Raw genomic sequence first — 113459 nt, 5'->3', positions numbered from 1 at the left:
GGCGCGCTGGACGCCCGGGCCACCCGGATCACCGACGGGATGAAGGTGGCCGCGGCCGACGCCATCGCCAACGTGGTGGCCGAGTCGCTGACGGCGGAGGCCATCGTGCCGTCCCCGCTCGACCCGCGGGTCGCCCCCGCGGTGGCGGAGGCGGTCGCCGAGGCGGCCCGCCGCGACGGGGTCGCCCGGCGCTGAACGTCGCGGAAGGGGACCATCCGCACGGCTTTTGTGGGGAAGGTCCCCTTCTGAACGAGCGCTCAGCTTGTTACGGTGCCGATCATGCGTGCTGCCTTCGCCTCGGCCTTCGACGCCGACAACCCGCTCGCCGCGCTCACCGTCGGCGACCGCCCCGAGCCGACCCACCCGGAGGACGACTGGGTCACCGTGCAGGTCCGGGCCAGCTCGCTCAACCACCACGACCTCTGGTCGCTGCGCGGGGTGGGCCTCAGCGCCGACCAGCTCCCCATGATCCTCGGCTGCGACGCGGTGGGCACCGACCCGGACGGCAACGAGGTGGTCGTCTACCCCGTGGTGCCCACCCGGGGCGACCCGCGCGGGGTCTCGATCCTCTCCGAGCACTTCGCCGGCACCTTCGCCGAGCGGGTGGCCGTACCCCGGGTGAACCTGCTGCCGCTGCCCGACGGACTCTCGGCGACCGACGCGGCCTGCCTGCCGACGGCCTGGCTCACCGCGTGGCGGATGCTCACCACCCGGGGCCGGGTCGGCGACGGCGAGTCCGTGCTGGTCCAGGGGGCCGGCGGGGGCGTCGCCACCGCGGCCGTCGCGCTCGGCGTGGCGCTCGGCAAGCGGGTGTACGCGACCAGCCGCGACGCCGCCAAGCGGGAGCGGATCACCGAGCTGGGCGCGACCGCGCTGGAGCCCGGCGCCCGCCTGCCCGAGCGGGTCGACGTGGTGATCGAGACGGTCGGCGCGGCCACCTTCGACCACTCGCTGAAGTCGGCCGCCCCGATGGCCCGGATCGTGGTCTCCGGCGCCACCGCCGGCCACGAGCCCAAGGTCAACCTGCGCCGGGTCTTCGCCATGCAGCTCGAGATCCTCGGCACCTCGATGGGCACTCCCGACGAGCTGACCCAGCTCCTGGCGTTCTGCGCCGAGCACGAGGTGCGCCCGCTGGTGGACAGCGTGGTGCCGTTCAGCCGGATCGAGGAGGCGTTCGCCCGCCTGCACTCCGGTGACGTCTTCGGCAAGGTCGTCGTCGACCACACCGCCTGACCGGCGACGCCACCCTGGGCGACCGGTCAGAGATGGTCGTCCAGGGTGGCCACGCCGCCGCGGGCGGCGTCGGCCGGGAGCCGCTTCTTCGCCGCCGCGTCGCCGTACAGCGTCCAGCGGAGGAACTCGACGGTGGTGTCGGCGACCACCCGCAGTGCCTTGCCGTCGCCGAGCAGGGCCCGCCCGTGGTCGCCGTCGGGCAGGCTGAGCATCGCCTTCGGCCACGGCACCGCGTCGTAGACCGCCTTGCCGGCGGCGTAACCCACCACCTCGTCGGCCTCGCCGTGCACGAACAGCTGCGGCGCCGCCGCCCCGGCGAACGCGGTGCCGACACCGAGCGCGGTGCCGGCGAAGACGATCCCGGCGTCCAGGCGCTCGTCCCGGCCCGCGGTGAACAGCCCGATCGTGGTCACCCCGCCCGCGCTGTGCCCGGTCGCGGCCACCCGCTCCGGGTCCAGCCGGCCGCGCAGCGGGTCGCCCGCCTTCCCGTCGAGGGCGAGCACCTGGGTCAGCACGTACGACACGTCGGCCGGCTGGTTGAGCACGTCGAGCGGGTTGCCGTCGCCACCGGCGCCGGTGTGCGGGAACTTCGGCGCGGCCACCACGAACCCGGCCGCCGCCCAGCGGGTCAGCAGCACCTGGTAGTCCTCCGGCCGGCCGCCCAGCCCGTGGCTGAACAGCACCACCGGGAACCGCCCGGCCGCCGCCGGCGCGGACCGCTCCGGCGTGCCACCGGCCTCGCCCCGCGCCGGGTACCAGAGGGTCACCGGCAGCGGGCGGTCGCCGTCGCGGTTCAGCTTCAACTGGCGTACGCCGACGGCGAAGCTCTTGCTGGGGGCGTGCCCGGCGGGCACCCGCGGGGCGGGCGTGGTGGCCTTCGGCGGGGCGTCGGGGGCGGGTCGCCCGGCCGGGGCGGACCCACCCGAGCAGCCGGCCAGACCCGTGCTGAGCAGGGCGGCAGCGGTGACGAGGGCGGCAGGACGACGGCGCATGAACACGATTGTGCCTCGCGCTCCCGGGTGACCGGCCGGCATCGCACCCAGGGTGACGCGATCGCCTCAACCGGTCGGCGGCCGCCCCGCCCGCAGCCGGGCCAGGTCGGCGGCGTCCTTCCCCCGGCGGGGCCGGTCGGGCATCCAGACCGGGTACATCTCCTTGAACTCGATCTGGGCGGCCACGCTGATCACCGGGGCGGTGTCCGGGCCGATCCGGCCCGGCGGGGCCTCCAGCATCCCCTCCGGCAGCGGCGTGCCGGTCCACGGCCCGGCACCGACCACCACCCGACCCGCCGGGTCCCGGTCCAGGTACGCGAAGCTCAGCTCGACGTCACCCCGGACGAGGTCGAGCTGCTTCTCGACCGGCATCCGGGGGTCGGGAGCCCAGCCCTGCCCGCCGAGCCGGGCCGCCAGCGGGCCGGCGTCGCGCCGCCAGCAGTACCAGTCGACGTCCACGTGCGGCCGGCTCACCGCGCCGAGGTGGAAGTCCATCGCCCACCCGCCGCGCAGCCACACCGCGATCCCGGCCGCGCCGGCCAGCGCGACCACCTCGCGGATCGCGTCGAGTTGCCGCCCGGCCAGCCCGTCCACCCGCGCGACGCTACCGCCCGCCCGCCGGCCGGCCGCACCGCCCCGCGCGGCGGGCTCGCCCGCTGGCCGGCCGCGCCGCGTCGCGCCGCGGGCTCGCCCGCTGGCCCGTGCCCACCGACCACGTCGGCGGGTCGCGGCGGTCCGGCGGGTTGATCGACTCCGGCTCGGCGAGGTGGCGGGGTCCGGGGCCGTCGGACACCGCCAGGTCGCCGAGCCGGAGTCGATCACGCGGTTCGCCGGGCTCAGTCGGGCATGGCGCGCGTCGTGAGGGTGGTGACGCCGGGGAGGCGGGCGTCGACGGGCAGCCGGTCCCGCGAGCGCCGGTCGTCGTAGAGGGTCCACCGGAGGAAGTCGGTGCTGGCGGCGAGGACCTGCGCGAACCCGGGGAGGCCCGGGGTCAGGTACTCGCCGTGGCCCTGCCCGGGGAGGCTCAGGAAGGCGGCCGGCCCGAGGCTGCGGGCGTACGCGGCCCGGCCGACCGACTCGGGCACGACCGGGTCCGCGCCGCCGTGCACGAAGAGCAGGGGCGCCACCGGGCCGGCGAAGCTGCCGGCCAGCCCGCCGCCGGCCATGACGATGCCGGCGCGCAGCCGCGCGGAGTGCCCCGAGGTGAACATGCCGGCCGTGGTGAAGCCGCCCGCCGAGTGCCCGGCGGCGGCGAACCGGTCCACCGCGAGGTGCCCGGCGAGCGGGTCCCCGCGCCGGGCGTCGAGGCGGACCAGGTGGCGGATCAGCCGCCAGCCGTCGGCGGGCTGGTTCCGCACGTCGGCCCGCGTGAAGTCGCGCGACCGCAGGTTGGTCCGCGGGTAGGCCGGCGCGGCCACCACGAACCCGGCCGCCGCCCAGCGGGTCGTCAACGCGGCGTGCAGCTCGGGGAGACTGCGCAGGCCGTGGCTGTGGACGACCACCGGGAACCGCCCGGCCGCCACCGGCGCGCCGGGCCGCGGAACCGGCCCGGCGCCGTCGGTCGAGCCGGTCGCTGCGCCGTCGGTCGGGCCAGGTTGTTGGTCGGGGCGGGTCAGCGCGCCGTCGGTCGGGCCGGTCACCGCGCCGTCGGTCGGGCCGGTCTCTGCGCCGTCGGTCGGGCCGGTCTCTGCGCCGTCGGTCGGGCCGGCTTGTTGGTCGGGGCCGGTCACCGCTTGGTCGGGGCCGGTCACTGTGTTGCCGGTCGGGTCGGGCGTCGATCGGGCGGTGGCGGGGACCGGGGTGGCGGGCTCCGCCGGGTACCAGACGGTGACCGGCAGCGGCCGGGGGCCGTCGGGATCGACGACGAACTGGCGAACCCCCACGGCGTACGGCCGCAGCGGCGCCGGGTGGAAGGACGGGACCCGGTCGTCGGGGGCGGCGGCCGCCGGGCCGCAACCGGCCACCAGCGCCACCAGCAGCGCGGCGGTCGGCCGCTGCACCCTCACCCCCTCACGGTAGGCGGCCGGCCGGCCGGTCCGGCCCCGCCGACCGGGCCGACGCGCCTCCACCGCCCGGACCGGGGTGACCGTCACCGGCCCGGCGGGATCATCCGCGTCGCTCGGCTTCGCTAGGGTCACGCCCATGGCTGAGAACTACACCGACCCGAGTGGCAACACCGCACAGTTCCGTGCCTTCGTGGACTCGCCCGAGAGCGCGTCGACGGCGGCCGGGACACCGTCCCGGCTGCCGCTGTTCGCCGGCATCGGCGTCGCCGCCGTCGTGGTGGTCGCCCTCATCGTCTGGCTGGCCCTGGGCTGATCCCCTTCGTGCGTTGACCATGAGGTTGACGGCGCGGGTCGCCTGAGTTCGTGCCGCCAACCTCATGATCAACGGGGCGAAATGCCGGTCAGAGGTCGAGCACGTCCCGGGTCTGCCGGGCGATCTCGCGCTCCTCGTCCGTGGCGACCACGCAGACCGTGACCTCGGCGCCGTCGGGGGAGATGACCCGGTCGCCGGTGCCGGCGTTGCGCGCCGGGTCCACGGCGATGCCGAGCCGGTCCAGGCCGGCCAGCACCGCGGCGCGGACCGGGGCGGCGTGCTCGCCGACCCCGGCCGTGAAGGTGACCGCGTCGACGCGCCCGAGCAGGGCGTAGTACGCGCCCACGTACCCGGTGATCCGGCGGCGGTAGACGTCGAACGCGAGCGCGGCGGCTCGGTCGCCGGCGTCCCGGCGGGCCAGCACCTCGCGCATGTCGTTGACCCCGGTGAGCCCGAGCAGGCCGCTGCGGTGGTTGAGCAGGTCGTCGATGTCGTCCACGCCCATGCCGGCCTCGCGGCGCAGGTGGAAGATGATCGTCGGGTCGAGGTCCCCGCTGCGGGTGCCCATGACCAGGCCCTCCAGCGGCGACATGCCCATCGAGGTGGCCACGCTCCGCCCGCCCTGGACGGCGCAGGCGCTCGCCCCGTTGCCCAGGTGCAGGGTGATGGTGTTCAACTCGCCGTACGGCCGGTCGAGCAGTTCCGCCGTGCGCCGCGAAACGTACGCGTGCGAGGTGCCGTGGAAGCCGTATCGGCGCACGCCGTACCGTTCGGCGACCTGCCGGTCGATGGCGTAGGTGGCGGCGGCCTCGGGCAGCGTGTGGTGGAACGCGGTGTCGAAGACGGCGACCTGCGGGGTGTCCGGCAGTGCCTCCCGGGCCACCCGGATGCCGGCCAGGTTCGCCGGGTTGTGCAGCGGTGCGAGCGGGATGAGGTCCTCGATGGCCGCGACCACCGCGTCGTCGATCCGCACCGGCGCGCTGAACTTACGCCCGCCGTGCACCACCCGGTGCCCCACCCCGGTCAGCCCCGCCAGGTCGAGCCCCTCGATGATCTGCCGCACCGCGCTCTCGTGGTCGGCCGGCCCGCCGCCCGGCTCGGCGACCCGCTCGACGGTGCCCTTGTCGCGGACCTCGTCGCCGTCGTAGAGCCGGTACTTGACCGACGAGGACCCGCAGTTGAGGACCAGGATCCGGTTCATTCCGACTCCCCGGCGGCGGCCTGGATGGCGGTGATCGCCACCGTGTTGACGATGTCCGGCACGGTGGCCCCCCGGGACAGGTCGTTGACCGGCCGGCGCAGGCCCTGCATGACCGGGCCGACCGCCACCGCGCCGGCCGAGCGCTGCACCGCCTTGTAGGTGTTGTTGCCGGTGTTCAGGTCCGGGAAGATGAACACCGTGGCCCGCCCCGCCACCGGGCTGTCCGGCAGCTTGGTGGCCGCGACCTGCGGGTCGATCGCCGCGTCGTACTGGATCGGGCCCTCCACGAGCAGCTCCGGCCGGCGCTCCCGGACCAGCTTGGTGGCCGCCGCGACCTTCTCCACGTCGGCCCCGAAGCCGGAGTCGCCCGTCGAGTAGGACAGCATGGCCACCCGCGGTTCGATGCCGAACCGGGCGGCCGTGTCGGCCGAGGAGACGGCGATGTCGGCGAGCTGGGCGGCGTCCGGGTCGGGGTTCACCGCGCAGTCGCCGTAGACCAGCACGCGGTCGGCGAGCAGCATGAAGAACACGCTGGAGGCGACCGAGACGCCCGGCACGGTCCGGATGATCTCGAAGGCCGGCCGGATGGTGGCCGCCGTGGTGTGGGTGGCCCCGGAGACCATGCCGTCGGCGCGGCCGGTCTGCACCATCATGGTGCCGAAGTAGTTGGGCTGGGCCACGATGTCGTGCGCCAGCTCGACGGTCACGCCGCGGTGCGCGCGCAGCTCCGCGTAGACGGCGGCGAACTCGTCCCGCCACTCGCTGGCGACCGGGTCGACCACCTGCGCGTCGCCGACGTCGATCCCCAGCTCGCGGGTGCGCCGCGCCACCTCGTCGGGGCGGCCGAGCAGGGTCAGGTCGGCGACGCCCCGGCGCAGCAGCACCTCCGCGGCGCGGAGGATGCGCTCCTCGGTGCCCTCGGGCAGCACCAGCCGGCGGCGCTGCCCCCGGGCCCGGTCGATGAGGTCGTTCTCGAACATCAGCGGGGTGACCCGCTCGGACCGGCTGACCCGCAGCCGGCGGGCCAGGTCGGCGGTGTCCACGCAGCGTTCGAAGGCGCCCAGCGCGGCCTCCACCTTGCGGGGGTTCGCCACGCTGGGCCGGCCCTCGATGCGGCTGGACGCCGCGACCGTGTCGTAGCTGTCGCTGGTCACCGACAGCACGGCCAGCCCGGTGTTCAGCGCCTCGAACAGCCGCATCGCCCGCGGGTCGGGTTGCTCGCCGAGGGTGAGCACGAGGCCGGCCAGGGAGACCTGCCCCGCCACGTGCGCGGCGCCCGCCGCCACGAGCAGGTCGTCCCGGTCGCCCGGGGTGATCATCAGCGCCCCGTCGGTGAAGTGGTCCAGCAGGGTGGGCACGTGCGCGGCGCCGACCACGTAGTCGAGCACGTCGCGATCCAGCGCGGCCTGGTCACCGGCGAGCAGGGTGGCGCCGAGCGCCGCCGAGACCTCCGCCACCGTCGGCGCCGACACGGTCGGCACCTCCGGAATGGCGTACGCGGGGACGGGCAGCTCGGGCAGCGTCATCGGCCCGGGGACGCGGTTGGCGACCACCGCCACCACGGTCGCCCCCAGGTCCTCCAGGTCGTGGTACGCCCCGCGCAGCGCGGCCGCGATCGCCTCGGGCGGCTGCCCGAACCCGTCCACCACGGGCACCACCACGCTGCTGAACTCGGTCGCCAGCCGGGCGTTGAACGCCAGCTCGCGGGCGCCCGCGCCGTCGCCGTCGGCGAAGTCGCTGCCCACCACGACCACCGCGGGGCAGTGCCGCTCGACCGCCCGGTAGCGGGCCACGATGCGGGCGATCAGCTCGTCCCGGCGGCCGTCCGCGACCAGGGCGGCGGCCTCGGCGTAGGTCGCGCCGTGCAGCTCGTCGATCGGCAGCCGCACCCGGTAGCGCTCGGTGAGCAGGGCGAGGATCGGGTCGGGGCGCTGACCGGAGACCAGCGGCCGGAAGGCGCCGATCCGTTCGACCTGCCGGGACAGCAGCTCGGCCAGCCCGAGCGCGACCGTCGACTTGCCCCCGCCCGACCCCACGCTGGTCAGGTACACGCTGCGCGCCACGACCTCACGCTACAAGATCGCGGGGTGCCTCGCCCGGGTCCTCCGGCCCGTCATCCGGGCCCCGGCAGCGGCGGCTCAGGCGGCCGGTGCCAGCTCCCGCTCGTACACCTGCCCGGTCAGCTCGGCGCCGAAGCTGTGGTGGGTCTCCTCCTCGACCAGGCGGAAGCCCCGGGAGAGGTAGATCCGGCGGGCGGCGACCAGGGGATGGTTGGTCCAGAGCCGGATGCGGGCGTATCCCGCCCGCCGGGCGAAGGCCAGGCACTCGTCGACCAGCCGCTCGCCGAGCCGCTGTCCCCTGGCCGCCGGGTCGACCAGCAGGATGCGCAGCTGGGCCGTCCGCTGGTCGGCCGCCACGCAGAAGACGCAGCCGGCCCGCTCGCCGTCGACCTCGGCGATCCAGGCGGCCTCGCGGGCCGGGTCGTGGCCGGCCGCGTAGTCGGCGACGATGCGCGCCACGAGCGCCTCGAAGCTGGTGTCCCAGCCGAACTCGGCGGCGTACGTCTCGCCGTGTGCCAGCACCACCCAGCCGAGGTCGCCGGGACGGCCCAGCGGACGAATGAGGATCTCCGCGCTCATCGACACCCCTCCACTACTGAAACAGTCGTTTCAGTGGCAGAGTAGCGCCGTGAGCCAGCACGAGCGACCCCGCAGCGCCCGCCGCGACGAACTCCTGGAACAGGCGTACCGGTACGCCCTGGCGCACGGCCTGGCCGAGCTGTCGCTGCGCCCGCTCGCCGCCGCCATCGGGTCCAGCCCCCGGGTCCTGCTGTTCCTGTTCGGCTCCAAGGACCAGCTCATCCGTGCCCTGCTCGGCCGGGCCCGGGCCGACGAGCTGGCCGCGCTCCGGGCGGCCCGGGAGGCGGGCGGCGGCGACGACCTCGCCGCCGCGGTGCGCGCCACCTGGGGCTGGCTCGTGGACCCCGCGCACCGGCCGATGCTGGTCCTCTGGGTCCAGGCGTACGCCCGCTCGCTGAGCGAGCCGGACGGGCCGTGGGCGGGATTCGCCCGGCAGACCGTGGAGGACTGGCTCGGGCTGCTGGGCGGGACCGACGGCGGGATCGACGGCGGGACCGCCGGCGGCACCGATGCGGCCCTCGGCCTGACGGTGCTGCGCGGCGCCCTGCTCGACCTGCTGGCCACCGGCGACGTCGAACGGGCGACGGCGGCCGTCGAGCGCTACCTGTCCCTGATCGGGTCGCCGGCCCGCTGAACGCGGCGCGGCGTCCTACTCGTCGTCCTCGTCGTCCAGCCGCGCCAGCCAGGTGGCGAACCGCTCGATCGGGGTCTCGAACTCCGGGTTCAGGTCGACGAAGTCACGGAGCCGCTCGCCGAGCCACTCCAGGCTGACCTGCTCGTCGCCCCGGCGTTGGACCAGTTCCTCGATGCCACGGTCGGTGAAGTACATGTGCGTCCTCTCGCGGGAGAAGGGGCCGCCACACCGACGAAGGGCAGCGGCCGTCGTGCGGTCGCTGCCCCTCGTGCCGGCGGTGCGGTCAGGTCACGGGCGGGGGAGAGCCGCCTCGATCAGCGCGTTCTGCTCGACCTCGTGCATCTTCGCCGAGCCGACCGACGGGGCGGCGGCGGCCGGGCGTGAGATGCGGCGCAGTCGGACCTCGGGCAGGTGCTCCAGCAGGTTGAGCGCGACGAACGACCAGGCGCCCTGGTTGGCCGGCTCCTCCTGGACCCAGGCGAAGTCCTCGGCGTTCGGGTACTGCGACAGGGCGGCCCGGACCTCCTCGACGGGCAGCGGGTAGAGCTGCTCCATCCGCAGGATCACCGTGTCGGTCACGCTCCGCTCCTGCCGGGCCTGGAACAGGTCGTAGTAGACCTTGCCCGAGCAGAGCAGCACCCGCTTCACCTGCTCCGGCGCCGGGGCGGCGGTGTCGGCCAGCACCGGCTGGAAGGTGCCCGTGGTGAAGTCCTCCACCTGCGACACGCAGAGCTTGTGGCGCAGCAGCGACTTCGGGGTGAACACCACCAACGGCTTGCGCTTCGGCGACAGGGCCTGGCGGCGCAGCAGGTGGAAGTAGTTCGCCGGGGTGGTCGGGATGGCCACCCGCATGTTGTCCTCGGCGCAGAGCTGGAGGAACCGCTCCGGGCGACCGGAGGTGTGGTCCGGGCCCTGGCCCTCGTGGCCGTGCGGCAGCAGCAGGGTGACCGCGGAGCGCTGGCCCCACTTCACCTCGCCCGACGAGATGAACTCGTCGATCACCGACTGGGCGCCGTTGACGAAGTCACCGAACTGGGCCTCCCAGGCGACCAGCGCGTTGATGTTCTCCACCGAGTAGCCGTACTCGAAGCCCATTGCCGCGTATTCGGAGAGCAGCGAGTCGTGCACGAAGAAGCGGGACCGCTCGCCGTCGGCGGTGAGCGACTTCAGCGGCAGGTAGTCGTCGCCGGTCTTCGCGTCGACCACCGACGCGTGCCGCTGGACGAAGGTGCCCCGGCGGGAGTCCTGCCCGGCGAGCCGGACGGTGACCCCGTCGTGCAGCAGCGCGCCGAACGCGATGATCTCGCCGAAGCCCCAGTCGATGCCGCCCTCGACGGACATCTTGCGCCGCCGCTCCAGCAGCTGCTGGATCCGCTTGTGCGGGGTGAAGCCCTCCGGCAGGTTGACGTGCGCCTCGCCGACCGCCTTGACCACGGCGGCGTCGGTGGCGGTGTCGACCTGCGGCTCCGGCTCCTCCTCGCGGCGCGGCCGGCTGAGCTGGCGCGGCGTGGTGGCGGCGTCCCGGGTGGCCTTGAAGACCCGCTCCAGCTGCGACTGGTAGTCGCGCAGCAGCTCCTCCGCGTCCTCCACGGTGATGTCGCCCCGCCCGATGAGCTCCTCGGTGTAGAGCTTCCGGACCGACCGCTTCGAGTCAATGATCTTGTACATCTGGGGGTTGGACATCGACGGGTCGTCGCCCTCGTTGTGCCCGCGCCGGCGGTAGCAGACCATGTCGATCACGACGTCCTTGTTGAACGCCTGCCGGTACTCGAAGGCGAGCCGGGCCACCCGGACGACGGCCTCGGGGTCGTCGCCGTTGACGTGGAAGATCGGCGCCTGGATCATCCGGGCCACGTCGGTGCTGTAGAGGCTGGACCGGCTGTATTCCGGGGCGGTGGTGAAGCCGACCTGGTTGTTGACCACCACGTGCACGGTGCCGCCGGTGCGGTAGCCGCGCAGCTGGGACAGGTTGAGGGTCTCGGCGACCACGCCCTGGCCGGCGAAGGCCGCGTCACCGTGCACCGCCAGCGGCAGCACGGTGTAGCCCTCCAGCTTGAGGTCGATCCGGTCCTGCTTGGCCCGGACGATGCCCTCCAGCACCGGGTCCACGGCCTCCAGGTGCGACGGGTTCGCCACCACCGACACCTTGACCGCGTGCGCGCCGTCCGGGGTGGTGAACTTGCCGTTCTGGCCGAGGTGGTACTTCACGTCGCCCGAGCCCTGGGTGGAGCGCGGGTCGAGGTGCCCCTCGAACTCGGAGAAGATCTTCTCGTACGGCTTGCCGACGATGTTGGCCAGCACGTTGAGCCGGCCGCGGTGGGCCATGCCGATCACGACCTCGTCCAGGCCGCCCTCGGCGGAGCACTCCAGCACCTCGCCGAGCAGCGGGATCAGCGATTCGCCGCCCTCCAGCGAGAAGCGCTTCTGGCCGACGTACTTGGTCTGGAGGAAGGTCTCGAACGCCTCGGCCGCGTTGAGCCGGTTGAGCACGTGCTTCTGCTCTTCCGCGCTGGGCTTCTCGTACTTGCGCTCGACCCGCTCCTGGATCCAGCGCCGCTCCTCCGGGTCCTGGATGTGCATGTACTCGATGCCGACGCGGCGGCAGTAGGAGTCGCGCAGCACGCCGAGGATCGAGCGCAGCTTCATCCGCTGCCGGCCGGCGAAGCCGTTGACCGGGAACACCCGGTCCAGGTCCCACAGGGTCAGCCCGTGCTGGAGGACGTCCAGGTCGGGGTGCTTGCGGATCTTGAACTCGAGCGGGTCGGTGTCGGCCATCAGGTGGCCGCGCACCCGGTACGCGTGGATCAGCTCGTGCACCCGCGCGGTCTTGTTGATCTGGCCCTCGGAGTCGACGGCCACGTCCTGCACCCAGCGCACCGGCTCGTAGGGGAGGCGCAGCGAGGTGAAGATCTGGTCGTAGAAGCCGCGCTCGCCGAGCAGCAGCTCGTGCATCACCTTGAGGAACTCGCCGGACTGCGCGCCCTGGATGATCCGGTGGTCGTACGTGCTGGTCAGCGTGATGATCTTGCTGACCGCCAGGTCGGCCAGGGTCGCCTCGCTCATGCCCTGGTAGGGCGCCGGATATTCCATGGCGCCGACGCCGATGATGGCGCTCTGGCCCTGCATGAGGCGCGGGATCGAGTGGACCGTGCCGATGCCGCCCGGGTTGGTCAGCGAGATCGTGGTGCCGGAGTAGTCCTCCATGGTCAGCTCGTTGCGGCGGGCACGCCGGACCACGTCCTCGTACGCCTGCCAGAACTGCCGGAAGTCCATCTGCTCGCAGCCCTTGATGGAGGGCACCACCAGGTTGCGGGAGCCGTCCGGCTTGGCCAGGTCGATGGCGATGCCCAGGTTGACGTGCTCGGGGCGGACCATCGCGGGCTTGCCGTCGACCTCGGCGAAGGAGTTGTTCATCTCCGGGTGCTCGACAAGCGCCCGGACCAGCGCGTAGCCGATCAGGTGGGTGAAGCTCACCTTGCCGCCGCGGCCGCGGGCCAGGTGGTTGTTGATCACGATGCGGTTGTCCACCAGCAGCTTCGCCGGCACCGCGCGGACGCTGGTCGCGGTCGGCACGGCGAGCGAGGCGTCCATGTTCTGCACGATCTTGGCGGCGATCCCGCGCAGCGGGGTGGTGCCGGCGGCGCTCGCGGTCGGCGCCTTGGCGGCCGGCTTGGCCGGGGCGGCCTTCTTCGCCGGAGCCGGCTCCGGGGCCTTCGCCGCCGGCTTGGCGGCCGGCTTCGCGGGGGCGGGCTTGGCGGCGGGCTGCTGGGTGACCGTGGCGACGGCCTCCTGCTGCTCGGCCGGCTCGGGGCGGACGGGCGGCTTGGCCGGGGCGGCCTGGGCCTCGGGGCGCGGGGTGGCGGCACCGGGCGCCGGCCGGTAGTCGGCGAAGAAGTCGTGCCAGGCCGAGTCGACGCTCGAGGGGTCGGCGAGATAGCGCTGGTACATCTCCTCGACGATCCACTCGTTCGGGCCGAAACCCGCCAGTGGGTTCTCCTGCGAAGTCTGCTGGGTCGACACGGCCGCTAATCGCCTCTTTCACGCGGTTGTGAATGTCACGCGGGCGCTCCCGGGCCCGTCTCCGGGCGCACGAGAGACGGGTCCCAGGCTACGCCGTGCGATCGACGCAGGCATTCTCGCCTCCGGCTGGTGGTCCGTTTCACAGAAGATGCCAGAAGTTCGGCAAACGCTGCGTGTCCCCTCCACTCCTGCTAGACAGCGACGGCCCCGGCCGGTGACGCAGGGTCACCGGCCGGGGCCGTGTCGGGTAGCCGACTCAGGAGATGTCGCGACGCCGGATGGTCAGCACGCCGATCACGCCGGTCAGCACGGCGTAACCGATCAGCACGGCGGCGCCGGCCCAGCGTGGCGGGTTGCCGGGAATCTGGGTGTCGCCGCTCACCATCAGGCCGGACGCCAGCGACGGCACCAGCAGCTGGAGCTTGTTGATCCAGTCGCCGAAGCGCTGGGCCAGCAGGCTGATGGCGATGGCGGCGCCGATGGTGCCGCCCAGGTAGAGCAGGATCCCGGTCACCGTGGCCCCGATCTGGCTCCGGATCAGGACGCCGAGGCCGACGCCGAGCACGGACCAGAGCAGGTAGGCCAGCCCGTTCAGCGCCATCGCCCGCCAGACCGCCCCGCTGCCGAGCTGCGTGCCGACGTCCGTGGCGTTGAGGACCAGCGGCGCGAAGATCAGGTTGAGCACGGTGGTGCCCACCCAGAACACCAGCGCCAGCACGCCGGCGGCGGCCAGCTTGGCCAGCATCACGGCGGTGCGGTGGGGCGCCGTGAGGAACGTGGTGGTCACCGTCTGGTGGAAGAACTCGCTGGTCACCACCACGATGCCGAGCAGCATCACGATGAGCAGGCCGAAGAACTGCCCGTTGGTGTAGAGGTTGGCCGCCAGGTTGTCCGCGGCCCCGGCCGCCTGCAACGTGTCGGCCTGGTCGGCCGGCACGTCGCCCACGTTCCCGCTGGTGAGGGCGTCGGTCTGCAACCAGTTGAAGAGCAGCGCGAGCGCCCACAGCGGCACCGTGATCAGCGCGAAGATCCACCAGGTGTTGGTGGAACGGATCTTGAGGAGCTCGGATCGGACCAGGTTCATCGGATCTCCGCCTTTCCGGCCGTCAGCTCCAGGAAGACCCCTTCGAGGTCGGGGCGTTCGGTGGTCAGCTCGTGCAGCTCCACCTTGGCGGCCAGGGCCACCCGGCCGACCGTCGGCGCGTCCGCCCCGCTCACCAGCAGCGCGCCGTGCCCGTCGGCGTCCACCGTGGCCGCCTGCTCGCGCAGCGCCGCGGTCAGCTCGTCGGCCTGCGGGGTGCGCACCCGCACCCGGGCGCCGTGCGTCATCGACGCCATCACCTGCTCGACCGGGCCCTGCCGGACCAGCTTGCCGGCCGCGATGATGACCACGTCGTCGGCGAGCAGCTGCATCTCGGAGAGCAGGTGGCTGGAGACCAGCACCGTGCGCCCCTCGGTGGCCAGCCCCTTGAGGAAGCCGCGCATCCAGCGGATCCCCTCCGGGTCCAGGCCGTTGGCCGGCTCGTCGAGGATCAGCACCCGCGGGTCACCGAGCATGGCGGCCGCGATACCGAGCCGCTGCTTCATGCCCAGCGAGTAGCCCTTGAACTTCCGCTTCGCGGCCGGGGTCAGCCCGACCAGGGCGAGCGCCTCGTCGGCCCGCTGGCGGGGCAGGCCCGCCGCCGCGCAGATCACCCGCAGGTGGTTGATCCCGGTGCGGCCCTTGTGCGCGCTGGACGCCTCCAGGACCGCGCCCACCGTGCGCAGCGGGTCGGGAAGGTCGGCGTACCGGCTGCCGCCGATGGTGGCCTCACCCGCGGTCGGCGTGACCAGGTTGAGCAGCATGCGCAGGGTGGTCGTCTTCCCGGCGCCGTTCGGGCCGAGGAAGCCGGTGACCCGCCCCGGCTGGACGGTGAAGGACAGGTTGTCCACCGCCCGGACGTTCTTGTATACCTTCGTCAGCCCGGACACCACGATCTGGCCGGTCCCGGCACTGGGGCTTGGCTGCCCGTCGGACATCGTTCTCCTCTCCTGCCCCGGCGGGCTCGACGCACGCCGGTGGGGGGCGCCGTTGCGGGGGCGCCGTGCACAGCCTTCCAACCCGGCGCAAGAGGGTCAATCAGGCGGGATGCGTACGCCCTCCTCCCCCGGGGGCAGGAGCGGATCATCCGCAGGGAGGAGAGGTCAGGCCGGCGGCAACGCGATCCAGGTGGCCCGCGCCTGCCCGAGCAGCGCGCCGTCCGGCCCGTAGAGGCTGGAGTGCACCTCGGCCTTGCGTCCCGCGCCGCCGACCATCGCCCCGGTCACCACGCACTCGTCGCCGGGGCGCGGCAGCGCCGTGACCTGCGCGGCGATCCGGCCCAGGACGTACGGGCGGCCGGGCGCGATCACCGCCCAGCCGCCGGGGCAGTCCAGCGCCGCCCACACGGTCGCCGGCACCACCTCGGCCGGGGCCCGGAACGGCGCGGCCGTCCGCCCGTCCGGCAGCCGGCCCGGGAAGATCCGCAGCCCCGCCGGGTTCGCCGGCCCGCAGACGTAGCAGCCGGGGAAGGGATGGTCCACGAGACCCGGGTACGCCGTGGCGGCCGCCTCCGCCGTCGGCCGGTCCACCGGCGGGACCACGGCGTCGACCGGCTCGACCCGGCGTACCTGGGCGATCACCTGACCGTCCGGGTCGCGGACCTCGCCGTCCGTCGCGGTCAGCGGGGTCTCCAGCGGCGGCGGCCGGCGCAGCGTGACCTCCACCGGGCCCCGGTCGTCCACCGCGGCGGCGAAGATCCCGGCGCTCCAGCCGCCGTTGCCCGAGCCGTCCGGTCCGTGGAAACGGGACTCGATGATCACGTGACACCTCCCGGGGCTCCGGCGGCCGGCCCTCGTCGCCGGTCCGCCCGGGCAGCCTCGCACGCCGGTGCCGACCCGGCGCAGGTGAGGGGCGTGCCGGAGCGCCGACCGGCGTTCACCGGATCGACACCCCTCAGCCCCGGTGCCGGCACCCGGGCACCTTACACAGATACCCATGGCCGTTCTGCACGCCGCTGGCGCACCCCTCACGACCAGCGGATACACCCTGCTGATCGCCGACGACCCGACCCTGGTCGCGGCCGCGCAACGCCTGCGCCACGAGGTGTTCGCCAGCGAACTCGGCGCCACCCTGCACCCGGGGGCCGCCGGGCTCGACACCGACGAGTTCGACGCGCACTGCGACCACCTGGTCGTGCTGCGCGAGGGCACCGACGAGGTGGTCGGCACCTACCGGCTGCTGCCGCCCGGACGCACCGACCGCCGGTACGCCGACGGCGAGTTCGACCTGACCCCGCTGGCCCCGCTCCGCGACGGCCTGGTCGAGGCGGGCCGGTCCTGCGTGCACCCGGACCACCGCTCCGGCGCCGTGATCAACCTGATGTGGGCCGGGATCACCCGCTACCTGCACCTGCGCGGCTCCCGGTGGCTGGGTGGCTGCGCCTCGGTGCCGGTGGCGGACGGCGGGATCGCCGCCGCCGAGGTGTGGTCCCAGGTCACCGCGCGGCACCTGGCCCCGCCGCCGCTGCGCGTGACGCCCCGCCGTCCCTGGTTCGCCGAGCCGGCCGCCGCCGGCCCCGGCCGGTCGCCCGACGGCTCCGGGTCCCGGCCCGGCCGGCCGGAGTTGTCGCCCGACGGCTCCGGGTCGCGGCGCGGCGACCGACGCGCCGAGCTGGAGTTGTCGCCCGCCGAGCGACGCGCGCTCGTCCCGCCGCTGCTCCGCGGCTACCTGCGCCTCGGCGCCTGGGTCTGCGGGGAGCCGGCCTACGACCCGGACTTCGCCTGCGCCGACTTCTATGTGCTGTTCTCCCTGGACCGGATGAACCCGCGCTACCTGCGGCACTTCCTGGGTGGGGCGGCGTGACCGGCGACGGAGGGCTCTGGCGTCCCGCGTCGGGCTGCGGGCCGGGCTGCCTGCCGGCGGCCGTGCCGGACGTGTCGCTGCCGCGCCGGGTGGGGCGCCTGCTCGGCATACTCGGGATGCTGGTGGCCGGGGCCGGCTTGGCCGCGCTGCTGCCGCTGCTGCCGGCCCGCGACCGGCGGGCCGCCCTGCGCGGCTGGGCCCGGGGCACGCTGCGCGCCCTCGGCGTGCGGCTGGCGGTGCGGGGCCGGCTGCCGCGCCCGCCGGCGCTGCTGGTCGCCAACCACGTCTCCTGGCTGGACATCCTCGCGGTGCTCGCGGTCTCGCCGGCCCGGATGCTGGCGAAGCGGGAGGTCCGCGACTGGCCGGTGCTGGGCCCGCTGGCCGCCGCGGCCGGCACGGTCTTCGTCGACCGGTCCCGGCCGCGCGACCTGCCGGCCACCGTCGGCCGGGTGGCCGGCGCGCTGCGTGCCGGCCACTCCGTGGCGGTGTTCCCGGAGGGCACGACCTGGTGCGGCGCGGCCGCCGGCTGCCGGCCCGGCCGGGGCTTCCGCCCGGCGGTGTTCCAGGCCGCGGTGGACGCGGGCGCGCCGGTGGTCCCGCTCCGGCTCGCCTACCGGTACGCGGGCGACGCGAGCACGCTGCCCGCCTTCCTCGGCGAGGAGACGCTCTGGGCGTCGGTCCGCCGGGTGCTGGGCGTGCGGGACCTTGCGTGGCCGTGACGGTGGCCGCCGCGCTGCACCCGGCCGCCGGGGCGGACCGGCGGCTGCTGGCCCGGGCGGCCGAGTCGGCGATCCACCTGACCCCGGTCCGCGCGCCCGCCCGACGCCCGGCGACCGGCGCGCGGGTGGTCCGGCAGGTGGCGCCGGTGGGGGCGGAGCTGGACCTGGCGGCCTGACACATACGCGACACAGTCGCGACAGTCTTGTTCAGTCGCGATGTATCGCGTTATGCTTCCCCCGTCACTCGACGCGCCGCCGACCGGCGCGTCACCGAGGGGAGGACGCCATGACCACCTGGATGGTCGACAGCCCGCAACGGCTCACCCTGGACGAGCCGGTCACCCGGCTGGACGTCCGCCTCGTCAGCGGCCGGCTCAACGTGGTCGCCACCGACGGACCGGCCCGGGTCGACGTCACCCGGATCAGCCGCCAACCGGTCCGCGTCGAGCTGCGCGACGGCCGGCTCACCGTCGGCCACGAGCGGATGCCCCGCTGGCCCGGGGTGCTCTGGTGGCTGGGCCAGCTCGGCCGCCGCTTCCGGGCCGAGGTCTCCATCGCCGTCCCCGCGCACGTGCTGGCCGACCTTCAGCTGGTGGACGGCTCGCTGGTCGCCTCCGGCCTGCGCCGGGACACCCGGGTCAACGTCACCTCCGGGCAGGTCACCCTCATGGGGCTGCGCGGGCACACCTCCGCGAAGGTCACCTCCGGGCCGGTCGAGGCGCTCGGCGTCGGCGGCGACCTCACCCTGGAGACGGTCTCCGGCGAGCTGATCCTCGCCGACAGCGCGCCCGAGCGGGTGCGCGCCCACGCCGTCTCCGGGTCGATCACCTGCGACCTGGACAACCCGCGGGGCAGCGACATCCGGCTCAGCGCCATCTCCGGCAGCATCACGGTCCGGGTCCGCGAGGACAGCGACCTCACCGTCCACCTGCACACCACCTCCGGCCGGATCACCAGCGGCTTCCCCCAGCTCTGCGGCGGCCAGCACGGGTTCGGCGCCGTGAAGGACAGCCACGGGGTGCTCGGTGGGGGCGCCGGTAAGCTCTGGGCGTCCGCGACATCCGGCAGCATCGCGCTGCTCGCCCGTCCCGTCGGGGACGCCGACGACGTGGAGGAGCTGCCGTGACCGCCGTGTTCAGTCACGGGCGGCTCCGGCTCTACCTGCTCAAGCTGCTCGACGACGGCCCGAAGCACGGCTACGAGCTGATCCGCCTGCTGGAGGACCGCTTCCTCGGCCTCTACGCGCCCAGCGCCGGCACCATCTATCCCCGGCTGCAACGGCTGGAGGTGGAGGGGCTGGTCAGCCACACCGCCGCCGGTGGCCGCAAGGTCTACGAGATCACCGAGGCGGGCCGGACCGAGCTGCGGCAGCGCGCCGACGAGTTGGCCACCCTGGAATCCGACATCACCGCCTCCGTCGAGGACCTCTCCGCGCTGGCCGGCGAGATCCGCACCGAGGTACGCGGCTCGGTGCGCGACCTCAAGCGGGAGCTGCGCGAGGCGGCCCGGCAGACCCGGCAGGCCCGCTGGGCACCCCCGCCGCCTACGACCCGCCCGCCGAGCAACGGCGGCCCGGGCCGGACCGCCGAGTCGCCCCTGCTGGCCGAGTTCGACCAGCGGCTGGCCGCGTTCACCGTCGAGGTCGGCGCGCTGGTGCGGGCCGGCCGGCTCACCGACACCCAGCTCCGCACGGCCATCCGCCTGCTCGACGGGGCCCTGGAGGGGCTCCGCCGGCTGCTCCGCTAGGGCGCGACGCCGCGGGTGTCTCGCACGGGGGAGACACCCGCGGCGGCTCACAGGTTGTTTCCAGGATCCACCCAGCCCGGGCGCAGCCGGGGCGCGGATGATGGATGCCATGGTGGCTACCCAGACCGAGGCGCGACTGCTCGTCGTCGAGGACGATCCCAACATCCTCGAACTGCTCTCCGCGAGCCTGCGCTTCGCCGGCTTCGACGTCGCCACCGCGACCAGCGGCAGCGCGGCGATCAACGCCGCCAAGGACCACCGGCCCGACCTGGTCGTGCTCGACGTGATGCTGCCCGACCTGGACGGCTTCGAGGTCATCCGGATGCTCCGCGAAGGCGGCACGCGCACCCCGGTGGTCTTCCTGACCGCCCGGGACGCCACCGACGACAAGATCCGCGGGCTCACCCTGGGCGGCGACGACTACGTCACCAAGCCGTTCAGCCTGGAGGAGTTGACCGCCCGGATCCGGGCCGTGCTGCGGCGCACCGCCACCGGCGAGCACGCTCCCTCCCGGCTCACCTTCGCCGACCTGGAGCTGGACGAGGAGACCCACGAGGTGCACCGCGCCGGGCAGCGGGTGCAGCTCTCGCCCACCGAGTTCAAGCTGCTGCGCTACCTCATGCTCAACGCCAACCGGGTGCTCTCCAAGGCGCAGATCCTCGACCACGTCTGGAACTACGACTTCCGCGGTGACGACAACATCGTCGAGTCCTACATCTCGTACCTGCGGCGCAAGGTCGACAACACCCAGCCCCGGCTGATCCACACCCTGCGCGGGGTCGGTTACGTGCTGCGCAAGCCGGCGGCGTGAACGCCGTCCACGACGCGAAGGGCCGGCTGCGCAGCATCCCGCTGCGGGTGAAGCTGGTCGCCTCGGTCCTCGCGCTGGTCGCCGCGGCGCTGGTGGTGATCAGCTCGCTCACCGCGTTCTTCCTGCACAGCTACCTGGTCGGGCGGGTGGACGACGAGCTGAACTCCTACCTGGCCCGTGTCGAACAGACTTCGCCGAGCGACACCAGCGCCGGCAACAGCCTGCCCAGCGACTACATGGCGGTCATCGCGACCTCCAGCGGGGGCAAGCTCTACTACGACAAGTCGCTGGCCGAGGACGACCTGCCGGGCTCCCTGAAACAGCTCGCCTGGTATCAGCAGCACGCGGACCAGGGAGCCTTCACCACCGACGCGGCCGACAAGCACCTGCGCTGGCGAGTGGTCATCAAGCAGGTCGGAGACGGTCAGTTCATCGCCGTCGGCCAGAACATGATCGACATCGACATGGCCGTGAAGCAGCTCGTCTGGATCGACCTGCTGGTGGGCGGGGCCGTGCTGATCATCCTGGCCTCGGTCGGGGCGGGCATCGTGCGTACCAGTCTCAAGCCCCTCGTGGAGATCGAGCGGACCGCGGCGGCCATCGCCGGCGGTGACCTGACCCAGCGGGTGCCGGACCCCGAGGAGGGCCGGCCCTGCCCGACCTCCGAGCTGGGTCGGCTCTCCCGGGCGCTGAACGCCATGCTCGCCCAGATCGAGGCGGCGTTCACGGCGCGGGCCGCCTCCGAGGCGGCGGCGCGCAGCGCCGAGGTGAGCGCCCGGGACGCCGCCGCCTCCGCGCAGGCGTCCGAGGCGCGGGCCCGCCGCTCCGAGGAGCGGATGCGGCAGTTCATCGCGGACGCCTCGCACGAGCTGCGCACCCCGCTGACCACCATCCGCGGCTTCGCCGAGCTGTACCGGCAGGGCGCGGCCCGGGAGCCGGACCAGACCGCCGGGCTGCTGCGCCGGATCGAGGACGAGGCGTCGCGGATGGGCCTGCTCGTCGAGGACCTGCTGCTGCTGGCCCGGATGGACCGGGAGCGGCCGATCGCGCTGGCGCCGGTCGAGCTGCCGGTGCTCGCCTCGGACGCGGTCCAGGCGGCGCGGGCCGTGGAGCCGGACCGGGGCATCGCCCTGGAGATCGAGCCCGGGGCCGGCCCGCTGGTGGTGCTAGGCGACGACGCCCGGCTGCGCCAGGTGATCGGCAACCTGATGACCAACGCGCTCACGCACACCCCGCCGGACGCCGCGGTGACCCTGCGGCTGCGGGCGGAGCCGGGGAACCTGGCCGTGGTGGAGGTGGCGGACACCGGCCCGGGCCTCACGCCCGAGCAGGCCGAGCGGGTGTTCGAGCGGTTCTACCGGGTGGACGCGGCGCGCACCCGGCGGGCGGGCGGGCCGACCAGCACCGGGCTCGGGCTGGCCATCGTCGCCGCGCTGGTGGCCGCGCACCACGGCACCGTCGAGGTGGCCGAGACGCCGGGCGGCGGGGCCACCTTCCGGGTGAAACTGCCGCTGCTGCCCGAGGCGCCCGAGCCCGGCGAGTGACTTTCAGAAAACATTCAGGGGGGTTCCAGCATGGTCGCAGTGCCGGGGGAGAAGGTGGAGTCATGACCGACCACGAAACCGATCCGCAGCGGTCGCCGGTTCCCGCCGACGCCGAGCCGTCGCACCCGACCGCCGAGCTGCCCCGCGCCGGGAGCGGGCAGTCGGACCCCACCGTCACCCCGGCCGCCGCGCCGGTTCCGGCCGACTCCCCGGCCGCCGGAACCACCGCCCCCGCCGGGCCCACCGAAGCGGCCACGCCCGCCAGCCCGTACGCGCCGCCGGCGGCCACGCCGTACCCGGTCTCCGGGCAGCCGCAGCAGCACCCCTGGTACGGGGCGCAGCAGCAGGGCGGCTGGGCGCACCAGGGCGGCACCGGCTACGCGCCACAGGCCGCCGGGCCGGTCCCGCCGTACCAGCAGCACCAGCCGTACCAGGCCGGGCAGCAGCCGTACCCGCAGCACCAGGCCGGGCAGCCGGCCCCGCCGTGGGGCCCGCAGCAGCCGGCGCGGCCCAGCCGGGCCGGGAAGTTCATCGGCGCCGGGGCGCTCGCGCTGGCGCTGATGCTCGGCTCCGGCGTGGCCGGCGGCGCGCTCGCCCTCGCCCTCGACGGCGACGGGACGGTGACCCGCACCTACTCGGCCGCTCCCGTGCTCAACAGCGCCGACCTGCCGAAGATCGCGGCCGCCGTCCAGGACAGCATCGTCACGATCATGACGGACAGCGGTGAGGGCTCCGGGGTGATCCTCAGCGCCGACGGGTACGTGCTGACCAACAACCACGTGGTCGCCTCCGCCAGCGGGGACACGGTGAAGGTCGTCTTCGCCGACGGCAAGACCGCCCAGGCGAAGATCGTCGGCACCGACCCGAAGACCGACCTGGGCGTGGTCAAGGCCAGCGGGGTGAGCGGCCTGAAGGCGGCCAAGTTCGGCGACAGCGACGCCATGCAGGTCGGCGACCAGGTGCTCGCCCTGGGCAGCCCGCTCGGCCTCCAGGGCTCCGTCACCGCCGGCATCCTGAGCGCCCGTGACCGCACCATCCAGGCCGGCGAGGGCGGCCAGCAGCAGGCCCCGCAGCAGGGCGCCAGCTCGATCTCCGGCCTGCTCCAGACCGACGCCCCGATCAACCCGGGCAACTCCGGCGGCGCGCTGGTCAACACTCGCGGCGAGGTGATCGGCATCAACACCGCCATCGCCACGGCCGGGCAGGGCAGCAACGGCAACATCGGGGTCGGCTTCGCCATCCCGAGCAACAAGGCCAAGGACGTCGCCGAGAAGCTCCAGCGCGGCGAGAAGGTCAGCCACCCGTCCCTCGGGGTCAGTGTGACCGGCGCCGAGGACGGCGGCGCGCTGGTCTCCGACGTGGTCGCGGGCAGCGCCGCCCAGAAGGCCGGGCTCCAGCGCGGCGACGTCATCACCAAGTTCGGCGACAAGGTGATCAACGACTCCAACGACCTGGTCGGCGCCGTGCAGGCCGGCAAGGTCGGTGACCGGGTCGAGGTCCAGTTCAAGCGGAACGGTTCGGCCCAGTCGGCAACCGTGACGCTCGCCGAGACGTCATAACACCAGACCTGCCTCCTCCACGGGCGGCGGGTGACGGAGCCAAGGGGGTTGGTTCCGTCACCCGCCGCCCCTTTTTCCGCCCCTCACCCGGTCGGGGTGAGCCGGGCTCACCCCGACCGGCGGCACCCTCGGGGCATGACGACCACCTTCGCCGTCCGCACCGACCAGGACATCCAGCGGGACGTGCTCGCCGAACTCGACTGGGACGCGCAGACCCGGCCGACCGAGATCGGGGTGACCGTCGCCGACGGCGTGGTCACGCTGACCGGCCAGGTGGACAGCTACGCCCGGCGCTGGGCCGCCGAGCGCTGCGCGCACCGGGTCCGCGGGGTCCGCGCGGTCGCCAGTGACCTGGACGTGGAGCTGCCGGTCACCGACGAGCGCACCGACGCCGACATCGCGATCGCGGCCAGCCGGGCCCTGGAGTGGGACAGCTTCGTCCCCGCGGAGCGCCTGGACCTGACGGTCGCCGACGGCTGGGTGATGCTCCGCGGCGAGGTGGAGTACGGCTTCCAGCGCCGCACCGCCGAACGGGAGCTGCGCCGGCTGCGGGGCGTACGCGGCGTGACCAACCTCGTCGAGGTGCGCCCGCCGACCCCGCCCAGCGACGAGCAGAACCGCCGCGACCTGCAACGCGTGCTGTTCCGGCGGACCGGCACCGAGCGCGTCGAGGTGCGGGTCAGCGGCGACACGGTGGTGCTCGACGGGGTGGTCCGCTCGTGGTGGCAGCGGGAGGAGGCGGAACGGGCGGCCTGGGCCACGCCGGGCGTGCGCGAGGTGCACGCCCGGATCGTGGTGGCCGGCTGAGCCGCCGTTTACCGCGCCGAGCGTCGGGAAACCGCCGCCGGTCACGTACGCCGGGGGACGCATCGGGGAGGACTCGTGGCCGTGAACCAGCCGCCGTCGCATGATGCCCGGGCCGGGCACCTGCGGATCGCCATGGTGGTACCGCCCTGGCTGTCCGTGCCGCCGGCCGGCTACGGCGGCCTGGAGCACCTGGTGGCCGGGCTGGTCGACGCCCTGGTGGACCGCGGGCACGCGGTGACCCTGTTCGGCGCCGGGCGAGAGAACGGCACGACCGGTGACTTCGTCTCCACCTGCGCGGACCTGCAGTTCCACCGGATCGGCGAGTCGCTGCCCGAGCTGGCCCACCTGGCCCAGGTCAACCGGCTGGTCGACCCGGCCGACTTCGACCTGGTGCACGACCACAGCACCATCGGCCCGCTGCTCGCCGGCCGCCGCCGGGTCCCCACGGTGGCCACGGTGCACGGCAACCCGGTGGGCGAGTACGGCACCGTGCTGAGCAACATCGACGAAGGGGTGGGCCTGGTGGCGATCTCGCACGCCCAGCGCCAGGCCAACCCGGACCTGCCCTGGGTGGGCACGGTGCACAACGCGATGGCGTTGCGGGAGGTGCCGCGCAAGCGCGGGCCCGGCCGGGGGCCGGTGCTCTGGCTGGCCCGGTTCAGCCCGGACAAGGGCCCCGACGTGGCGATCCGGGCCTGCCGAGAAGCCGGCCTGCCGCTCACCCTGGCCGGCAAGTGCAACGAGCCGGCCGAGCGGCGCTACTTCGAGCAGGTGGTCGAGCCGTTGCTGGGCGCGGACGTCACCGTGGTGTTCAACGCCGACCGGGAGGCCACCCAGCGGCTGCTGTACGACGCCCGCTGCCTCATCATGCCGATCCAGTGGGCGGAGCCGTTCGGCATGGTGATGGTGGAGGCGATGGCGACCGGCACGCCGGTGGTGGCGCTGCGCCGGGGCGCCGTGCCGGAGCTGGTCCGGGACGGGGTGACCGGGTTCGTCCGCGACCGCGAGGACGAACTGCCGGCCGCGCTGCGCGACGTCTCCGGTCTCGACCCGGCCGACTGCATCATGCACGTGGCGCAGCACTTCTCGGTCGAGCGGATGGCCGCCGGTTACGAGGCGGTCTACCGGAGCTTCCTCGCCGACCGGGCCGCGTTCACCGGGCGGCCCGAGGCCGCGCCGGTCGCTGCCGGCTGACCCCTCAGGTGCGTCCCGCCGCCAGGTCCGCGGCGGCGGCGTCGAGCTGGCGGGCGTACCCGGGGCTGATGCTGCCCTCGCGCCGACGGTCGGCGATCTTGTCGCGGAGCTGGTCCACGGCGCCGGCCAGCGCGCCCTCGCCGGTTGTGGCGGTGGCTTTGCGCAGCAGGTTGCGCAGGTCCACGCCCACGTCGTCGCGGATCTGGCCGGCCGCAAGCCCGGCCTCGATGAGCCCCTCCACCCGGTGTGCCGCCTCGACCACGTCGCCCCCGGCGGGCGGGGTCGGCGCGCGGGTCGCCGCCGGCCGGCGGGTCGGACCGGGCGGCGGCGTGGTGGCCGGCGCGTCCGGGCTCGGCGTCGCGGTGGACGGGGCCACCACGGGCCCGGCGGTGGGCGACGACCGCGACGGCGCCCGCTCGTCCGGCAGCAGGGCGGGCACCAGCAGCGCGGCGCCGGTGACCACCACCACCCCGGCCGCCACGAGGGGCAGCGCCCGGCGGCGGGACGTCGGGGCGGCGACGGGCGCGGGAGCCGCGGGCTCGGCCGGCGGTCGCGGCGGGGCGGGCGGCGCCGGCAGGGTCACGGTCGGGGACAGCATGGTGGCGGCCTGCGGGTCGGCGGGCAGCAGCTGGTCGCGGAGCACGGCCGCCACCTGGCGCGCGGTGGGCCGGCGCCGCGGGTCGCGGGCCAGGCAGCGCAGGCAGATCTCCGCGACCGGCGCGGGCAGCCCGGGTACGCCGTCCAGTGTGGGCGCGGCGTCCTCGGCCAGCGCCGCGCTGAGCTGCTCCCAGGTGTCCGCCGGGTACGGCGGCTGCCCGGTCAGCGTCTCGAAGAGCAGCACACCCAGCGAGTAGACGTCGGTGGCCGGCTGCGCCGGTGCCCCGTCCAGCCGTTCCGGCGCCACGTACGCCGGGGTGCCGAACGTGCCGCCGTCCTCGTCCTCGTCGGGCGCGCCGACCCGGGTGGCGATGCCGAAGTCGAGGACCTTCGCGCCGACCCGGGTCATCATGACGTTCGACGGGGTGATGTCCCGGTGCACGATGCCCAGCCGGTGCGCGGCGGCCACGGCCTCGGCCACCTGCGCGCCCGTCTCCACCGCCGCCGGCCAGGGCAGGGGCCCCTCGGTGAGCCGGTGTTCCAGTTCCTCGCCGCTGAGCAGCTCCATCACCACGAAGGACGTGATGGAGCCGTCCGGCGCGACCGTCTCGCCGTAGTCGTGCACGGCGGTGACGTGCGGGTGGACGAGCTGGGCGGCGGAGCGGGCCTCCTCGCGCACCATGTCCCGGAACCGGGCGTCGGCGGCCAGCGAGGGGGCGAGCACCTTCACGGCCACCACCCGGTCGAGCACCTCGTCGCGGGCCCGCCAGATCACCGACATGCCGCCGGCCCCGATCTGGTCGATGAGCCGGTACCTGCGGGCCAGCAGCCGGCCGGCGTGCAGCGTCGCCTTCACATCGCACCTGCCTGGGCTTGGGAGCGCTATCAGGTTGCGGGAATGTGTCCGGCGTGTCAACGGGTGTCCGTTCTCCGGTCGCGTCCCGCGCCGCGCCGGTCGCGCGCCGTGACGTCCCGGCCGGCCCCGGCCGGCGCGACGGGGCGGACTGTGCGGCCCGTGCCAGGATGAACGGCATGGCAGGCGGTCCGGTGGCGTTCGTGCTCGGCGGCGGGGGAGTGCTCGGCGCCGTCGAGGTGGGCATGCTCCGGGCCCTGTTCCGCGCCCGGATCCGGCCCGACATGGTGCTCGGGACCTCGATCGGCGCGGTCAACGGCGCCCTGGTCGCCGCCGACCCCAGCGAGGCGGTCACCGACCGGCTGGTCCGGCTCTGGGCCTCGCCGGAGGCGAGCGAGGTGTACGGCGACTCCGTCGCCCGGCAGCTGCGCCGCTTCGCCGCGCGTACCCACCTGCACTCGCCCCGGCCGCTGCGCCGGCTGCTGGAGAGCGAACTGGGCGAGGAGACCACCTTCGCCGACCTGAAGGTGCCATTCCGCTGCTGCGCCGCGAACATCGAGCGCGCCGCCGAGCACTGGTTCCACAGCGGACCGGTGGTGCCGGCGGTGCTCGCCTCCGCCTCGGTGCCCGGGCTGCTGCCGCCGACCCAGATCGACGGCCAGCACTACATCGACGGCGGCGTGGTCAACTCGATCCCGGTGGGTGAGGCCGTCGCGGCGGGCGCGAGGAGGATCTTCGTGCTCCAGGTGGGCCGGATCGAGCGCGAGCTGAGCCCGCCCCGCCGGCCCTGGGAGATCGCCCAGGTGGCGTTCGAGATCGCCCGCCGGCACCGGTTCGCCCGGGAGATGGCGGCGCTGCCCGAGGGGGTGGAGGTGCACGTGCTGCCGACCGGCGGCCTGGAGCCGCGCGACGACAGCCCCTGGGCGTACCGGGACATCGCGGCGGTGGGGCGGCGGATCAGCCGGGCGTACACGGCCTCCCGCCGCTACCTGGACACCGCGCTGGAACGCTGATGCCGCTGCCGCCGCGGTGGGTACGCCGGATGCTGCTCGCGCCCGGCGTGGTGCTGCTCGCCGTCGCCGTGGTGACCACCCTGCCGGCCTGGGCGCTGCTGGCCCTGGCCGCGTCGCCGCTGGTGCCGGGGCGCCTGCGCCCGCTGCGGCTGCTCTGGATCGGCACCGTCTACCTGATCTGGGACGCGGCCGCGCTGCTCGCCCTCTTCGTGCTCTGGCTGGCCTCGGGCTTCGGCGCGCGCAAGCGGTCGCCGGCCTTCCAGCGGGCCCACTACGTGCTCGCCGGCCACTTCCTGCGGGTGCTGTTCTGGCAGGCCCGCTGGACCCTGCGGCTGCGCATCGACGTGGTCGGCACCGACCCGGACACCGCCCTGCCCGGCCGGCCCGAGCTGGTGCTCTGCCGGCACGCCGGGCCGGGCGACTCGTTCATCCTGATCCACGCCCTGGTCAACTGGTTCCACCGGGAGCCCCGGATCGTGCTCAAGGAAGCCCTCCAGTGGGACCCGGCGATCGACGTCCTGCTCAACCGCCTGCCCAACCGGTTCATCGCGCCCGGACCGGACGGGCGGGAGTCGGCGATCCGGCAGATCGGCCACCTCGCCACCGGCCTGGACGACGATGACGCGTTCGTGATCTTCCCGGAGGGGGGCAACTTCACCCCGAAGCGCCGGCTGCGGGCCATCGCCCGGCTGCGCACCCTCGGCCTGGAACGGATGGCGCTGCGCGCCGAGCGGATGCGGCACGTGCTCGCGCCGCAGCCGGGCGGGCTGCTCGCCGCCCTCGACGCCGCACCGGACGCCGGGGTGATCTTCGTGGCGCACACCGGGCTGGACCAGATGCGCACCGTCGCCGACGTGTGGCGCGAGCTGCCGATGGACAAGCGGATCGCGATGCGGTTCTGGTCGGTGCCGCCCGAGGAGGTGCCGGTCGGCAAGCAGGAGCGCATCGACTGGCTGTTCGACTGGTGGGCCCGGATCGACCGGTGGATCGCCGCCAACCGGGACGGGGTGGCCGCCGACTGACACCGGTTCGGTGCGTGTGCAGCGGACGGCCAGGAACGCCACGTAGGGTGCGCTGGTGGAGCAGATCTGCGTGGTGACGACGGTGGTGGACGCCCGCTCCGTCGCGGACGTGCTGGCGGCCGCGGCCGTCGCCGGCCGGCTGGCGGCGTGCGCCCAGGTCGGCGGACAGGTCGACAGCACCTACTGGTGGCAGTCGGCGATCCAGACCACCGGCGAGTGGTCGGTTCAGTTCAAGACCGCGCCGGACCGGGTGGACGCGCTGGTCGACCAGCTCCGCGCCAACCACCCGTACGAGGTGCCGGAGATCCTGGTCACCCGGGTGGAGAGCGGCAACCCCGACTACGGGGCCTGGGTGCACGAACACACCCGCCCCTAGGTACGCCTACTCTGTCCGCCCGCCCCGCCGCTCAGGATGCTGGCGGGGTGGAGAACACCGGCTACCCCTGCCCCGGCTGCGGCGCTCCCGCCGACCTCGCCTCCGGCTGTCCCGGTTGCGGCCGCCCGCCGTACCCGCCCGCCGCCGAGGTGGTCCGGCTGGACCGCGAGATCGCCGGGCTGGCCCCGCGGGTCGAGGCGGCCCGGGCCGCGTACCAGGAGCTGTCCGGCCGGCTGTCCACGGCCCGGCAGCAGCGGGCCGACCTGGCTGCCCGGATCCGGCTGGAGATCCCGGCGCCGCGCCCGGCCCCGGCCGCGCCGGCGGTGCGCCCGCAGCCGGCCGCGGCCCGACCCGGTGGGGCGGAGACCTCCACCCGGGCCGTGCAGAGCCTGCTGTTCGTCCTCGGTGGACTGCTGCTCGGCACCGCGGCGGTGGTCTTCACGGCGGTCGCCTGGGCCGCGTTCGGTGTCGCCGGGCGGGCACTGATCCTGCTCGCCTTCACCGTCCTGGCCCTCGCCGCGCCGCTGGTGGCCCGGGCGCGCGGGCTGCGCGGCACCGCCGAGACCTTCGCGGCGGTGGGCCTGCTTTTGGTGCTCCTCGACGGGTACGCCGCCTGGTCGGTGGACCTGTTCGGGGTGGCCGGCTGGCCGGGGAGCCGGTACGCCGCGCTGGTCGGGGGAATCGGCGCGGCGGTGGCGGCCGGGTACGCGCGCCTGAGCCGGCTGACCGTGCCCTGGTTCGCGGCGCTGCTGACCGCCCAGCCGGTGCTGCCCCTGGCCGCGACGGCCGCCGAGCCGTCCGCCGCCGGCTGGGCGCTGGTCCTGACCGCGCTGGCGCTGGGCGACCTCGTGGTGGTGGTCGCCCTGCGCGGCCGGGTCGGCTCGACCGGCCCGGTGGCCGGCGCGGGCGCGGGGGCCGGGTCGGCCGGCCCGTCGGGTGCCGGCGCCGGGGTCGGGTTGGCCGGCGGGGGGCCGGTCCAGCCCCACCCGGGGGCGGGGATCGGGGGAGCGGCGGCCGGCGGGGGGCCGGCCGCCGCACCGCCCCTCCCGGTCCGGCCCGGTACGCCGCCCGTGCTGCTGGCCGGGTGGGTGCTCGGCTGGGCCGGGCACGGCGTGGCGCTGGCCCTGGCGGCCGGGTGCGCGCTGGTGCCGCTGGCCCTCGGGCGGGCGGCCGGGACGCCGCTGCTGGCCGGCGGTCCGCTGCTGGTGGTGGCGCTCGCCCTGGCCGCCGGGGCCCTGGCCGCGGGCGGCCGGACCTACCGGGCGATCGCCGCCGGGCTGCTCGTGCCGGTGCTGGCCGGCGCGCTGATCCGGCCGGTCGCCGTCCTGCGCCCCGGGTTGCTGCTGCTGGCGGCGGGCCTCGTGGTGGTCGCGCTGGCCGGCGCGGTCCGGGCCCTGCCGGCCGGGTCGCGGACCGGCCCGCGACTGGGCGCCGTCCTGGTGGCCGCCGGCCTGGGCCAGGTCGCCACCGTCCTCACCGGACTGGTCGCCGCGGCCACCGCGGCCGCCGCCTTCCCCGCCTGGCAGGGCGGGCGGGCCGCCGCCGTTCCGTCCTGGGGATGGCAGCTCCCGGTGGCCGTTCTGTGCACCGCCGGGGCGGTCGCCCTGCTGGCGCCCCGGGCACGCCGGCCGCTGGTCGGGGTGGTCGGCGGTGCGCTGGCCGTGCTGGCGGCGCCGGCCGTGGCGGCCACGCCGTGGCCACTGGTGCTGGTCGCGGACCTGGCGGCGGCCACCGTGCTGCTGCTGGCGGCCGTGGGCCGGCCGCGCCGCTCGTACCCGATCGTGGTGGTGGCCGCGCTCACCGGGGCCGTCCTGCTCGGGCACGCCCTGCTGGTCGGGTGCGCCGCGCCGGGCGGCGCGGCCGCCGTGCTCGCCGTCCTGGCGGCGCTCGGCGCGGTGGTGGCGGCGCAGGGCCGCCGGGGCCGGGGCGCGCAGCCGGTCGTCGCCGGGGTGGCGCTGGCCGTGGCGCTGCTCGCCGTGCCGGCGGGGGTGGCCGTCGCGCTCTTCGGCCTCGGCGCGCCGCCCTGGTGGCAGCTCCGGGGCGCGACCGCCGCCGTCGCGGTGCCGGTGGTCGCCGTGCTCGCCGTCCGTCGCCAGTGGCCCGACCTGCACGGGTACGCCTCGACCAGCCTCGCCGTGGCGCTGGCGGCGGTCGGCCTCGGGCCGCTGGTCGTGGCGGGCGGGGAGCCCGTGGCGCTCTACGCCACCGCCGGTGCGCTGCTGGCGCTGGCCTCCGGGGGCGGCGTCCGGCCCGCTTCCGCCCCGCGGGCGGTCGGTGCCGTGCTGGCCGGCCTGGCGCTGCTCACCGCCGCCCCGACCGCCCTGGCGGTGCTGCTGGACCTGCCCGTCCGGCCCTGGTCCGGGGTGCCCGCCGTCGAGCCCGCGCCGGGGGCGGGGCGCGCCGGGCTGGTGCTGCTGCTGCTCGGGGCCGCCGCGGCGGCGTACGCCCGGATGGCGCCCGCTCCGGGTGCCGGCGCGGCGCCGGAGACGCCGGGCCGGAGCGGCCAGCGCTGGCTGCCCGCGCTGGCCGGGCTGCCGTTCGCCGCGGTGGCGCTGCCGGTCCTGCTGGCGGCGGCCGGCGCGCCCTGGCCGGTGGTGCCCGCGCTGGTCTTCGGGGCCGGGGTGGCCGCGCTGGTGCTGGCCGCGCTGGGCGGCCCGCGCCCGGCCGCGCCGGTGGTCCTGCTGCCGCTGGGGTTCGCCCTCACCGCTCCCGGGCTGGGCGGCCTCGTCGCCACCCGCGCCGGGACCCTCGCCGGGCTGGGGGTGCTGGTCGTCGCGGCGGCCGTGGCGGGGGCGGCCGGCCGGCCGGCCGAGGCCCGGCTCGCCGGCTGGCTGAGCGCCGTGGCGGCGGCCACCGGCTTCGCGGTCACCGCGGCGCTGGCCGGCGGGCTGCCGCTGCGTACCGCCGGGTTCGCGGTGCTCGCCGTCGCGGCGGTGACCCTGCACGCGACGCCGGCGCTGCGCGCCCGGACCGCCGGCTCGCCGTCGCCGCAGGCGGCGGGCTCGGCGCGGGCGGTCGGGGCGGTGGCGCTGGAGGCGGCGGCGCAGGCGGTGGCCCTGCTGGCGCTGCTGCTCACCGGCGGTGCGCTGCGGCACGCGGCCGCGGTCTGCGTGCTGTGGGGCGTGGTCGTGGCCGTCCGGGTGCTGCGCCGGGGCGAGACCCCGGCCCGGCGGTGGGGCCTCGCGGCGGTCGCCGGGGGCAGCGAACTGCTCGGCGGCTGGCTGCTACTGGCCGCCGGCGGGGTGGCGGTGCTGGAGGCGTACACCCTGCCGGCGGCGGCGCTCGCCCTCGGCGCGGGCCTGCTGGCGCTGCGGACCCGGCCCGGGCTGAACAGCTGGCTGGCGCTCGGCCCGGGACTCGGCGCCGCGCTGCTGCCCAGCCTGGTGTCGGTGCTGGCCGCGCCGGACGCGCAGCCGGCCCGTCGGCTGGCCCTCGGCCTGGTGGCGCTCGGCGCGGTGCTCGGCGGGGCGGTCCGGCGCTGGCAGGCCCCGGTCCTGCTGGGCGCGGCGACCCTCGTCCCGCTGGCCCTGCACGAGCTGGCCCGGGGCTGGGACCTGCTGCCCCGCTGGATCTTCCTGGCTCTGGGCGGCCTGGCGCTGATCGCCCTCGCCGCGACCTACGAGCGGCGCCGGCGGGACCTGGCCCGGCTCCGGGCCGCCGTGGGCGGGATGAGGTAGGGCTAGCACCACCCCGGGCTGGGGGGTTGCCAGGATTACCCAGCGCAGTCGTGCCCCGCAGAATCGGTTACGCAGAGTCGTCCCGCCGGCGTGGCGGGCGAATCGAGGAGCGGGGGAGCGGATGACCTCATCGACGTTGACGGCACCGGCGGCGCGACGGGGCAGCGACTACGCGCGGCTGTCCCGCCGCGTGGCGGCCGCCGGCCTGTTCGAGCGGCGGCCCGGCCGGTACGCGGCCCGGATCGCGCTCACCCTGGGCGCCTACCTGGCCGGCTGGGCCGTGGTGGTGGCGGTCGGCGACTCCTGGTGGCAGGTGCCGCTGGCGGCGCTCATGGCGGTGGCCACCACCCAGGTGGCGTTCCTCGGGCACGACGCCGGCCACCGGCAGATGTTCCGCCGGCGCGGACCGAGCGAGGCGGCCGGCCTGGTCGCCGGGAACCTCGCGGTCGGGCTGAGCTACGGCTGGTGGGTGGACAAGCACAACCGGCACCACGCCAACCCGAACCACGCCGACGAGGACCCGGACGTCGGCGCGGGCGCGCTGGTCTGGACGTACGAGCAGGCGGCGGCGACCCGGGGCCTGAGCCGGTGGATGGCCCGGCGGCAGGCGTGGCTGTTCTTCCCGCTACTGCTGCTGGAGGGGCTCGCGCTGCACGTGGCCAGCGTGCGGGCGCTGGTCGGCCGGGAGCCGGACGGCCGGTGGCGCACCCCGGTCCGGCACCGCGCGGTGGAGGGGCTGCTGCTCCTCGCGCACGCCGCCGGCTACCTCGGCCTGCTGTTCGCGGTGATGTCGCCCGGCAGGGCGCTGCTCTTCGTGGCCGTCCACCAGGGGCTGTGGGGGCTCTACATGGGCTGCGCGTTCGCCCCGAACCACAAGGGCATGCCGATGCCCACCGCCGAGGACGAGCTCGACTACCTGCGCAAGCAGGTGCTCACCTCCCGCAACGTGCGCGGCGGGCGGTTCGTGGACGTGGCGCTGGGGGCGCTCAACTACCAGATCGAGCACCACCTCTTCCCGAACATGCCCCGGGCGAACCTGCGGCGGGCCCGGCCGATCGTCCGCGCCTACTGCGCCGAGCAGGGCATCCCGTACGCGGAGACCGGGCTGTTCGAGTCGTACCGGCAGGCGCTGGCGCACATGCACGAGGTGGGCCGCCCGCTGCGGCGGGGCTGAGCCGCCGCCGGCGAGCGACGGAGTTCGATTTCCGGCGTGCGTCGCGGGGCGCCGGTCGGCGCTGCCGGTAGGGTCGTCGCATGGCAGACCTGCTCACCGCGGCGGCGGTGCGAGCCGAGGCGGGGCGGCCGGCCCCGGCCCGGCGGACCGACGACACCGTCCGGAGCGCGGCATGAGATTCGAGATCAGCAAGGTGCTGGACGCCATCGAGGGTCGGGTCAGCACCGACCCCTCGCTGGCCCGGGCGGTCGTCGACCTCGCCGAGGTGATCCGCTGGCAGGACCTGGACGGTGGGCGGCCGGCCAGCCTGCTGCGGCTCGGCATGGTGATCGACGCGCTGTCCCGGCAGATGGAGGAGGACAGCGTCCCGGTCTACGCGATCGTGCACCGGGCCCTGCTCTCCGACGCGGACCTGACCTCCAACGAGCGGATGGTGGTCCGGCGCTGGGCCGACGACGGCCTCGTCGAGGTGCTCGACCACCCCGGCGACCGGATGCTGGAGGTGGCCGACCTGCTCGGCCTGCCGGTGCTCACCCGGCTCCGGTTCGACGGGCTGGGCGGCCGGTGGCCGTGGCTCGGCCAGGCCGGCCGGGTGCTCGCCCCGGTGCCGGGCGCCGGCGGCCCCGTCTTCATCGCGCACGTCGGCGGCGGGCAGACCCCGGCCACCGGCAGCCGCTCCCCGGTCGGCGCGAAGCTGCTTGCCCGGCAGTGGCGCTGCCCCGAGCCGGGCTGCGCGCTGTTCGGCGGCGGTGGAGGCGGCGGCGCCTTCGCCGACCTGGCCCGGGTGGACCGCGCCCCGGCCGGGCAGCCGCCACCCACGCTGCGCAACGGCGTGCCGACCTGCCCCCGGCACGGCACCCGCCTCGGCGACGCCGGGCCGCGGCCGCGTACCGCCGTGCTGGCGGTGCGGATCGGCGGGCTGGTCCGGCAGCGGTTCGCGCTCACCGAGAACCAGCCGGTCGCGATCGGGCGGGCGCCCGAGGCCACCGGCGGGATCGTGCTCGGCCAGTGGCTCAACGACGAGGCGCGGCGCTGGATCAGCCGCAACCACGTCCGTCTGGAGCTGAGGGTGGGCGAGGTGGTCGTCACCGACACCAGCACCAACGGCTCCGGCGTGCGACCGGGCGGCTCGATGGCCGAGCCGGACCGGATCGCGCTGGCCCCGCAGCAGTCCCGGGTGCTGGGCGAGGGCGACCTCGTCGAGCTCTACCCGGGCGTGCAGGTCGGCCGCGCCGACGAGATGGCCAGCGACGCGAAGTTCAGCCCGACCTCGGTGATGGCCGAGGCGCCGACCATGGCCATGCGGCTGCCGCGTCCCTGACGCGACGCGAAAGGGCGCCGGGACCGTCGTGGTCCCGGCGCCCCTCTCGTACGCGGATCAGCCGGCCAGCACGGCGGCGAGCTGCGCCACCGCGTGGTCGATCTCCTCCTCGGTGATGACCAGCGGCGGGGCGAGCCGGATGGTCGAGCCGTGGGTGTCCTTGGCCAGGACGCCCCGCTCCATGAGCCGCTCGCAGGCCTCCCGGCCGGTCATCAGCGCCGGGTCGATGTCCAGCCCGGCCCAGAGGCCCCGGCCCCGGACCGCGACCAGGCCCTTGCCGATCAGACCGCGCAGGCCGGCGTGCAGCCGCTCGCCCAGCTCGGCCGAGCGGCGCTGGAACTCGCCGGTGGCCAGCAGCCGGACCACCTCCGTGGCGACCGCGCAGGCCAGCGGGTTGCCGCCGAAGGTCGAGCCGTGCTGGCCCGGCTTGAGCACCCCGAGCACGTCGGCGTTCGCGGCGACCGCCGAGACCGGCACGATGCCGCCGCCGAGCGCCTTGCCCAGCAGGTACATGTCCGGGACGACGCCCTCCTGCTCGCAGGCGAACGTGGCGCCCGTGCGGCCCAGGCCCGACTGGATCTCGTCGGCGATGAAGAGCACGTTCCGCTCGGTGCAGACCTCGCGGACGCCGGGCAGGTAGCCCTCCGGCGGCACCACGACGCCCTGCTCGCCCTGGATCGGCTCGAGCAGCACGGCCACCGTGTTCTCGTCGATCGCGGCGGTCAGCGCGGCCAGGTCGCCGTAGGGGACCACCGTGAACCCCGGTGTGTACGGCCCGAAGTCGGCGCGGGCGTCCTCGTCGGTGGAGAAGCTGACGATCGTGGTGGTCCGGCCGTGGAAGTTCCCCTCGGCCACCACGATGTTGGCCTGGCCCGGGGTCACGCCCTTGACCTGGTAGCCCCACTTGCGGGCGACCTTGATGCCGGTCTCCACCGCCTCGGCGCCGGTGTTCATCGGCAGCACCAGGTCCTTGCCGCAGAGCGCGGCCAGCTCGCGGCAGAAGTCGGCGAACTGGTCGTGGATGAACGCGCGGCTGGTCAGGGTCAGCCGGTCGAGCTGCGCGTGCGCGGCCTCGATCAGCTTCGGGTGCCGGTGGCCGAAGTTCAGCGCCGAGTAGCCGGCCAGGCAGTCCAGGTAGCGCCGGCCGTCCACGTCCGTCAGCCAGGCGCCCTCGGCGGACGAGATCACCACGGGCAGCGGGTGGTAGTTGTGCGCCGTGTGACGCTCCGCGTCCCGTACCGCGGCGGGCGTCCGCAGCATGTCGTCGATGATCACTTGAGTGCCTTTCCCTGACGGAGTCGCAACGTGCAGCACTTCGGTCCGCCGCCGGCCTTGCGCAGCTCGGACAGGTCGATACCGATTGTCTCGTAGCCCCGGTCGCGCAGCTTCGCGGCCAGGTCGGTGGCCTGCGCCGGCAGCACCACGTGCCGGCCGTCGCTGACCGCGTTCAGCCCCAGCACCTCGGCGTCGGCCATGGTGGCGTGGATCGCGTCCGGGAAGAGCCGGCGCAGCACCGCGCGGCTGCCGGGGGAGAACGCCTCCGGCAGGTACGCCACGGTCCGCTCGTCGAGCACGGTGAGCGCGGTGTCCAGGTGGTAGAAGCGCGCGTCCACCAGCTGCATGGTGATCACCGGGTAGCCGAAGACCTCCTGGAGCTGCGCGTGCGAGGCGTGCGCGGTGCGGAACCCGGTGCCGGCGAGCAGGTGGTCGCCGACCAGCAGGACGTCGCCCTCACCCTCGTTGACGTGCTTCGGGTCGTACATCTCGAAGCCGGCGGCCTCGAACCAGGCCCGGTAGGCGGGCGCCTCGTCGGCGCGCTGCGGGTCGCGGAACTGCACCGCCATGGCCTTGCCGTCGATGACCGTGCCGCCGTTGGCCGCGAAGACCATGTCCGGCAGGCCGCCGACCGGGTCGATCAGCTCGACCTCGTGGCCCAGGTCGACGTACGTCTGGCGGAGCTGCTCCCACTGCCGGATCGCCAGGTCGGCGTCGACCGGGGCGGTGGGGTCCATCCACGGGTTGATCGCGTAGTCGACGGCGAAGTACGTCGGCCGGCACATCAGAAAGCGCTGGCGGGTCGCGTCCATCGTCATGTCGTGCTCCCAGGGTCGGGCGCGCCCGGCCACCGTCGGCCCACGGGCTGGCGCCGTGGTCCAACGGTATGCGGCCCGGGTAGACGACATCCACCGCCGGAAGTTGCGTACGCCGACGCTTCGTTGCGTCTGGTCCACCTTCGGCGGTGGATCGTTGCGTATGTGCCCCTGAGGGCGTCCCGCGGCCGACCGACCCCGGACGCACTTCGGGGGCGGCGAACCGCCGCCCCCGAAAGAGGTGTGCCCGGCTGGTGAACCACCAGAGCTGATCGGGCGTGCCGGCGCTGCGCCGGCGACCGGGAAACTGCCCGTCAGAAGAGACCGGCAAACTGTGAGTCGAGCCACCCCCGGAACCGCCCGACCCAGTCGCCGTCGGTGGTCGGCCAGTCGAACTGGCCGGTCATCGCCACGATGCCGAGCACCACGGCGGCGAGGCCGACGACGATGCCGATCAGCGCGTCGGTCTTGCCGGCCACGTGCCGGCGGCGGGTGGCGACCAGGCCGAGCACGGCGAGCACCGCGCCGACCGCGCCGAGGCCGATGCCGTAGCCGGCGAGGGTGCCGGAGAGCACGAACAGCGCGCCGACCACCGAGACGATCAGGCCGAGGGTGGCGAGCAGGCTGGCGCGGGGCCGCTTCGTGGTGACCGGCTCGACCCGCTCCACGGCGGCGTCCCGGTCGACCGGCCGGTCCGGCCGGCCGTCGCGGTTGAGGTCGACGGTGCGCTCAGTGGCCGGCTCCGGGTCGGGCCCCGTCCCCGCGGTCCGGTCACCCGCGGCCGGCCGGCGGCCGGTGGCCGCGCGGGCCGCCGCGGCCCGGTCCGCCGCCCGCCGCTCCGCGTCGGTGGTCCGCTCGCTCCCGGTCGCGGTGGCGCGCTCGTCCTCGGCCGTCGACGCGGCGTCGCGGACGCGCTCGCCGTCGGTCGCGGTGGCGGCGCTCCGGTACGTGGTCCGCTCCGCGTCCCGGTCGGTGACCACGGGCGGGTCGTCGCCGCTCCGGTCGCGGTCGTCGACCACCCCGTCGCCGTTCACGTCATCAGTACGCGCCGGGTCGTTCCGGCGGGACAAGATCTTCACTTCGACACCTCCTGAACTCCGGCGCGGAGACCGCGCGTGATGCTCATGAGGTACCCCGTGGCGGACACGTCGACACCCGTCGACGTGGCTGCCGCTCCTGGTCGGCGGTGTCCCGACCGGCGGGCTACCGTTGCCGTCGTGCCAGAGGGACACACCATCCACCGCCTGGCGGCCCGGCACGCCGAGCTCTTCGCCGGCGACAAGGTGCACGCCGCCAGCCCGCAGGGCCGCTTCGCCGAGGGCGCGGCCCAGCTCACCGGCACCGTCCTGGACGGCACCGAGGCGTACGGCAAGCACCTGCTGCACCACTACGCCGGCGAGCTGACCCTGCACGTCCACCTCGGGCTCTACGGCAAGGTCACCGACGGCCCGGGCGAGCCGCCGCCCCCGATCGGGCAGATCCGCCTGCGGTTGACCAGCGACGGCTCCAGGTCGCGGCGCGGCGGCAGACGCGCCGAGCTGGAGTCGTCGGACGACCGGCACTGGCTGGACCTGCGCGGGCCGACCGCGTGCGAGCTGCTCACCCCGCCCGAGGTGGCCGCCCTGCGGGACCGGCTCGGCCCCGACCCGCTGCGCGCCGACGCCGACCCCGAGCGGGCGTACGCCCGGATCCGGCGCAGCCCCACCCCGCTGGCCGCGCTGCTGCTGGACCAGTCGGTGGTGGCCGGCACCGGCCTGATCTTCGTGACCGAGGCGCTGTTCCGGGCCGGGCTGCCGCCGCTGCTGCCCGGGCGGAACCTCACCCCGGCCGGCTGGGCGGAACTCTGGGCCGACCTGGTCGCACTGATGACCGTCGCCGCCGAGCGGGGACGGATCGACACCGTGCGCGACGAGCACCTGCCGGACGCCATGGGGCGGGCGCCCCGGGTCGACCGGCACGGCGGCGAGGTCTACGTCTACCGCCGGCCGGGCGAGCCCTGCCACGTCTGCGGCACCGAGGTGAGCCGGGGCGCGCTCGCCGGCCGCAACCTCTACTGGTGCGCCACCTGCCAGGCCGGCTGACCGGCCCGGTCAGCCGACGGCGCGGAGGGTGCCGTGCCGGCGGTGCCGGAGCCCCTCGACGGCCCGCGCGGTCGCCTCGTCGGCCGGCAGCAGGACGACCAGTTCCTGGGCGTCGGTGCTCGGCAGTTCCAGCTTCTCCCGGTGCCAGCGCAGCTCGCCCGCGACGGGATGGACGAGCCGGAGCGGGACCTGGGGCGGCGGCAGGTGCTGGCGGAGCCGCCGGGTGAACTCCGGACCGGCGACGGGCGCGAGCTGGACCGTGAACCATTCGGAGGCTTCGGCGGACGGCCCGAGCCACAGGTCGAAGGCCTGCTCGTCGGCCACCTGGTCCCAGTCGGGGAACACGGTCCGGGCGCGGGGGTCGGTGAAGACGTAGCGGGTCAGGTTGGCCGCGTCGGCGTCGAGCAGCCCGGTCGCGCCCATGACCAGCTCGAACCCGCCGGTGTGGGCGAGCACGTCGCCGAGCCGGTTGGTGACGAACGCGACCCCGGGTTCGAGCAGCCGGACGGTTTCCCGCACGGTGGGCCGGACCTCGCGGTTGGGCGGGGCCGGCGGCCGGTGCCCGGGGCAGGCCCCGCCGGTGATCTTCGCGAGGTAGCGCAGGTGATGGCGTTCCCCGGCGTCGAGGCTCAGGCCGTCCGCGAGGGCGTGCAGCACCGAGTGCGAGGGGTTACGGTCCCGGCCCTGCTCGATGCGGGTCAGGTACTCCACGCTGATCCCCGAGCGGGTGGCCACCTCCGCCCGGGTCAGGCCGGGGGAGCGGCGCCGGCCCCGATCGGGCAGGCCGAAGGACTCCGGCTGGAGGCTGTCGCGCTTGGCGCGGACGAAGTCGCCCAGTGGCGTACCCATGGGTGGGAAGTCTAGGCCGGGTTCCGGCCGCCCCGGCCGGCGTAGCGTGGCCCTGTGGGGGCCAGCCTGCGCCCGGTCTGGTTGCCGCCGTCCGGGCGGCGGACCGTGGAGCGCATGAACGAGAAGCACAGGTTGGTCATCGTCATCGGAAGCGTCCGCGAAGGCCGGTTCGGGCCGGTCGTCGCGTCCTGGGTCGCCGAGCGGGCGCGCGAGCACGGCGGGTTCGACGTCGACGTCGTCGACCTGACCCAGGTCGAGATCCCGCTGGAGTTGCCTGCGGAGTCCCCGAAGTTCGCGGGCGACGCGTACCCGCGCCCGGCGGCCATGGCGCCGCTGACCGCCGCGTTGCGGGACGCCGACGCGTTCGTCCTGGTCACCCCCGAGTACAACCACAGCTACCCGGCCGCGCTGAAGGCCGCCATCGACTGGCACTTCACCCAGTGGACGGCCAAGCCGGTCGCCTTCGTGAGCTACGGCGGGGCGGCCGGCGGCCGGCACGCCGTCCTGCACCTGGAGAACGTGCTCACCGAACTGCACGCGGTGACCATCCGCGACGGGCTGGCCTTCCCGAACTACTTCACGGCGTGGCAGGACGGCCAGCCCCTCGATCCCGCGGCGGCCGGCTACGCCAAGACCCTGCTGGACCAGCTCGCCTGGTGGGCCGGGGCCCTGCGGGCGGCACGCGAGGCGGTCCCGTACCCGGCCTGACCGCCGCGGTCTGCGGCGTGACCGGGCCCGGAACGGTCACGCCACGCCCAGCAGCCAGCGGACCGTCTCAATCTGCTGCGGGAAGACCTGGTCCTCGCCGATGCTCCAGGCCAGCGTCTGCCCGACCGCCCAGCCGCGCACCCGGTCCCGGTCCAGGCCCAGCTCGGCGCTCAGCCGGTCGAGCCGGTGCCGCACCGCCGCCGGGGAGCGGCCCAGCTCCGGACCGCGGACCAGCGGCACCACGGCGAACTCCCGCTCGCCGACCAGGGGCTTCGGGTCGATGACCAGCCACGGCTCGCGGCCGGCCGACAGCACGTTGCCGGCGTGCAGGTCCTGGTTGACCAGCACCTGCGCGCCCTGGCTGGGCGTCAGGTCGGCGAGCATCCCGAGCGCGGCGTCGAGCAGCCGCCGCTCGTACGGCCGGTTCAGGCGTTCCCACTTGGCCGGCATCCGCTCGGCCCAGCCGGCCGCCTCCTCGGCGAGCGGGGTGAACGGCGGGCCGGCCGGCACGCCGAGCCGGGGGAGCAGCCCGATCGCCACGTCCAGCGCCGCATCCGGGGACAGCCCGTGCAGCGGGGTGCCCGGGTCGCACCGCTCGACCAGCAGCGCGCGGCGCTCGGCGTCGTGGGCCAGCAGCCGGATCGCTCCCCGGCCGGCCCAGTGCGCCAGCGCGGTCGCCTCGTGCACGCTGTCGTCGTCCGGGTACTGGAGCTTGAGCACCGCCCGGGTGCCGTCGGGCAGCTCCGCCGGCAGGGCCAGCGACGCGAACGCGTACGCGAAGGGTGGGCCGACCCGCAGCTCCCAGCGCGCCACGCACCCGGCCAGCCGCTCCGGCAGGGTGGCGAGCCACTCCCGGCCGGCCGGATGCCGCTCGGTCCAGCGCAGCCCCTCGGGGATCTCCAGATGCACCCGACCATCCTGGGTTCCGGTGGCGGTCGCGTACAACCGATTCCGGCGCGATGCCGTCTGGAACAGCGAACCCCACGGAGGTGGCCGGATGCCGGACGCATCGGACCAGGAATACATCGAGTACGTCACCGCCCGCCTGCCGGCGCTGCGCCGGCTGGCGTACGCGCTCTGCGGTGACGCCGACCAGGCCGACGACCTGGTGCAGGAGACCGCCACCCGGCTCTACCTGCGCTGGGCCCGGATAGGCGAGGTCGAGCAGCTCGACGCGTACGTCCGCACGGTGCTGGTGCGGCATTTCCTGGACACCCGGCGGCGCGGCTGGTGGCGGGTGCACCTGTTCGGCGGGCCACCCGACATGCGGTTCACCGAGGACCGGGGCGTCGAGGAGCGGACCGTGCTGCGCGACGCCCTCGCCAAGGTGCCGCCCCGCCAGCGGGCGGTGCTGGTGCTGCGTTTCCTGCATGACCTGCCGGTGGAGGAGGTGGCCCGGGCGTTGCGCTGCTCGCCCGGCACGGTGAAGAGCCAGACCTCGCACGGCCTGGCGGCGATGCGACGGCTGCTCGGGGACCGCGAGCTGGCCGGCCGGACCGGAGAGGAGCGGTGAGCATGAGGACCGATGAGGAACAGGTCGCCGACCGGCTGCGGTGGCTGGACGACGAGCCGGCCGGCCCGCCCCGGATCGACCTGCCGGGGGCGATCCGGGAGGCCCGTCGGCGGCGGCGCAACCGCCGGGTGGCGGCGGCCGGGGCGGCCGCCCTGGGCGTGCTGGCGATGGCCGCGCTGCCGGCGGCGCTGGGTGGGGACGGGCGGGCGGCGCCTGCGCCGGCCGGGAGCCCCAGCCCGTCGACGCCGTTGCCGGAACCGCGGCCGACCGGCGCGTGGCAGGGCGTGTGCAGGGCCGAGCTGCTGCCCGTTCCGGGCGACCCACGGGGCGCGGTCACCGGCGGTGACCCGGACGGCCGGTGGCTGGTGGGCCGCCGGGCCCCGCAGGGGCAGGGTCGCGTGGATTTCGGCCTGCTGATCTGGGAGGGGGACCGGGTCCGCGAGGTGGAGATGCCGGGCTCGGGGCAGGAGCTGACGGATGTCAACCGGGCAGGCGTGGCGGTGGGTTCGTCGTTAGGGGCCGGCAGCGGGTTGCGGGCGTGGGTGGTGCGCAACGGCGAGGTCATCGGCCTGCCCGGGGAGATGCCCGCGGGTGCGATGGCCGTCAACGACGCCGGCCGGATCGTCGGCTACCGCAGCCTCGGAGCCCCCTGGGAGCCGGGGACCAGGCGACTGCCGGTGGTCTGGGACTCGTACCAGAGCCGGCCGGTCGACCTGCCACTGCCTGGCCCGCGGTGGGAGGGCACGGCCGTCGACATCGACGAGGACGGCACCGTCCTGGCGGCGATGTCGGACGGGCACCCGGACAAGCCCACCCGCGCGGTGGTGTGGCGTCCGGGCGCCGCGCGGCCGGAGGTGTTGCCGTTGCCGCGGGTGCCCGGCGGGAAGGCCGACCGGTTCCTGCCCCTGTCGTTGGCCGGTGGCTGGGTGACCGGCACCGCCGAACGCGACACCAAGGTGGTTCCCCGCAACGGCATAACCAGGTACCCGGTGCGGATCGACCTGCGGACCGGGCGGGCGGAGGTGCTGGAGGGCGTCCTCTGGGCCGGGACCGGCAACGGTCGGGGCTGGCTGGCCGGTTGGGTCGCCGATGACGTCCCCGGCGTGATCACCGATACGAGGTCGGTGAAGCTGCCCGTGCCGGACGGCTGGCGCGGCGACCGGCAGGGGAGCGTGAACAGTTTCAGCGACGACGGCCGGGTGCTCGGCGGGAAGCTCGGGTCCGACGACCAGGTCCGGCCGGTGCGCTGGACCTGCCGGTGACCGGTCCGGGGGCGGTCCCGCACCGCCCCCGGACCGGAGCTTGTCAGCGCAGCCGGCGGATGTCGCCGTACGCCCGGTAGAAGCCGCCCCGGCCCGCCTCCCGGACCTCGGTGACCAGGTAACGCGCCCCGGGCTCCCGGATGCCCTTCGGGAACTGCACCGGCCAGTCGCGCCGGAAGCCGTCGGAGAGCACGTGGATGCGCAGCCGACCGCCCTGCTCCACGCACTGCACCACCACGCCGGCCCGGTCGTCGGTGGTCACCTCCACGCTGGTCCAGGCGGCCGGCTCCGGCAGGCGGGCCGGGGCCTTCACGTCGACCACCTCGGGCACGCTGCCCGCCTCGGCCGCCCGGATCGCCGGCTCGCTGGCGTCGACGCAGGCCAGGTAGCCGCCGGTCGTCACCACGTAGAGCCGCTCGTCGTGGTATTGCATCGAGTAGGCCGAGCCGCACCCGGTGCCGAGCTTCCACAGCCGGTTGCCGGCCTCGTCGAAACAGTAGATCGAGGAGGCGCTGTCGCCGGCGAAGACGTACCGGCCGCCCTCGGCCGTGGCGCAGGAGAAGACCGCCGAGTCGCACCGGTAGGTCCGCTCGGCCCGCCCGTCCTTGCGCAGCCGCACCACCTCGCGGGTGCCGGTGCCGGCGAACACGGCGTCACGCTCCTGCCAGCCGAACAGCACCGCCCCGGTGCGGGTGTGCCACAGCTCCCGCCCGGTCCGCCAGTCGTAGCCGGTGACCCCCTGCGAGTGGCCGTGGTAGAGGGCGTCGCTGTCGCAGCGCACCATCCAGGCGGAGCGGCCCCGGCCCGGCCGGCGCCAGAGGAACTCGTCCTCGTGGTCCACCGCGGCGATGCCGCCCTCGCGGTCGGAGACGCCCAGCACGCCGTCGTGGATGTCCAGCCAGTAGATGTCGATGTCGGGAGCGATCGCGTACGCCACCCGGGGCACCTTGCCGGAGAGGTCGTAGACGTTGCCGTCGTCGCAGCCCGCGTAGATCCAGGCGTCGTCGGCGACGATGCACTTCACCCCGTCGGGAAGCCGGACCTGGTGGAGCACCCGCGCGTCGTGGTCGAGCGTGGTGATCACCCCGTGCTCGTTGCCCACCATGCAGGTCTGCCCGTCGATGAAGATGCCGAACGCGGGCGCGCCCGAGGCGTAGCGCCAGAGGACCGGGGCGGTGCGGGCGGTCGAGCGGGTGCTCACGATCTGCCGCCGGGAGATCGCCCGCTTCGGGCGTACGCCGGGCACCGCCGGCGCGTACCCCTTGCGGACCTTCTCGCCGATCTTCTTCGCGGCGGCGGCCCGGGCGCGGGCGTTGTCCGGGAAGGCGCTGGTCTTCACCTGACCCTGGTCGCCGATCCGGCCGTAGCGCACGGTCATCGTGATGTCGTCGACCACGACCTCGTAGAACTTGTGCGCTCCTCCGTCCACTTCGGACAGTTCGAGGTAAGTCGTCTCCTGCGACATGAAGAGCCTCCGAGGGGAAAGTGCCGGACCCGGCAAAGCCCTCACAAGGTAAACCGGCCCACCGACAAAGAACCTCGGGTGCGCCTGGTGCCGCTGGAACGACAACAGGCGCACCCACAACGGCTCAGTCCTTCGGGGATCCCCCACCGCATCCGGCCGTCCTCGTGGCTTCCCTGGCTGCCGGCGGTCCGGTGTGATCGTCGCGTCTCACCCTGCCACTGGCGCAATTCCGGTTCGCGTGGCTATCTCGCGGACGATGCGGGGATCGACAGATGCCGGCGAGCACACGACGAGGTCCTCCGGGGCGTGCACGGCGGCACTCGTCCGGGGATGCCATACGAGCACGCCGCCCACCGGAAGGAATCCCACGATCTGGCCATAGGGATGCTCGGCCGTCGCACCTGGGTCATCGGGTGCGGAGGGCCGCACGATCATTCCTTCCGTCAGCCAGGGCGGCCGGTCGACGACGAGCGAGATGTCCACCGGCGCCGATCCGTACAGGCGGGTAGCGGCCTCTTCGGCCATCCGCCCGAGGTCCGCAGAACGTCGGGTGCTGCCGACCTCAACCGGACCGTCCGGCCCGGCGAGCAGGAGACACATGGAGTGGTCCGGGTGGAAATGCACGTGGCCGGTGATGCTGCGGGACACCCTTCCGCCTCCGCGCTCTACCGGCCGGCGTGGGAGAGGGCGTCGACGGCCTTGCGGGCCGCGATCAGCACCGGGTCCCAGACCGGGGCGTACGGCGGTGCGTAGCCCAGGTCGAGCCCGGTCATCTCGTCCACCGTCATGTTGTTCCACAGCGCCACGGCCAGCGCGTCGATCCGCTTGGCCGCCTCGGACCAGCCGACGATCTGGGCGCCCAGCAGCCGGCCGCTGGGCCGCTCGGCGATCAGCTTGACCGTCATGGGCCGGGCGCCCGGGTAGTAGCCGGCCCGGTTGGTCGACTCGGCGAGCACGGTGACGAACTCGAAGCCGGCCGCCCTGGCGTCCCGCTCGCGCAGCCCGGTCCGTCCGACCTCCAGGTCGCAGACCTTGGTCACCGCCGTGCCGATCACGCCGGGGAAGGTCGCGTAGCCGCCGCCGATGTTGATCCCGGCGACCCGGCCCTGCTTGTTGGCGTGGGTGCCGAGCGGGATGTGCATCGGCAGGCCGCTGACCCGGTGCAGGCTCTCCACGCAGTCGCCGGCCGCCCAGACGCCGTCCGCCCCGGGCACCCGCATCCGCCGGTCGACGCGGATCGCCCCGGACGGGCCGAGCGGCAGGCCGGCGGCCGTGGCGAGCGCGACGTTCGGGCGTACGCCCAGGCCGAGCACCACGACGTCGGCCGGGATGGGCCCCTCGTCGGTGACCACCGCGGCGATCCGCCCGTCCCGCTCGTCGAGGCCCGTGACGGTCAGGCCGGCGCGGATGCCGATGCCGGTGCCGCGCATCGCCTCGGCCACCAGCTCGCCCATGTCCGGGTCCACCGTGGACATCGGCTGGTCGGCCTGCTCGACGAGGTCGACCGAGAGCCCGTGGTGCAGCAGCGCCTCGGCCATCTCGACCCCGATGTAGCCGCCGCCGACCACCACGGCGCGGCGGGGGCGGGGCTCGCGTTCCAGCCAGTCCAGCAGGGCGGTGCCGTCGTCGAGGGTCTGCATGCCGAACACCCCGGCGACCCCGCCCCGCGCCCACTCGGGCTGGATCGGGGTCGCGCCGGTGGCGTAGACCAGGGTGTCGAAGCCGGTGCGGACCTCGGCGTCCCTCTCCAGATCCCGCGCGACCACCTCGCGGCGGTCGAGGTCGATGGCGGTGACCTCGTGCCGCAGCCGGACGTCGATGTCGAACTTGTCCCGGAAGGTGGCCGGGTCGCGGGCGACAAGCTGGTCCCGTTCCGGGACCAGCCCGCTGACCCAGTAGGGGATTCCGCAGGCCGAGTAGGAAGTGAAATGACCGCGCTCGAAGGCGAGGATCTCCAGGTCGTCCCGGTCGCGGAGGCGCCGGGCCTGGGACGCCGCCGACATCCCGGCGGCGTCCCCGCCGACGACGACCATCCGCTCCACCACGACGCCCATCCTGTCACGCGCGCCGGGCCGGCGGGGGCGCTCAGCCCCGGGTCTGCCGGGCCACGTCCGCGACCACGTCGACCAGCTTGCCGGTACGCGCGAACACCGCCCGTTGCCGCGCCGCGCCGCTGCCGTGCCGGCGCAGCGCGCCCAGCAGGTCGGTCACCCGGTCGAGGTCGCCGTGCCGCTCCAGTTCCGGGCGGACCCGCTCGACCAGCCCGTCCAGCAGTTCCCAGGCCGGGCGCAGCTCGCCGTCGGTCAGGTCGACGCCGTCGCCCTCCAGCCCGTCGTGGGCCGCCCGCCAGTGCGCGGCGACCAGCAGGTGGTGGTCGGTGTTGATGGCCGGCCGCCCCTCGGCGATCTCGGTCATGGCGGTGGCCACCAGGGCCCGGACCAGGGCGGCGACCAGCACGGCGTCGTCCACCGACGGGCAGACGTCACCGATCCGGATCTCCACGGTCGGGTACTTGGCGGACAGCCGCGCGTACCAGTAGAGCATTCCCTCGTCGAGCATCACGCCGCTGGCGATGAGCTGCCGGATCAGCCGGTCGTAGTGCTCGTGCGACTCCAGCCAGGGGGTGGGCGCCACCGACGGCCAGCGCTCCCACTCGACGGAGCGCCAGCTCGCGTAGCCGGTGTCCTCGCCCTTGGCGAAGGGGGAGTTGGCGGTGACCGCGTGCAGGATCGGCAGCCAGGGCCGGACGTGGTTGAGCACCTGCACGCCGGTCTCCGCGTCCGGGATGCCGACGTGTACGTGCATGCCGTTGTTGCCCGGGCCCGGCACCAGCAGCCGGAACCGCTCGATCATCCGGTCGAAGCGGGGCTTGTCCACCACCGGGGGCACCGGCCCGTCCACCGGCCCGGTGCCGATGGCCAGGAGCAGGACGCCGGCCCGCTCGGCGGCGGCCGCCAGCTCGGCGCGGAGCATGCCCAGCGAGTGCCGGATCGAGGAAAGCTCCAGCCCGGGCGGGCTGCCGATCTCGATCTGGCTGGTCTGGAACTCCCGCTCCACCTGGCCCCGCAGCTCGGCCGGCACCTGCTCCATGACCAGGTCGACGGCGGGCACCGCGGTCCCGGTGTGCGGGTCGACGAGCAGGAACTCCTCCTCCACGCCGACTGTCAGCAGGTCCGTGCCGCCCGGTGCGGCGCTCCGTTCCTGCTCCGCCACTGACCCGCTCATCGCGACCACCGTCCACTCCGCACCGGCCGCGGCACCGTGCCGCGGGGTCGATGTCCTGTTACCCACCGTGTCGACGGGAGGAAACGCGCCGGACGGCGTGTCGCCGGCTACGCGCGGTTCACGTCCCCCGTTCGTGGGTCGCGGAGCCCGGCGGGAACGCGGATTCCGCCCGCGGCGACGAGCCGCACGCCGCCGCCGGCGGTCGCGCCCGCCCTCGGCGCGTCGCGTCGCGCACCGTGACGACCGGCGCCGCGGGGGTGGTCGAACGGGCGGCGGCGGCGATCGCGTCCCGGGACGTGACAGCGGGTTCTAGAGTCGGCGTGTGGTCGGGATGCTGGTGACCGGGACGTGGGCGTACGCGCTCACGCTGCTCGCGGACCGCCCGGCCGGCCTGCTGGCCGGCGCGGCGGTGGCCGCCGCGCTGCTGCTCGCCACCTTGCTCGCGCTGCGGGTCCGGGCGCTGCCCACGCCTCCCGCCGGCCGGCTCGCCGTCGCCCTGCGGGCCCGGGCCCGGCACCGCCGGGTGCCCCGCCAGGTCGACCCGGACGCACCGGGGCGGCCGCGTCCCCGCGCGCCCGGGCTGCGCCCCTCGGCCGCGTAGCCAGCTCGCCGGGTCCTTCTCCGGCGCATCCTCGCCGCGCGGCCGGTTCCGTCGTCATCCGTCCCGCGGGACCGCCGTCCCGCCGGGGCATCCGGAATCGGACCGAGGGGTCACCCCATGCTCGCCTTCGCACCACTGCACGCCGCGGCGTCCGCCGCCGGCGCCGTCGTCACCTGGCTCGCCGGCACGCTCGCCCCGCTGGCCGGCGGGGCCGCCACGGCCGCCGCGATCGTCCTGTTCACCATCGGGGTCCGGCTGCTGATCTCGCCGCTCACCCTGGCGCAGGTCCGCGGGGAGCGGCGCCGCGCGGCGCTCGCCCCCGAGGTCCGCGAGATCCAGCGGCGGTACGCCGACGACCCCGGCCGCCTGCAGAGCGAGTTGTTCGCGCTCTACCGCCGGGCCGGGGCGAGCCCGGTCGCGGGCTGCCTGCCGGCACTGTTGCAGGCGCCGTTCTTCCTGGTCATGTACCGCCTCTTCGCCACCGGCGACGGTCACCCCCGACTGCTGGACGAGAAGCTGGCCGGCGTACCCCTGGGGTGGCATCTCGGCGACGGGCTCACCGGCCCGGTGGTGGCGGTCTTCGGGGTGCTGCTGGTGGTGCTCCTGGTGCTGGCCTGGTGGTCGTCCCGGCGGGCGCGCCGGGCGGCGGCGGCCACCGGCACCATCGCCGGCGCGCCCACCGAGGGCCCGGGTGCCGCGGTGCTGGGCCGGCTCGTGCCGCTGCTGCCGTTCACCACGGTGCTGGTGGCGCTGGTGGTGCCGCTCGCGGCGGTGCTCTACCTGGTCACCACGACGGCGTGGACGGCGCTGGAGCAGGCGGTGCTGCGCCGGCCCCAGCCGGAAGGCATCGACGCACGTTGACAAGTGTGGGGGCGGGCGCGTAGAAATCGCTCTCAAGAGAGCGCTCTCTCATGCCCGTCCCCGCAGAGAGGCACCCCGATGAACCCTGTCCCGGCGGCCACGGCCGCCCCCTCCGCCGTGCGCCGGTCCCGCCGGCGGCTCTCCCTGGCGGCCGCCGTGCTCGCCACCACCACCGCCCTCGCGACCGTCACGATGACCGCGCACGCCGCCGTGCCGCCGCCGCCCGCCGGCTGGAACCTCGTGTGGAGCGACGACTTCACCGGCGCGGCCGGCACCCTGCCCTCGTCCGCCAACTGGATCATCGACACCGGCACCAGCTACCCGGGCGGCCCGGCCAACTGGGGCACCGGTGAGATCCAGACCTACACCAACAGCACCGCCAACCTGGCCCACGACGGCGCCGGCAACCTGCGGATCACCCCGCTCAAGGACGCCTCCGGACGGTGGACCTCGGCCCGGATCGAGACCGTCCGCGCCAACTTCAAGCCGCCGGCCGGGGGAGTCCTGGCCCTGGAGGGCCGGATCCAGATGCCGAACGTGACCGGCGCGCAGGCCGCCGGCTACTGGCCGGCCTTCTGGGCGCTCGGCGCCCCGTACCGGGGCAACTACCAGAACTGGCCGGGTGTGGGCGAGTTCGACGTGATGGAGAACGTCAACGGCATCAACTCGGTCTGGGGGGTGCTGCACTGCGGCGTCGCCCCGGGCGGGCCGTGCAACGAGTTCAACGGCCTCGGCGCCTCCCGCGCCTGCCCGGGCAGCACCTGCCAGTCGGCGTTCCACACCTACCGTTTCGAGTGGGACGCCTCGATCAGCCCCCAGCAGCTGCGCTGGTACGTCGACGGCCAGCTCTTCCACACGGTGAGCCAGAACCAGGTCGGCGAGCCGTACTGGGGTCAGATGACCAACCACAGCGGCTACTTCATGCTGCTGAACGTGGCCATGGGCGGCGGCTTCCCGGACGGGGTGGCCGGCTCCGCCACGCCCACGGCGTCCACCGTCTCCGGCCGGCCCATGATGGTCGACTACGTGGCCGCCTACACGCGCGGTGGCGGCGGCACGCCGTCGCCGACCCCGACCACGCCGCCGCCCGGCGGGGTGGTGGACGCGTACTCGACCATCCAGGCCGAGGCGTTCAGCGGGCAGAGCGGGGTGCAGGTGGAGACGTGCGCCGAGGGCGGCCAGGACATCGGCTGGCTGGCCAACGGCGACTGGGCCCGCTACGACAACGTGGACTTCGGCGGCACGCCGCCGAAGGACTTCGTGGCCCGGGTCGCCTCCGGCGCGCCGGGCGGGGTGAGCGGGCTGGTCCAGGTGCGGGTGGACAGCCCGACCAGCGCGCCGATCGGCAGCTTCGCGGTCGCCAACACCGGCGGCTGGCAGAGCTGGCGCTCGGTGCCGGGCAACGTCGCCGCGGTCACCGGCCGGCACACCGTCTACCTGACCTTCAGCAGCGGCCAGCCGGCCGACTTCGTCAACGTCAACTGGTTCACCTTCCGGCGCTGAGCGGCCGGTCCGGGGGTCCCCGCGGGGGACCCCCGGTCTGCCTCTGGACAGAAACAGTTAACAGTCTTAATAATGAGCGCACGTCGACGGTCGTAAATGCCCACCCTCCACCACAACGGTCCCCTGGAGGACGCCGTGAGACTCCGCTCCACCCGCCTGGCGACATTCGCCGTCGCGCTCGCCGCCGCCCTGGTCGCCGGCACCGTGCTGGCCGCGCCGCCCGCCTCCGCCGCCACCGCGGCCTTCGTCCGCACCTCCAGCTGGAGCAGCGGGTACGAGGCCAAGTTCACCGTCACCAACAACAGCTCGGCCGGCATCTCCTCGTGGAACGTCCAGTTCGACCTGCCCGCCGGCAGCACCCTCGGCTCCTTCTGGGACGCCCGGCTGACCACCTCCGGCCAGCACGTCACCGCCGTGAACCAGTCCTGGAACGGCGCCCTCGCACCGGGCGCCAGCACCAGCTTCGGCTTCATCGTCAGCGGCACCGGTGACCCGATCAACTGCACGGTCAACGGCGGCTCGTGCAGCGGCGGGGGCGGCGGCAACCCGGGCGCCCCGGCCACCCCGGGCGGCCTCCGGGTCACCGGCACCACCAACACGTCGGTCTCGCTGGCCTGGAACGCCGTCTCCGGCACGGTCACCGGCTACCGGGTCTACGAGGGCGGCACCGTGAAGGCCACCGTCACCGGCACCTCGACCACCGTCTCCGGGCTGGGCGCCTGCACCGGGCACAGCTACACGGTGGCCGCGTACAACGCCAGCGGTGAGTCGGCGAAGTCGGCGGCGGTGTCGGCCACCACCACCGGCTGCACCGGCGGGGGCGGCGGCGCGATGGCCGCGGCGCCCTACCTCTACCCGGGCTGGGGCGACCCGCCCGCGCCGTCGACGGTGATGGGCGCGACCGGGATCAAGTGGTTCACCATCGCCTTCGTGCTCTCCGGCGGCGGCTGCACCCCGGCCTGGGACGGCAGCGGCCCGCTCACCGGCGGCGCGCACGCCAGCACCATCGCCGCGATCAAGGCGGCCGGCGGCGACATCATCCCGTCCTTCGGCGGCTGGAGCGGCAACAAGCTCGGCCCGAACTGCTCCTCGGCGAGCGCGCTGGCCGGCGCCTACCAGCAGGTCATCAACGCCTACGGCCTCAAGGCCATCGACATCGACATCGAGAACAGCGACGAGTTCGAGAACGAGGTGGTGCAGGACCGGATCCTGGACGCCCTGAAGATCGTCAAGCAGAACAACCCGGGCATCAAGACGATCGTCACCTTCGGCACCTCGACCACCGGGCCGTCGTACTACGGCACCCGGCTGATCAACCAGGCCGCCGCGAAGGGCGCCAACATCGACGTCTTCACCATCATGCCGTTCGACTTCGGCGGCGGCGCGAACATGTACCAGAGCACGGTCAACGCCGCCGAGGGCCTGAAGAACGCCCTGAAGACGGCCTTCGGCTGGTCCGACGCCACCGCCTACGCCCACATGGGCCTCTCCGGCATGAACGGCCTCTCCGACCAGCAGGAGCTGACCACGCCGGCCACCTGGACGCAGATCCGGGACTGGGCCAAGGCCCGCGGGCTCGCCCGATTCACCTTCTGGTCGGTCAACCGGGACCGGCCCTGCCCGGGCGGCGGGGTGGTCTCCAACTGCTCCGGCATCGCCCAGAACACCTGGGAGTTCACCAGCATCACCGCGGGATTCTGATCCCGCGCCGCGGTCAGCGCCCGGCGGTCACCGACTGCCGGGCGCGCCGCCGGCGTACCTTCTTGACCACCCAGGCCGCGACGGTCACCGCGAAGACCGCGAAGATCGCGTAGTTGAACCAGTGGCTGTAGTGGTCGACCTCCTGCCACCGCGAGCCGAGGGCGAAACCGGCCCCGACGATCAGCGCGTTCCACACCCCGCTGCCCAGCGTGGTGAGCACGATGAACTCGCCCAGCGGCATGCGGTTGGCGCCGGCCGGCACGGAGACCAGGCTGCGCACCACGGGCACCACCCGGCCGAACAGCACCGCCCACCGGCCGTGCCGCTCGAACCAGCGGTCGGCCTTCTCCAGGTCCTCCCGGTCCACCAGGGGGATGTGGTCCAGCCAGCGCTTCAGCCGTTCCTCGCCGAGCGCGGCGCCGAGCCAGTAGAGGACCAGCGCGCCGAGCAGGGAGCCGGCCGTCGCCGCCAGCACGATCAGCACCACGTTGAACCGGCCCTCGGCGGCGAGGTAACCCGCCATGGCCAGCACGACCTCGCTCGGGATCGGCGGGACGATGCTCTCCAGGGCGACCAGCAGGGCCACCCCGACCGCGCCGAACGAGTCGATCACGGTCGCCACCCAGCCGGTCAGCCCGGTGAACTGGTTCGGGTCGACGTCTTGGGCGAGTGCCATGGGCGTCCTTCCGCGCGGTGCCGGGGATCCGGAACTGGTACCCGGATCAGGCCCGGTCACACCTGCCGGTTGCCGGCCGCCGGCTCAGCCCTCCGGGTGCAGCGCGGCGTCCGCCGGCCCCCGCCGCCAGCCGGTGAAGCGGACCACCAGGCCGCCCCGGCTGGGCGAGCAGCAGTACGGCCCGGCCGCCGCCTCGGCCTCCGGGTCCAGCGGGGCCACCCGGACCAGGCGCCACGGCTCGGCGGCCACCCGCGCGCGGACGGTCAGCGCGTCCCCGGCCCGGCTGACCCGGACCGTCACGTCCCGCCCCGACCACTCCGGCACCGGGGCCACCGACCAGTCCGACCGCTCGTCGGTGACCACGGCGCCGACCTGCGGCTGCCCGTCGCTCACCTCCACACCGGCCTTGGTCCACCGCCGCTCGTCCACCCGGACCAGCACGCCGGCCTGGTCGAACTGGGCGGCGTAGTCGAGCCGGAAGCTCACCTCCACGGCACTGTCCACGGGGAACGGGGCGAGCAGCGCCGAGCCGTCGTCGTGCACGAAGCCGTAACTCGTCCGCCGCCAGAAGTCGCTCCCCCCGCGCGGCTCGACGAGCAGCGCGTCACCGGCGGACCCGGTTCGCTCCGGGGGGTTGAGCCAGGTGCCCGCGGACCAGTCGAGGGCGTGCGTGGCGGCGTTCATGCGGGCACCGTACCGGCCCGGCGGCGAGCCGTGGGTTTGCCGCAGTCGCGGACCGGAGAAGTAGACGGGGCATGGGTGACAGGTGGTACCAGGAGGCGGTCGTCTACTGCCTCGACGTGGACACGTTCGCTGACTCCGACGGCGACGGGGTGGGTGACTTCCGCGGCCTCATCGGCCGGCTGGACTACCTCGCCCGGCTCGGGGTGACCTGCCTCTGGCTGCACCCGATCCATCCCTCGCCGAACCGGGACGACGGCTACGACGCCACCGACTTCTACAACGTCAGTCCCCGGCTGGGCACCCTCGGCGACTTCGCCGAGTTGCTGCACCAGGCGCGGAACCGGGGCATCCGGGTGATCATCGACCTGGTGGTCAACCACACCTCGGACGAGCACCCCTGGTTCCAGTCCGCCCGCTCCTCGCCCGACTCGCCGTACCGCAACTGGTACGTGTGGAGCGCCGAGGCGCCGCCGGACCGGCACCAGGGCATGGTCTTCCCCGGCGAGCAGAACGAGACGTGGAGCTACGACCGCACCGCGAAGGCGTGGTACTACCACCGCTTCTACAAGTTCCAGCCGGACCTCAACGTCGCCAACCCCGAGGTCCGTGCCGAGATCAAGAAGGTCATGTCGTTCTGGCTCCAGCTCGGCGTCTCCGGTTTCCGGATGGACGCGGTGCCGTTCATCATCGAGCTGACCGAGCCCGGCAACCCCAACTCGCCCAAGGACATGGACTTCCTCACCGAGCTGCGCCAGCACGTGCAGTGGCGGCGGGGCGACGCCGTCCTGCTGGCCGAGGCGAACGTCGAACCCGACCAGCTGCCGGTCTACTTCGGCGACAGCGGCGGCTCCGCCAACCGGATCCACATGCTCTTCGACTTCATGATGAACGGGCGGCTCATGCTGGCCCTGGCCCGCCAGGACCCGGAGCCGGTGATCGAGGCGCTGCGCGACACCCCGGCCCTGCCCGAGGGCGGGCAGTGGGCCACCTTCCTGCGCAACCACGACGAGATCGACCTGTCCCGGCTCACCGCCGAACAACGCAACCAGGTGTACGCGCAGTTCGGCCCGGACGAGGACATGCGCCTCTACGGCCGGGGCATCCGCCGCCGGCTGGCCCCGATGCTCGGCAACGACCGCCGCCGGATCGAGCTGGCGTACGCGCTCCAGTTCTCGCTGCGCGGCACGCCGGTGCTGCGCTACGGCGAGGAGATCGGGATGGGTGAGGACCTGTCGCTGCCCGGCCGGGAGGCGATCCGCACCCCGATGCAGTGGTCGTACAAGGAGAACGGCGGCTTCTCCACGGCCGACCCGGAGAAGCTGGTCCGCCCGGTGCTCGACAAGGGCGAGTACGGCTACCAGAAGGTCAACGTGACCGCCCAGCGCAAGGACCCGAGGTCGCTGCTGGGCTGGTTCGAGCGGATGATCCGTACCCTCCGGGAGGCCCCGGAGATCGGCTCGGGGAGCACCAGCCACATCGACGTGCCGATGCCGCCCGGGGTGCTCGCGCACCGGGCCGACGGGCCGACCGGGACGATGGTCTTCCTGCACAACCTCGGCACCGAGGACGCCGAGGTCGACCTGAGCGTCCTCGCCCCCGAGGCCGACCTGCCGATCGACGTGTTCACCGACCGCAACTACGAGGAGGTCGGCAAGCTGGACCGGCTGAAGCTCGCCGGCTACGGCTACCGGTGGATCCGCATCCGCCGGGGCAGCGGCCTCTGACGGTGGGTCCGTTAAGCTCCTTCGATCGAGCCCAAGTTACCGGGAGGTAATCATGTCGGAGGAGCCCCGCGTCGCCATCGTGACCGGAGCCGCGCGCGGCATCGGCGCGGCCACCGCCCGACGGCTGGCCGCCGACGGCATGGCCGTCGCCGTGGTCGACATCGAGGAGTCGGCGACCAAGGAGACCGTGGACGCCGTCGCCGCGGCCGGCGGGCGGGCGCTCGGCGTCGGCGCCGACGTGTCCGACCGGGCCCAGGTGGAGGCCGCCGTGGAGCGGGTCGCCGCCGAGCTGGGCGCGCCGACCGTGCTGGTCAACAACGCGGGCGTGCTCCGCGACAACCTGCTGTTCAAGATGACCGAGGTCGACTGGGACACCGTCATGGGCGTGCACCTGCGCGGCGCGTTCCTGTTCAGCCAGGCCACCCAGAAGCACATGGTCGAGCGGAAGTGGGGCCGGATCGTCAACCTCTCCAGCACCTCGGCGCTGGGCAACCGGGGCCAGGCGAACTACTCGGCCGCCAAGGCCGGCCTGCAGGGCTTCACCAAGACCCTCGCCATCGAGCTGGGCCCGTTCGGGGTGACCGTCAACGCGGTCGCGCCCGGCTTCATCGTCACCGACATGACGGCCGCCACCGCGGCCCGGATGAAGGTCGACTTCGCCGCGCTCCAGCAGCACGCCGCCGCGGAGATCCCGGTGCGCCGCGCCGGCCGCCCCGAGGACGTCGCGCACACCATCTCGTTCCTGGCCAGCGAGGGCGCGTCGTTCGTCTCCGGCCAGGTCATCTACGTCGCCGGCGGTCCGAAGGACTGAGCCGGCCGCCCCGCGCCCGGCGCGGCCCCTCAGGCGGGGTCGTGCCGGGTGCGCCAGAGCCAGAGCAGGCCGAGCACCGGCAGCACCAGCGGGATGTAGCCGTAGCCGCTGCCGAAGCCGGACCAGACCGTCTCGTCCGGGAACAGCTCCTTGTCGGCCAGGCTGAGGATGCCGACACCGACCACCCCGACCAGCTCCACCGAGCAGCAGGCCAGCGCGACCCGGCGGCCGGCGTGCCCGGCCCGGGCCAGCCCGACCGCCGCCACGATGTAGATCAGCGCGGCGAGCGCGGAGAGCAGGTACGCCACCGGGGCCTCGTCGAACTTCGTGGCGATCTGGAGCCCGGCCCGCGACGTCGCGGCGATGGCGAAGAGGATGTAGACCGCGATCAGCAGCCGGCCCGGCCCCCGGTTCGTCGCCCGCTGCTCAGCCACCGACGACCTCCCAGGTCTGCTGCAACCGGACCACCACCACCGGGGTGACCAGGCAGACGGCGCAGACGATGGCCGAGCCCCACCGGGTCGGCTCCATCCGCGCCAGCACCCAGGCCAGCGGCGGCAGGCAGACCAGCGTCACGAGGTAGCCGAAGAACGCCCCCGGCTCGCCCGGCCGCTCGCCGCCGCCGAGCGCCACCAGCGCCACCACGGCGAGCGCCAGCAGGGCCACCTCCAGCACGGCCAGGCCGACGAACTGGAGCCGGTCCGGCGCGCGGTGGCGTACGGCCGCCACCAGGGCCCAGACCGCGATGAGGAGCGACAGCACGATCGAGGCCGTCGCGAGGATCCCGTCCACCGGCGAGCCGGCCGCCGCGGCGGTGGTCATCGACGCCGTCCCGGCGCAGTCGAGTTCACCGGCACAGCCTACTAATCGTCGTAGTAGCCACCGTCGACCGGCTCTCCCGCGGGGTCGCGGCGCGCCGGCCGGGCCGGGCGACTAGCGTGGATCACGGCCACCGGCGTACGCCGTGGCGGAGGACGACAGCAGGGGGTCCTGGTGCGGTTCGGCTTGTTCGGCACGGGTCACTGGGCGGCGGAGACGCACGCCGCGGCCATCGACGCGCACCCGCGGGCCGAGCTGGCCGGGGTCTGGGGGCGTGACCCGGCGAAGGCCGCCACGCTGGCCACCCGGCACGGCGTGCCGGTCTTCGAGGACGTGGACGCGCTGCTCGACGCCTGCGACGCGATCGCCGTGGCGCTGCCGCCGGACGTGCAGGCCGAGATCGCCGTCCGGGCCGCCAACGCCGGGCGGCACCTGCTGCTGGACAAGCCGCTGGCGCTGAGCCTCGCCGACGCCGACCGGGTGGTCGCCGCAGCGCAGGCGTCCGGCGTGGCCTCGGTGGTCTTCTTCACCCAGCGGTTCCACCCGAACGTCACCGGCTTCCTCGCCTCGACGGCGGCGGCCGGCGGCTGGCAGCACGCCCGGGGGACCATGTTCGCCTCGATCTTCCAGCCGGGGAACCCGTACGGGAACTCGCAGTGGCGGCGGGACCGGGGCGCGCTCTGGGACATCGGCCCGCACGCGCTGTCGCTGATCCTGCCGGTGCTCGGCCGGGTCAACCGGGTCACCGCCACGGACGGCCCGAGTGGCCTCGTGCACCTGCTGCTCACCCACGACGGCGGCGCCACCAGCTCGCTCTCGCTCACCCTCGACGCGCCGGCCGAGGCGGTCACCCGGGATTTCGTCTTCTTCGGCGAGAACGGCATCGAGACCGTCCCGCCCGGCGACGGCAGCGTGCTCCAGGCGTTCGGCACGGCCATCGACCAGCTGCTGGAGGAGGTCGACGCGGGCACCCGCGATCACCGCTGCGACGTCCGGTTCGGGCGTGAGGTGGTGGCGGTGCTGGACGCCGCCGAGACCGCCCGCAGCCAGCGGCGCACCGTCGACCTCTGAGGAATTCCGTCGCGGGCCGGCCGGGCCGCCGCTAGCCTGGCCGGCATGTTCACGCATGCCCTGATCGACGTGGCCGTCGCGCCGGCCGCGCGGGGGCTCCTCCTGGTCGCCCGCCCGCGGGTCCGGCGCCCGGCCCTGGCCGGCCGGGACGCCCACCGCGCCTGACCTGACCGTCCGCACCGCCGGCCCCTGACCGGGCCGGCCGTCGCCGGCTGCCCACGTGCGCCGCCGCCCGCCCCGATCCGGCGCGTGGCCGTCGCGTCCCCGCCGAACTTCCAGGGTCGTCCGAGTCCCGATCCGCTCGGACAGGCCCGCCTTCGCGCCGCCTGTCCGTTCCCGTCGCCGTCCGGCGACAGACAGGACGATCCAGTGGCGCCCCGCCGATTCCGTACCACCGCACGCGACCGGTCCCGTCGCGTACTGTCCCAGAACTTCCTCGCCGACCCGGCCGCCGTGGCGCGGGTGCTCCGGGCGGCCCGCCCCGGCCCGGACGACCTGCTGCTGGAGGTGGGCGCCGGGCGCGGGCAGCTGACCCGGCCGCTCGCCGACCGGTGCGGCCGGCTGGTCGCGTACGAGGTGGACCCGGCCGTGCTGCCGGAGCTGACCGCGGCCTGCGCGGGCCTGCCGCACGTCGAGGTCCGGGCGGCCGACTTCCTGGCCGCCGTCCCGCCCGGCGAGCCGTTCGCGGTGGTCGGCAACATCCCCTGGTCGCTGACCGCCGCCGTGGTCCGCTGGTGCCTCGCCGCGCCCGGCCTGCGGTCGGCCACCCTGCTCACCCAGCTCGACTACGCCCGCAAGCGCACCGGCGACCACCGCCGGTGGAGCCGCCTCACGGTGCTCACCTGGCCCGAGCACCACTGGCGGCTGGCCGGCCGGGTGCCCCGGGGCGCGTTCCGGCCGGTGCCCGCCGCCGACGGTGGGCTCCTCCGCCTGGACCGCCGCCCGGAGCCGCTGCTGCCCCGGGCCGCGCTGCCCGCGTACCGGCGGATGGTGGAGCTGGGCTTCGGCGGGGTCGGCGGCTCGCTGGCCGCCTCGCTGCGCACCGGCTACCCGCGCCGCCGGGTCGACGGCGCGCTGCGGGCCGCCCGGCTCGCGCCGGACACCCCGGTCGGTCTGGTCTGGCCAGAGCAGTGGCTGGTCCTGTTCCGGCTGCTGCACGCCGTGGACCCCGGAACGGCCCGGTGGTGAACCGGCTCAGACCAGGGTGTTGAGCGCCTCGCCCAGCTCGGCGGGGGTGTCGAACTCCTCCGCCGGCAACGCCCTGAGCATCTGCAACATCTCCGTGCTGGCGCCGTTCTCCTGACCCCAGCGGACCAGGTCCGCGCGGGAGACCGGGTAGTCGAGCCCGGCCAGGAACTCCTGCAACTGCACCCCGGTGACGGTCATGCCGGCGGGCTACCCGCTGCGCGGGTCGCCATGCCCGCCGGCCCGGCCGCGCCGGCGGTTTGCCCGGACGGGTCCCGGGTAGCCGCTCGCATGCTGGTACAGCGGCTCGGCGCGCCGAGCGACTTCGACCCGCTGCTGGAACGCGTCCGGGATGCGCGGATCGTGATGATCGGCGAGGCGACGCACGGCAGCTACGACTACTACCGGCTGCGCGAGCAACTGACCCGGCGGCTCATCGCCGAACAGGGCTTCGACTTCGTCGCCGTGGAGGGGGACTGGCCGGACTGCGACCGGGTGAACTGCTCGGTGGTGGGAGCACCGGGCGGGTCGGCCGATCCGCAGACCGCGCTGGAGGGTTTCGAACGCTGGCCGACGTGGATGTGGGCCAACGCGGAGGTGGCCCGGTTCTGCCGCTGGCTGCGGGCGTGGAACCTGGAACGCCCCGAGGGGGAGCGGGCCGGCTTCCACGGGCTGGACGTCTACAGCCTCTGGGAGTCGATGCAGGCCATCTTCGACTACCTGGGCGAGGAGGAGCCGGCCTCGCTGGAGGCGGCGCAGGAGGCGTACCGGTGCTTCGAGCCGTACGGCAAGCGGATCGAGGACTACGGGGCGGCCAGCCGGTTCGTCTCGGCCCGGTGCGAGGAGGAGGTCGTCCGGCTGCTGGCGCGTACCCGGGAACAGGCCGCCGCGGACGGCCCGGACCGCTTCGCGGCCTGGCAGAACGCGGAGGTGGTGGCCGGCGCGGAGCGCTACTACCGGGCCATGGTGGGCGGCGGCCCGGAGTCCTGGAACATCCGCGACATCCACATGGCCGACACGCTGGACCGGCTGCTCGACCGTTACGGCCCGCAGGCGCGCGGGATCGTCTGGGCCCACAACACGCACGTCGGCGACGCCCGCGCCACCGACATGGCGGCGGACGGCCTGGTGAACATCGGCCAGCTCGGCCGGGAACGGCACGGCCGGGACGCGGTGGCGCTGGTCGGCTTCGGCAGCTACCGGGGCACGGTGGTCGCCGCGCCGCGCTGGGGTTCGCCGGCCGAGGCCATGGTGGTGCCGCCGGCCCGGGAGGGCTCGGTGGAACGGCGGCTGCACGAGCTGATGCCGGAGCGGGCGGTGCTGGTCTTCGGCGGCGAGGACCAGCCGGAGTGGGTGACCGCCGAAACCGACCACCGGGCCATCGGGGTGGTCTACGACCCGAGCTTCGAATCCTGGGGCAACTACGTGCCGACCCGGCTGGGCGAGCGCTACGACGCGTTCATCTGGTGCGACGAGGCGACCGCGCTGCACCCGCTGCCGGCGCTGGCCACCCCGGGCGAGATGGAGACCTACCCGGCCGGCGTCTGACCGGCCGGGCAGGTCCCCGCGTCACACCTGGGCGGGCTCGCGCTCGGCGAGGTGGGCGCGCAGGCCCTCGCCCTCGACGTCCACGTTGGGCAGGACCTTGCCCAGCCAGCGCGGGAGCCACCAGGCGGCGTTGTCGAGCAGCGACATCACCGCCGGGACGATGGTCATCCGGACCACGAAGGCGTCGATGGCGACACCGATCGCGAGCGCGAAGCCCATCGACTTGATGACCGGGTCGTCCAGGAAGACGAAGCCGCCGAACACCGAGATCATGATCAGGGCGGCGGCGGTGACCACCCGGGCGCCGTGCCCCATCCCGTTGATGGTGGCCTGGCGGGCCGTGTCCCCGTGCACGAAGTCCTCGCGCATGCGGGACACCAGGAAGACCTCGTAGTCCATGGCCAGGCCGAACAGGATGCCGATGAGCAGGATCGGCAGGAAGCTGACCAGCGGGCCCGGGGTGTCCAGCCCGACCAGGTCGGCGAGGTGGCCCTGCTGGAAGACCGCGACCGTGATGCCGAAGGTGGCCGCCACGGTGAGCAGGAAGCCCAGCGCCGCCTTCACCGGCACCAGGATCGACCGGAACACCAGCATGAGCAGCAGCACCGACAGGCCCACCACCAGCAGCAGGTAGACCGGGAGCGCGTCGGAGAGCTTCTCCGACACGTCGATGCCGATGGCGGTCACGCCGGTCAGCAGCACGTCGGCGCTCTGGATGTTGCCGACCTGCGCCCGGATGTCGTGCACCAGCGTCTCGGTGGCCGCGTCGGTCGGCCCGGTCTTCGGGATCACCCCGAGCAGTGCCGTACGGCCGGTCTGGTCGAGCTGCGGCGGCGCCACCGCCAGCACCCCGTCGGTCTTCTGGATCAGCGCGGTCACCTGCGGTACGGCGGCCTGGGTGGCCTGCGGCGAGTCGGCGGTGACGACCACCGCGAGCCGCCCGGTGAAGCCCTCGCCGAAGCCCTCCCGGATCAGGTCGTTGCTGACCCGGGCCGGGCTGCCCTCGGCGGCCGCCGCGGCGTCCGGCAGGGCCAGCCGCATGTCCTGGGCGGGGATCGCAAGCAGGCCGAGGCCGAGCAGGCCGACCAGGATGACCGGGATGCGCAGCCGGGTCACCCAGTGCGCCCAGCGGAAGCCGAAGCCCGAGCGGTCCTCCGAGCCGGTACCCGGGTCCTCGACCGCCTTGCGGTCGCGCAGCTTCCGCGGCAGCACCTTTCGGCCGGCGAACCCGAGCAGCGCCGGGGCCAGGGTGATCGCCACCAGGACGGCCACGCTGACGGTGCCGGCGGCGGCCAGGCCCATCACGGTGAGGAACGGGATGCCCACCACGGCCAGGCCGGCGAGCGCGACCACCACGGTGGCGCCGGCGAAGACCACGGCCGAGCCGGCCGTGCCGACCGCCCGGCCCACCGCCTCCTCGGGGGAGAGGCCGTCGAGCAGGTTCTGCCGGTGCCGGGAGGTGATGAAGAGCGAGTAGTCGATGCCGACCGCGAGGCCGAGCATCAGGGCCAGGATCGGCGCCGTGCTGGTCAGCTCGACGGCGCCGCTGAGCGCGTACAGGCCGGCCATGCCGACGCCGACGCCGATCAGCGCGTTCAGCATGGTCATCCCGGCCGCCACGAGCGAGCCGAAGGTGACGATCAGGACGATCGCCGCGACCAGCACGCCGAGGGCCTCGGTGGAGCCGACCTCCGGCTCGCCGTTCAGCACCTCGCCGCCGGGGGCGATCTGCCAGCCCTGCGCCTCGGCCTGCGCGCCGACCCTCTCGTACGCGTCGCGCTGGGCGTCGGTCACGTCGTCGGCCCGGCCCTGGAACTGCACCTGGATCAGCGCGAACCGGCCGTCCGGGGTGAGCGCCTGCGCCTGGTACGGGTCGACGGCGCCGACCACACCGGGCAGCGTGGCCGCCTCCTGGGTGACCTGCTTGACGACCGCCTGGCCCTCCGGCGTGGTGAGCTGGCCCGCCTGGGGGGCCTTGACGGCGATGGTGCCGGTGGCGCCGCTGGCCGCCGGGAACCGGTCGGCGAGCAGGTCGATCGCCTTCTGCGACTCGGTGCCCGGCATGGTGAAGTTGCTCGCCGTCGGGCCCTTCAGGGTGGCCGCGGCGAGGCCGAGGCCGACGAGTACGACGAGCCACACGACGGCGACGAGCCGCCGTCGGCGCAACGATGCCCGGCCGAGCCGGTACAGCAGGGTCGCCATGGGTTTCCTTGTCCTCGGGGTCGGATCGGGGATCAGGTGACGGGTTCGAGGGCGCGCCGGACGACGGCCAGCAGGGCGGGCCGCAGTTCGTCGTCGGGGACGTCGATGAACTCGGCGCACGTCTCGGCGATGCCGGCGAGCACCACGAACGCGGCGATCTGTGCGGAGGGCCGGCCGGAGTGGCCCGCGAACGCCGCGATGAGCCGTTCGGAGATCTGCTGGATGTGCGCGAACGCGGGCTGCTGGAGCAGGTCGGGAAACTCGCCCCGGAGCAGGGCGATCTCCCGCCGGAAGCGCACCGCCAGGTCGACGAAGCCCTCGCCGGCGATCTCCTGGGCGGCCGCGCCGGTCGTGCCGGCGAGCCGGGCGTCGAGCGCCTCCAGCACCGCGATGGCGGGCGCCATCAGCTCGCAGAGCAGAGCTTCCTTGTTGGCGAAGTGGTAGAGCACGGTCGCCTTCGAACAGCCCACCGCACGGGCGATGTCCTGGAGCGAGGTGCCCTTGTAGCCGGTGACGGCGAAGCGTCGCGCCGCCGCCGCGAGGATGTCGCCGTGGGTCTCCGGTACCGCCCGTGCCATGCCCTCCAGCATGCCTGACCGATCGGTCAGCACCTGACCGATCGGTCAGACGGATTGGGTGGCCTTCGCCACAGCGGCGCTCAGTCGACCGCCGCCCCGTGCTCCCGGTCGTACGCCGCCCGCGCCGCGCTGATCCCCTCGCGGTGCCGTTCCGCCCAGCGGGTGAGCGCCACGAGCGACTCGTAGAGCTCCCGGGCCATCGGGGTGGCCGTGTACTCGACCCGGGGCGGCACGGTGGGGTGGACGCGCCGGTGCAGCAGGCCGTCGCGCTCCAGGTTGCGCAGGGTCAGCGTGAGCATCCGCCGGCTGATCCCCTCCACCTGGCGCTCCAGTTCGGTGAAGCGGATCGGGCCCTGGGAGGCGGCGATGAGGATGCCGATGCTCCACTTCCCGCCGACCCGGTCCAGCGCCTCCCGCACGGTGCAGGCCCGCGCCTGGTCGGCCTGGATGGACACACACCTGTTCCCCTGGGACATCACAGTGCCTCCTTCCGCTCGGCCTCATGGTCACAGACGATGGCCTCAGTAACAAACCGTGCACCAAGGAGGACCTCCACCATGACGGGGACCAACCGCTGGCCCGCGCTGCTCGTGCTCAGCGCCGGCAGCCTGATGATCATCCTGGACGGCAGCATCGTCGCCGTCGCGCTGCCGGCCGTGCAGGCCGACCTCGGCTTCCCGGCCGCCGGGCTGGCCTGGGTGGTGAACGCGTACCTGGTCGCCTTCGGCGGGCTGCTGCTCCTGGCCGGACGGTTGGGCGACCTGCTCGGCCGGCGCCAGGTCTTCCTGGCCGGGGTCGCACTGTTCACCCTCGCCTCGCTGCTCTGCGCGGCCGCCACCGGCCCGGGCACCCTGGTCGCCGCCCGGTTCGCGCAGGGCGTCGGGGGCGCGCTCGCCACCGCGGTCAGCCTCGGCATGATCGTCCGGATCTTCCCCGAGCCGGCCGAGCGGGCCCGCGCCATCGCCGTGTTCAGCTTCACCGGCGCGGCCGGGGCCTCGCTCGGGCTGCTGGTCGGCGGTGTCCTCACCGACCTGGCCGGCTGGCGGTCGATCTTCCTGATCAACCTGCCGATCGGCGCCGCGATCGTGGCCGGCGCCGTACGCCTGATCGCGCCGGACCGCGGCGCCGGGCTGCGGGCCGGGCTGGACCTGCTCGGCGCGGTGCTGGCCACCGCCGGGCTGATGGCCGCCGTGCTGGCCATCGTGGGCGCCGGCGAGCACGGCTGGGCCTCGCCGCGCACCCTCGGCGCGGGCGCGCTCGCCGCCGCGCTGCTCGCCGGCTTCGCCGCCCGGCAGCGGCGCGCCGCCACCCCGCTGCTGCCGCCCCGGGTGCTGCGTGCGCCCGGCCTGGTCGCCGCGAACGCCACCCAGTTCCTCATGGTGGCCGCCTACTTCGGCTTCCAGTTCCTGCTCGCCCTGCACCTGCAACTCGTCCTCGGCCTGGACCCGGCCGCCACCGGCTTCGCCTTCCTGCCCACCCCGCTGGTGATCGCGGCCGTCTCGCTGGGGCTGGCCGGGCGACTGGTGGCCCGCTTCGGCGCCCGGACCGTGCTGGTCGGCGGGCTGGCACTCGCCGTGGCCGGGTTCCTGCTGCTGGCCCGCCTCCCGGTGGACGCCCGCTACGCCGCCGACGTGCTGCCCGCGCTGCTGGTCTTCGGCGTCGCGGGCGGGCTCACCCTGCCGGCGGTCACCACCCTCGCCATGGCCGGGGCGGAACCCGCCGACGCCGGGCTCGCCTCCGGGCTGGCCAACACCACCCAGCAGGTCGGCGGGGCGCTCGGGCTGGCCGTGCTGGCCACCCTGGCGGCGAGCCGCGCCGACGCGCTGCGCGCCGCCGGCACCGACCCGGTCGCGGCCCTCGCCCTCGGCTACCGGTCCGCCTTCACGGTCGCCGCCGCCCTGGTGGCCGCCGCCCTCCTGGTCGCGCTCCTCACCGCCCGCCCCGCCCGCCGTCCCGCCTCGCTTCCCACTTCCGCGGTCCCGGACACATGCTCCGCCCGCTGACCCGTCTGGGCGTCGTCACACCCGGCCGCAGAGGCGTGATGCTATCTTGGCGGGTTTCCGTTCTCAGCCGACGGAAACTCGCCAGGATCTGTGCAAGCACGGAGCCCGCCCCCACGCCGTCGGGGCACGGTGGCATGTCGCCTTCGGTCGCTACGAACTTGATGTCGTAAATGGATCGGCTGGGGCCGGGGGCGGCGCGGAGGTCGGGGTCGGGGTCGGGGTCGGGGATTGTGGGCGGTCCGGGTCAGTGCCAGGGCCGGAGCCGGGCCAGGGCTGCGGCGGGCGGAGAGCGGTGCCGGTGAACCGCCCACGTCATCACGTTCGTAGTCAGGGAGAAGCCATGCCGAGTCCACGGCCGCCGCCGGGCAAGCCGCGTCGTCGCGCCCGGTCAGGCGCCCAGGTCGTCCAGCACCCCGGCCAGCAGGTCCACGGCGGCCGGATAGGCGTGCGCCGGTGGGTGGGCGTAGCCGACCACCAGGCCGGGCGGCCCACTCTCCGGATGGTGCCGGTGCATCGCCAGCCCGCCGACGGCGAGACCACGCGCGGCGGCCACGGCCAGCACCTCGGCCTCGGTCGGGCCACCCGGTCGCAGGTGGACGGTGGCGTGCAGGCCGGCCGCCACCCCGTCGAGGGCGGACCGGCGGGCCAGCCGCTCCAGCAGCAGGTCCCGCCGCTGCCGGTAGCGGCGCCGGACGGTGCGGATCTGCCGGTCGTAGCCGTGCCCGTCGATCAGCTCGGCGAGGGCGAGCTGCCCGATTGCCTCGCTCTGCAGGTCCAGGTGGCGCTTGGCCTCCACCACCGGCTCCACGAGCCGGGCCGGCAGCACCAGCCAGGCCAGGCGGAGTGCCGGCCCCAGCGTCTTCGCCGCCGTGCCCACGTACGCGACCTGCTCCGGGGCGGTGCCCTGGACCGCGCCGACGGGCTGCCGGTCGTAGCGGAACTCGCCGTCGTAGTCGTCCTCGACCACCAGCCCGCCGGTGGCCCGGGCCCATTCCGCCAGGGCATGCCGGCGGGCCGGGTGCAGGGTCACCCCGGTGGGGAACTGGTGCGCCGGGGTCACCACGGCCGCCCCCACCCGGGCCAGCGACCCGGCGCCGAGCAGGTCGGTGCGCGCGCCGAGCCCGTCGACCGGCAGCGGCAGCACGGCGCCGCCGTGCCGGCGGACCACCTCCCGGTGGAAGGCCAGCCCGGGGTCCTCCATGGCCACCGTCGGCGTGCCGGCGTCCCGGAGCACGCCGGTGAGCAGCACGAGGGCCTGGACGTACCCGGTGGTGACCACGATCCGCTCCGGGTCGGCCAGCACCCCCCGGGCCCGGCCCAGGTAGCCGGCGAGCGCGCGGCGCAGCTCGGGGCGGCCGCGCGGGTCGCCGTAGCCGTACGCCTCGGCGGGGGCGACGGCCAGCGCCCGCCGCGTGGCCCGCAGCCAGGCGGTGACCGGGAAGAGCCCGACGTCGGGGCTGCCCGGGCGCAGGTCGTACCGGAAGGTCGCGGACCCGGGCGGCGGCGTGGCCGGCGGCGGCGCGGCGCGGCGCAGCCCGCTGACCTCCGTGCCCGCGCCGATCCGGGCGACCAGCCACCCCTCGGCGACCAGTTGGTCGTAGGCGGCGCTCACGGTGCCCCGGGACAGGCCCAGCTCGGCGGCGAGGACGCGGGTGGCCGGCAGCCGGGTGGCCGGCGGGAGCCGCCCGTCGCGGATGGCGTCCCGCAGCGCCCGTTCCAGGCCGGCCCGCCGGCCGCCGGTGGCGTCCAGCTCCAGGTGCAGGTCGACGCCGAAATCGGCCCAGTCCATCGGCACGGAATTGGAGCTTACGGGCGGGCCGCCGGCGCGGCGAGACTGGCCGCATGACCGAGCTGAGCCGGCGGGCCGCCACGCTGCGCGCACTGCACCGCCCCGGGGACCCGCTGATCCTGCCGAACGCCTGGGACCCGGGGTCCGCCCGGGCGGTGGTCGCGGCCGGCTTCCCGGCCGTCGCCACCAGCAGCGCCGCGGTCGCCGAGTCGCTCGGCCACGCCGACGGCGAGGCCACGCCGGTGGCCGAGATGTTCGCGGCGGTCGGCCGGATCGCCGCCGCCGTGCCGGTTCCGGTCACCGCCGACCTGGAACGGGGGTACGGGCTGCGCCCGGCCGAGCTGGTCGAGCGGCTGCTGGCGGCCGGGGCGGTGGGCTGCAACATCGAGGACTCCGACCCCCGTACCCGCGAGCTGTACGACGTCGAGGAGCAGGCGGACCTGCTCGCCGGGATCCGGGCGGCGGCCCACAGGGCCGGCGTCGACCTGGTGCTCAACGCCCGGGTCGACGTGCACCTGCGGGCGTACGGGCCGGCCGAGGGGCGGCTCGCGGAGGCGGTGCGCCGGGCCCGCCGCTACCGGGCCGCCGGTGCGGACAGCGTCTACCCGATCCTGCTGGCCGACCCGGAGCAGATCCGCGATGTCGTCACCGAGGTGGACGCCCCGGTCAACGTCATGGCCCGTCCCGGCGCCCCCACCCCGGGCGAGCTGGCCGCCCTCGGCGTGGCCCGGGTCAGCTACGGCTCGGGCCTGTACGCGGCCGCCCGCGCCCGTATCGTCGGGATGCTCGCCGCGATCTCGGCGGGCCACGAGGAGTTCCCGATCGGAGAGGAGGCCCGGTGACCTACCCGCCGCCGCGCTACTCGGGCGACCTGGGCGAGCAGTCGGCCACCTACCGCCCGGCGGATCAACCCGCGGAACTGGTCTATCCGTCCGGCGGCTCGGCGCACTTCCTGGCCACCGGCGCGTCGACCAACGGGCAGTTCGGCCTCTACCGCTGGGAGATGGGGCCGCAGCCGAGCGGCCCGTCGCCGCACTTCCACCGGTCCATCTCGGAGTCCTTCTTCATCCTCTCGGGGACGGTACGCATCTACGACGGCCGGCGGTGGATCGACACGGCGCCCGGGGACTTCGTGCACGTCCCCGAGGGTGGCGTCCACGCGTTCCGCAACGAGTCCGGCGAGCCGGCTTCGATGTTGCTGCACTTCGCTCCCGGTGCGCCGCGGGAGGGCTACTTCGAGGGCTTGCTGGACCTGGCCGGCAGGACCGAGGAGGAGCGGACGGAGTTCTTCCTGCGGCACGACACGTTCTGGGTCTGATCGGCACCCCGCCGGAGGCCACGCCGGCCGGGCCGGGGCGACCGCATACCGCCGGGAATCCGTGTCGGGGTTGCCGACCCGCGCCCGGCCCGGGAAGGTGGGCGGATGGGCGCCGCTGACGAGACCCGGGCCGGGGTGTCGCTGACCAACCTGGACCAGCCGCTGTTCGACGGGGCCGGGGCGACCAAACGCGACCTGGTCGACTACCTGGACGCCGTCCACGAGCGGATCCTCCCCGGGCTGCGGGACCGGCCACTGTCGGTGGTCCGGGTGCGGCCCGGCCAGGACCCGTTCATGCAGAAGAACCTGCCGAAGTACACACCGGACTGGGTCCGCCGCACCTCCGTCTGGGCGGAGGCCTCGCACCGCGACATCTCGTACGCCCTCTGCGACGACCGGCGCACGCTGCTCTGGTTCGCCAACCAGCGGGCGGTCGAGTACCACCCGACGCTGGGCCACGCGGGCCACCCCGAGCACCCCACGCATCTGGTGCTCGACCTGGACCCGCCGCCGGGCGACGCGTTCGGCATGGCGGTCCGCACCGCGCTGCTGGTCCGGCAGGCCCTCACCGACGTGGGGCTGGCCGGTGCCGTGAAGACCAGCGGGGCGAAGGGCCTGCACGTGATCGTGCCGGTGGACCCGGCGACGACGGCCGAGGAGGCCGCCGCGGCGACCCGGGCCCTCGCCGCCCGCGCCGAGCGGCTCGACCCGGCGCTGGCCACCACCGCCTTCATCGTCGAGGACCGGGGCGGCCGGGTCTTCGTCGACTCCACCCGGTCCTACGGTGCGACCGTGGTGGCCGCGTACAGCCCGCGCATCCGGCCCGGCACGCCGGTGTCGTACCCGGTCGGCTGGGCCGACGTCGAGGCGGCCACCCCGGCCGACTTCACCGTGCGGACGGTGCCGGGGCTGCTCGGCGACCGGGACCCGTGGGCGGAGGCGCTGCCCGCGCCGCAGCGGCTGCCGGAGGAACTGGTCGCCGAGGGGCGGAGCATCCCGGTGGCCCGGGTGCAGGCCATGCACGAGGGCAAGCGCCGCGCGAAGGCCCGCCGCGAGGCCGGCTGAGAAGCGAAAAGCCCGGGCCAGCGGCCCGGGCTTTTTCGTGTCTGTGCCCCCGGCAGGATTCGAACCTGCGCCCCCGCCTCCGGAGGGCGGTGCTCTATCCCCTGAGCTACGGGGGCTCAGCGACCCGAGAAGAGTAGCAAACCCCTTCCCGGATCACCGAATCGGTATCCGGCGGGTCAGGCGGCGGCGACGGGGCGCCCGCAGCTCGGCAGCGGGTGCAGGACGATGCGGCGCGGCAGGCGGCGGGGCCACTCGTTGCGGGGCCAGGAACCGTCGACGATCAGGTGCACGGTGCGCTCCTCGGCGCCGCTGAGCCGCAGCACGAAGTCGCGGGGGAGCGGCGGGTCCACCGACGGCGTCGTGATCATGAAGCGCACCCGGCCGCGGGACGAGACCGCGGAGATCACGTCGGCCGCCGGCATGGTGCCGCGCAGGCGTACGCGGCCGATCCAGTAGACCTCCGCGGCGTGCTCCTGGGCGGCCCGCGTGATCGACGGGTACTCGCTGCGTACCCAGCGCTCGACGGCGCCCACGCAGAGCCCGCAGGCCCGCTCCCGGGGCTCCCGCGGACCCAACCCCCAGGCCCGCAGGTACGCCCCGACCGTGCCGGCGTCCATGGTCAGCTCGAACTGGCGCTCGATCAGCGTGGTGAGGCTCTGTCGCGTCCAGAGCTCCTCGTCCAGGCCGAACTCGTCGGGGTGGACGCCCCGGAGCACGTCGATCAGTTCGAGTTCCTGTTCGCGGCTGAGCGTTCCCGGCTCGCCCTGCCGCAGTCCGCGACGGACGGCTGCCACCGCCCCGTCACCGCCGATGGTGTGGCGTCGGCACCAGCTGGTCACCGACCGCCCTGCGTCTCTGAGTGCAACCCCCACGTCTTTCGCAACGAGCCCGAATCGCAACTGGTCACGATATGTGTGGAGAAAAGTCTCCAAGCAGTGCAATGGGTTGTATGACCCAAACCGTTATAAACCGGCATAACGGACGGAACTCGGCCCGAGGTACGCGAAGGGCCCGCGTCGCGCACGACGCGGGCCCTCCGGAACGAGCGGGGTGTTACAGCGTGCCGCCCAGGCGCTTGAGCGCGGCCGAGAGGTTCGTCAGGTCGTTCTGCTGGGTGTTCTTCATGACCTGGGCGACCTTCAGCACGTCGTCGTCGTGCCCCTGGTCGAGGATCCCGTCGATCATGTGCACCCCGCCGACGTGGTGCCGGATCATCATCTGCAGGAACAGCACGTCGAACTCGCGGCCGGTGGCGCCCCGCAGCTTCGCCATCTCCTCCGGAGTGGCCATGCCCGGCATGAGGCCGTTCTTCACCAGGCCGGGGCCGTCCGACATCCAGGCCATCGGCGGCTCGTCGCCGGTCGGGTCCAGCTTCCAGGAACGCAGCCAGGTCTGCATGGTGCCGATCTCACCCTGCTGCCCGGTGGCGATGTCGCCGCCGATCTGGCGTACCTCCGGGTCCTGGCCCTGCCGGAACGCCAGCAGCCCCATCGCGACCGCCTGGGCGTGGTGGGCGGTCATGTCCCGGGCGAAGCCGGCCTCCGCCGAGCTGTCGCCCGGACGGGTGAACGTCGGGGTGAGCAGGCCGCCCGCGTACCCGAGGAGGAGACCCACCACGACGGCGGCCGCCAGGGCCAGGACGCCGAAGCGCCGCGCGACCCCCCGGTCACCGGGGTCGGTGACCGGGGCCTCGTCGAGGTCGGAGTCCGTGGTCGCGGCGGCGCTCATCGCGGCGTCCTCACTGGGTCGGCTGCTCGGGCATGTTGTTGCCCAGGTTGTCGCGCGGGGTGGTGCCGGTGGCGGTGACGCCCTGGTCGCAGAGCGCCGTCGGGCCCTCCACGGAGGCGTTCACGCGCAGCGTCTTGATGAAGTCGTCGATCCGGCCGTCGTCGGCGTTGTCGACCTTGAGCTGGAAGCCCCAGGCCTGGAGCGAGATCGGCTTGTCCAGCCCCTCGAACGGGCTGAGCATCAGCTTCTCCTTGCCCTGCACCTTGGCCTTGAGCTTCGCCACCTGGTCGGCGGGCAGGTCAGGGCGGTAGGTGATCCAGACCGTGCCGTGCTCCAGGCTGTGCACCGCGTGCTCGTTGGCGATCGGGGCGTCGTAGACGTCGCCCATGCAGTTCTGCCAGGCCTGGTTGTGCGGGCCACCCACCGGCGGGAGCACGTCGTACTTGATCGGGCCCGGCTGGTGCTGGCCGCCCTTGACCAGGTCCTTGTCCTTCTTGCGGAAGTCGACGATGCCGTTGATCGCGTCGGCCCGCTTCTCCCACGGCTGGGCGCCCTGGTAGACCGCCCACGCGCCGACGCCGATGATGCCGACGGCCAGCACGCCGACCGCGACGAAGAGGGCGATCGGACCCCACGCGCGACCCTGGGTCACCTTCACCGGGGTGACCGGCTTGCGGCCCTTGCCGCCGGTCTGCCGCGAGGCGCCCTTGCCGGCCGCGGTCCGGCCGCCGGAGGGCTTGTCGGCAGCCGCCGGCCGGCCGGCCGCCGGCTTCTTGCCGGTGCTGACCACGGTCGGGCGGCGCTCCGGGCCGCCCGGGGTGCTGATGCTCATCGTGCCTCGTCAGGTCGGTCGGTCAGGGGAGCCGCGGGGCCGGTTCACATGCTGGGTCGCCGCCGCGGGGACCGAGTCTACCCCCGATAACATGGTTCGGTGACTCCCGCAGAACTCGCCGAGGTCGTCCTCGCCGCAGCCCACGCCGTCTTCGAAGACCGGGGCCTGGACCGCTCCGCGCTGCCCGCGCAGACCACCGTCGAGCGACCCCGCAGCCCCGAGCACGGCGACTACGCCTCGACGCTGGCGCTGCAGCTCAGCAAGAAGGTCGGCGTGCCCCCGCGAGAGCTCGCCGCCGCCCTCGCCGACCAGCTGGGCAGGGCGCCGGGGATCAAGTCGGTGGAGATCGCCGGCCCGGGCTTCCTCAACATCCGGCTCGACGCGGCCGCCGCCGGCCAGCTCGCCAAGGTCATCGTCGAGGCCGGCCCGGCGTACGGCGGCAGCGACACCCTCGCCGGCCAGCGGATCAACCTGGAGTTCGTCTCGGCGAACCCGACCGGCCCGGTGCACATCGGCGGGGTCCGCTGGGCGGCCGTCGGCGACGCGCTCAGCCGACTGCTCCGCGCGACCGGCGCCGACGTGGGCACCGAGTACTACTTCAACGACGCCGGCTCGCAGATCGACCGGTTCGCCCGCTCGCTGCTCGCCGCCGCCCAGGGCCAGCCGGCCCCCGAGGACGGCTACGGCGGCGCGTACATCGCGGAGATCGCCGCCGAGGTCGTGAAGCGCCGGCCCGAGGTGCTCGACCTCGACGAGGCCGCGGCCCAGGAGGTGTTCCGGGTCGAGGGCGTCCAGCTGATGTTCGCCGAGATCAAGTCGTCGCTGCGCGACTTCGGCGTGGAGTTCGACACCTACTTCAACGAGAAGGACCTGCACGACCGGGGTGAGCTGGACAAGGCGCTCGACCGGCTGCGTGAGCAGGGCCACCTCTACGAGTCCGAGGGCGCCACCTGGCTGCGCACCACCGACTTCGGCGACGACAAGGACCGGGTGCTGCGCAAGTCCAACGGCGAGTGGACCTACTTCGCCGCCGACTGCGCCTACTACCTGGACAAGCGCGAGCGCGGCTTCGAGCGCGTGGTGATCATGCTGGGCGCCGACCACCACGGCTACATCGGCCGGATGAAGGCCATGGCCGCCTGCTTCGGCGACGACCCGGACCGCAACCTGGAGATCCTCATCGGCCAGCTGGTCAACCTCCTCCGCGACGGCGCCCCGGTGCGGATGAGCAAGCGGGCCGGCACCGTGGTCACCCTGGAGGACCTGGTCGACGCCATCGGCGTGGACGCCTCCCGCTACGCGCTGGCCCGCTACTCCAGCGACTCGCCGATCGACATCGACGTGGAGTTGTGGACCCGGGCGAAGAACGACAACCCGGTCTTCTATGTGCAGTACGTCGGCGCGCGGACCGCCAGCGTGGGCCGCAACGCCGCCGAGGTGGGACTGACCCGGGGCGACGCCGACGGGTTCCGCCCGGAGCTGCTCGCCCACGAGAAGGAGAACGAGCTGCTCAAGGCGCTCGCCGAGTTCCCCGCCGTGGTCGCCACCGCCGCGGAGCTGCGCGAGCCGCACCGGGTGGCCCGTTACCTGGAGCAGCGGGTGGCGCAGTCCTACCACCGGTTCTACGACAACTGCCGGATCCTGCCGCGCGGCGACGAGGAGATCACCGACCTGCACCGGGCCCGGCTCTGGCTCAACGACGCCACCCGGGTGGTCATCGCCAACGGCCTGCGCCTGCTCGGCGTCTCGGCCCCGGAGCGGATGTAATGCGGGCGCACGAGGCCGGTGCCCTGCACGGCGACATCGGCAACCGGGGGCCGGCCTGGCTGCGTCCCCCGGTCGACGTCAACGACCTGGTCCCGCTGCTGTGGCCGCGCCACGTGGCGCGCGGCGCGAGTGGCGCGCTCACCGTCGCGGGCCTGGACGTCCGCGACCTGGCCGCCGAGTTCGGCACCCCGGTGTACGTGCTGGACGAGGACGACCTGCGCGCGCGCAGCCGCGAGTTCCGGGACGCCTTCCCGGACGCCGACGTCTACTACGCCGGCAAGGCGTTCCTCTGCCGGGCGGTGGTCCGGATGATCGCCGAGGAGGGCCTGTTCCTCGACGTCTGCACCGGGGGTGAGCTGGCCACCGCCCTGTCGGCCGGTATGCCGCCGGAGCGGATCGGCTTCCACGGCAACAACAAGTCGGTGACCGAGCTGACCCGGGCCGTGGACGCCGGGGTGGGCCGGATCATCGTCGACTCGTTCGCCGAGATCGACCGGCTCACCGCGCTCGCCCGCGAGCGCGGGGTGCGCCCGAAGGTGCTGGTCCGGGTGACCGTCGGTGTGGAGGCGCACACCCACGAGTTCATCGCCACCGCGCACGAGGACCAGAAGTTCGGCTTCTCCCTCGCGGGCGGTGCGGCCGCGGCGGCCGCCTTCAAGATCCTCGACGAGGACGTGCTGGAGCTGCGCGGGCTGCACTCGCACATCGGCTCGCAGATCTTCGACGCGAGCGGCTTCGAGGTCTCGGCCCGCCGGGTGCTCGCCCTCCAGGCGCAGATCCGCGACGCGCGCGGGGTGGAGCTGCCCGAGCTGGACCTGGGCGGCGGCTTCGGCATCGCGTACACGACGCAGGACGACCCGGCGGCCCCGCACGACCTGGCCAAGCGGCTGCGCAAGATCGTCGACGGGGAGTGCGCGGCGGAGAACCTGGCCGTGCCGCACCTGTCCATCGAGCCGGGCCGCGCCATCGTCGGGCCGGCCGTGTTCACCCTCTACGAGGTGGGCACCGTCAAGTCCGTGCCGCTCGGCGGCACTGGCGGCGGCGCAGCGGACGGTCGTGCTTATGTCAGTGTCGACGGGGGGATGAGCGACAACATCCGCACCGCGCTCTACGACGCGTCCTACTCGGCGACCGTCGCCAACCGGGCCTCGGCCGCCGAGCCGATGCTCGCCCGCGTGGTGGGAAAGCACTGTGAGTCCGGGGACATCGTGGTGAAGGATGAATTCCTGCCCGCCGACGTGCAGCCCGGAGATCTTGTCGCGGTGCCCGGCACCGGGGCCTACTGCCGGAGCATGGCCAGCAACTACAACCATGTCCCGCGGCCCCCGGTCGTCGCCGTCCGCGACGGTCGGGCGCGGCTGATCGTCCGCCGGGAGACCGAAGACGACCTGCTCGCATTGGATGTGGGATGACCTCACCCGTTCGCTTGGCCCTGCTCGGCTGCGGCACGGTCGGCAGCGACGTGGTGCGGCTGCTCCACGAGCAGTCGGCCGACCTCGCCGCCCGGATCGGCGCCCCGCTGGAGATCGCCGGCATCGCCGTCCGCCGGGTCGGCCGGGACCGCGGTGACCTGCCGGTCGACCCCGCCCTGTTCACCACCGACCCGCTCGGCCTGATCAAGCGGGACGACGTGGACGTCGTGGTCGAGGTCGTCGGCGGGATCGAGCCGGCCCGCACCTGGCTGGTCGAGGCGCTGCGCGCCGGCAAGAGCGTGGTCACCGCCAACAAGGCGCTGCTCGCCGAGGACGGCGCGACGCTGCACGACGCGGCCGCCGAGGGCGGGGCCGACCTCTACTACGAGGCGAGCGTCGCCGGTGCCATCCCGCTGCTGCGGCCGCTGCGCGAGTCGCTGCACGGCGACCGGATCAACCGGGTCACCGGCATCGTCAACGGCACCACCAACTTCATCCTCTCCGCCATGGACGCCACCGGCGCGGGCTTCGCCGAGGCCCTGGAGGAGGCCACCGAACTGGGGTACGCGGAGGCCGACCCGACGGCCGACGTGGAGGGCTTCGACGCCGCCGCGAAGGCCGCCATCCTCGCCTCGCTGGCGTTCCACACCCGGGTCACCGCCGCCGACGTGCACCGCGAGGGCATCACCGAGGTGACCGCCGCCGACGTGGCCAGCGCCAAGGCCATGGGCTGCACCATCAAGCTGCTCTGCATCGCCGCCCGGGGCGCCGACGCGGCCGGGCGCGAGACGGTCAGCGTCCGGGTGCACCCGGCCATGATCCCGCTGGCCCACCCCCTCGCGGGCGTCGGCGACGCGTTCAACGCCGTGTTCGTCGAGGCCGAGGCGGCCGGGCAGCTCATGTTCTACGGCCGGGGCGCCGGCGGCGCGCCCACCGCCAGCGCGGTCCTCGGCGACGTCGTGGCGGTGGCCCGCAATCGCCTGGCCGGCGTGCACGCGGCCAGCGAGTCGGCGTACGCGGACCTGCCGGTGCGGCCGATGGGCGAGGCGCTCACCCGCTACCACATCAGCCTGGACGTCGCCGACCGGCCGGGTGTGCTGGAGGCGGTGGCCGGGGTCTTCGCCCGGCACGAGGTCTCCATCGCCACCGTGCGGCAGGGCCCGGCCGGCGGCGGCGCCGACGCCGAGCTGGTCATCGTGACCCACGTGGCGCCGGACGCCGCGCTCGCGGCCACCGTCGGAGAGCTGCGCGGGCTGGACATCGTCCGCTCGGTGACGAGCGTGCTGCGGGTCGAGGGCGGGGCGTAGCCGACCGTCCCGCCTGATGGTTAACCGGAGGTGTGCCGGCGGCCGGTCGGGAAGGCTGGTCCACGCTGGTAGGGGCCCCGCGGCGACCGGGGCGGCAGAGGCGAGGAGCGCGACATGTGGCGGGGTCTGATCGAGGCGTACCGCGACCGGCTGCCGGTCACCGACGCCACTCCCGTCGTCACCCTGCACGAGGGGAACACGCCGCTGCTGCCGGCGCCCGTGCTCTCCACCCGGGTCGGCGCCGATGTGTGGCTCAAGGTCGAGGGCGCGAACCCGACCGGCTCGTTCAAGGACCGGGGCATGACGGTCGCCGTCTCCAAGGCCGTCGAGGCCGGTGACAAGGCGATCATCTGCGCCTCCACGGGCAACACCAGCGCCTCCGCCGCCGCGTACGCGGCCCGCGCCGGGATCACCTGCGCCGTGCTCGTGCCGCAGGGCAAGATCGCGCTGGGCAAGCTCGCCCAGGCGCTGGTGCACGGCGCGAAGCTGCTCCAGGTGCAGGGCAACTTCGACGACTGCCTGGCGCTCGCCGGCAAGCTCGCCCAGGACTACCCGGTCGCGCTGGTCAACTCCGTCAACATCGACCGGCTGCACGGGCAGAAGACCGCCGCGTTCGAGATCGTCGAGGCGCTCGGCGACGCCCCCGACATCCACTGCCTGCCGGTCGGCAACGCCGGCAACATCTCCGCCTACTGGATGGGCTACTCGGAGGACCTGCGCGACGGCAACGCCACGAAGGCCCCGAAGATGTACGGCTTCCAGGCGGCCGGCGCTGCGCCGATCGTCACCGGTCAGGTGGTCCCGGAGCCGTCCACCATCGCCACCGCCATCCGGATCGGCAACCCGGCGAGCTGGACCAAGGCCATCGACGCCCGCGACGCCTCCCGCGGGTCGATCTCGGCGGTCACCGACCGGGAGATCCTCTCGGCGTACCGGCTGCTGGCCCGCGAGGTCGGCGTCTTCGTCGAGCTGGGCAGCGCGGCCAGCGTGGCCGGCCTGCTCCAGCAGGCCGCCGCCGGTCGGGTGCCGGCGGGCGCCACCGTGGTCTGCACGGTGACCGGCCACGGCCTCAAGGACCCGGAGTGGGCCATCTCCACGGCCCCCTCCCCGCTGACCATCGCCAACGACGCCCTCGCCGCGGCCCGCTCCCTCGACCTGGTCTGACTCCTTCCGCGCCGGCCGGAACGGGCGGCGTCACGCCGGCCGGGGCCAGTGGGTGGGAGCGTGATCGCGTGCGGCAGACTCGGGCCACCCCGTACACCCCTTTCCAGGAGTGAGTAACGCCCATGTCGCTGCTCGCCAGATTCAGTCTCGCCAACCGGGGGCTGATCGCCCTCATCGCGCTGGTGACCACGGCGTTCGGGGCGTTCGCCGTGCCGTCGCTGAAGCAGCAGCTGCTGCCGTCGCTGGAGTTCCCCGCCGCGTTCATCGTGGCGCCGTACCCGGGCGCCGCGCCGGAGATCGTCGAGGCCCAGGTCGCCGAGCCGATCGAGAACAGCCTCCAGGGCATCCCGGGGCTGGAGAAGGTCACCTCCACCTCGCGCGAGGGCTCCGCCACCGTCCAGGTGCAGTACGAGTTCGGCACCGACCTGGACGACGTGGTCAACAAGATGCAGACCGCGCTGAGCCGCATCGACGCCCAGCTCCCCGAGGGCGTCGACCCGCAGGTGATCGCCGGCAGCACCGACGACCTGCCCGCCGTGGTGGTCGCCGCGACCGGCGGCGCCGACGAGCGGGCCCTGGCCGAGAAGCTGCGCGCCACGGTCGTACCCGAGCTGGAGGGGCTGGACGGGGTCCGCACGGTCGACGTGACCGGTGCCCGCGACCAGGTCGTGACGATCGTTCCCGACCCGGCGAAGCTGGCCGCGGCCCGGCTGGCGCCGACCGCGATCGCCCAGGCGCTGAAGACCAACGGCGTGGCGCTGCCGGCCGGCGCGCTGACCGACGGCGGCCGCTCGCTGCCGGTGCAGGTCGGCACCCCCATCCGCAGCGTCGACGACCTGCGCGGGATCGTGCTCAGCACCGCACCCGCCGCTCCGGTGCGCCTCGGCGACGTGGCCCGGGTGGAGCAGCAGCTCGCCCCGGCCACCGGCTTCACCCGCACCAACGGCAAGCCCAGCCTCGGCATCGCCGTCACCGCCTCGCCCGACGGCAACGCGGTGGCCATCTCGCACGACATCCGGGACCGCCTGGACGAGCTGGAGGCCGCCTCCGGCGCCGACCTGACGGTCGTCTTCGACCAGGCCCCGTTCGTCGAGCGGTCCATCGAGAGCCTCACCACCGAGGGCCTGCTCGGCCTGCTCATGGCGGTCGTGGTCATCCTGGTCTTCCTGCTCTCGGTCCGCTCGACCGTGGTGACCGCGGTCTCCATCCCGCTGTCCGTGCTGGTCGCGCTGATCGTGCTGTGGGCCGGCGACTACTCGCTGAACCTGCTCACTCTCGGCGCGCTGACCATCGCCGTGGGCCGGGTGGTGGACGACTCCATCGTGGTGCTGGAGAACATCAAGCGACACCTGGAGTACGGCGAGCCGAAGCGGGACGCCATCCTGGCCGCCGTCCGTGAGGTGGCCGGCGCGGTGACCGCCTCGACCCTCACCACGGTCGCCGTCTTCGCGCCGATCGCCCTGGTGGGCGGCTTCGTGGGGCAGCTCTTCGCGCCGTTCGCGATCACCGTGACGGTGGCCCTGCTCGCCTCGCTGCTGGTCTCGCTGACCGTGATCCCGGTGCTGGCGTACTGGTTCCTCAAGCCGCCGCGCGGTGGGGCCGACGAGGCCGCCGCGCGGCACGCCGCCGCCGAGAAGGAGCTGCGCAGCCCGTTGCAGCGGGGCTACCTGCCGGTGATCGGCTTCGCCACCCGGTCCCGCGGCACCCGCTGGGCGACCGTGGCGCTGGGCCTGCTCGTGCTCTTCGGCACGTTCGGCCTCGCCCAGAAGCTGGAGACCAACTTCCTGGACGACTCCGGCCAGGACACCCTGGCCATCCAGCAGGAGCTGCCGGCGGGCACCGGGCTGACCGGCACCGACCAGGCCGCCGCCCGGGTGGAGGAGATCCTCCGGCGTACGCCGGGGGTGGCGACGTACCAGGTCAGCGCGGGTGGTGGCGACAACCCGTGGGCGGGCGGCGGCAACGACACCGCCTCCTGGTCGCTGGCGCTCACCGACGACACGGACGCAACCGAGGTCCGCGAGAAGCTGCGCACGGAGTTCGACCGGCTCGGCCCGGAGGCGGGCGAGCTGACCTTCGGCGGCGGGCAGAACGCCTCCGCCAACCAGCTCGAGGTGGTCGTGCAGGCCGCCGACCAGGACACGCTGACCCGCGCGGCCGAGGCCGCCCGGGAAACGATGGCCGGCACGTCGGGCGTCGAGGACGTCACCACCGGCCTGGCCACCCGGGTGCCCCGGGTGGAGGTGACCGTGGACCGGGTCGCCGCGGCGCGCGCCGGGCTGACCGAGGCCGCCGTGGGGCAGGTGGTCGCCCAGGCGTACCGGGGGGCGCCGCTCGGCCAGGTCACCCTGGACGGCACCCCGCAGGACGTGGTGCTGAGCACCGGGGCCCGGCCGCCGCTGAGCGTGGCCGAGCTGCGGGCGCTGCCGGTGGGCCCGGTGAAACTGGACGACATCGCCGACGTCAACCAGGTCGAGGGCCCGCAGCAGGTGAGCCGGATCGACGGCGAGCGGAGCGTGTCGGTGACCGGCACGGCGACCGGCTCGAACCTGGGCGCCACCACGCAGGAGTTGCAGAAGAAGCTGGACGCGCTGGACGTGCCGGGCGCGACGTTCGTCATCGGCGGGGTCAGCGCGGACCAGGCCGACGCCTTCGCCGACCTGGGGCTGGCCGTGCTGGCCGCGATCGCCATCGTCTTCCTGATCATGGTGGGCACGTTCCGTAGCCTGACCCAGGCGCTGATCCTGCTGATCTCGGTGCCGTTCGCGGCGACCGGCGCCATCGGGCTGCTGCTGCTCACCGGGACCCCGCTGGGCGTGCCGGCGCTGATCGGCGTGCTCATGCTGGTCGGCATCGTGGTGACCAACGCGATCGTGCTGCTCGACCTGATCAACCAGTACCGCGGGCAGGGCATGGGCGTGACCGAGGCGGTGGTCGAGGGCGGCCGGCGCCGGCTGCGGCCGATCCTCATGACCGCGGTCGCCACCGTGTTCGCGCTGCTCCCGATGGCGTTCGGCCTGACCGGCGAGGGCGGTTTCATCTCGAAGCCGCTGGCCGTCGTCGTGATCGGCGGCCTGCTCAGCTCGACGCTGCTCACGCTGATCCTGGTGCCGACCCTCTACACGATGGTGGAGCGCACCAAGGAGTCCTTCCGCGAGCGCCGGGCCCGCCGGCGCGGCACGCCGGCGCCCGTCGAGCCGCCGGCGCCGGCGCCGGTGACCGTGGGGGGCGGGGCGGGCCCGGCCGAGGCCGCCGCCCCGCTCGCCGAGCCGCCGGCCCGCCCGTCGGCCGCGCTGGTCGACGGTACGGACCAGTTCGAGGTGCTGCGCCTGCCGAAGAGTCGCCGGTCCCCGCTCCCGCCGACGGAGTAACCGCCGGATCCGGCGAGAGGTGGCCGTCCCCGCGCGGGACGGCCACCTCTCCCTTTCCGGGGGACGGTGGAAACCATCCCGCGGGCGGTACGGTGAGTGAGCTGACACCTACGGTGAGTGCCGGCCCGTCCCGCCGTGCCGGCGGCGGCCGGCCGGAGCGGGAGCGGGGCGATGGCGGACGGCGTGGCCCGGTGGGGCAGGCGCAGGTTGCTGCGCCGCACCGCGCTGCTGGCCGGCGGCGCCGCGCTGGGGGTCGCCGGGACCGCGCAGACCACCTGGATCGCCGACCGCCGCCTCCCGCTGGCCGGTGGGCCGGCCAGCGCCACCCTGGGCAGCCGCTACCAGCAGGTGGGCGGCGGCGGGGTCGAGGTCGTCTGGGCGGTCCGCACCGGCGACCCGCTGGTGGCGCTGACGTTCGACGACGGGCCGCAGCCACAGTGGACCCCCATGGTGCTGGACACCCTGGCCGAGCACCGGGTGCCGGCCACCTTCTTCCTGGTCGGGGAGCGGGCCCGCCGGCACGCCGCGCTGGTCCGCGACCGGCTGGGCGGGCACGAGGTGGGCAACCACAGCTGGGCGCACCACGACCTGGCCCGGATGGACGCCCACACGGCGTACGACGACCTGCGCCGCAGCCACGAGGCCATCGCGGCGGCCACCGGGGTGGCGCCCCGGCTGCTCCGCCCGCCCTGGGGGCACCTGGGCGGCGCGGTCCTCCACGCCGCCGCCCGGCTCAACTACCGGCTGGTCCTCTGGACGCTCCAGATGGTCGAGGCGGAATACCCGCACGACCCGGCCGGGCACGCCCGGCGGATCGTCGCCGACGTGCGGCCGGGCACCATCCTGCTCGGTCACGACGTCGGCCCCGAGCGGCGGCTGGTCGCGCTCGGCGGCCTGCCCGACATGATCAGCGGGCTGCGCGCCCGCGGCTACACCTTCGTCACCGTCTCCGAACTGCTCCGCCGCGCTGCCACCCTGGGGGCGGCCCGATAGGGTTCCGGCGTGTCACCCACCGTCTCGGTCCTCGCCCGCAACCGCGACTTCCGCAACCTCTTCCTCGCCGAGCTGGTGGTCTTCGGCGCCGACTGGTTCGTCATGGTGCCGCTGCTGGTGCTCCTGCCCGAGCTGACCGGCAGCGGGGTGTGGGGGGCGCTGGTGCTCGCCGTGGACACCGGCATGACCGCCCTGCTGCTCCCGTACACCGGCACCATCGCCGACCGGTTCGACCGCCGGAAGATCATGATGGTGGCCAACCTCGCGGCGCTGGCCGGCATCCTGCTGCTGCTCGGTGTCCGCAGCGCCGGCACCGCCTGGCTGGCCCTCGTGTCGATCGCCGCCGTGGCGGTGGCCAAGGCGTTCTACTCGCCGGCCGCCCAGGCCGCCCTGCCCAACGTGCTCGACCCGGCCGACCTGGCCGCCGGCAACGCGATCGCCGGCTCGGCCTGGGGCACGATGACCGTGGTCGGCGCCTCGCTCGGGGGCATGCTCAGCGCCGCCGCCGGCCCGTACACCAGCTTCTGGGTGGCGGCGGTCGGCCTGGCCGGGGCCGCGGGCCTGGCCGCGCGGATCCGCCGGCCGTTGCAGGCGCCCCGCGACCCGGCGGCGGCCGTCCCGCGCACCTGGGCGGCGATCCGCGAGGCGCTCGGCTACATCGCGCACCGGCCGCGGGTGCTCGCCCTGGTCACCGTGAAGTCGGCGGTCGGCCTGGGCAACGGCGTGCTGACCGTCTTCCCGCTGCTCGCCGGGCTGTACGGGGTCGGCGCCATCGGCACCGGCCTGCTCTTCGCCTCGCGCGGCGCGGGCGCGCTGGTCGGCCCGATCCTGATGCGCCGGGTGCTCAGCAACCGCGCCTGGCTGCTCACCGGCCTGGCCCTGTCGATGTCCCTCTACGGCCTGGCCTACCTCGGGGTCTCGGCGGTGGACTGGTTCCCGCTGGCGCTGGTCCTGGTCTTTCTGGCCCACCTGGGCGGCGGCAGCAACTGGGTGCTGTCCAACTACGCCCTGCAGGGCGAGGTGCCGGACCGGTTGCGCGGGCGGGTCTTCGCCACCGACATGATGCTGGCGACCCTGGCCATCTCGGTCAGCCAGCTGGTCGTGGCGCTGGTGGTCGACACGGTCGACGAGCGCGTCGTGCTGGCCGGCTGCGGCCTGGTCACGGTCGTCTACGCGGTGGGCTGGCGGCTCGCCACCCGGCGGCTGTCGCTCACCGACCCGGTCGAGGAACCGGAGACCTGCCGCACCCCGTGAGTGGGGATCGCCCTTCCCACGGTCCGGGCGATCCGGCGCGCTGTCGGGGCCGGGCCCTAGCATGAGCCCGTGCCGACGACTTTCACCTCCGGGCCGGTCCGGGTCCGGGTGCCCGCGACCAGCGCGAACCTCGGCCCGGGCTTCGACTCGCTCGGGCTGGCCCTCGGGCTGCACGACGACGTGGCGGCCGAGGTGACCGATGGCGGCGTACGGGTGGCGGTGACCGGGGAGGGCGCCGGCGAGCTGCCCGGCGACGACCGCCACCTGGTGGTGACCGCCATGCGGGCGGCCTTCGACGTGCTCGGCGCGCAGCCGGCCGGGCTGGCGCTGGAGTGCGTCAACCGGATCCCGCAGGCGCGCGGTCTCGGGTCCTCCTCGGCGGCCATCGTGGCCGGGGTCCTGCTGGCCCGGGCGTTGGTCGCCGACGGCGCGGCGCGGCTGGACGACGCCGCCGCGCTCCGGCTCGCCTCGGAGCTGGAGGGTCACCCCGACAACGTGGCGCCCTGCCTGCTCGGCGGCTTCACGGTCGCCTGGACCGAGCCGGCCGGCGCCCGGGCGGTCACCCTGCCCGTGGCCGAGGCGGTCCGGCCCACCGTCTTCGTCCCGGGCGAGCGCGGGCTGACCTCGGTCGCCCGGGCGGCGCTGCCGGCGACGGTGCCGCACGGCGACGCGGCGCTGACCGCGGGCCGGGCCGCGCTGCTGGTGCACGCGCTGACCGCCGATCCGGGACTGCTGCTGCCGGCCACCGTCGACCGGCTGCACCAGGACTACCGGGCCGAGGGGATGCCGGCCACCGCCGCCCTGGTGGTCGCGCTCCGTGCGGCGGGTGTGGCGGCTGTGGTGAGTGGGGCGGGGCCGACCGTGCTGGCGTTGTCCCAGGTCCCCGCGGGATTCCAGGCGGGAACAGATTGGCGTCGGTGGGAGTTGCCGATAGACGTCAGCGGTGCCCGGGTTGCCCGGGGTAGACTGGGACACGCCGAGCGGGACCCTGTTGCCGCAGGTCGGAAGAGTTGATTACGCTCTACACCTAGCACAGCCGCGAAGCATGCGATCTCCTGCGGGTCGGCGCACCCCCGAAGCTCTCGGCGGTCAGCCCGTCACCCCTGCCAAAGGCCCACGCCGCGCCGCAGTTTCCACAGGTCGCCGCAGACGGCGAGACCTGCTCACCGATGTTGGTGAGTCGGGAAACCGACCGGCTGCTGTGTCACAGACTCCCGCGACGCGTCCATGCGAGGCGGGTGCACCGAGGCCGCCCGGCCACCTGTTCTCGACTCCGGGCAGCCCCGGCCTATCGAGGGAAGGAATCCATTGAGCGACACCACCGACGTGACGTCGGATGTTTCCAACGTCGCTGGCGATGCCACCACTGCCGCCCCCACACGCCGTCGGCGCAGCGGCACCGGCCTGTCGGCGATGCTGCTGCCTGAGCTCCAGAGCCTGGCCGCGTCGCTCGGTATCTCCGGTACGGCTCGCATGCGCAAGGGCGAGCTGATCAGCGCGATCACCGAGCGGCAGGGCGGCGCCGCCGCCGGAACCCCTCGACCGCGGGCCGAGGTCGCGGCCGCGGCCGCTCCGGCCCGGGAGGAGGTGCACGCCGAGGTCCGCGAGGAGCGGGCCGAGACCGAGCGTCGCGCCGCCGAGCCGGCGCCGGCCGCCGAGGCGACCGAGGGCCGCACCCGCAGCCGCCGGAGCCGTGCGGCCGCCGCGACCACCGAGGCGCGACCGGCCGAGACGCGTGCCGAGGAGGCTCCCGCCGAGACCGGCGAGCGTGCCGATCGGGGCGAGCGGGCCGAGCGGGCCGAGCGCGGCGGTGACCGGGCCGAGCGCGGTGAGGGCCGGGGCCGCGAGCGTGGCGGCGAGCGGGCCGAGCGCGGCGGTGAGCGGGCCGAGCGCGGCGGTGAGCGGGCCGAGCGCGGCGGTGAGCGGGCCGAGCGCGCCGACCGTGGCGAGCGGGCCGACCGTGGCGAGCGGGCGGACCGGGGCGAGCGCAACGAGCGGGGCGAGCGTGCCGAGCGGGGCGAGCGCAACGAGCGGGGCGAGCGCGGTGACCGGGGTGAGCGCAACGACCGGGGCGACCGCAACGACCGTGGCCAGCGCGCCGAGCGCAACGACGACGGTGACGACGACGGCGAGGGCGGCGGCCGGCGCGGCCGGCGCAGCCGGTTCCGGGACCGTCGGCGCGGCCGCGGCGACCGCCCCGAGGGCGGCGACGGTGGCGGCCGCGAGCCGCAGGTCGGCGAGGACGACGTGCTCGTCCCGGTGGCCGGCATCATCGACGTGCTCGACAACTACGCCTTCGTCCGGACCACCGGCTACCTGGCCGGCCCGAACGACGTCTACGTCTCGATGTCCCAGATCAAGAAGTACGGCCTGCGCCGCGGTGACGCGATCACCGGCGCGGTCCGGGCCGCCCGCGACAGTGGCAGCGAGCAGCGGCGGGACAAGTACAACCCGCTGGTGCGGCTCGACACCATCAACGGGATGGAGCCGGACGAGGCGAAGCGCCGGCCGGAGTTCTACAAGCTCACTCCGCTGTACCCGCAGGAGCGGCTGCGGCTGGAGACCGAGCCGCACATCCTGACCACCCGGGTCATCGACCTGGTGATGCCGATCGGCAAGGGCCAGCGGGCGCTGATCGTCTCGCCGCCGAAGGCGGGTAAGACGATGGTGCTGCAGGCGATCGCGAACGCGATCACCCGCAACAACCCGGAGTGCCACCTCATGGTGGTGCTGGTCGACGAGCGGCCGGAAGAGGTCACCGACATGCAGCGGTCGGTGAAGGGCGAGGTCATCGCGGCCACGTTCGACCGTCCGCCGCAGGACCACACCACGGTGGCGGAGCTGGCGATCGAGCGGGCGAAGCGCCTGGTCGAGCTGGGCCACGACGTGGTCGTGCTGCTCGACTCGGTGACCCGCCTCGGCCGGTCGTACAACCTGGCGGCGCCGGCCAGCGGCCGGATCATGTCGGGTGGTATCGACTCCACCGCGCTCTACCCGCCGAAGCGCTTCCTGGGCGCGGCGCGGAACATCGAGAACGGTGGCTCCCTGACCATCCTCGCGACCGCGCTGGTGGAGACCGGCTCGATGGCCGACACGGTCATCTTCGAGGAGTTCAAGGGCACCGGCAACGCCGAGCTGAAGCTGGACCGGAAGATCGCCGACAAGCGGGTCTTCCCGGCGATCGACATCAACCCCTCCGGCACCCGCAAGGAGGAGGTCCTGCTCGCGCCGGAGGAGCTGGCGATCATCCACAAGCTCCGCAAGGTGCTGCACTCGCTGGACTCGCAGGCGGCGCTCGACCTCCTGCTGGACCGGCTCAAGCAGTCCCGCACGAACATCGAGTTCCTGATGCAGATCGCGAAGTCCACCCCGGGCGAGTGATCTGAGGAGTTCCGGAGAGGGGCACGGCCTGCGGGCCGTGCCCCTCTTCGCGTACCCGGGCGGGGGAGCCGTGAAGTTTTTCTTCGGTTAAGCCGGAGGGTATTGAAACTTCTGTTCAGTCTCGGGTTGACTGTGGTCCATGCGAATCCGCAGTCGATCCGCCCGTCTCGCCGGCGTCCTGCTGCTGACGCCGCTGCTCACCCTCGCCGCTCCGGTCCCGCCCGGTGCGGCGGCGGCCGTGGCCCAGCCGCACACCCCGGCCGAGGACGCGCCCCCCGCCTCCTCCCGTCCCGATTCCGCCGTCGCCCTCGCCGGCGAGGCCGGCGTGGAGCCGGCCGGCGGCCTGGAGACCGCGAAGACCACCCGTCCGGTCGCCCCCGGACTCGACCTGACCTCCTTCGACCGGTACGACGCCGACGGCTGGTTGCGGGCCGACGCCCTCACGGCCGACCTCTCCGGTGGCGTCACCGTCGACTACGTCAACTCCGGCGCGGTCACCCGCGACGAGCCGCTGCGCGCGGCGGTGGACCGCTCCCGGGCGGTGGCCGCCGTCAACGGCGACTTCTTCGACATCAACGCCTCCGGCGCCGCGCAGGGCATCGGCATCCGCTCCGGCGAGCTGGTGCAGTCGCCGGTGGCCGGGCACACCAACGCCGCCGCGGTCAGCGCCGAGGGGATCGGCCGGGTCGTCCAGGTCGGCTTCGAGGGCACCGCCACCCTGCCCGCCGGGCCGGTGCCGCTGACCCAGTTCAACAACATGGTGCAGCCGGGCGGCGTGGGCGTCTTCACCCCGCTCTGGGGGGCGTACACCCGCAAGCGGGCCGTCGAGGGCGCCGCGCGGGTGGTCGAGGTGACCGTGACCGGCGGCCGGGTCGCGACCGTGGCCACCACGGCGGGGGAGGGCCCCATCCCGGCCGGGACCTCGGTCGTCCTCGGCCGTGAGGCCGGCGCGGACGCGCTCGCCGCGCTGCGCCCCGGCGACCCGGTCGACCTGACCTGGCGGCCGAAGGCGTCCGACGGGAGCAGCCCGCGGGCCGCCGTCGGCGGCGGCAGTGTGCTGGTCCGCGACGGCGTGGTGCAGACCATCGCCGACGGCAGCCTGGCCCCGCGCACGTCGGTCGGCTTCTCCGCCGACGGCCGCCGGATGATCATGCTGACGGTGGACGGCCGGCAGGTGGACAGCCGGGGCGTCACCCAGACCGAGATGGGCCGGATGATGGTCGAGCTGGGCGCGTGGAGCGCGCTCAACCTCGACGGCGGCGGCTCCTCCACCCTGCTGGCCCGGGAGCCGGGCGCGGCGGCGGTCCAGGTGGAGAACAGCCCCTCCGACGGCAGCGAGCGGCCGGTGCCGAACGGCCTGGCCATCTACGCCCCGCGGGGCAGCGGCCGGCTCACCGGCTACTGGCTGGAAACCGCCAGCGACCCCACCGCCGCGCCGGGCGTCGCCCCGATCCGGGGCGGCCGCCCCGACCGGGTCTTCCCCGGCCTCACCCGCCGGCTCAGCGCGGCGGGCTACGACGAGACGTACGGGCCGGCCGCCGGCACGCCGCGCTGGCGGGCCAACCCGGCCGCCCAGGGCACCGTGGACGACGGCGTGTTCCGGGCCGGCAAGGCCGGGCGCAGCACCGTCACGGCCTGGCGCGGCGCGGCGCGCGGCACCCTCGACCTGACCGTGCTCGGCCCGCTGGAGCGCGTCGACTCCACGGTGGACCGGCTCGGCCTCAACCAGCAGGGCGACACCGGCCTGTTCGGCGTGGTCGGCTACGACGCGGAGGGCAACACCGCGCCGATCGAACCGGCCGACCTGAAACTGGAGTACGACCACGACCTGCTCACCGTCACCCCCACGGCCGACGGCAACCTGTCGGTCACGGCGCTCGGCGGCACCGGCTCGGCGCTGGTGACCGTCCGGGTCGGCGCGAAGACCACCGTGCTGCCGGTCACCGTCGGGCTCACCGACGTGCCGGTGGCCGGCTTCGACGACGCCGCCTCCTGGAAGTTCAGCCAGGCGCGGGCCAGCGGAGCGGTCGCCCCGGCCGAGGGGCACACCGGCACCGGCCTGAAGATGTCGTACGACTTCGGCCAGTCCACCGGCACCCGCGCCGCGTACGCGGACCCGCCGGCCTGGATCGACGTGCCCGGCCAGCCGCAGGCGTTCGGCATGTGGATCAAGGGCAACGGCACCGGGGAGTGGCCCAGCCTGCACCTCCACGACGCCCAGGACACCCAGTTCGTGCTGCGCGGCCCCTACCTGACCTGGACCGGCTGGCGCTACGTCGAGTTCACCGTCCCGCCCGGCGTGCAGTACCCCGTGCGGGTGCGCCGGTTCTACGTGGCCGAGACCGACCCGGCCAAGCAGTACCGGAGCGAGGTCGTCATCGACGACCTGGTGGCCCGGGTGCCCCCGACGGTGCAGGCGCCGGAGGAGCCGAACATCACCGACCGGGTGGTGCTGCGCGACGGCACGGTCGACGGGGCGCCCTGGCGCTTCGCCGTCATGTCCGACGCCCAGTTCGTGGCCGCGAACCCGGACAGCGACCTGGTCGCCCAGGCCCGCCGCACGCTCCGCGAGATCCGTGCGGCGAAGCCCGACTTCCTGGTCATCGACGGGGACTTCGTGGACACCGCCTACCCGGCGGACTTCGCGCTGGCCAAGCGGATCCTGGACGAGGAACTGGGCGGCGAGCTGCCGTACTACTACGTCCCCGGCAACCACGAGATCATGGGCGCGCCGATCGACAACTTCCGGAGCGTGTTCGGGGACACCTCGCGGGTCTTCGACCACCGGGGCACCCGCTTCCTCACGCTGAGCACGGCCACCGGGTCCCTGCGCGGCGGCGGGTTCGACCAGGTGGAGCTGCTGCGGAAGACGCTCGACGCGGCGGCCGCGGACCCGGCGGTCGGCTCGGTCACCGTGCTCTTCCACCACCCGCCCCGCGATCCCAGCCCCGCCAAGGCCAGCCAGCTCGGTGACCGGAAGGAGGCGGCCCTCGTGGAGCAGTGGCTGGCCGACTTCCAGCACCGCACGGGCAAGGGCGCGCTCATGGTCAACGGGCACGTCGGCACCTTCCACGCCGACCGGGTGGACGGCGTGCCGTACGTGATCAACGGCAACTCGGGCAAGGACCCGTCCACCCCGCCCCAGCTCGGCGGCTTCACCGGCTGGACCGAGTTCGGGGTCGACCCGGTGACCCGGCAGGAGGCGGAGCGGGCCCGGCGGGACCCGCTCGCCGAGGGCCCGCGCTGGATCGCGGCGGAGTTCCACGCCCACGTCGACCGGCTCGCCCTGGCCGCCCCCGCCGAGGTCGCGGTCGGCGCCCCGGCCACCGTCACGGCCACGCTCACCCAGCCGGGTGGCCGTACCGTCCCGGTGGCCGCCCCGGTCAGCGCCGACTGGTCCGGCTCGCCGAACCTGCTCATCGGTGGCGCCGGCGGGGTGAAGCCCTGGCACGTGGCCCGCTTCGACCCGGCGACCGGGCGGCTGACCGCGCTGCGCCCCGGCGGACGGGTGCTGCTCGTGGTCACCGTCAACGGCGTCCGCGCCGAGGCGGCGGTGACCCTCACGGCCGCGGAGGCGCCCGCCGCCTGACGGCCCCGCCGGCGGGCTCCTCAACCTGGGGGAGGAGCCCGCCCGGCGGGCGCGGCGTTAGGAGGGGCCCCCTGCTCTACCGAAGGCGTTAACAGGGGGCCCTTCCTTGCATCTCAGAAGTCGCCCTCGGCGACCTGGAAGACGGTCAGGCCGAGTGAGCGCCACATCCGGACCACCTGCTGCCGGTCGTCGAAGACCCCGACCACCCGGTACCGGTCCTTGATCTCCCGCTCATAGATCTCCCGCTTGACGACGGCGTCCTTGCGGTGGTCGCCGACCGCCCGCAGATGCAGCGCCAGGTAGGGCACCCGGACGTGCCGGGCCAGCCAGGCCTCCGTGTCGGCCCGGGCCGAGGCGTCCCGGCCCGAGCAGAAGACCACCCCGTGCCCGGCCGCGTGCATGGCCCGCACCGCCGCGATCACCGCCTCGTTCGGCGCGTCCTCGCCGACCCGGGTCATGTCGTACGGGCTGCGCGACACGTTCAACGCCACCGTGCCGTCGATGTCGACAAGCACGATGTCGGGGCGCTCGGCGGCCTCCCGCTCGACCCGGGCCGGGCCGCCGGTCGGGGCGGTCGGCACCGGCAGCGGTAACGGGCGGTTCGCCAGGTAGCGCTCGTGCAGCCGGCGGATCGCGGCCTCGCCGACCCGGTCCACCTCGGGGCGCGCGGCGTCCCGGCGCAGGCACTCCTCCAGCGGGACGTCGGTGAAGTCGTGCACCTCGAACGCCGCGCCGTACCGGGCGGCCAGCTCGGCCCAGTCCCGCAGGGTGCGCGAGCGCAGGTTGGTGTCGTCGACGCAGACGCTCACCCGGGCCGCCAGCAGCGTCTCCACCTGGGCCCGCTGCGCCCGGGTGACCTGCCCCTCGGCCCACTGGGTGAAGAGCCGCTCGCCGTGCATCATCCGGCGCAGGTCGTCGCGGTTGACCCGGACCACGCCGGGCTGGAGCCGCCGGGCGAAGGTGGTCTTGCCGGAGGCGGGCAGCCCGCGGGTGGCGATCAGGCGGAACATCCCGTACCTCCCGTTCATGCCTCTGCAGTCTCCACGAATGCCCGCGGGACGGGCGGGAATGCGTACGGGGAGGTGAGCGTTGCGTCTGCCGGACCTGGTGTGCGGCCCGCTCGACGGGTCGGTGGAAGCCCATGGCACACTGGTCAATCGGCCACCGGTTCCGGTTCACGCCCGAGCCCGTCGTGACGACGGGGAGCACGACGGCGACCCGGCGACCACCGACGAAAGGACCGAGGCGACATGAAGCCCAACATCCACCCGGAGTACGTGACCACCGAGGTCCGCTGCTCCTGCGGTAACACGTTCGCGACCCGCAGCACCGCCAAGGGCGGTTCGATCAGCGTCGAGACCTGCAGCGCCTGCCACCCGTTCTACACGGGCAAGCAGCGCGTGCTGGACACCGCCGGTCGGGTCGCGAAGTTCCAGCAGAAGTACGCCAAGGTTCAGGCCAAGAAGGCCAAGTAGCTCCGTCGACGACGCCCGTGTCCGGCTCCGTGCCGGGCGCGGGCGTTCGTCCGTTCGTGCCGGTTTCCGCCCGGCCCCGCCCGGTCGTCGTCGTTGTCGTCGAAGGAGCATCCGCAGCATGAGCAGTGAGCGCCTGGCCGCCCTCCTCGACGAGTACGCCGAGCTGGAGCGGCGGCTGGCCGACCCCGCCATCCACGCCGACCAGGGCACCGCCCGGCGGGTCGGCCGGCGCTACGCGGAGCTGGTCCCGCTGCACAAGGCCGCCGGCGAGCTGGAGGAGGCGCGGGCCGACCTGGCCGCCGCCCGCGAGCTGGCCGCCGAGGACCCGGCCTTCGCCGCCGAGGCCGACGCCATCGCGGCGTCCCTGCCGGCGCTGGAGGAGCGGCTGGCCGAGCTGCTCATCCCGCGCGACCCGCACGACGCCAAGGACGTCATCGTCGAGATCAAGGCCGGCGAGGGCGGCGAGGAGTCGGCGCTGTTCGCCGGCGACCTGCTGCGGATGTACACCCGCTACGCCGAGCGGCGCGGCTGGGTCACCGAGGTGATCGACGCGCAGGACTCCGACCTCGGCGGGGTCAAGGACGTCTCCCTGGCGATCAAGACCAAGGGCGTGCCGGAGGGCGGCAACGGGGTCTGGTCCCGGCTCAAGTGGGAGGGCGGCGTGCACCGGGTGCAGCGCGTCCCGGTCACCGAGTCGCAGGGCCGGATCCACACCAGCGCGGCCGGCGTCCTCGTGCTGCCCGAGGCCGAGGACGTGGACGTCACCATCGACCCGAACGACCTGCGGATCGACGTGTTCCGCTCGTCCGGGCCGGGCGGCCAGTCGGTCAACACCACCGACTCGGCGGTCCGGATCACCCACGTGCCCACCGGCATCGTGGTGTCCTGCCAGAACGAGAAGTCGCAGCTGCAGAACCGCGAGCAGGCCATGCGGATCCTGCGGGCCCGGCTGCTCGCCGCGGCCCAGGAGCAGGCCGACGCGGCCGCCTCGGACGCGCGCAAGGCGCAGGTGCGCACCGTGGACCGGTCGGAGCGGATCCGCACCTACAACTTCCCGCAGAACCGGATCACCGACCACCGGATCGGCTACACGGCGTACAACCTCGACCTGGCGCTGGCGGGCGAGCTGGACGGGGTGCTCGACGCCCTGGGTGAGGCCGACCGCGCCGCCCGGCTGGCCGGCGGAACCGAGCTGGCCCGGCGCTGACCTGCGGCCGGGCGCCCCGCGCTCAGGAGGCGCGGAGGCGGTCCTTGGCGCGCAGCATCTCCCGGTCGGCCAGCTCGAACGCGGTGCCCAGCGCCTCCCGGACGCTCACCCCGGCGCCCCCGTCGACCTCGGCGAAGCCGATGCTCACGCCGACCGGGGTGCCGGGGACCAGCGACTCCCAGTCCTCGGTGTGCACGGCGGCCTGGATCCGCCGGGCCACCTCGGCCGCCTCCGCCATGCCGGTCTCCGGCAGCACCACGACGAACTCGTCCCCGCCGTAGCGGGACACGAAGTCGCCCCGCCGCATCACCCGGTTGATCACCCCGGCGATGCGTTGCAGCACCAGGTCGCCCGAGTGGTGGCCGTGCCGGGTGTTGACGGCCTTGAACCCGTCGAGGTCGCAGACGGCGATGACCACCCGCTCGCCCCGGGCCACCACCGCGCCGATGTAGCGCTCCAGCCGGCGCCGGTTCGGCAGCCCGGTGAGCGGGTCGGTGAGGGCCTCGCCCTCGTAGCGCGCGGCCTCGCGGCGCATCTCCTCGTGGTCGATTCGGGCGGCGATGCCGTCGATGTAGACGTCCCGCAGCCGGTCGCTGCGCTGCGCGGCCAGCCGGAACGCGTGCCGGTCGGCCCGGTGCGCGGCGGCATGGTCACCGGCCCGGGTGAGCGCGACGCTGCGCAGCCGGGGCGCCTCGGCTGCGCCCAGCGTCTCGTCGGAGACCCGGATGGTGTCCAGCCGGGTGACCGCCTCGATCGGCCGGCCCTCGGCGACGGCCAGGCAGACCTGCCCGAGCTGGCGCAGGTCGCGGGCGCGGGCGCTGTCCCCGCCGTGCCCGAGCAGCCGGGCCGGGTCGGCGTCCCCGCCGGAGTCCACCCGGTCGCCGAGCGCCGCCCGGCGGGCCGCCGCGTAGCCGTAGGCGGCCAGGCTGCTCGGCCGGAGGCTGCCGGCGCGCCCGCGGCGCAGGAACCGGGCCAGGTCGCCGGCCACGTCGCGGAGCACCCGCAGGCAGCCGTCGCTGTCGCCGTTGTGGTCCAGCGCCACCGCGTTGCGCAGCCGGATGCCGGGCGCCGCGAAGGTCTCCTCGGGGATGCCGGCGGTCAGCCCCACCTGCCGGGCGCGTTCGATCGCGCCGAGAGCGTGGCCGTGGAAGCTCAGGTAGGAGTAGGCCATCGCGAGGTCGTGCCAGCCCCAGGCGGTGTCCCGGTCCGGGTCGTCGTCGGCGCCCAGTGCCCGGGCGGCCCGGACCAGGTGGCTGACGCAGCGGTCCAGCGCGCCCTGGTGGTGTGCGGCGAGCGCGGCGAGGGCGTGGAGGTGCCCGTGCAGGTAGGGCTCGGCCAGGTCCCGGACGGCGGCGGAGGCGTCCTCGATGGCCCGGGTCAACTCCGCCGTCCGACCGAGGTTGATCAGTGCGGAGAGGCGCTGCACCAGGGCGTCCGCCCGCGCACACGGGTCGTCGGTGGTGCGGATGACCCGGTCCAGCAGCGCGCACGCCTCCGCCGAGCGGCTGACCTCCTGCAACGCCCGGGCGCGCCGGAGGGCGTCAACCTGGTCCTCGACCCGGTCGAGCCAGCCCACTCGCAACCTCCTGTCGGTGTGCTCCCGGACGCACCCGCTCGTGAGGTGACCCGCGACGCTTCATGATTATGTCGTGACCTCCCTCCCGCAACACCCGTCCGAAGAGTCAGAACGCGAGCGCCCCTCACTGGTGGTCGCCCGGGCGGCCCGCGCCCTGGCCGCGGCGGGTGTGGAGGCGGCCCGCGCCGAGGCCGAGCAGCTGGCCGCGTACGTGCTGGACGTGCCGCGCGGCCGGCTGGCGCTGGCCGACGGCTTCACCCCGGCGCAGCGCGACCGCCTCGACACGCTGGTCGACCGGCGGGTCGCCCGGGAACCCCTGCAGCACCTCACCGGCGTCGCCGGCTTCCGCCACCTGGAGCTGGCGGTCGGCCCGGGCGTCTTCGTGCCCCGGCCGGAGACCGAACTGCTCGCCGGCTGGGGGATCGCGCAGGCGCGCCGGTGGGCCGCGCCGGTGGTCGTCGACCTGTGCAGCGGGTCCGGCGCGATCGCGCTGGCGGTCGCTCAGGAGCTGCCGTCGGCGCGGGTGGTGGCCGTGGAGCGGTCCCCGGCGGCGCTGGACTGGCTGCGCCGCAACGCCGCCGAGCGGGCCGCGGCGGGGGACCGGCCGATCGAGGTGGTCGCCGCCGACGTGACCGATCCCGCGCTCCTGGCCGACCTGGTGGGCCGGGTCGACGTGCTGCTCTGCAACCCGCCGTACGTGCCCCGGTCGGTGGTGGTGGCGCCCGAGGTGGCCGGCCACGACCCGGACGAGGCGGTGTTCGGCGGCGCGGACGGGCTGGACGTGATCCGCCCGGTGGTGGGCCGGGCCGCCGCGCTGCTGCGCCCCGGCGGCGTGCTCGGCGTCGAGCACGACGACACCCACGCCACGGCGGTGACCGCGCTGCTCGCCGCCGACGGCCGGTACGAGCGGGTCGAGGAGCACCATGACCTCGTCGGGCGGCCCCGCTGGGCGACCGCGTCCCGCCGGGCGGACGGCCAGCACGCCGACGCCGCCCCGGCGTGGCAGACTGGCTCCTCGTGATGCTCTACGACTGCCGGTCGCCGGCAGACCGGGACCGCGGCATCGAGGCGGCCATCGAGGCGGTCAAGAACGGGGAACTCGTCGTCCTGCCGACCGACACGGTCTACGGCGTCGGCGCCGACGCCTTCACCCCGTACGCGGTCAAGGCCCTCGCGGACGCCAAGGGCGGCGCGCGGCAGGCGCCGCCGGTGCTGATCGGTTCCCGGCACACCCTCGACGGCCTGGTCTTCTCGCTGCCCCGATCGGCCCGCGAGCTGGTCGAGGCGTTCTGGCCGGGCGCGCTGACCATCGTGGTGGAGCACTCGCCGAGCCTGGCCTGGGACCTGGGCGACTCCAGCGGCACGGTGGCGGTGCGGATGCCGCTGCATCCGGTGGCCCTGGAGGTGCTGCGGGAGACCGGCCCCATGGCAGTGGCCTCGGCCAACAAGGTCGGCCAGCCCGCGGCGCTCACCGCCGAGGAGGCCCGCGACCAGCTCGGTTACGGCGTCCGCGCCTACCTGGAGGCCGGCCCGGCGCTCGACCCGGTGCCGAGCACCATCGTCGACCTGACCGGCGAGGTGCCCCGCGTGCTGCGCCAGGGTGCGGTGACGCTGGAGAAGCTGCGCGACGTGGTGCCGGACATCCTCGACGAGCGGGGGGTCTGAGTGCCGCCGTTCACCGTGCTGCACGTCTGCATGGGCAACATCTGCCGGTCCCCGATGGCCGAGCGCCTGCTGGTGCTGGCCGTCCGGGAGCGGTTGGGCCGGCTGGGCGCCGACCCGGCCCGCTCCGACGAGCTGGTGCACAGCCACAGCGCCGGCACCGGCGGCTGGCACGCCGGCGAGGAGATGAACCCGCCGGCCGCCCGGCAGGTGACCTCGCGCGGCGGCGCGGTGGACGGGTTCGCCGCCCGCCGGCTCCGCTCCGACCTCATCGACGCCGCCGACCTGGTCCTCACCGCCACCGCCGACCAGCACGAGTACGTGGTGGCGCTGCGCCCGGACGCGGCCGGGCGGACCTTCGTGCTGGGCGAGTTCGGCCGGCTGCTCGGCGCGCTGGACCGGGCCGGGCTGCCCCCGGTGGAGGCCACCCCCGACGCGGTGTACGCCCGGGGCGTGGCGCTGGTGGCGGCGGCGGACGCGGCCCGGCAGGGCACGACCGCGCTGCCCACCGACGACCTCGACGACCCCTGGGGTCGCGGCGACCAGTGCTTCAGCCGGGTGGCCGACGAGATCGAGGAGACCGTTCAGCCGCTCGCCGCCGCGCTGCTCCCCTGAGGTTCATCCTTTCTCGCGAACTTCCTGCGCGTTTCGCCGAAGATGGCGGCTAAACCGCCGATTCCGGTCATTCTGAACGGGTCCGTACGGCCGGCTCCTGCGGGGAGAGCTGATGAACCGGGCCCATCTCGACAAGCTGTTCACCGTCCTGCTCGCCGGCGTACTCGCCGGACTGGCCCTGGCCGCCGCCGCGCTGCCGGCGGCGCTGGTCTTCGGGCTCGGCTTCAAGAACCTGATGCCCTACGCCGCGCTGCCGGAGTCGCTGAAGACGCCGCAGCCGGCCCAGCGTTCCAACCTCTACGCCAGCGACGGCCGCACGCTGATCACCTCGTTCTACACCGAGGACCGGGTGGACGTGCCGGTCGGCGAGGTGGCGCCGGTGATGCGCCAGGCCATCGTGGCCGCCGAGGACGTCCGGTTCTACCAGCACCACGGCGTCGACGTGCGCGGCGTGGCACGGGCCTTCACGGCCAACCGGCGGGAGGGCACCCGGCAGGGCGCCTCCACGCTGACCATGCAGTACGTGCGCAACGCGCTGGCTGGTGACCCCCGGCTCACCGAGGAGCAGCGGGCCAGGGCCACCGAGATCACCCTCGGCCGCAAGATCCGCGAGATGCGGTACGCGCTGGCCCTGGAACGCCGGATCAGCAAGGACGAGATCCTGGGCCGCTACCTGAACATCGCCTACTTCGGTGCCGGCGCGTACGGCATCGCGGCGGCCAGCAAGCGCTACTTCTCCACCACGCCCGCCAAGCTCACCCTGGCCCAGTCGGCGCTGCTCGCCGGGCTGGTCCGGTCACCCGACACCGACGACCCGATCAACGGTGACGCCGACTCGGCGCTGGGCCGCCGGGCGTACGTGCTGGACCGGATGGTGGAGACCGGCCAGGTGGCCGAGGCGGACGCCGCCCGGGCCAGGGCCGAGCAGCTCAACCTCAAGCCCAGCGCCACCCCGAACGACTGCACCGCGGTGCCCGCCGCGCACAACGACTGGGGCTTCTTCTGCGACTGGTTCACCCAGTGGTGGAACGCGCAACCCGCCTTCGGCAAGACGGTCGACGAGCGGCAGCGCACGCTGCGCCGCGGCGGCTGGTCGATCGTCTCCTCGCTCGACGCGGACGTGCAGGCGAAGGCCGTCGAGCAGGTGCTGCGGATCTATCCGAACACCAACCAGCGGGCCGCGCCGACCGCGGTGGTGCAGCCGGGCACCGGCCGGGTGCTCGCCATGGCGGTGAACCGCGCCTACAGCGTGGCCCCGAACCCGACCGCCGGGCAGAACTACCCGAACACGGTCAACCAGCTGGTCGCCGGCGGTGCGGGCATCGAGGGCTACCAGGCCGGCTCGACCTTCAAGCTCTTCGCCGTCCTGGCCGCGCTGGAGTCCGGTCTGCCGCTGAACACCGAGTTCGACGCTCCCGGCGTCTTCGTCACCCGGTACCCGATCGACGGCGGTCCGGCGAGCTGCGGCGGCCACTGGTGCCCGGAGAACGCCAACCCGGCGTGGATGGACGGCGACCGCACCATGTGGGACGCGTTCGGCCGGTCGGTGAACACCTACTTCGCCTGGCTGACCGAGCGGGTCGGCGCCGACCGGGTGGTGGAGATGGCCCAGCGGCTGGGCATCGTGTTCCGCTCACCGGAGGACGCCAAGCTGGCCCGGGACGGCGCGAAGAACTGGGGACCGTTCACCCTGGGGGTCTCCTCCACCACCCCGCTCGACCTGGCCAACGCCTACGCCACGGTGGCCGCCGAGGGCACCTGGTGCCGGCCCACCCCGATCACCTCGATCAGCGACCCGACCGGCCGGAAGGTGGCCGCCGGCAACCCGGACTGCCGGCAGGTGCTCGACACCGAGGTGGCCCGGGCGGCGACGGACGCGGCCCGCTGTCCGGTCGGTGACCAGTCGATGTACCGCCGCTGCGACGGCGGCACCGCCGAGGAGCTCCAGCCGGGGCTGCGCCGGCCGTTGGCCGGCAAGACCGGCAGTTCGGAGCGGAACGCCACGGAGACGGTGGTCGCCTTCACGCCGCAGCTCGCCGTGGCGACCATCGCGGCGAACCCGGACAATCCCCGGGACGCCGTGGGCGGCGGGGTCCAGGTCCGCCAGATCGAGGCCGTGGGCCGCCTCCTCGCGTGGGCGTTGCGCGACCAGCCCGTCCTGGACTTCGTCCCGCCGAGCCAGACGGTGGCCTTCGAGCGCACCAGCCCGCGCACGGGCAACTGACCGCCGGGGTCAGCGGGGACCGGACCGCTCGGCGCCGCGGGCGATGTTGCGGGCCATGCCGCCGAAGACGACGGCGTGGAACGGGGTCACCGAGGCCCAGTAGAGGTGGCCGGGGAGGCCCTGGGGGAGGAAGACGGCGCGCTGGACGTACCGGCTGCGGCCGTCGCCGGCCGGCTCGACCCGCATCTCCAGCCAGGCGCGGCCGGGCAGCCGCATCTCGGCGCGCAGCCGCAGCAGCTCCCCGGGGACGATCTCCTCGACGCGCCAGAAGTCCAGCGCCTCGCCCACCTGGAGGCGGTGCGGGTCGCGCCGGCCCCGGCGCAGCCCCACCCCGCCGATGAGCCGGTCCAGCCAGCCCCGCACGGACCAGGCCAGCGGGAACGAGTACCAGCCGTGCTCGCCGCCGACCCCCTCGACGACCCGCCACAGCGCCGCCGTCGGGGCGTCCACCGCCCGATCCCGCACGTCGGTGTACGCCGTCCCGCCGGACCACTGCGGATCGCTGGGCAGCGGCTCGGCCGGAGCATCCGGTCCGCTCGCGGTCGACCACCGGGTCTCGACCTGGCCGTCGCGGACCTTCGCCAGCGCCAGGGTGACCGCCTCGTCGAAGCCGGTCAGCCCGCCGGGCGGGTCCGGCACGTACCGGGCGATGTCGTGCTCGCCGGCGACCGCCTCGTGGACCAGGCTCTCCACCAGCGGCCGGGCGATCGAGTTCGGCACCGGCGTCACCCAGCCGACCCAGTACGAGGAGAGCGCCGGGGTCAGCGGCCGCACCGGCAGGATGACCCGGCGGCGCAGCCCGGCGACCCGCGCGTACCGCTGCATCATCTGCTGGAAGGTGAGCACCTCCGGGCCGCCGATGTCGAACCCCCGGTTCACGTCGGGCGGCAGGTCGACGCAGCCGACCAGGTAGCGCAGCACGTCGCGGACGGCGATCGGCTGGATCCGGTTGCGCACCCAGCGCGGGGTGACCATGCCCGGCAGCCGCTCGGTCAGGTGTCGGAGCATCTCGAACGAGGCGGAGCCGGACCCGATGATCACCGCGGCCCGCAGCACGGCCGTCGGCACCCCGCTGTCCAGGAGGATCCGGCCGACCTCCGCGCGCGACCGCAGGTGCGGCGACGGGACCTTGCGGTCCGCCGCCGGCTCCGGCCCGCCCAGATAGACGATCCGGCGTACGCCCGCGGCGCGGGCCGCGGCCGCGAAGTTGACCGCGGCCTCCCGGTCGGCCGCCTCGAAGCTCCGCTGACCGAGCGAGTGGACCAGGTAGTACGCCACGTCCACGCCCTCGAACGCGGCCGGCAGCGTGTCCGGCCGGCGCAGGTCGCCCTCGGCGATCTCGGCCCGGGACGCCCACGGCACGTCGCGCAGCTTCCCCGCCTTGCGGGCCAGGCAGCGGACGGTGTGCCCGTCGGCCAGCAACCGGGGTGCGAGGCGGCCCCCGATGTAACCCGTGGCGCCGGTGACGAGGCATCTCACAGCTTCCAGTCTGCGGCTCCGTAGACTCCTTCGCTGTGGAGAACGCGAGGGACACCTTCTGGGGGCCGGACTTCCAGCAGCTCAGCGCCGCCGATCCGGAGATCGCCGAGGTGGTGCTGGGGGAGTTGGCGCGGCTGCGCGGCGGCCTGCAACTGATCGCCAGCGAGAACCTCACCTCGCCGGCGGTGCTGGCCGCCCTGGGCTCCACCCTGACCAACAAGTACGCCGAGGGCTACCCGGGTCGCCGCTACTACGGCGGCTGCGCCGAGGTGGACCGCGCCGAGGAGCTCGGCATCGCCCGGGCGAAGGAACTGTTCGGCGCCGAGCACGCCAACCTCCAGCCGCACTCCGGCGCGAGCGCCAACCTGGCCGCGTACGCCGCCCTGGTGCAGCCCGGCGACACCGTGCTGGCCATGGACCTGCCGCACGGCGGGCACCTCACCCACGGCAGCCGGGTGAACTTCTCCGGCAAGTGGTTCCACCCGGTCGGCTACACCGTCCGGCCGGACAGCGAGCTGATCGACTACGACGAGGTGCGCGACCTGGCCCTGGCGCACCGTCCGAAGCTCATCATCTGCGGCGCGACGGCGTACCCGCGGCTCATCGACTTCGCCCGGTTCCGGGCGATCGCCGACGAGGTCGAGGCCTACCTCATGGTGGACGCGGCGCACTTCATCGGGCTGGTCGCCGGCCGGGCGATCCCGTCCCCGGTCCCGCACGCCGACGTGGTCACCTGCACCACCCACAAGGTGCTGCGCGGCCCGCGCGGCGGCATGATCCTCTGCCGGGAGTCACTGGCCGCCCGGATCGACAAGGCCGTCTTCCCGTTCACCCAGGGCGGCCCGCTGATGCACGCGGTCGCCGCCAAGGCGGTCGCCCTCCGCGAGGCCGCCCAGCCCGAGTTCCGGGCGTACGCCTCCCAGGTGGTCAGCAACGCCCAGGCCCTCGCCGACGGCCTCGCCGCCGAGGGCATGCGGCCGGTGTCCGGCGGCACCGACACCCACCTCGCCCTGATCGACCTGCGGGAGACCGGGGTGACCGGCGCCGCGGCCGAGGCGCGCTGCGACGCCGCCGGCATCACGCTGAACAAGAACGCCATCCCGTACGACCCGCAGAAGCCGATGGTCGCCTCCGGCATCCGGGTCGGCACGCCGAGCGTCACCACCCAGGGCATGCGCGAGGGCGAGATGCGCCAGATCGCCACGCTGATCGCCCGGGCGGTGCGTACCGACCCGGAGTCGACCGGGGGCGCGGACGAGCTGGGCCGGATCGCCGGCGACGTGACCGAGCTGGTCGGGGCCTTCCCGGCGTACCCCCGTGGCTGAGCCCGGGACGCGCGCGGCGGAGGCGGTCGCGGACCGGGGCTGGCGGCTGCGCCACCTGCCGGTGCTGGTGGTCGCCTCGGTGCTGATGGCCGCCGTGGCGGCGGTGGCCGGCGGGCTGGCCCGGGGCGCGGACGGCGCGCTCGGCGCGGCGGCCGGGGTGGCCGTCACCGCCGTCAGCTACACGCTCACCACGGTCGTGCTGGCCTGGGCGGACGCCCGGGACCCCCAGCTCGTGCTGCCGTTCGGGCTGGGTGTCTACATCGCCAAGATGACCCTGCTCGGCGGGGTGATGGTGCTGGTCGCGTCGACCGGATGGGCGGGGCTCGTCCCGTTCGCGCTCGGCATCGCCGCGGGTGTGGTGGTGTGGACCGGGGTGCACATCTGGTGGCTGGCCACGGTGCACGCCCGCCGCGTCCACCGCTGACCGATCCCAGTCTGCGGACGGCGCGCGGGTGTGTCCGCGATCGGTCATTCTCTCAGTGGCGGGAGGGGAGTAGCGTGCCTCCAGACGACTTCGCCCGCCCGTGTCCCACACAACAAGGTTGTGCGGGGGGTGAGGCACAGCCTCTTCGGCTCGACTGATATCGTTCGCCCCGTCATGGCCGGTGACCAGAAACCCCCCAGCACTGGCGGCCCGGGCGACGATCCGTCCGGTGCCGGCCAGGGTTGGACCGCGCTCAGCTACCTCATCGGAGGCATGCTCGTGTGGGGCTTCATCGGCTGGCTGGTCGACCAGTGGCTCGACCTCGGCGGCATCGCCACCGGGATCGGCGTCGTGCTCGGCATGGCCGGGGGAATCATCCTGGTCGTCCGCCGACTCGGCACGCCTACTTAGGAAGGGACGCGGTGTTCGGACAGGCGAACGTCCTGGCTCAGGGCCAGGCGGAATTCCCACCCAGTGTGGAGGACTTCTACCTGCCCAGCATCCTGCCCTGGGGTGCGCACGACAACTACTGGGTCACCAAGATCACGCTGATGGTCTGGCTGGCCGTCGGGGTCCTGATCCTGTTCTTCCTGCTCAGCTACCGCAACCCGAAGCTGGTGCCGACGAAGAAGCAGTGGTTCGCCGAGTCGATCTACGGCTTCGTCCGGAACAACATCGCGGTCGACATGATCGGGCACGCGGGCGTGCGGTTCGCGCCGTACTTCACCACGCTCTTCTGCTTCATCCTGCTGACCAACGCGTTCGCGATCATCCCGTTCTTCCAGATCTCGCCGAACTCGCACATCGCGTTCCCGGCCTTCCTCGCCGTGATCAGCTACGTGATGTTCAACTGGATCGGCATCCGGCACCACGGCTTCGTCAAGTACTTCAAGAACTCCCTGATCCCGCCGGCGCCCTGGTACATCCTGCCGCTGCTGATCCCGATCGAGTTCTTCTCGACGTTCCTGGTCCGGCCGTTCTCGCTGGCCGTTCGTCTCTTCGCGAACATGTTCGCCGGCCACATGCTCCTGCTGGTCTTCACGCTCGGCGGCTTCGCCATGATCAGCGCCAACACCTGGCTGGCGCCGGTCTCGGTGCTGTCCTGGGTGATGACGATCGCGCTGACCTTCCTCGAGTTCCTGGTGATCTGTCTGCAGGCGTACGTCTTCACGGTGCTGACCGCCAGCTACGTGCAGGGTGCGCTCGCCGAAGAGCACTGATCCACACTTTCGCACCAACCGTTGTCGTCCCGCGTGACCGTCACGCGTGATAACCAGGAGGAACCGCAATGAGCATCCTTGCCGAGGTAACGGGCAGCACCGCTGCCATCGGTTACGGCCTGGCCGCCATCGGCCCGGGCATCGGCGTGGGCCTGGTCTTCTCGGCCTACATCCAGTCGACGGCCCGCCAGCCGGAGTCGTCCCGGATGACCCTCCCGTACGTCTGGATCGGCTTCGCCGTCATCGAGGCGCTCGCGCTGCTGGGCATCGCCTTCGGCTTCATCTGGGCCGGCACCGCCGCCTGATCCACCCCCTCTGACCGGGAGGTTTCCCATGTACTTCCTCGCCGCTGAGGGTGGTGAAGCGGCCCACAACCCGATCATTCCCGCCTGGGAAGAGATCGTGGTCGGTGGCATCGCCTTCATCGTGCTCTGCTTCGTGCTGATGAAGTTCGTCTTCCCGCGCATGGAGCAGACGTTCCAGGCCCGGGTCGACGCGATCGAGGGCGGCATCAAGCGCGCCGAGGCCGCCCAGGCCGAGGCGAACCAGCTGCTCGAGCAGTACCGGGCCCAGCTCGCGGAGGCGCGTACCGACGCCGCCAAGATCCGCGACGACGCCCGGGCCGACGCCGAGGGCATCCGCCAGGACATCCTCGCCAAGGCGCGCGAGGAGTCCGACCGGATCATCGCGGCCGGCAAGGAGCAGCTCGCCGCGGAGCGGGCCACCATCGTGCGCGAGCTGCGCACCGAGGTGGGCACCATCGCGGTCGACCTGGCCAGCCGGATCGTCGGTGAGTCGCTCGCCGACGAGGCGCGTCGCAAGGGCACCGTGGACCGGTTCCTGAGCGGTCTCGAGAGCACGGGGGCCCGCTGATGCAGGCCGCCAGCCGGGAGTCGTACAAGGTCGCGGCGGACCGCCTCGACGAGTACGCCCGCGGCGCGGAGCCGTCGGCGGTGGCCACCGCCGCCGACGACATCCTCTCCGTCGCCGCCCTGCTGCGGCGCGAGCCGCGGCTGCGCCGGGCGCTCTCCGACCCGGCCCGGTCCGGGTCGGATCGGGCCGGCCTGCTCGGCGACATGCTGCGCGGCAAGATCGGCGCCGACGCGCTCGACCTGCTCGCCTCGCTGGTCTCCGGCCGCTGGTCGGCTCCGTCGGAACTGCTCGACGGCGCCGAGCGGCTGGGCGTCGAGGCGCTCCTGGCGAGCGCCGACAAGGCCGGTGAGCTGGGCGAGGTCGAGGACGAGCTGTTCCGCTTCGGGCAGGTCGTCTCCGGCTCCCCGGAGCTGTCCAGCGCGCTCTCCGACTCGATGGCCCCGGCCGGGCAGCGGGCCACCCTGGCCGACCAGCTGCTCGCCGACAAGGCCCGGCCGATTACCGGCTACCTCGTCGGGGCCGCGCTCGCCGGCTTCGGGGGACGCTCCTTCACCGGGGCGCTCACCCGGCTGGTCGAGCTGGCCGCCGACCGGCAGGACCGCCAGGTCGCGTATGTGACCGTGGCGGCCCCGCTGAGTGACGAGGAGGAGCGACGCCTGGGTGCCCGCCTGACCCAGATGTACGGTCGGGAGGTCTCCGTCAAGCAGACGGTGAACCCCGACGTGCTCGGCGGAGTGAGTGTGCGGGTCGGCTCCGACCTGTACGACGGCACCGTCCTGCGCCGCCTCAACGAGACCCGCAACGCGCTCGCGAAGCGCTGATCAGCGTCTTAGCAGCCCTGATTCGACGCCATCGGACCGGTCGGTACTAGGTATCCCGGGCCCCTGATACTTAAGGAAGCAGAGGATGGCCGAGCTGACCATCTCGACGGAGGAGATCCGCGGCGCCCTGGAGCGCTACGTCTCCTCCTACTCGACCGACGTCTCCCGCGAGGAGGTCGGCACCGTCTCCGACACCGGCGACGGCATCGCCCACGTCGAGGGCCTGCCTTCGACCAAGACCAACGAGCTGCTGGAGTTCGAGGACGGCACGCTCGGCGTGGCGCTGAACCTCGACGTCCGGGAGATCGGCGTCGTCGTTCTCGGTGACTCCGCCAAGCTCGAGGAGGGGCAGCGGGTCAAGCGCACCGACCGGGTGCTTTCAGTGCCGGTCGGCGACGCCTTCCTCGGCCGCGTGGTCGACGCGCTCGGCCAGCCGATCGACGGCCTCGGCGACATCGCCGACGAGGGCTACCGCGAGCTGGAGCTGCAGGCTCCGAACGTGATGGCCCGGCAGTCGGTGTTCGAGCCGCTGCAGACCGGTATCAAGGCGATCGACGCCATGACGCCGATCGGCCGGGGCCAGCGGCAGCTGATCATCGGTGACCGGAAGACCGGCAAGACCACTGTCGCCCTGGACGCGATCCTCAACCAGCGGGAGAACTGGCGCTCCGGCGACCCGAAGAAGCAGGTCCGCTGCATCTACGTCGCCATCGGCCAGAAGGCCTCCACGATCGCTTCGATCAAGGGCCAGCTGGAAGAGGCCGGCGCGATGGAGTACACCACCATCGTGGCCTCCCCGGCGTCGGACCCGGCCGGCTTCAAGTACATCGCCCCCTACACCGGCTCGTCCATCGGGCAGCACTGGATGTACGGCGGCAAGCACGTCCTGATCGTCTTCGACGACCTGAGCAAGCAGGCCGAGGCGTACCGCGCCGTGTCGCTGCTGCTGCGTCGCCCGCCGGGCCGCGAGGCGTACCCGGGTGACGTCTTCTACCTGCACTCCCGCCTGCTGGAGCGCTGCGCGAAGCTCTCCGACGAGCTGGGTGGCGGCTCGATGACCGGTCTGCCGATCATCGAGACGAAGGCCAGCGACATCTCGGCCTTCATCCCGACCAACGTCATCTCGATCACCGACGGCCAGATCTTCCTCGAGACCGACCTGTTCAACCAGGGCGTCCGGCCGGCCATCAACGTCGGCACCTCGGTCTCCCGGGTCGGTGGCGCCGCCCAGGTGAAGCCGATGCGCAAGGTTGCCGGTTCGCTGCGGCTCAACCTGGCCCAGTACCGCGAGCTGGAGGCGTTCGCCGCCTTCGCCTCCGACCTGGACAAGGCCTCCCGGGCCCAGCTGGACCGCGGCGTCCGCCTGGTCGAGCTGCTCAAGCAGCCGAACTACTCGCCGTACCCGGTGCAGGAGGAGGTCGTCTCCGTCTGGGCCGGCGTCGAGGGCAAGCTGGACGACATCCCGGTGGGTGAGGTCCGGCGCTTCGAGTCGGAGTTCCTCCAGTACCTGCGGCACAAGCACGAGGGTGTGCTGGCCGGGATCGCCGACAACCAGTGGGGCGACGACATCACCGGCTCCCTGGACGCGGCGATCACCGAGTTCAAGCAGGTCTTCCTCGGCAAGGAGGACGAGCGTCGGGTCAACGACGCGCCGGCCGCGCCGCTGGAGGGTGACGAGAACCGCGAGACGGTGACCCGCTTCCGCGACGGCGCGACCGACCGCCCGGCCGAGAGCTGATCCCATGGCGGCCCAGGTACGCGTTCTTCGTCAACGAATCCGCTCGGCGAAGTCGATGAAGAAGATCACCAAGGCGATGGAGCTCGTGGCGACGAGCCGGATCGCCAAGGCCCAGGCCCGGGTGGAGGCGTCCCTGCCGTACGCCCAGGCCATCACCGGTGTGCTCACGGCGCTGGCGTCCAACGCACGGATCGACCACCCGCTGCTCACCCCGCGCGAGCGGGTGCGGCGGGCGGGTGTCCTGCTGGTCACCAGCGACCGTGGCCTGGCCGGCGGCTACAGCTCCAACGCGATCAAGACGGCCGAGTCGCTGATCGCCCGGCTCCGGGCCGATGGCAAGGAGCCGGTGCTCTACGTCGTCGGGCGCAAGGGCGTCGGGTTCTACCGGTTCCGCGACCGGCCGATCGAGGAGAGCTGGACCGGGTTCAGCGAGCAGCCGGCGTTCGCCGACGCCCGCACCGTGGGCGAGACGCTGATCAAGGCGTTCACGGCCGGTGCGGACGACGTCGACGGCGGCGCCGGGGTGGACGGGGTGCTCGGCATCGACGAGCTGCACATCGTCTACACCGAGTTCCACTCGCTGATGACCCAGACCCCGGTCGCCAAGATCATCGGGCCGATGCAGGTCGAGGATCGGCCGCGCTCCGAGGGGCTGTTGCCGGCCTACGAGTTCGAGCCGGAGGCGGAGGTGCTGCTCGACGCGCTGCTGCCGAAGTACATCAACACGCGGATCTACGCGGCGTTGATCGAGTCGGCGGCGAGCGAGTCGGCGGCCCGGCGGCGGGCGATGAAGAGCGCCACCGACAACGCCGAAGAGATGATCGAGAAGTACACGCGTGAGATGAACACGGCCCGCCAGGCCGGGATCACCCAGGAGATCAGCGAGATCGTCGGCGGCGCGAACGCGCTTGCCGCGTCGGGAAGTGAAGTGTGATGACTGCCCCAGTAGAGACCAAGACGGCCACGGGTCGCGTGGTCCGGGTCATCGGCCCGGTCGTCGACGCCGAGTTCCCGCGCGACGCCATGCCGGCCCTGTTCAACGCCCTGAACGTCGACGTGAACCTGTCCGGCGGTGAGAAGACGCTGACCCTGGAGGTCGCCCAGCACCTGGGTGACAACATGATCCGCGCCATCTCGATGCAGCCGACGGACGGCCTGGTCCGCGGCGCGGAGGTGCGCGACTCCGGCTCGCCGATCACCGTGCCGGTGGGCGACGCGGTCAAGGGTCACGTGTTCAACGCGATCGGCGAGTGCCTCAACCTCACCGAGGGTGAGACCATCCAGGCCGACGACCGGTGGGGCATCCACCGCAAGGCTCCGGCCTTCGCGGACCTGGAGCCGAAGACCGAGATGCTGGAGACCGGCATCAAGGTCATCGACCTGCTCGCCCCGTACGTCAAGGGCGGCAAGATCGGCCTGTTCGGCGGCGCGGGCGTGGGCAAGACGGTGCTCATCCAGGAGATGATCACCCGTGTCGCCCGGAACTTCGGTGGCACCTCGGTCTTCGCCGGCGTGGGTGAGCGCACCCGCGAGGGCAACGACCTCATCGCCGAGATGACCGAGTCCGGCGTCATCGACAAGACCGCGCTGGTCTACGGCCAGATGGACGAGCCGCCGGGCACCCGGCTGCGGGTGGCGCTCTCCGCGCTGACCATGGCCGAGTACTTCCGCGACGTGAAGAAGCAGGAGGTGCTGCTCTTCATCGACAACATCTTCCGCTTCACCCAGGCCGGTTCCGAGGTCTCCACGCTGCTCGGCCGCATGCCGAGCGCCGTGGGTTACCAGCCGACCCTGGCCGACGAGATGGGCGAGCTCCAGGAGCGGATCACCTCCGTCCGGGGCCAGGCCATCACCTCGATGCAGGCGATCTACGTGCCCGCCGACGACTACACCGACCCGGCGCCGGCCACCACGTTCGCCCACCTGGACGCGACCACCAACCTGGAGCGGTCGATCTCCGACAAGGGCATCTACCCGGCCGTGGACCCGCTGGCGTCCTCGTCCCGGATCCTCGCCCCGGAGTTCGTCGGCGCCGAGCACTTCCAGGTCGCCACCGAGGTGAAGCGGATCCTGCAGCGCTACAAGGACCTGCAGGACATCATCGCCATCCTCGGCATCGAGGAGCTCTCCGAGGAGGACAAGGTCACGGTGGGCCGGGCCCGCCGGATCGAGCGCTTCCTGTCGCAGAACACCTACGCCGCCGAGCAGTTCACCGGCGTGCCGGGCTCGACGGTCCCGATCAAGGAGACCATCGAGGCGTTCAAGAAGATCAGCGAGGGCGAGTACGACCACTTCCCCGAGCAGGCGTTCTTCATGTGCGGCGGTCTCGAGGACCTCGAGAAGAAGGCCAAGGAGCTGATGGAGGGCTGAGAGCCCGATCACACTCCACAGAGGCCGCCCCGACGGATGTCGGGGCGGCCTCTGCCTGTTCACGGCCCCTCGTCACCAGATGCCCGGTTCGCGGACAAGCGGTCCGCCATACCGCGCGGTACCGTTCGTGACACGACGTTCACATCACGGGCGTTGATCTCTGCAACGAAACGGATCCCTGCGCCCGTCTACCAGTCGTGGGCGTGACGATTGGAGATGCTCGTGGGTAAGGCCGGCACGGACCGCGGCAAGCGGTCCCGGTGGCGTGGCGTGCCGCGCTGGGCCCGGGTCTGCACCATCCTCGGCGTCGTCATGATGGTGCTCAGCGGCTCCGTGCTGGTGGGCTACCACGCGCTGGTCGCCCGCTACGAGGGTGCGGTCGGCAAGGGCGACCTCTTCGGTGACCAGGCGGCCGGGGCCAAGGAGAAGAAGAGCGACATCAAGGGCCCGCTGAACATCCTGCTGGTGGGCGTCGACCCCCGCAACGCGAAGGCCCGCCCGCTCGCCGACTCGATCATGATCCTGCACGTGCCGGCCGGCATGGACCGGGGCTACCTCTTCTCGCTCCCGCGCGACCTGCGGGTGGAGATCCCCGAGTTCACCAAGGCCGACTACGCCGGCGGCACCGACCGGATCAACGCCGCCATGTCGCACGGCAGCGTGGTGCCCGGGCAGAACCCGAGCGCGGCGCAGGGCTTCGAGCTGCTCGCCAGGACCGTGCAGGAGGTCACCGGGATCGAGCGCTTCGACGCCGGGGCGATCATCAACTTCACCGGCTTCAAGAAGATCGTCGACGCCATGGGCGGCGTCGACATGACCATCGAGCGCGAGGTCAAGTCCGAGCACCTGCAGCCGGACGGCACGCCGCGCCAGCTCAAGCCGGGCGGCGGGGGCTACCTCGGCCCGCAGGCCGTCTACAAGAAGGGCAACGCCCACCTCAAGGGCTGGCAGGCGCTGGACTACGTCCGGCAGCGCTACCCGAAGAACGGCGTGCCCGACGCCGACTACGGCCGACAGCGGCACCAGCAGCAGTTCGTCAAGGCGATGGTGAGCCAGGCGTTCAGCGCCGACGTGGTGGCCAACCCGGTGAAGCTGGACCGGGTGCTCCGCGCGGCCGGCCAGTCGCTGGTCTTCAACGGCCGGGGCAACAGCGTCGTCGACTTCGCCCTCGCACTCAAGGGCATCCGGGCCGACTCGATCGAGACGATCAAGCTGCCCGGCGGCCCGGTCGAGACGAGCCGGGGCTACCAGGGCGAGCAGCTGCTGCCGCCCGCCGAGGACTTCTTCACGGCCCTGCACAACGAGCAGGTCGACGCGTTCCTGCTGGAGCACCCCGACTTCAAGCAGAAGAGCAAGTAGCGTGAGCGCCAACGGGCCCCGGCGGTGGTCGGGGCCCGTTGACGTGATCGTGGCGCAGCTCTCCCGACCCGCGTTGGGTGGGCTCCGGGGGCGCGACTAGACTTTCGGCAATCCGCCGCCGCAGCAAGGAGACAGCGTGGCACAGCAGCTTCACGTCGAGCTCGTAGCCGTCGAGGAGAAGGTCTGGTCCGGCGAGGCCGAAATGGTCGTCGCCCGCACGACCGAAGGTGAGCTGGGTGTGCTGCCGGGGCACGCGCCCCTGCTCGGCCAGCTCGCGGAACCCAGCCAGGTCCGCATCAAGCAGGCCGGCGGCGAGCAGCTCGCGTACGACGTGGCGGGCGGTTTCCTGTCGGTGTCCGGTGAGGGCGTGACCGTCCTCGCCGAGAGCGCCACCCCGGCCACTCCGGCCCGCTGAGCCGACCCGCCGATGGAGATCGTGGAAGGGATCGGAATCGGCGTAGCGGTCATCGCCGCGGCGCTTCTGATCCTCTTCATCCGGCGGGCCCTGTTCACCCGCAGCGGTGGCATCATCCGGCTCAGCGTCCGGGTGTCCACGATCCTCGACGGCCGAGGCTGGTCACCCGGCTTCGGCCGTTTCGTCGGTGACGAACTCCGCTGGTACCGCATGTTCAGCTTCGCCCTGCGTCCCAAGCGGGTGCTCTCCCGCAAGACGCTCGCCGTGGAGCGGCGCCGGCTGCCCGAGGGCCAGGAACGGCTCTCCATGCCGGCCGACTGGGTGATCGTGCGCTGCACCAGCAACCACGCCCCGGTCGAGATCGCCATGGCACGGTCCACGGTCACCGGTTTCCTCTCCTGGCTCGAGGCCGCCCCACCCGGGGCGGCCTCGCCGCGTCTGGCCTCCCAGGACTGGCCCGCCGCCTGACCCGCCCCGCCCTGCCCGCCCTGCCCGCCCGTCTCCGGTCCGGTCCGGTCCGGTCCGGTCTCATGATCCACTCCGCCTCGCCGAGCTGGCGCTATCGGGCGGCGCCGGATGCCGCCACCTCGGCGAACTGGAGTCGATCTCATCCGGTCAACCGGGCCTGTCGACCAGGTGAAGGCGGAGCGCCCCGGGCGGCGTTTGGTCCGCGCCTCATGAGGCGAAACCAGACCTCGCCCTCTTCCATGATCGACTCCAGCTCGGCGGGGTAGCCCTATCGCTCGGGGCCGGACCCCGCCACCTCACCGACCCGGAGTCGATCACCCCCGGCGGGCCCGCTCGGTCGCCCGGCATTCTGGGGCAAATGTCCGGCTCGGCACCCGGTCCCAAGCCTAGGTGGAACGCCATGTGTGTCTCCGGGGCCGGGATACCTCCATGGCGTTCCACCGACGGTCCCGGGGTGGGCGCCGTGTCCGGTTCGTCGGGTGGCCGGCGGCACCCTGGCGGCGGAATGGTGGGCGGGCGGGGGTCGTTGTATACGGGTGAACGACCGAGGACCACCCCGCCCCCTGGCGTGACCGGCCCCGGTGACCGCCCGCCGAGGCGGGACTGCCCGGCCGGGAATGACGGTGGCCGGCCGGTCGTTGTACATGGTCCCGGCGCTGCGAAGAGGCCCCGCCCCGCGCGCCGGATGATCCCCCCAAGACTTTCCCTTTGAGCGCCTGACGGTGCTTGCGCACACCACCCTCA

The 113459-nt window shown here is 74.1% G+C and carries 100 protein-coding genes, 1 tRNA gene and 1 pseudogene (1 of these 102 running past the window's edge); 65 read left to right on the top strand and 37 right to left on the bottom strand.

All coding sequences use genetic code 11. The features are described from left to right. Both ABZS80_RS14320 and ABZS80_RS14315 read left to right on the top strand, forming a co-directional pair. A protein-coding gene (locus tag ABZS80_RS14320) for an NADP-dependent malic enzyme (protein ID WP_355056123.1) crosses the window boundary here: on the top strand, positions 1-195 show its 3' portion. 981 nt of this gene lie to the left of the window's left edge; 195 of the gene's 1176 nt are visible here — the last part of the coding sequence; its start codon lies beyond the left edge, outside the window; its stop codon occupies positions 193-195. A 75-nt stretch (positions 196-270) separates the two neighbouring features. After that, entirely contained in the window at positions 271-1233 is a 963-nt protein-coding gene (locus tag ABZS80_RS14315) for a zinc-binding dehydrogenase (protein ID WP_355056122.1), read from the top strand. A 26-nt stretch (positions 1234-1259) separates the two neighbouring features. On the opposite strand, the gene ABZS80_RS14310 is transcribed toward ABZS80_RS14315, so the two are convergent. The 3 genes from ABZS80_RS14310 to ABZS80_RS14300 form a co-directional block, all read right to left on the bottom strand. After that, positions 1260-2225: a chlorophyllase gene (locus ABZS80_RS14310; protein WP_355056121.1), complete on the bottom strand. Its 966-nt coding sequence runs from the start codon at positions 2223-2225 to the stop codon at positions 1260-1262. 66 nt (positions 2226-2291) lie between these two features. Continuing rightward, complete coding sequence (locus ABZS80_RS14305) at positions 2292-2819, bottom strand: aminoglycoside adenylyltransferase (RefSeq protein WP_355056120.1); 528 nt, start codon at positions 2817-2819, stop codon at positions 2292-2294. A 242-nt stretch (positions 2820-3061) separates the two neighbouring features. Continuing rightward, the gene (locus ABZS80_RS14300) at positions 3062-4231 is read right to left on the bottom strand and encodes an alpha/beta hydrolase (RefSeq protein ID WP_355056119.1); all 1170 of its coding nucleotides are present in this window, start codon (positions 4229-4231) and stop codon (positions 3062-3064) included. A 136-nt stretch (positions 4232-4367) separates the two neighbouring features. On the opposite strand from ABZS80_RS14300, the gene ABZS80_RS14295 reads away from it, so the two are divergent. Beyond that, positions 4368-4544 (top strand): hypothetical protein, encoded by a 177-nt coding sequence (locus ABZS80_RS14295; RefSeq protein WP_192579884.1) that lies wholly within the window; start codon positions 4368-4370, stop codon positions 4542-4544. A gap of 88 nt (positions 4545-4632) precedes the next feature. Here the strand turns inward: ABZS80_RS14295 and ABZS80_RS14290 are convergent, their stop codons facing one another. The 3 genes from ABZS80_RS14290 to ABZS80_RS14280 form a co-directional block, all read right to left on the bottom strand. Next, positions 4633-5745 carry an acetate kinase gene (locus ABZS80_RS14290; RefSeq protein ID WP_355056118.1) on the bottom strand — a complete coding sequence of 371 codons (1113 nt, stop codon included), beginning with the start codon at positions 5743-5745 and terminating at the stop codon, positions 4633-4635. Next, positions 5742-7808: a phosphate acetyltransferase gene (pta, locus tag ABZS80_RS14285; protein WP_355056117.1), complete on the bottom strand. Its 2067-nt coding sequence runs from the start codon at positions 7806-7808 to the stop codon at positions 5742-5744. Before pta ends, ABZS80_RS14290 begins: the two co-directional genes overlap by 4 nt. A gap of 75 nt (positions 7809-7883) precedes the next feature. Beyond that, positions 7884-8384, bottom strand: coding sequence for a GNAT family N-acetyltransferase (locus tag ABZS80_RS14280; protein ID WP_355056116.1), 501 nt, complete (start codon positions 8382-8384; stop codon positions 7884-7886). 49 nt (positions 8385-8433) lie between these two features. On the opposite strand from ABZS80_RS14280, the gene ABZS80_RS14275 reads away from it, so the two are divergent. Beyond that, a complete protein-coding gene (locus ABZS80_RS14275) occupies positions 8434-9018 on the top strand; it encodes a TetR family transcriptional regulator (protein WP_355056115.1) in 585 nt (194 codons plus the stop codon). Positions 9019-9033: 15 nt separating this feature from the next. Here ABZS80_RS14275 and ABZS80_RS14270 read toward each other — a convergent pair whose 3' ends face one another. The 5 genes from ABZS80_RS14270 to ABZS80_RS14250 form a co-directional block, all read right to left on the bottom strand. Further along, positions 9034-9213, bottom strand: a complete 180-nt coding sequence (locus tag ABZS80_RS14270) for a DUF6104 family protein (RefSeq protein ID WP_151463616.1) — start codon at positions 9211-9213, stop codon at positions 9034-9036. A 93-nt stretch (positions 9214-9306) separates the two neighbouring features. After that, positions 9307-13038 (bottom strand): multifunctional oxoglutarate decarboxylase/oxoglutarate dehydrogenase thiamine pyrophosphate-binding subunit/dihydrolipoyllysine-residue succinyltransferase subunit, encoded by a 3732-nt coding sequence (locus tag ABZS80_RS14265; protein ID WP_355056114.1) that lies wholly within the window; start codon positions 13036-13038, stop codon positions 9307-9309. Positions 13039-13294: 256 nt separating this feature from the next. Then, a complete protein-coding gene (locus tag ABZS80_RS14260) occupies positions 13295-14122 on the bottom strand; it encodes an ABC transporter permease (protein ID WP_151463618.1) in 828 nt (275 codons plus the stop codon). Then, complete coding sequence (locus tag ABZS80_RS14255; RefSeq protein ID WP_151463619.1) at positions 14119-15057, bottom strand: ATP-binding cassette domain-containing protein; 939 nt, start codon at positions 15055-15057, stop codon at positions 14119-14121. The genes ABZS80_RS14260 and ABZS80_RS14255 overlap by 4 nt, the downstream gene beginning before the upstream one ends. Positions 15058-15222: 165 nt before the next feature. Beyond that, positions 15223-15879 (bottom strand): hypothetical protein, encoded by a 657-nt coding sequence (locus ABZS80_RS14250; protein WP_355056113.1) that lies wholly within the window; start codon positions 15877-15879, stop codon positions 15223-15225. 175 nt (positions 15880-16054) lie between these two features. Between ABZS80_RS14250 and ABZS80_RS14245 the strand changes: the two genes are divergently transcribed. From ABZS80_RS14245 to ABZS80_RS14205, 9 genes and pseudogenes are all read left to right on the top strand, one after another. Further along, positions 16055-16921, top strand: a complete 867-nt coding sequence (locus ABZS80_RS14245) for a GNAT family N-acyltransferase (RefSeq protein ID WP_355056112.1) — start codon at positions 16055-16057, stop codon at positions 16919-16921. After that, positions 16918-17816, top strand: a pseudogene (locus ABZS80_RS14240) (lysophospholipid acyltransferase family protein). The gene ABZS80_RS14245 and the pseudogene ABZS80_RS14240 overlap by 4 nt, the downstream one beginning before the upstream one ends. Before the next feature lie 110 nt (positions 17817-17926). Beyond that, the gene (locus tag ABZS80_RS14235) at positions 17927-18766 is read left to right on the top strand and encodes a DUF4097 family beta strand repeat-containing protein (RefSeq protein WP_151463623.1); all 840 of its coding nucleotides are present in this window, start codon (positions 17927-17929) and stop codon (positions 18764-18766) included. Beyond that, positions 18763-19386 carry a PadR family transcriptional regulator gene (locus ABZS80_RS14230; RefSeq protein ID WP_355056111.1) on the top strand — a complete coding sequence of 208 codons (624 nt, stop codon included), beginning with the start codon at positions 18763-18765 and terminating at the stop codon, positions 19384-19386. The genes ABZS80_RS14235 and ABZS80_RS14230 overlap by 4 nt, the downstream gene beginning before the upstream one ends. A 109-nt stretch (positions 19387-19495) precedes the next feature. Beyond that, positions 19496-20197 carry a response regulator transcription factor gene (locus tag ABZS80_RS14225; protein ID WP_151463625.1) on the top strand — a complete coding sequence of 234 codons (702 nt, stop codon included), beginning with the start codon at positions 19496-19498 and terminating at the stop codon, positions 20195-20197. Beyond that, complete coding sequence (locus ABZS80_RS14220) at positions 20194-21741, top strand: ATP-binding protein (RefSeq protein ID WP_355056110.1); 1548 nt, start codon at positions 20194-20196, stop codon at positions 21739-21741. Before ABZS80_RS14225 ends, ABZS80_RS14220 begins: the two co-directional genes overlap by 4 nt. Before the next feature lie 62 nt (positions 21742-21803). Beyond that, on the top strand, positions 21804-23300 hold the full coding sequence (locus ABZS80_RS14215) for a trypsin-like peptidase domain-containing protein (protein ID WP_355056109.1): 1497 nt from the start codon (positions 21804-21806) through the stop codon (positions 23298-23300). Between the two features lie 135 nt (positions 23301-23435). After that, a complete protein-coding gene (locus tag ABZS80_RS14210; RefSeq protein ID WP_355056108.1) occupies positions 23436-24107 on the top strand; it encodes a BON domain-containing protein in 672 nt (223 codons plus the stop codon). A gap of 132 nt (positions 24108-24239) precedes the next feature. After that, entirely contained in the window at positions 24240-25301 is a 1062-nt protein-coding gene (locus tag ABZS80_RS14205; protein ID WP_355056299.1) for a glycosyltransferase family 4 protein, read from the top strand. A gap of 4 nt (positions 25302-25305) precedes the next feature. On the opposite strand, the gene ABZS80_RS14200 is transcribed toward ABZS80_RS14205, so the two are convergent. Further along, positions 25306-26754, bottom strand: coding sequence for a serine/threonine-protein kinase (locus ABZS80_RS14200; RefSeq protein WP_355056107.1), 1449 nt, complete (start codon positions 26752-26754; stop codon positions 25306-25308). A 176-nt stretch (positions 26755-26930) separates the two neighbouring features. Here ABZS80_RS14200 and ABZS80_RS14195 point away from each other — a divergent pair, with 176 nt between their 5' ends. The 6 genes from ABZS80_RS14195 (at position 26931) to ABZS80_RS14170 (ending at position 35334) form a co-directional block, all read left to right on the top strand. Then, positions 26931-27764, top strand: a complete 834-nt coding sequence (locus ABZS80_RS14195; protein ID WP_355056106.1) for a patatin-like phospholipase family protein — start codon at positions 26931-26933, stop codon at positions 27762-27764. Beyond that, positions 27764-28786, top strand: coding sequence for a 1-acyl-sn-glycerol-3-phosphate acyltransferase (locus ABZS80_RS14190; protein WP_355056105.1), 1023 nt, complete (start codon positions 27764-27766; stop codon positions 28784-28786). The genes ABZS80_RS14195 and ABZS80_RS14190 overlap by 1 nt, the downstream gene beginning before the upstream one ends. A 55-nt stretch (positions 28787-28841) precedes the next feature. Continuing rightward, positions 28842-29162: a divalent-cation tolerance protein CutA gene (gene cutA, locus ABZS80_RS14185; protein WP_355056104.1), complete on the top strand. Its 321-nt coding sequence runs from the start codon at positions 28842-28844 to the stop codon at positions 29160-29162. A 47-nt stretch (positions 29163-29209) separates the two neighbouring features. After that, a complete protein-coding gene (locus tag ABZS80_RS14180) occupies positions 29210-32839 on the top strand; it encodes a hypothetical protein (RefSeq protein ID WP_355056103.1) in 3630 nt (1209 codons plus the stop codon). A 121-nt stretch (positions 32840-32960) separates the two neighbouring features. Further along, positions 32961-34013 (top strand): acyl-CoA desaturase, encoded by a 1053-nt coding sequence (locus ABZS80_RS14175; RefSeq protein WP_355056102.1) that lies wholly within the window; start codon positions 32961-32963, stop codon positions 34011-34013. Positions 34014-34185: 172 nt separating this feature from the next. Beyond that, positions 34186-35334, top strand: a complete 1149-nt coding sequence (locus tag ABZS80_RS14170; protein WP_355056101.1) for an FHA domain-containing protein — start codon at positions 34186-34188, stop codon at positions 35332-35334. Between the two features lie 57 nt (positions 35335-35391). Here ABZS80_RS14170 and rocD read toward each other — a convergent pair whose 3' ends face one another. The 3 genes from rocD to ABZS80_RS14155 form a co-directional block, all read right to left on the bottom strand. Further along, positions 35392-36606 carry an ornithine--oxo-acid transaminase gene (gene rocD / locus ABZS80_RS14165; protein WP_192579995.1) on the bottom strand — a complete coding sequence of 405 codons (1215 nt, stop codon included), beginning with the start codon at positions 36604-36606 and terminating at the stop codon, positions 35392-35394. Then, the gene (gene ddaH / locus ABZS80_RS14160) at positions 36606-37421 is read right to left on the bottom strand and encodes a dimethylargininase (RefSeq protein WP_192579996.1); all 816 of its coding nucleotides are present in this window, start codon (positions 37419-37421) and stop codon (positions 36606-36608) included. The genes rocD and ddaH overlap by 1 nt, the downstream gene beginning before the upstream one ends. Positions 37422-37738: 317 nt before the next feature. Continuing rightward, a complete protein-coding gene (locus ABZS80_RS14155) occupies positions 37739-38503 on the bottom strand; it encodes a DUF4190 domain-containing protein (protein WP_355056100.1) in 765 nt (254 codons plus the stop codon). A gap of 138 nt (positions 38504-38641) precedes the next feature. Here ABZS80_RS14155 and ABZS80_RS14150 point away from each other — a divergent pair, with 138 nt between their 5' ends. Beyond that, a complete protein-coding gene (locus ABZS80_RS14150) occupies positions 38642-39505 on the top strand; it encodes a DNA-formamidopyrimidine glycosylase family protein (protein WP_355056099.1) in 864 nt (287 codons plus the stop codon). Between the two features lie 9 nt (positions 39506-39514). Here ABZS80_RS14150 and ABZS80_RS14145 read toward each other — a convergent pair whose 3' ends face one another. After that, positions 39515-40354 (bottom strand): helix-turn-helix transcriptional regulator, encoded by an 840-nt coding sequence (locus tag ABZS80_RS14145; protein WP_355056098.1) that lies wholly within the window; start codon positions 40352-40354, stop codon positions 39515-39517. Positions 40355-40468: 114 nt separating this feature from the next. Between ABZS80_RS14145 and ABZS80_RS14140 the strand changes: the two genes are divergently transcribed. Continuing rightward, complete coding sequence (locus tag ABZS80_RS14140) at positions 40469-41062, top strand: NAD(P)H-dependent oxidoreductase (protein ID WP_355056097.1); 594 nt, start codon at positions 40469-40471, stop codon at positions 41060-41062. A gap of 36 nt (positions 41063-41098) precedes the next feature. Here the strand turns inward: ABZS80_RS14140 and ABZS80_RS14135 are convergent, their stop codons facing one another. Continuing rightward, on the bottom strand, positions 41099-41971 hold the full coding sequence (locus ABZS80_RS14135; RefSeq protein WP_355056096.1) for an aminoglycoside phosphotransferase family protein: 873 nt from the start codon (positions 41969-41971) through the stop codon (positions 41099-41101). Between the two features lie 88 nt (positions 41972-42059). Between ABZS80_RS14135 and ABZS80_RS14130 the strand changes: the two genes are divergently transcribed. After that, a complete protein-coding gene (locus ABZS80_RS14130; RefSeq protein ID WP_151465028.1) occupies positions 42060-42575 on the top strand; it encodes a SigE family RNA polymerase sigma factor in 516 nt (171 codons plus the stop codon). A gap of 2 nt (positions 42576-42577) precedes the next feature. Beyond that, positions 42578-43837: a hypothetical protein gene (locus tag ABZS80_RS14125; protein ID WP_355056095.1), complete on the top strand. Its 1260-nt coding sequence runs from the start codon at positions 42578-42580 to the stop codon at positions 43835-43837. A 43-nt stretch (positions 43838-43880) separates the two neighbouring features. On the opposite strand, the gene ABZS80_RS14120 is transcribed toward ABZS80_RS14125, so the two are convergent. The 4 genes from ABZS80_RS14120 to ABZS80_RS14105 all read right to left on the bottom strand — a co-directional run bounded on the left by ABZS80_RS14120 (position 43881) and on the right by ABZS80_RS14105 (position 48536). After that, a complete protein-coding gene (locus ABZS80_RS14120) occupies positions 43881-45302 on the bottom strand; it encodes a WGR domain-containing protein (RefSeq protein ID WP_355056094.1) in 1422 nt (473 codons plus the stop codon). Positions 45303-45509: 207 nt separating this feature from the next. Beyond that, positions 45510-45950 (bottom strand): hypothetical protein, encoded by a 441-nt coding sequence (locus ABZS80_RS14115; RefSeq protein ID WP_355056093.1) that lies wholly within the window; start codon positions 45948-45950, stop codon positions 45510-45512. Between the two features lie 17 nt (positions 45951-45967). After that, complete coding sequence (locus ABZS80_RS14110) at positions 45968-47347, bottom strand: FAD-dependent oxidoreductase (protein WP_355056092.1); 1380 nt, start codon at positions 47345-47347, stop codon at positions 45968-45970. A 40-nt stretch (positions 47348-47387) separates the two neighbouring features. Continuing rightward, positions 47388-48536 (bottom strand): glutamate--cysteine ligase, encoded by a 1149-nt coding sequence (locus ABZS80_RS14105; protein WP_355056298.1) that lies wholly within the window; start codon positions 48534-48536, stop codon positions 47388-47390. Positions 48537-48858: 322 nt separating this feature from the next. On the opposite strand from ABZS80_RS14105, the gene ABZS80_RS14100 reads away from it, so the two are divergent. From ABZS80_RS14100 to ABZS80_RS14085, 4 genes are all read left to right on the top strand, one after another. Then, positions 48859-49128, top strand: a complete 270-nt coding sequence (locus ABZS80_RS14100) for a DUF6412 domain-containing protein (RefSeq protein WP_355056297.1) — start codon at positions 48859-48861, stop codon at positions 49126-49128. A gap of 117 nt (positions 49129-49245) precedes the next feature. Next, on the top strand, positions 49246-49989 hold the full coding sequence (locus ABZS80_RS14095) for a membrane protein insertase YidC (protein WP_355056091.1): 744 nt from the start codon (positions 49246-49248) through the stop codon (positions 49987-49989). A 78-nt stretch (positions 49990-50067) separates the two neighbouring features. After that, entirely contained in the window at positions 50068-51492 is a 1425-nt protein-coding gene (locus ABZS80_RS14090) for a carbohydrate-binding protein (RefSeq protein WP_355056090.1), read from the top strand. A 135-nt stretch (positions 51493-51627) separates the two neighbouring features. Further along, positions 51628-53193, top strand: coding sequence for a cellulose binding domain-containing protein (locus ABZS80_RS14085; protein WP_355056089.1), 1566 nt, complete (start codon positions 51628-51630; stop codon positions 53191-53193). 13 nt (positions 53194-53206) lie between these two features. Here the strand turns inward: ABZS80_RS14085 and ABZS80_RS14080 are convergent, their stop codons facing one another. After that, on the bottom strand, positions 53207-53869 hold the full coding sequence (locus ABZS80_RS14080) for a DedA family protein (RefSeq protein ID WP_355056088.1): 663 nt from the start codon (positions 53867-53869) through the stop codon (positions 53207-53209). A gap of 84 nt (positions 53870-53953) precedes the next feature. After that, on the bottom strand, positions 53954-54553 hold the full coding sequence (locus ABZS80_RS14075; RefSeq protein WP_355056087.1) for a DUF1349 domain-containing protein: 600 nt from the start codon (positions 54551-54553) through the stop codon (positions 53954-53956). A gap of 71 nt (positions 54554-54624) precedes the next feature. Between ABZS80_RS14075 and ABZS80_RS14070 the strand changes: the two genes are divergently transcribed. Then, a complete protein-coding gene (locus ABZS80_RS14070; protein ID WP_355056086.1) occupies positions 54625-56277 on the top strand; it encodes an alpha-amylase family protein in 1653 nt (550 codons plus the stop codon). Between the two features lie 52 nt (positions 56278-56329). Further along, complete coding sequence (gene fabG, locus ABZS80_RS14065) at positions 56330-57088, top strand: 3-oxoacyl-ACP reductase FabG (RefSeq protein WP_355056085.1); 759 nt, start codon at positions 56330-56332, stop codon at positions 57086-57088. A gap of 29 nt (positions 57089-57117) precedes the next feature. Here fabG and ABZS80_RS14060 read toward each other — a convergent pair whose 3' ends face one another. Both ABZS80_RS14060 and ABZS80_RS14055 read right to left on the bottom strand, forming a co-directional pair. After that, on the bottom strand, positions 57118-57522 hold the full coding sequence (locus ABZS80_RS14060) for a hypothetical protein (RefSeq protein ID WP_151463475.1): 405 nt from the start codon (positions 57520-57522) through the stop codon (positions 57118-57120). Continuing rightward, complete coding sequence (locus tag ABZS80_RS14055; RefSeq protein WP_355056084.1) at positions 57515-57910, bottom strand: hypothetical protein; 396 nt, start codon at positions 57908-57910, stop codon at positions 57515-57517. The genes ABZS80_RS14060 and ABZS80_RS14055 overlap by 8 nt, the downstream gene beginning before the upstream one ends. 168 nt (positions 57911-58078) lie before the next feature. Between ABZS80_RS14055 and ABZS80_RS14050 the strand changes: the two genes are divergently transcribed. After that, the gene (locus ABZS80_RS14050) at positions 58079-58978 is read left to right on the top strand and encodes a Gfo/Idh/MocA family oxidoreductase (protein WP_355056296.1); all 900 of its coding nucleotides are present in this window, start codon (positions 58079-58081) and stop codon (positions 58976-58978) included. Between the two features lie 369 nt (positions 58979-59347). Continuing rightward, the gene (gene erm, locus ABZS80_RS14045; protein ID WP_355056083.1) at positions 59348-60166 is read left to right on the top strand and encodes an ErmE/ErmH/ErmO/ErmR family 23S rRNA (adenine(2058)-N(6))-methyltransferase; all 819 of its coding nucleotides are present in this window, start codon (positions 59348-59350) and stop codon (positions 60164-60166) included. A gap of 6 nt (positions 60167-60172) precedes the next feature. On the opposite strand, the gene ABZS80_RS14040 is transcribed toward erm, so the two are convergent. Then, positions 60173-60364 carry a DUF2795 domain-containing protein gene (locus ABZS80_RS14040; RefSeq protein WP_151463483.1) on the bottom strand — a complete coding sequence of 64 codons (192 nt, stop codon included), beginning with the start codon at positions 60362-60364 and terminating at the stop codon, positions 60173-60175. Positions 60365-60454: 90 nt separating this feature from the next. Between ABZS80_RS14040 and ABZS80_RS14035 the strand changes: the two genes are divergently transcribed. Beyond that, complete coding sequence (locus ABZS80_RS14035; RefSeq protein WP_355056082.1) at positions 60455-61711, top strand: erythromycin esterase family protein; 1257 nt, start codon at positions 60455-60457, stop codon at positions 61709-61711. A 21-nt stretch (positions 61712-61732) separates the two neighbouring features. Here ABZS80_RS14035 and ABZS80_RS14030 read toward each other — a convergent pair whose 3' ends face one another. The 3 genes from ABZS80_RS14030 to ABZS80_RS14020 all read right to left on the bottom strand — a co-directional run bounded on the left by ABZS80_RS14030 (position 61733) and on the right by ABZS80_RS14020 (position 64967). Then, positions 61733-63913, bottom strand: coding sequence for an MMPL family transporter (locus ABZS80_RS14030; RefSeq protein ID WP_355056081.1), 2181 nt, complete (start codon positions 63911-63913; stop codon positions 61733-61735). Positions 63914-63945: 32 nt separating this feature from the next. Then, positions 63946-64491 carry a helix-turn-helix domain-containing protein gene (locus ABZS80_RS14025; RefSeq protein WP_355056080.1) on the bottom strand — a complete coding sequence of 182 codons (546 nt, stop codon included), beginning with the start codon at positions 64489-64491 and terminating at the stop codon, positions 63946-63948. A gap of 80 nt (positions 64492-64571) precedes the next feature. Then, on the bottom strand, positions 64572-64967 hold the full coding sequence (locus ABZS80_RS14020; protein ID WP_355056079.1) for a helix-turn-helix domain-containing protein: 396 nt from the start codon (positions 64965-64967) through the stop codon (positions 64572-64574). 81 nt (positions 64968-65048) lie between these two features. Here ABZS80_RS14020 and ABZS80_RS14015 point away from each other — a divergent pair, with 81 nt between their 5' ends. Continuing rightward, positions 65049-66494: an MFS transporter gene (locus tag ABZS80_RS14015; RefSeq protein ID WP_355056078.1), complete on the top strand. Its 1446-nt coding sequence runs from the start codon at positions 65049-65051 to the stop codon at positions 66492-66494. Between the two features lie 388 nt (positions 66495-66882). On the opposite strand, the gene ABZS80_RS14010 is transcribed toward ABZS80_RS14015, so the two are convergent. Then, positions 66883-68283 (bottom strand): PLP-dependent aminotransferase family protein, encoded by a 1401-nt coding sequence (locus ABZS80_RS14010; protein WP_355056295.1) that lies wholly within the window; start codon positions 68281-68283, stop codon positions 66883-66885. 53 nt (positions 68284-68336) lie between these two features. On the opposite strand from ABZS80_RS14010, the gene ABZS80_RS14005 reads away from it, so the two are divergent. The 3 genes from ABZS80_RS14005 (at position 68337) to ligD (ending at position 70666) form a co-directional block, all read left to right on the top strand. Next, the gene (locus ABZS80_RS14005; protein WP_355056077.1) at positions 68337-69125 is read left to right on the top strand and encodes an isocitrate lyase/phosphoenolpyruvate mutase family protein; all 789 of its coding nucleotides are present in this window, start codon (positions 68337-68339) and stop codon (positions 69123-69125) included. Beyond that, on the top strand, positions 69122-69601 hold the full coding sequence (locus tag ABZS80_RS14000) for a cupin domain-containing protein (protein ID WP_355056076.1): 480 nt from the start codon (positions 69122-69124) through the stop codon (positions 69599-69601). Before ABZS80_RS14005 ends, ABZS80_RS14000 begins: the two co-directional genes overlap by 4 nt. 105 nt (positions 69602-69706) lie before the next feature. Further along, complete coding sequence (gene ligD, locus ABZS80_RS13995) at positions 69707-70666, top strand: non-homologous end-joining DNA ligase (RefSeq protein ID WP_355056075.1); 960 nt, start codon at positions 69707-69709, stop codon at positions 70664-70666. A 44-nt stretch (positions 70667-70710) separates the two neighbouring features. Here the strand turns inward: ligD and ABZS80_RS13990 are convergent. The 4 genes from ABZS80_RS13990 to ABZS80_RS13975 all read right to left on the bottom strand — a co-directional run bounded on the left by ABZS80_RS13990 (position 70711) and on the right by ABZS80_RS13975 (position 73226). Further along, positions 70711-70782 (bottom strand) — tRNA-Arg (locus ABZS80_RS13990). Positions 70783-70842: 60 nt separating this feature from the next. Next, the gene (locus tag ABZS80_RS13985; protein WP_151461908.1) at positions 70843-71538 is read right to left on the bottom strand and encodes a winged helix-turn-helix domain-containing protein; all 696 of its coding nucleotides are present in this window, start codon (positions 71536-71538) and stop codon (positions 70843-70845) included. 181 nt (positions 71539-71719) lie between these two features. After that, a complete protein-coding gene (locus ABZS80_RS13980; RefSeq protein ID WP_355056074.1) occupies positions 71720-72394 on the bottom strand; it encodes a DUF305 domain-containing protein in 675 nt (224 codons plus the stop codon). Between the two features lie 10 nt (positions 72395-72404). After that, positions 72405-73226: a DUF3105 domain-containing protein gene (locus ABZS80_RS13975; RefSeq protein ID WP_355056073.1), complete on the bottom strand. Its 822-nt coding sequence runs from the start codon at positions 73224-73226 to the stop codon at positions 72405-72407. Positions 73227-73325: 99 nt separating this feature from the next. Here ABZS80_RS13975 and argS point away from each other — a divergent pair, with 99 nt between their 5' ends. The 10 genes from argS to ABZS80_RS13925 all read left to right on the top strand — a co-directional run bounded on the left by argS (position 73326) and on the right by ABZS80_RS13925 (position 91464). Continuing rightward, on the top strand, positions 73326-74993 hold the full coding sequence (gene argS, locus ABZS80_RS13970; RefSeq protein WP_355056072.1) for an arginine--tRNA ligase: 1668 nt from the start codon (positions 73326-73328) through the stop codon (positions 74991-74993). Next, positions 74993-76405, top strand: coding sequence for a diaminopimelate decarboxylase (gene lysA, locus ABZS80_RS13965; protein ID WP_355056071.1), 1413 nt, complete (start codon positions 74993-74995; stop codon positions 76403-76405). The genes argS and lysA overlap by 1 nt, the downstream gene beginning before the upstream one ends. Beyond that, complete coding sequence (locus ABZS80_RS13960) at positions 76402-77712, top strand: homoserine dehydrogenase (RefSeq protein ID WP_355056070.1); 1311 nt, start codon at positions 76402-76404, stop codon at positions 77710-77712. The genes lysA and ABZS80_RS13960 overlap by 4 nt, the downstream gene beginning before the upstream one ends. Before the next feature lie 114 nt (positions 77713-77826). Next, a complete protein-coding gene (gene thrC, locus ABZS80_RS13955) occupies positions 77827-78876 on the top strand; it encodes a threonine synthase (protein WP_355056069.1) in 1050 nt (349 codons plus the stop codon). 122 nt (positions 78877-78998) lie between these two features. After that, entirely contained in the window at positions 78999-82247 is a 3249-nt protein-coding gene (locus ABZS80_RS13950; protein ID WP_355056068.1) for an efflux RND transporter permease subunit, read from the top strand. A 171-nt stretch (positions 82248-82418) separates the two neighbouring features. After that, a complete protein-coding gene (locus ABZS80_RS13945) occupies positions 82419-83240 on the top strand; it encodes a polysaccharide deacetylase family protein (protein WP_355056067.1) in 822 nt (273 codons plus the stop codon). Between the two features lie 9 nt (positions 83241-83249). Then, the gene (locus ABZS80_RS13940) at positions 83250-84494 is read left to right on the top strand and encodes an MFS transporter (protein ID WP_355056066.1); all 1245 of its coding nucleotides are present in this window, start codon (positions 83250-83252) and stop codon (positions 84492-84494) included. 69 nt (positions 84495-84563) lie between these two features. After that, positions 84564-85508 (top strand): homoserine kinase, encoded by a 945-nt coding sequence (thrB, locus tag ABZS80_RS13935; RefSeq protein WP_355056065.1) that lies wholly within the window; start codon positions 84564-84566, stop codon positions 85506-85508. A 294-nt stretch (positions 85509-85802) separates the two neighbouring features. Next, on the top strand, positions 85803-87875 hold the full coding sequence (rho, locus tag ABZS80_RS13930) for a transcription termination factor Rho (protein WP_355056064.1): 2073 nt from the start codon (positions 85803-85805) through the stop codon (positions 87873-87875). 139 nt (positions 87876-88014) lie between these two features. Next, positions 88015-91464 carry a phosphodiester glycosidase family protein gene (locus tag ABZS80_RS13925; protein WP_355056063.1) on the top strand — a complete coding sequence of 1150 codons (3450 nt, stop codon included), beginning with the start codon at positions 88015-88017 and terminating at the stop codon, positions 91462-91464. A 113-nt stretch (positions 91465-91577) separates the two neighbouring features. On the opposite strand, the gene ABZS80_RS13920 is transcribed toward ABZS80_RS13925, so the two are convergent. Further along, entirely contained in the window at positions 91578-92492 is a 915-nt protein-coding gene (locus ABZS80_RS13920) for an AAA family ATPase (RefSeq protein ID WP_355056062.1), read from the bottom strand. A gap of 222 nt (positions 92493-92714) precedes the next feature. Between ABZS80_RS13920 and rpmE the strand changes: the two genes are divergently transcribed. Next, entirely contained in the window at positions 92715-92939 is a 225-nt protein-coding gene (rpmE, locus tag ABZS80_RS13915; RefSeq protein WP_355056061.1) for a 50S ribosomal protein L31, read from the top strand. A gap of 118 nt (positions 92940-93057) precedes the next feature. Further along, on the top strand, positions 93058-94146 hold the full coding sequence (gene prfA / locus ABZS80_RS13910) for a peptide chain release factor 1 (RefSeq protein ID WP_355056060.1): 1089 nt from the start codon (positions 93058-93060) through the stop codon (positions 94144-94146). Positions 94147-94168: 22 nt separating this feature from the next. Here prfA and ABZS80_RS13905 read toward each other — a convergent pair whose 3' ends face one another. Then, positions 94169-95722, bottom strand: a complete 1554-nt coding sequence (locus ABZS80_RS13905; protein WP_355056059.1) for a GGDEF domain-containing protein — start codon at positions 95720-95722, stop codon at positions 94169-94171. Positions 95723-95795: 73 nt separating this feature from the next. Here ABZS80_RS13905 and prmC point away from each other — a divergent pair, with 73 nt between their 5' ends. The 4 genes from prmC to ABZS80_RS13885 all read left to right on the top strand — a co-directional run bounded on the left by prmC (position 95796) and on the right by ABZS80_RS13885 (position 100223). Then, positions 95796-96743, top strand: coding sequence for a peptide chain release factor N(5)-glutamine methyltransferase (prmC, locus tag ABZS80_RS13900; RefSeq protein ID WP_355056058.1), 948 nt, complete (start codon positions 95796-95798; stop codon positions 96741-96743). Further along, the gene (locus ABZS80_RS13895) at positions 96743-97387 is read left to right on the top strand and encodes an L-threonylcarbamoyladenylate synthase (protein WP_355056294.1); all 645 of its coding nucleotides are present in this window, start codon (positions 96743-96745) and stop codon (positions 97385-97387) included. Before prmC ends, ABZS80_RS13895 begins: the two co-directional genes overlap by 1 nt. Then, positions 97388-97999, top strand: coding sequence for a phosphotyrosine protein phosphatase (locus ABZS80_RS13890; RefSeq protein ID WP_355056057.1), 612 nt, complete (start codon positions 97388-97390; stop codon positions 97997-97999). A gap of 112 nt (positions 98000-98111) precedes the next feature. Further along, positions 98112-100223, top strand: a complete 2112-nt coding sequence (locus tag ABZS80_RS13885) for a transglycosylase domain-containing protein (RefSeq protein ID WP_355056056.1) — start codon at positions 98112-98114, stop codon at positions 100221-100223. A 9-nt stretch (positions 100224-100232) separates the two neighbouring features. Here the strand turns inward: ABZS80_RS13885 and ABZS80_RS13880 are convergent, their stop codons facing one another. After that, the gene (locus ABZS80_RS13880) at positions 100233-101702 is read right to left on the bottom strand and encodes an SDR family oxidoreductase (protein ID WP_355056055.1); all 1470 of its coding nucleotides are present in this window, start codon (positions 101700-101702) and stop codon (positions 100233-100235) included. Positions 101703-101737: 35 nt separating this feature from the next. Here ABZS80_RS13880 and glyA point away from each other — a divergent pair, with 35 nt between their 5' ends. From glyA to ABZS80_RS13815, 13 genes are all read left to right on the top strand, one after another. Beyond that, on the top strand, positions 101738-103027 hold the full coding sequence (glyA, locus tag ABZS80_RS13875) for a serine hydroxymethyltransferase (protein WP_355056054.1): 1290 nt from the start codon (positions 101738-101740) through the stop codon (positions 103025-103027). Further along, the gene (locus ABZS80_RS13870; RefSeq protein WP_355056053.1) at positions 103020-103451 is read left to right on the top strand and encodes a hypothetical protein; all 432 of its coding nucleotides are present in this window, start codon (positions 103020-103022) and stop codon (positions 103449-103451) included. Before glyA ends, ABZS80_RS13870 begins: the two co-directional genes overlap by 8 nt. A gap of 174 nt (positions 103452-103625) precedes the next feature. Continuing rightward, a complete protein-coding gene (locus ABZS80_RS13865) occupies positions 103626-103862 on the top strand; it encodes a hypothetical protein (RefSeq protein WP_151461928.1) in 237 nt (78 codons plus the stop codon). Positions 103863-103873: 11 nt separating this feature from the next. Beyond that, positions 103874-104671, top strand: a complete 798-nt coding sequence (gene atpB, locus ABZS80_RS13860; protein WP_355056052.1) for a F0F1 ATP synthase subunit A — start codon at positions 103874-103876, stop codon at positions 104669-104671. A gap of 68 nt (positions 104672-104739) precedes the next feature. Then, entirely contained in the window at positions 104740-104976 is a 237-nt protein-coding gene (locus tag ABZS80_RS13855) for a F0F1 ATP synthase subunit C (RefSeq protein ID WP_151461930.1), read from the top strand. 28 nt (positions 104977-105004) lie between these two features. After that, positions 105005-105544: a F0F1 ATP synthase subunit B gene (locus tag ABZS80_RS13850; RefSeq protein WP_154228419.1), complete on the top strand. Its 540-nt coding sequence runs from the start codon at positions 105005-105007 to the stop codon at positions 105542-105544. Further along, positions 105544-106365: a F0F1 ATP synthase subunit delta gene (locus ABZS80_RS13845; RefSeq protein ID WP_355056051.1), complete on the top strand. Its 822-nt coding sequence runs from the start codon at positions 105544-105546 to the stop codon at positions 106363-106365. Before ABZS80_RS13850 ends, ABZS80_RS13845 begins: the two co-directional genes overlap by 1 nt. A gap of 85 nt (positions 106366-106450) precedes the next feature. Beyond that, the gene (gene atpA, locus ABZS80_RS13840; RefSeq protein WP_355056050.1) at positions 106451-108103 is read left to right on the top strand and encodes a F0F1 ATP synthase subunit alpha; all 1653 of its coding nucleotides are present in this window, start codon (positions 106451-106453) and stop codon (positions 108101-108103) included. A gap of 4 nt (positions 108104-108107) precedes the next feature. Beyond that, positions 108108-109037, top strand: coding sequence for a F0F1 ATP synthase subunit gamma (locus ABZS80_RS13835; protein ID WP_355056049.1), 930 nt, complete (start codon positions 108108-108110; stop codon positions 109035-109037). After that, the gene (gene atpD / locus ABZS80_RS13830) at positions 109037-110473 is read left to right on the top strand and encodes a F0F1 ATP synthase subunit beta (protein WP_355056048.1); all 1437 of its coding nucleotides are present in this window, start codon (positions 109037-109039) and stop codon (positions 110471-110473) included. Before ABZS80_RS13835 ends, atpD begins: the two co-directional genes overlap by 1 nt. Before the next feature lie 216 nt (positions 110474-110689). Continuing rightward, on the top strand, positions 110690-111832 hold the full coding sequence (locus tag ABZS80_RS13825; protein WP_355056047.1) for an LCP family protein: 1143 nt from the start codon (positions 110690-110692) through the stop codon (positions 111830-111832). A 136-nt stretch (positions 111833-111968) separates the two neighbouring features. Continuing rightward, a complete protein-coding gene (locus ABZS80_RS13820) occupies positions 111969-112247 on the top strand; it encodes a F0F1 ATP synthase subunit epsilon (protein WP_091318756.1) in 279 nt (92 codons plus the stop codon). 12 nt (positions 112248-112259) lie between these two features. Then, positions 112260-112715, top strand: coding sequence for a DUF2550 domain-containing protein (locus tag ABZS80_RS13815; protein WP_151461937.1), 456 nt, complete (start codon positions 112260-112262; stop codon positions 112713-112715). The last annotated feature ends 744 nt before the right edge of the window (positions 112716-113459 follow it).

This window comes from Micromonospora sp. NPDC005305 (genome assembly GCF_040607315.1).
Classification (GTDB): Bacteria; Actinomycetota; Actinomycetes; order Mycobacteriales; family Micromonosporaceae; genus Micromonospora.
The sequence above is the reverse complement of the archived record's forward strand: the minus strand, read 5'-3'. Positions and strand labels throughout refer to the sequence as shown.

Bases quoted from the DNA above. Each gene is read 5' to 3' on its own strand.
- ABZS80_RS14070 (WP_355056086.1), top strand. From the start codon at position 54,625: ATGGGTGACAGGTGGTACCAGGAGGCGGTCGTCTACTGCCTCGACGTG.
- ABZS80_RS13825 (WP_355056047.1), top strand. From the start codon at position 110,690: ATGCTCGTGGGTAAGGCCGGCACGGACCGCGGCAAGCGGTCCCGGTGG.
- ABZS80_RS13895 (WP_355056294.1), top strand. From the start codon at position 96,743: ATGCTCTACGACTGCCGGTCGCCGGCAGACCGGGACCGCGGCATCGAG.
- ABZS80_RS13925 (WP_355056063.1), top strand. From the start codon at position 88,015: ATGCGAATCCGCAGTCGATCCGCCCGTCTCGCCGGCGTCCTGCTGCTG.
- ABZS80_RS14210 (WP_355056108.1), top strand. From the start codon at position 23,436: ATGACGACCACCTTCGCCGTCCGCACCGACCAGGACATCCAGCGGGAC.
- ABZS80_RS13835 (WP_355056049.1), top strand. From the start codon at position 108,108: ATGGCGGCCCAGGTACGCGTTCTTCGTCAACGAATCCGCTCGGCGAAG.
- ABZS80_RS13815 (WP_151461937.1), top strand. From the start codon at position 112,260: ATGGAGATCGTGGAAGGGATCGGAATCGGCGTAGCGGTCATCGCCGCG.
- atpA (WP_355056050.1), top strand. From the start codon at position 106,451: ATGGCCGAGCTGACCATCTCGACGGAGGAGATCCGCGGCGCCCTGGAG.
- ABZS80_RS13855 (WP_151461930.1), top strand. From the start codon at position 104,740: ATGAGCATCCTTGCCGAGGTAACGGGCAGCACCGCTGCCATCGGTTAC.
- ABZS80_RS14280 (WP_355056116.1), bottom strand. From the start codon at position 8,384: ATGAGCGCGGAGATCCTCATTCGTCCGCTGGGCCGTCCCGGCGACCTC.
- ABZS80_RS14005 (WP_355056077.1), top strand. From the start codon at position 68,337: ATGACCGAGCTGAGCCGGCGGGCCGCCACGCTGCGCGCACTGCACCGC.
- thrC (WP_355056069.1), top strand. From the start codon at position 77,827: ATGTGGCGGGGTCTGATCGAGGCGTACCGCGACCGGCTGCCGGTCACC.
- ABZS80_RS13845 (WP_355056051.1), top strand. From the start codon at position 105,544: ATGCAGGCCGCCAGCCGGGAGTCGTACAAGGTCGCGGCGGACCGCCTC.
- ABZS80_RS14015 (WP_355056078.1), top strand. From the start codon at position 65,049: ATGACGGGGACCAACCGCTGGCCCGCGCTGCTCGTGCTCAGCGCCGGC.
- ABZS80_RS14170 (WP_355056101.1), top strand. From the start codon at position 34,186: ATGAGATTCGAGATCAGCAAGGTGCTGGACGCCATCGAGGGTCGGGTC.
- ABZS80_RS13950 (WP_355056068.1), top strand. From the start codon at position 78,999: ATGTCGCTGCTCGCCAGATTCAGTCTCGCCAACCGGGGGCTGATCGCC.
- ABZS80_RS13980 (WP_355056074.1), bottom strand. From the start codon at position 72,394: ATGAGCGCCGCCGCGACCACGGACTCCGACCTCGACGAGGCCCCGGTC.
- ABZS80_RS14290 (WP_355056118.1), bottom strand. From the start codon at position 5,745: ATGAACCGGATCCTGGTCCTCAACTGCGGGTCCTCGTCGGTCAAGTAC.
- ABZS80_RS14215 (WP_355056109.1), top strand. From the start codon at position 21,804: ATGACCGACCACGAAACCGATCCGCAGCGGTCGCCGGTTCCCGCCGAC.
- ABZS80_RS14205 (WP_355056299.1), top strand. From the start codon at position 24,240: ATGGTGGTACCGCCCTGGCTGTCCGTGCCGCCGGCCGGCTACGGCGGC.
- ABZS80_RS14090 (WP_355056090.1), top strand. From the start codon at position 50,068: ATGAACCCTGTCCCGGCGGCCACGGCCGCCCCCTCCGCCGTGCGCCGG.
- ABZS80_RS14035 (WP_355056082.1), top strand. From the start codon at position 60,455: ATGCTGGTACAGCGGCTCGGCGCGCCGAGCGACTTCGACCCGCTGCTG.
- ABZS80_RS13960 (WP_355056070.1), top strand. From the start codon at position 76,402: ATGACCTCACCCGTTCGCTTGGCCCTGCTCGGCTGCGGCACGGTCGGC.
- ABZS80_RS14245 (WP_355056112.1), top strand. From the start codon at position 16,055: ATGGCCGTTCTGCACGCCGCTGGCGCACCCCTCACGACCAGCGGATAC.
- ABZS80_RS14145 (WP_355056098.1), bottom strand. From the start codon at position 40,354: ATGGGTACGCCACTGGGCGACTTCGTCCGCGCCAAGCGCGACAGCCTC.
- ABZS80_RS14130 (WP_151465028.1), top strand. From the start codon at position 42,060: ATGCCGGACGCATCGGACCAGGAATACATCGAGTACGTCACCGCCCGC.
- ABZS80_RS14195 (WP_355056106.1), top strand. From the start codon at position 26,931: ATGGCAGGCGGTCCGGTGGCGTTCGTGCTCGGCGGCGGGGGAGTGCTC.
- ABZS80_RS14010 (WP_355056295.1), bottom strand. From the start codon at position 68,283: ATGGACTGGGCCGATTTCGGCGTCGACCTGCACCTGGAGCTGGACGCC.
- ABZS80_RS14055 (WP_355056084.1), bottom strand. From the start codon at position 57,910: ATGACCACCGCCGCGGCGGCCGGCTCGCCGGTGGACGGGATCCTCGCG.
- ABZS80_RS14255 (WP_151463619.1), bottom strand. From the start codon at position 15,057: ATGTCCGACGGGCAGCCAAGCCCCAGTGCCGGGACCGGCCAGATCGTG.
- rpmE (WP_355056061.1), top strand. From the start codon at position 92,715: ATGAAGCCCAACATCCACCCGGAGTACGTGACCACCGAGGTCCGCTGC.
- ABZS80_RS13945 (WP_355056067.1), top strand. From the start codon at position 82,419: ATGGCGGACGGCGTGGCCCGGTGGGGCAGGCGCAGGTTGCTGCGCCGC.
- ddaH (WP_192579996.1), bottom strand. From the start codon at position 37,421: ATGGACGCGACCCGCCAGCGCTTTCTGATGTGCCGGCCGACGTACTTC.
- ABZS80_RS14225 (WP_151463625.1), top strand. From the start codon at position 19,496: ATGGTGGCTACCCAGACCGAGGCGCGACTGCTCGTCGTCGAGGACGAT.
- atpD (WP_355056048.1), top strand. From the start codon at position 109,037: ATGACTGCCCCAGTAGAGACCAAGACGGCCACGGGTCGCGTGGTCCGG.
- ABZS80_RS14295 (WP_192579884.1), top strand. From the start codon at position 4,368: ATGGCTGAGAACTACACCGACCCGAGTGGCAACACCGCACAGTTCCGT.
- ABZS80_RS14020 (WP_355056079.1), bottom strand. From the start codon at position 64,967: ATGTCCCAGGGGAACAGGTGTGTGTCCATCCAGGCCGACCAGGCGCGG.
- ABZS80_RS14040 (WP_151463483.1), bottom strand. From the start codon at position 60,364: ATGACCGTCACCGGGGTGCAGTTGCAGGAGTTCCTGGCCGGGCTCGAC.
- ABZS80_RS14235 (WP_151463623.1), top strand. From the start codon at position 17,927: ATGACCACCTGGATGGTCGACAGCCCGCAACGGCTCACCCTGGACGAG.
- ABZS80_RS13920 (WP_355056062.1), bottom strand. From the start codon at position 92,492: ATGAACGGGAGGTACGGGATGTTCCGCCTGATCGCCACCCGCGGGCTG.
- ABZS80_RS14270 (WP_151463616.1), bottom strand. From the start codon at position 9,213: ATGTACTTCACCGACCGTGGCATCGAGGAACTGGTCCAACGCCGGGGC.
- ABZS80_RS14025 (WP_355056080.1), bottom strand. From the start codon at position 64,491: ATGGCACGGGCGGTACCGGAGACCCACGGCGACATCCTCGCGGCGGCG.
- ABZS80_RS14030 (WP_355056081.1), bottom strand. From the start codon at position 63,913: ATGGCGACCCTGCTGTACCGGCTCGGCCGGGCATCGTTGCGCCGACGG.
- ABZS80_RS14080 (WP_355056088.1), bottom strand. From the start codon at position 53,869: ATGGCACTCGCCCAAGACGTCGACCCGAACCAGTTCACCGGGCTGACC.
- ABZS80_RS14260 (WP_151463618.1), bottom strand. From the start codon at position 14,122: ATGAACCTGGTCCGATCCGAGCTCCTCAAGATCCGTTCCACCAACACC.
- ABZS80_RS14125 (WP_355056095.1), top strand. From the start codon at position 42,578: ATGAGGACCGATGAGGAACAGGTCGCCGACCGGCTGCGGTGGCTGGAC.
- ABZS80_RS13885 (WP_355056056.1), top strand. From the start codon at position 98,112: ATGAACCGGGCCCATCTCGACAAGCTGTTCACCGTCCTGCTCGCCGGC.
- ABZS80_RS14095 (WP_355056091.1), top strand. From the start codon at position 49,246: ATGCTCGCCTTCGCACCACTGCACGCCGCGGCGTCCGCCGCCGGCGCC.
- ligD (WP_355056075.1), top strand. From the start codon at position 69,707: ATGGGCGCCGCTGACGAGACCCGGGCCGGGGTGTCGCTGACCAACCTG.
- ABZS80_RS14100 (WP_355056297.1), top strand. From the start codon at position 48,859: ATGCTGGTGACCGGGACGTGGGCGTACGCGCTCACGCTGCTCGCGGAC.
- ABZS80_RS14140 (WP_355056097.1), top strand. From the start codon at position 40,469: ATGAACGAGAAGCACAGGTTGGTCATCGTCATCGGAAGCGTCCGCGAA.
- ABZS80_RS13975 (WP_355056073.1), bottom strand. From the start codon at position 73,226: ATGAGCATCAGCACCCCGGGCGGCCCGGAGCGCCGCCCGACCGTGGTC.
- ABZS80_RS13850 (WP_154228419.1), top strand. From the start codon at position 105,005: ATGTACTTCCTCGCCGCTGAGGGTGGTGAAGCGGCCCACAACCCGATC.
- lysA (WP_355056071.1), top strand. From the start codon at position 74,993: ATGCGGGCGCACGAGGCCGGTGCCCTGCACGGCGACATCGGCAACCGG.
- ABZS80_RS14075 (WP_355056087.1), bottom strand. From the start codon at position 54,553: ATGAACGCCGCCACGCACGCCCTCGACTGGTCCGCGGGCACCTGGCTC.
- ABZS80_RS14175 (WP_355056102.1), top strand. From the start codon at position 32,961: ATGACCTCATCGACGTTGACGGCACCGGCGGCGCGACGGGGCAGCGAC.
- ABZS80_RS14310 (WP_355056121.1), bottom strand. From the start codon at position 2,225: ATGCGCCGTCGTCCTGCCGCCCTCGTCACCGCTGCCGCCCTGCTCAGC.
- fabG (WP_355056085.1), top strand. From the start codon at position 56,330: ATGTCGGAGGAGCCCCGCGTCGCCATCGTGACCGGAGCCGCGCGCGGC.
- ABZS80_RS13865 (WP_151461928.1), top strand. From the start codon at position 103,626: ATGGCCGGTGACCAGAAACCCCCCAGCACTGGCGGCCCGGGCGACGAT.
- prfA (WP_355056060.1), top strand. From the start codon at position 93,058: ATGAGCAGTGAGCGCCTGGCCGCCCTCCTCGACGAGTACGCCGAGCTG.
- ABZS80_RS14190 (WP_355056105.1), top strand. From the start codon at position 27,764: ATGCCGCTGCCGCCGCGGTGGGTACGCCGGATGCTGCTCGCGCCCGGC.
- ABZS80_RS14120 (WP_355056094.1), bottom strand. From the start codon at position 45,302: ATGTCGCAGGAGACGACTTACCTCGAACTGTCCGAAGTGGACGGAGGA.